The organism is Pseudomonas sp. MWU12-3088, from assembly GCF_023242405.1.
Taxonomy (GTDB): domain Bacteria; phylum Pseudomonadota; class Gammaproteobacteria; order Pseudomonadales; family Pseudomonadaceae; genus Aquipseudomonas; species Aquipseudomonas kribbensis.
Map to the genome: position 1 here is coordinate 1 of NZ_JALJEA010000012.1, position 115,343 is coordinate 115,343.

Genomic DNA, 115,343 nt, shown 5'->3' on the forward strand with positions numbered 1-115,343 from the left:
CAGGCACAAAAAAGGGCGCCTTTCGGCGCCCCTCTTGTCGGGCGGCTTATTGCAGAGCCGGCTTCTGCGTCCCGTTGATCGGGATGCGTTTGGCTTTCGCTTCTTCCGGGATCACGCGCAACAGATCGATACTCAGCAGACCGTTGCTCAGGCCGGCGGCCTTGATCTCGATGTGATCGGCCAGACGGAAGGACAGCTTGAATGCACGCTGGGCGATGCCCTGGTGCAGGAATGTGACACCTTCGTTGGCGTCACGCTTGCCGCCACTGATGGTCAGCACGCCTTTCTCGACTTGCAGCTCCAGGTCTTCTTCCTTAAAACCGGCCGCCGCCACGACGATGCGGTATTGATCGTCACCGTGTTTTTCGACGTTGTAAGGCGGATAGGTGCTGCCTGGCTCGTTACGCAGGGCGGTTTCGAACAGGTCGTTGAAACGGTCGAAACCTACCGAGGAACGAAACAGTGGAGCGAGGGAAAATGCAGTACTCATGGTTCAAATCTCCTGAAAACAATCAGCAAGGTTTTTTGTCTCCGCGACCCGAATTCGGCATCGCGTAACCCTTAGATAGGGACCTGCGTTTTGTTTTCAAGAGATTATTCGAAGATTTTTTCAGGCGGCTTCAGCGACCGGCAAACCCAGCAAACGCGAGACCTGGTCCGGCTCGGTTTCGCGGCGAAGCACGGTAAACAGCTCGGTGGCCTCGGGATAGTTGCGGGTCAACATCGCCAGCCATTGCTTCAAACGGCCCGGCGATTGGCGCGCAGTCATCTGCGCCTTGGCTTGCAGCCAGAAGTCCTGGATCAGTGGTATCAGCTCGCTCCAGGTCATCTCGACGACTTCCTCGCCGGCACGGGCAGCAGCGATCTGTTTGGCCAGATCGGGGCGCGAAACCAGACCACGACCGAGCATGATGTCTTCGACACCGCTGATTTCCCGGCAACGGCGCCAGTCTTCAACGCTCCAGATGTCGCCATTGGCGAACACCGGCACCTTGACTACGTCCTGAACGCGCGGGATCCACTCCCAATGCGCCGGCGGCTTGTAGCCGTCCATCTTGGTCCGGGCATGAACCACGATATGCTCGGCGCCGCCCTCGGCCAGCGCCGTGGCGCAGACCAGCGAGCCGTCCGGACTATCGAAACCCAGGCGCATCTTGGCGGTCACCGGAATGTGCGCCGGCACGGCACGTCGCACGTGTTCGACGATCTGGTTGAGCAGCTCCGGTTCCTTGAGCAAAACCGCGCCACCACGGGATTTGTTGACGGTTTTCGCCGGGCAACCGAAGTTCAGATCGATCACTTCAGAGCCCAATTCGCAGGCCAGCGCAGCGTTTTCCGCCAGGCACACCGGGTCGGAACCCAGCAATTGCACGCGCAGCGGCACGCCGGAAGCGGTGCGGGCACCGTTGAGCAGTTCAGGGCCGAACTTGTGAAAATAGGCCGGGGTCAGCAACTGGTCGTTGACGCGGATGAACTCGGTCACGCACCAGTCAATACCGCCGACACGGGTCAGGACATCGCGCAGGATGTCGTCGACCAACCCTTCCATCGGCGCCAGAGCAATTTGCATGGGAAACACACACTCAAGGAAAAACGTGCGGCAGTTTACTGGGTTTCGCGGGTTAAACCCATGTCCGCTGTCTGGATGGCCGGGCCGTAACCTTCAATGAACTCGGCGGGCATGCGCTTGGGTCTGCCGGTGGACAGCTCGATGCAGACGAAGGTGGTCTGGGCGCGCAGCAGCGTGGTGTTGTCGCTGGGGCGCATCAGCTGGAAGTGACGGGTCATTTTCAGGCGCTGATCCCAGTCGACGATCCAGGTCGCCAATTGCAGTTCGTCACCTTCGTAGGCGGCCGCCAGATAATCGATTTCGTGCCGCACTACCGCCATCGCCCGATCCAGACGACGATACTCGACCAGATCCAGCCCCAGCCGCTGCGAGTGGCGCCAGGCGCAGCGTTCGAGCCAGGACACATAGACCGCGTTGTTCGCGTGCCCCAGCCCGTCGATGTCCTCGGCGCCCACTTGCAGATCAATGGTAAACGGCGTTGCCCGATCCCAGCCCATGCCCTACTCCCGGTCAAATGATTCAACCGGGGCAGTGTAGCGGATGACTACGCCGATTGCCGCGCCTGAAGGCTGCGCCCGGCCAGCAGTGATAACACGCCATCAATCACCCGAGGGTCGGCCAGCACGCGCTGGTGGCCGCCGGCTTCCAGGCGCAGCAGTCGGCTGTCGAACCAGGATTCGTGAATCAGTTGGGACTCCTTGACCGAGACGAACGTGTCGTCTTCGGCATGCACGATCAGGCCTGGCATATCCAGTTGATAGTGAGCGACATCGAGGGTCGCGGCGCGCATGCCGACGTCCTGTTCAACCTGGCGGATGAAGGCAGAACGAGCTCTCGGTGGCATGCCGACGTAGCGGGCAAACCCGCGCAATACGCCTAGAATTCGGGCCGGTGCGGCAATGCTGACCAGGGTTTCGGTGCGCAACCCCAATTGCACTGCGAGCATGGCGCTGGCGCCACCCATGGAGTGACCGATGACCGCTTGCAGCGGAGGTAACTCAGCGGCGGCTTCGAGCATGGCCCGGGCAAACAGTACGACGTTGGCTTCGCGTCCCGGTGAACGACCGTGGGCCGGACCGTCGAGAGCGACCACGGTGTAACCGGATTCGACCAGCGCCGTGATCAGCGCGGCAAACTGGGTCGGCCGCCCTTCCCAACCGTGCATCAACAGAACCGTCGGGCCCTGCCCCCAGCGCAGCGCAGAGAGGCCGAAACGCAAGGTGATGCGCTCGGATTTCGCCAGCAGCGGCAATTCCCAATCCCGCGGTGAATTTGCGCGGGGCGTCATGAATGCCAACCGCATTTTGCTTGCCACCAGCTTCGGTGCAAACCAGCCCAAGGTGCCATTAACGCCGCGAACCCACTTCAACGTGCTCATCGCTCTCTCCTCAGGCTCGCTGCCTTCAGGTCAACGCACCGCCGATTTGGCAGCGCGCAGCAATCGATCGGACAAATCACCAGGCCCCAACGCCCTTGAGAGCGCCAGACCACCTACCATCAGGGCCACGTCGGCCAACGCTTTATCGATGTCTTCAGGGCTTGAAGCCAACTGCGCGATCATCAGTTCCAGGTGCTCGTTCAGCGCAATGCGGAACTCTTCCGGCAATCGCCCCAGCTCACCGATGGAAGCCGGAATCGGGCAGGCCGAATCACTGGAATCACGGTGCTTGCGCGACAGGTAGAACGCAGCGACCAGGGCGCGACGTTCTTCGCCGGTCAATTCGGAGTCCATGTCGGCAATCAGGTCGCGGCGACGACCCAGCAACTGTTTGAACGCCTCAAGCATCATTGCGTCCTTGCTTTCGAAGTGCGCATAGAAGCCACCGACAGTCAGGCCGGCGGCGCCCATCACTTCACCCACGCTCGGCTCGGCCGGGCCACGCTGGATCAGTGCGGCGCTGGCAGCCTTGAGGATGCGTTCGCGGGTTTGAGCTTTTTTGTCGTTCATCGTTGCCTCCGAATATTACGATTAGAATATTATTCTCATAATAATATTCTGCAAGTCGAAAATATGACCGCTGGTCTGAAGCACAGTTTAAGGAAAAAGGAGATTTGGCTAAACGCCAGACAAACAAAAGGGCCATTCAATAATTGAATGACCCTTATAAATCCCGCAAGGCGGGTAATCGTGGCGTCCCCTAGGGGACTCGAACCCCTGTTACCGCCGTGAAAGGGCGGTGTCCTAGGCCACTAGACGAAGGGGACACAAACCTTCTATACAACTGATCAGTGCTGAGATCTGATCGATTCAAGGCCGGTGTGGCCAGACCTTGAACTGTAAATTGGTGGAGCTAAGCGGGATCGAACCGCTGACCTCCTGCATGCCATGCAGGCGCTCTCCCAGCTGAGCTATAGCCCCGGATTTTTCGCCTCGCGGCGGAGCGACTACTTGTAACATCGCTTCTGTAAAACTGGCGTCCCCTAGGGGACTCGAACCCCTGTTACCGCCGTGAAAGGGCGGTGTCCTAGGCCACTAGACGAAGGGGACGCAAACCCTTCTATACAACTGATCAACGCTGAGTGTTGATCGCTTCGAAGCCGGTGTGGCCAGGCTTCGAAGTGTAAATTGGTGGAGCTAGACGGGATCGAACCGTCGACCTCTTGCATGCCATGCAAGCGCTCTCCCAGCTGAGCTATAGCCCCTCATCGTTGATGTCATCGCTGAGGACGGGGCGAATCTTAAGGGCGTATCGAAAGCCTGTCAAACTTATTTTTGAAAAATTTCAAAATTTTTTGTCGGCATAACAATCACTTACCGCCCTCCCCCCGTAAATTCGGGGGAAAACGCCGAAGGACGGGATCAAAAGATCCTGGCCTGCGGCGCGTCCTGCAGAGTCAAACGCAATCAGGCGATAGCGCCCAACAGCTTTTCCCACTCTTTGTTTTCTTTCTTCGACACGCCGCCCAGCAGGTCAATCGCCTGGCGCAGACGGAAACGGGTCAGGTCCGGCCCGAGGATTTCCATCGCATCGAGCACCGATACCGAGCTCGCCTGACCGGTAATCGCCGCAAACATCAACGGCATCGCATCACGCAGCTTCAGCTCGAGAGATTCGACCACCGCCTGAATCGTCGCGGTGATGCTGTCCTTCTCCCACTGACGCAGGCTTTCCAGTTTCCACAGGATCAACTGCATCAGTTGACGAACCTGATCACCCGAGAGCTTTTTCGACTCGAACAGCTTGGCATCCGGATTGACGCCACCGGCGAAGAAGAACCCGGCCAGCGGTGCGACCTGGCTGAAGGTTTCAACGCGGCCCTGAACGTGCGGCGCGATCTTCATCATGTATTCGGAGTTGAACGCCCACTTCTGTACGCGAGCGGCGAACTCTTCCACCGGCAGGTCACGCAGCCACTGGCCGTTGAGCCACGACAGTTTCTCGATGTCGAAAATCGGCCCGCCCAGCGACACGCGCTTGAGGTCGAAGTTGTCGACCATTTCCTGCAGCGAGAACTTCTCGCGCTCGTCCGGCATCGACCAGCCCATGCGGCCCAGGTAGTTGAGCATCGCTTCCGGCATGAAGCCCATGCGCTCGTAGAACGTCACCGAGGTCGGGTTCTTGCGCTTGGACAGCTTGCTCTTGTCCGGGTTACGCAGCAGCGGCATGTAGCACAGCTCCGGTTGTTCCCAACCGAAGTATTCGTAGAGCAGGATCAGCTTCGGCGCCGATGGCAGCCATTCTTCACCGCGCAACACGTGGGTGATGCCCATCAGATGGTCGTCGACCACGTTGGCCAGGAAGTACGTCGGCAGACCGTCGGTCTTCATCAGCACTTGCATGTCCATGCGATCCCACGGGATCTCGACATCGCCACGCAGCATGTCCGGCACCACGCAGACGCCTTCGGTCGGCACTTTCATGCGGATCACATGCGGCTCGCCGGCAGCCAGGCGGCGCGCGACTTCTTCCTTGGACAGCAACAGTGCACGGCCGTCGTAACGCGGGGTTTCGCCGCGCGCCATTTGCTCGGCGCGCATCTGGTCCAGTTCTTCAGCGGTGCAGAAGCACGGGAAAGCGTGGCCCATGTCGACCAGTTGCTGGCAGTACTTCTGATAGATGTCGCCGCGTTCGCTCTGGCGATAAGGACCGTGCGGTCCGCCGACGTCCGGGCCTTCGCTCCAGTCGATGCCGAGCCAGCGCAGAGCGTCGAAGATCTGCTGTTCGGACTCGCGGGTCGAACGCAGTTGATCGGTGTCTTCAATGCGCAGGATGAACTCACCGCCGTGCTGCTTGGCAAAGCAGTAGTTGAACAATGCGATGTAAGCGGTACCTACGTGGGGATCCCCGGTAGGCGATGGCGCGATGCGAGTGCGGACGGTGGTCATGGCATGTCTCGAAAAGAATGAAAAGCAAAGAACAATCAAGCGGCGAATGGTAACAGGCGACACCCGCCCCGCTCCAGCGGGCAGGGCATTTAAGCCAATTTTGCGTCTGTAACGCCCGTAGGCCGTGGTGAATGGCTGAATATCAGCAGACGGCATTTACCGTTCATCGGCTGTATGCCAGATTCGCCTGCTGATAACTTTCCTTACAATTCCTCGACTACAGTTTGCCCATGCCTGCCCAACTCAAGCGTCGCCTGTTCATTTTCCTGCTGCTCGTCCTGCTGATTGCCGGGGGCTTTTTCGCTCATTGGTTTTTCAAGGGGCGCTTTTATGAAAGCACCGACAACGCCTATGTCCAGAGCGAGATCACCCGCGTGTCGAGCCAGTTGAGCGCGCGCATCGACGAAGTCCTGGTGCAGGACAACCAGCACGTGGAAAAAGGCCAGTTGCTGGTGCGTCTCGAAGGCGACGACTTCCGCCTCGCCGTCGATCGCGCCAATGCCGCCCTCGCCACCCGTGAAGCCGAGCGCCTGCAGGCCCAGAGCAAACTGACTCAACAATCCAGCCTGATCGCCGCCAGCGAAGCGCAAGTGGCAACCACGCAAGCGACACTGGGCCGTTCGCAGATCGATCTGTCCCGCGCAGAAGCCCTGCGCAAACCCGGCTTCGTTTCCGAGGAGCGGGTCACCACCCTCTCCGCCGACAACCACATCGCCCGCTCGCAAGTGGCCAAGGCCCAGGCCGATGCGCAAAGCCAGCGCCAGCAGGTCAGCGCACTGAATGCCGAAATCAAGCGCCTCGACGCGCAGATCGCCAACGCCCGCGCCGACCTCGCCCAGGCCGAACTGAACCTGACCCGCAGCGAAATCCACGCACCGATCAGCGGCCTCGTCGGCCAGCGCGCCGCACGCAATGGCCAGATTGTTCAGGCCGGCGCGTACCTGCTGTCGATCGTTCCGGACGAAGACATCTGGGTGCAGGCCAACTTCAAGGAAACCCAGATCGGCCACATGCAACCGGGCCAGAAGGCCGAGCTGGTCTTCGACGCTTATGGCGATACACCGATCGAAGCCCGGGTCGACAGCCTGTTCGCGGCTTCCGGCGCGCAGTTCAGCCTGTTGCCGCCGGACAATGCCACCGGCAACTTCACCAAAGTCGTGCAGCGGATTCCGGTCAAACTGACTTTCAAAGCCGATAACCCGCTGCACGGCAAGATCCGTCCGGGCATGTCGGTCACCGCCACCGTGAACATCAAAGACGCCCCAGACAATGGCCGGTGATCAACTGATCCGCCCGGTCGGCGAACCGACCCGGCGGGACTGGATCGCGGTGATGAGTGTCATGCTTGGCGCGTTCATGGCGGTGCTCGACATTCAGATCACCAACTCGTCGCTCAAGGACATTCAAGGCGCACTGTCGGCGACCCTGGAAGAAGGCTCATGGATTTCCACCTCGTACCTGGTGGCGGAAATCATCATGATCCCGCTGACCGCGTGGCTGGTGCAGCTGCTTTCGGCGCGACGGCTGGCGGTGTGGGTCTCGCTGGGGTTTCTGATTTCGTCGTTGCTGTGTTCGATGGCCTGGAGCCTCGACAGCATGATCGTGTTTCGCGCCATGCAGGGCTTCACCGGCGGCGCGCTGATTCCGCTGGCCTTCACCCTGACCCTGATCAAACTCCCCGAACACCACCGCGCCAAAGGCATGGCGATGTTCGCCATGACCGCCACTTTCGCCCCCTCCATCGGCCCCACCCTCGGTGGCTGGCTTACGGAAAACTGGGGCTGGGAGTACATCTTCTATATCAACGTGCCGCCGGGACTGATCATGATCGCCGGGCTGATGTACGGCCTGGAGAAAAAAGAAGCGCACTGGGAACTGCTGAAAAGCACCGATTACACCGGCATCCTGACGCTGGGCATCGGCCTGGGTTGCTTGCAGGTGTTTCTTGAAGAAGGTCATCGCAAGGACTGGCTGGAATCGAGCCTGATCGTGACGCTGGGCAGCATCGCCCTGCTGAGCCTGATCACCTTCGTGATCGTGCAGATCTCCAAGCCCAACCCGCTGATCAACCTCGGTATCCTGCGCAATCGCAACTTCGGGCTGTCGAGTATTTCCAGCCTGGGCATGGGCGTGGGCCTCTACGGTTCGATCTACCTGCTGCCGCTGTACCTGGCGCAGATCCAGAATTACAACGCCTTGCAGATCGGCGAAGTGATCATGTGGATGGGTGTGCCGCAGCTGTTCCTGATTCCGCTGGTGCCGAAGCTGATGAAGTTCGTCTCGCCCAAATGGCTGTGTACTTTGGGGTTCGGACTGTTCGGGCTGGCGAGTTTCTCATCCGGCGTGCTCAACCCGGACTTTGCCGGACCGCAGTTCAACCAGATCCAGATCATCCGCGCCCTCGGCCAGCCGTTGATCATGGTGACCATTTCGCTGATCGCCACGGCTTATATCCTGCCGCAGGATGCGGGGTCGGCGTCGAGCCTGTTCAACATCCTGCGCAACCTCGGCGGCGCCATCGGCATCGCCCTGCTCGCGACGCTGCTGGATGCGCGCACCAAGACCTATTTCGATTACCTGCGTGAAGCAGTGGTGCCGACCAATCCGCAGGTGGCCGAACGCCTGGCGTCGATGACCGATCGCTTTGGCAGTGACACGGCGGCGCTGGGGAAATTGAGTGACATCGTCCATCAGCAGGCGCTGATCATGGCCTACAACGATGCGTTTCATTTTGTCGGGATTGCGCTGGGGATCAGCATGTTGGCAATCTTGCTGACCAAGAAGCTGCCCGCCGGCCTGAAGGCCGGCGAGGCACACTGACTCGAATCAGACTGCCAAAAGGCGCTCGCGCATTTTGGCAATCTCGTCGCGCATCTGCGCCGCCGCTTCGAATTCCAGATCGCGGGCCAACTGGTACATCTTCTCTTCCAGTTGGCGGATGCGCTTGGTGATCTCGCTTGGCGAGCGCAATTCGGCTTCGTACTTGGCGTTTTCTTCGGCGGCCTTGGCCATGCCCTTGCGCTTCTTGCTGCGCGAGCCGGGCACGGTGGCGCCTTCCATGATGTCGGCGACGTCCTTGAACACGCCCTTCGGCGTGATGCCGTTGGCCAGGTTGAAGGCGATCTGTTTGTCACGACGGCGCTCGGTCTCGCCGATGGCGCGCTCCATCGAACCGGTGATGCGATCCGCGTAGAGAATCGCCCGGCCATTGAGGTTACGTGCCGCACGGCCAATGGTCTGGATCAACGAACGCTCGGAACGCAGAAAGCCTTCCTTGTCCGCATCGAGAATCGCCACCAGTGACACTTCCGGCATGTCCAGACCTTCACGCAGCAGGTTGATCCCCACCAGTACATCGAACGTGCCGAGGCGCAGGTCGCGGATGATTTCCACCCGTTCGACGGTGTCGATGTCCGAGTGCAGATAACGCACGCGCACGCCGTGATCGGCGAGGTAATCGGTCAGGTCCTCGGCCATGCGCTTGGTCAGCGTGGTGACCAGCACCCGTTCTTCCATCGCCACACGCTTGGTGATTTCCGAAAGCAGATCGTCAACCTGGGTCAGCGCCGGGCGCACTTCAACCTGCGGGTCGACCAGACCGGTCGGGCGTACGACTTGCTCGATCACTCGTCCGGCGTGTTCGGCTTCGTAGTTGCCGGGCGTAGCGGAGACGAAAATCGTCTGCGGGCTCACCCCTTCCCACTCGTCGAAACGCATTGGCCGGTTGTCCAGCGCCGATGGCAGGCGGAAGCCGTATTCCACCAGCGTTTCTTTACGTGAACGGTCGCCTTTATACATTGCGCCGACTTGCGGCACGCTGACGTGGGATTCGTCGATCACCAGCAAGGCGTCGGCCGGCAGGTAGTCGTAGAGGGTTGGCGGAGCCGCGCCGGCCGGGCGTCCGGACAGGTAGCGCGAGTAGTTTTCGATGCCGTTGCAGTAGCCGAGTTCGAGGATCATCTCCAGGTCGAACCGGGTTCGCTGCTCCAGACGCTGGGCTTCGACCAGTTTGTTGTTGTTGCGCAGGTATTCCAGACGTTCCTGCAACTCGACCTTGATCCCTTCGATGGCATCGAGCAGGGTTTCCCGGGGCGTCACGTAGTGGCTTTTCGGGTAGAAGGTGAAGCGCGGCAGCTTGCGGATGACTTCGCCGGTCAGCGGGTCGAACGCGGAAATGCTCTCCACTTCGTCATCGAACAGCTCGATGCGGATCGCTTCAAGATCGGATTCGGCCGGATAGATGTCGATCACATCGCCGCGCACGCGGAACGTGGCACGGGCGAAATCCATGTCGTTGCGGGTGTATTGCAGGTCCGCCAGACGCCGCACCAGCGCACGCTGATCGAGCTTGTCGCCGCGATCGACGTGCAACACCATTTTCAAATAGGTTTCCGGGCTGCCCAGACCGTAGATGCACGACACGGTCGTAACGATGATCGCGTCCTTGCGCTCCAGCAATGCCTTGGTCGCGGACAGACGCATCTGCTCGATGTGGTCGTTGATCGACGCATCCTTCTCGATGAAGGTGTCGGACGACGGCACATAGGCTTCCGGCTGGTAGTAGTCGTAGTAGGAAACGAAGTATTCGACCGCGTTGTTCGGGAAGAACGACTTGAACTCGCCGTATAACTGCGCGGCCAGGGTCTTGTTCGGCGCCAGCACCAGGGTCGGACGCTGCACCTGGGCAATCACGTTGGCGATGCTGAAGGTCTTGCCCGAACCGGTCACACCGAGCAGGGTCTGGTGCGCCAGCCCGGCTTCAATGCCCTCGACCATCTGGCGAATAGCTTCAGGCTGATCGCCGGCAGGGTCGAATCGGGTGACGAGCTGGAATTCAGACATAAACACCTCTGGAATCGCGACGCTGGCGACAAACCGCAGCACCACGAGAAAGACCGCAAACGACCGATGTCGCGCAAGGAAAAACGAAGATTGTGCTGAATGTGGAGCCGATTGCCTCGCCTTTCAAGGCAAACGTCCTACATCCGGTAAAGTCTCCGACAAGTCCATTCGACTAACGGTCGAGAAATAATCGGAAAAACTTACCTGAAAACCCGAATCGCCTGTCGCCATTGATCGATGATGGCCTCTATACTAGCTCCCCGTTTGTGCACCGCTCTAGTGCATTCGGCTGGAGCGCCACACGTCCCTCCACTCTCCATTAGAGCTGCCGTAAAAATGAGCCTGTTCTCCGCTGTCGAAATGGCACCCCGCGATCCAATCCTGGGCCTCAACGAAGCATTCAACGCCGATACCCGGACCAATAAGGTCAACCTCGGGGTGGGTGTGTACTGCAACGAAGAGGGGCGAATTCCACTCCTGCGCGCCGTTATCGAAGCCGAAACCATTCGCGCGGCTCAGCATGCCTCCCGTGGCTACCTGCCGATCGACGGCATCGCTGCTTACGATCAGGCTGTGCAAAAGCTGCTGTTCGGCAATGATTCGCCACTGCTGGCCGCTGGCCGCGTGGTCACCACTCAGGCCGTCGGCGGCACCGGCGCACTGAAAATCGGTGCCGACTTCCTCAAGCAACTGCTGCCGAACGCCGTTGTGGCGATCAGCGACCCGAGCTGGGAAAACCACCGCGCGCTGTTCGAAACCGCCGGTTTCCCGGTGCAGAACTACCGTTACTACGACGCCGCCACCCACGACGTGAACCGTGCCGGCCTGCTCGAAGACCTCAACGCCCTGCCGAACGGCTCGATCATCGTGCTGCACGCTTGCTGCCACAACCCGACCGGCGTCGACTTGAGCCCGGCGGACTGGAACAACGTGCTGGAAGCTGTGAAAGCCAAAGGTCACGTGCCGTTCCTCGACATGGCTTACCAGGGTTTCGGTGACGGCATCGCCGAAGACGCCGCCGCCGTGCGTCTGTTCGCCGAGTCCGGCCTGACCTTCTTCGTGTCGAGCTCGTTCTCCAAGTCGTTCTCGCTGTACGGCGAGCGCGTCGGCGCGCTGTCGATCGTCAGCGAATCGAAAGAAGAAAGCGCCCGCGTTCTGTCGCAGGTCAAGCGCGTGATCCGCACCAACTACTCCAACCCGCCGACTCACGGTGCAAGCGTTGTCGCCGCTGTGTTGAACAGCCCGGAACTGCGCGCCCAGTGGGAGGCCGAACTGGCTGAAATGCGCCTGCGCATTCGCGGCATGCGCGAGCAGATGGTTGCTCTGCTGGCGAAGAAAGCTCCGCAGCGTGACTTCAGCTTCGTCGGCCGTCAGCGCGGCATGTTCTCCTACTCCGGCCTGACCACCGAGCAGGTTCACCGTCTGCGCAACGAGTTCGGCATCTATGCCCTGGACACCGGCCGCATCTGCGTCGCCGCGTTGAACCAGAGCAACATCGAAGTCGTGACGGACGCCATCGTTCAGGTCATCTGATCCGGCGCAGTACTGAAAACGGGAAGCTTTCGGGCTTCCCGTTTTTATTTGTCTGAAGAAAAGTCACAACACCCCCTAGACTGCACACAAACGATATTTCAGAGAGCCTCCATGAAAAACGATGACCTGCGCGCCGACCGCGATGAGCTGGACTATTATCCGCCCCGCACCTCGGGCAAACGCGAAAAGAGCCTGGTACTGCAAGTGGCGGCCGGCGTGTTTCTCGGTGGACTGGCCCTTTGGCTGGTGCAACTGGCGGCCACAGCGTTGTACGCCAAACTGCTGATGGGCACCTTTACATTCGGTGGCTGAAAACCGTTCAGCAAAAAAATATCCGGCAAAGCTTGACTAGTCTTTTTAAATCAGTAACATACGCACCAATTCCGCAATAGCTCAGTTGGTAGAGCAAGTGACTGTTAATCACTGGGTCCCTGGTTCGAGTCCAGGTTGTGGAGCCAAATACAGAGCCCCTGAATCGAAAGATTCAGGGGCTTTTTTGTGGGTGTTGAAAAAGTGCGTGCCATAAAAAGGGCCGATCAGTTTCTCAACCGATCGGCCCTTTTCTGTTTCAGAAACAGCGGTCAGACGTGCTCACTGCTCTTGGCATGCACTTTCGGTGCACCATGACCGTGATCCGAATCCGGATCGATCACCGGCACTTCATTGCCATCGCAGTCATGCAGCTTGCCGTCGCTGAAGTAATCACCTTCACGCAGCGCCGCCAGATCCCGATAACGCAGGGTCCGCTCTTCTGCCGCCGCGAACACCGACTGCTGATCCGAGTTGCCGGCCGTGAAGTGGTTGAACGCCAGGTTCAGCAGGATCGCCATGATCGCCGACGAACTGATGCCCGAATGGAAAATGGTCGCGAACCAGCTCGGGAAGTGATCGTAGAAGTTCGGCGCGGCAATCGGAATCATGCCGAAACCGATCGAGGTCGCGACGATGATCAGGTTGACGTTGTTGCGGTAATCGACCTTGGACAGCGTGCGGATGCCGCTCGCCGCCACGGTGCCGAACAGCACGATACCGGCGCCACCCAGAACCGAGGTCGGCACTGCTGCGATGACGCGGCCCATGAACGGCAGCAGGCCGAGAATCACCAGAAAGATACCGCCGGTGGCTACCACATAACGGCTCTTGATCCCGGTCACTGCCACCAGCCCGACGTTCTGGGCGAAGGCACTCTGGGTGAACGAGCCGAAGATCGGTGCAAACATGCTCGACAGCATGTCCGCCCGCAGGCCGTTGCCCAGACGTTTGGAGTCGACCTTGGTGCCGATGATTTCACCGACTGCCAGGATGTCCGCCGAGGTTTCCACCAGCGTCACCATGACCACGATGCACATCGACAGGATCGCAGCGAAGTGGAAAGTCGGCATGCCGAAATGGAACGGTGTCGGGAAGCCGAACATTGGCCCTTGGGTGACGCTGGAGAAATCCGCCATGCCAAGGAACACCGCCAGCACCGTGCCGATCACCATCGCCAACAGGATCGACAGACGCGAGATGGTGGAGCTGCCGACCTTGCTCAGCAGCAGCACCAGCACCAGCGTGACCGCCGCCAGACCGATGTTCTGCATGCTGCCGAAGTCCGGAGCATGACTGTTGCCACCCATGGCCCAGCGTGCGGCCACCGGCATCAGCGTCAGGCCGATGGTGGTGATCACGATGCCGGTAACCAGCGGTGGAAAGAACTTGGTGATTCGCGAGAACACCGGCGTGATCAGCAAGCCGATCAACGACGCGGCAATCACCGCCCCGAGTACCGACTGAAAGCCGCCCTCCCCGCCACTGCTGACAATCGCCACCATGGTCGCGACACCGGAGAACGACACGCCCTGCACCAGCGGCAGCTGACATCCGAAAAACGGTAGACCCAGGGTTTGCAGCAACGTGGCCAGCCCCCCCGCAAACAATGAAGCAGCAATCAACAGACCAATGTCCGCCGGCGACAACCCGGCAGCCTGACCGATGATCAGCGGCACCGCGACGATACCGCCATACATGGTCAGAACATGTTGCAGGCCGTAAGCCATATTCGCGCCGACCCCGAGGTTTTCGTCCTCGGGCCGTTGGTGTGAAACATGGGGCGTTTTCATGGTGGGGGGTTCCCTGGTTTTTGTTATGCGCACACTGTATTCAATAGTCGTGACAAATGTCCATAGAGTTGTATACAACTTATCAGTCACATTATGGATAGGTAGCCACCCAACCTTCTATCCCGCTGCTTCCCTCCCTCCACAAATCCGGCAACACATCGTTGACTGCCCCCACGTTTTATCCACCTAGGCTGAAGTGTTCATGGCGACCGACGGTGCGGCCGCGCTCTTTTTTATACATATAAAGTATGCATAATGAAGTCATTCAAGATTCAGTTCGACAAAAGCAAGAATGCTGCCAACAAACTCAAGCACAGAGGAATCAGCCTCGCCGAGGCCGAACCGGTCTTCTACGACGAACGAGCACTGACGATTGAAGACAACGACCATGACGAACAACGCTGGATCACACTCGGCACCGACGCCAAGGGACGTTTGCTGGCCGTTGTTTACAGCTATCGGGAGCCGAATATTGTTCGAATCATTTCCGCACGCACCGCAACCCCCAGCGAGCGACGCCAATACTTTCCGGAGACTTGATCAATGAAGGATGAGTACGATTTCAGCCAAGGTAAACGGGGCGCCGTTGCCTCCAACAAGGGCAAGACCCGCATCACCATCATGCTCGATGACGCGGTCATCGAGGCTGCGCGCGAGGTCGCTGAAAGCGAGGGGTATGGCTATCAGACGGTAATCAACAACACCCTGCGCCATGCTCTGCTCGACGGCCGTACCACAGCCGATGAACTCGAGCATTCCATCGGTCAATTCAAGAAAGGCATCACCGCCACCGACCTCAAGAGCCTTGAGAAAAAACTGTCGGCGGCCGTGAACGAAATCCGGCGGGTGCTGGAGCCGGATGCAAAACCTTAGGTTTCAGTTCGGCTGAATCAAGCGCGCCAGTGCCAGACGCGCACCAGGCTGGTGCGGCAAGCGCAGGCCGAACTCCCGCTCCAGCAATTCGATCAGTTCATCGACATCCGTCACCTCGCGCCGCTCGCTCTCGGCACCAATGCGGTGGATCGCAAAACTGCCGTTGTTCAACGTGCGTCGCCAGCCGTCGCCCGTACGCGCGACCATAAGGCGCTGGGCGAATGGTGAATCCGGGTGCGTCGAGACGTACCAGTTGCCAAGGGTGTAATCGATGTCTTCCTGGCGTTGCAGGTCGAACAGGTACATCGGCCGCCATTCGCCGGCGACCCTGGCCCGCAGCATGTAGCCATCGGCTTGCACTTCGATGCGATACGGCTCGTGCGGCGTGGATTGCTCGGCTTCGGTATCGAGCACCAGCGGTGCAGTCGGCACCATGCCGCCGAAGCCGACATCGGTGATGTAGCGCACGCCGTCGAGGGTCACCAGGCTCAGGCGATGAGTGCGCGCCGTCCAACTGCCTTCGGGCTGATTCATGACCACTCGGCCACTGATGCCCCGCGCATCGAATCCCAGTTCCAGCAACAAGGCCAGAAACAGATTGTTGAGTTCGTAGCAGTAACCGCCACGGGCATCCTCCAGAACCTTGCGCTGGATTGACGGCAGATCGATCAGTACAGGTTCGCCGCTGAGCGTCGAAAGGTTCTCGAAGGGAAAGGCACCGGTATGACGCAACTGCAACAAACGCAGGGTCTCAAGGGTCGGTGCCGGGGGCGTGTCGAACCCCAACCGTTGCAGATACTGTTTCAGATTCGTCAGGCGTGGCTCGCTCATTGCTCGGTCCTTAGGCATGGAGACGCGGATCGTTCCGCTGATGGTCGCCATGTATACGGGATCCGGGCATTGAATCGACAATTGATTTCACCAATCGGCCTTGGCGCCTGAACCGGCGGTTGCAACGACGCTGCCCGATGCGGCGTAATAAGACCTTGCCCGAACTACCGAGAGCCACGCCCCATGCACATCACACTGCAAGGCCAGGGCATCGTCCTGCGCCCCCTGCAATATTCCGATGCCGACGCCCTGCTCCACGCCGCCGCAGACGGCGAGCTGTGGAATCTCACCGTCACCGTGGTGCCGTCGGCGACCACTGTCGACAGCTATCTGAAAAAGGCCCTCGACGGGCGTGAGGCCGGCACAGTCATGCCGTTTGTGATCGTGTTGAAGGAAACCGGCGAGGTGATCGGTTCGACCCGTTTCTGGAAGATAGATCCGCTCAATCGCAAGCTGGAGATCGGCAGCAGCTGGATCTCGGCGCGCTTTCAGAAAACCTTCGTCAACACCGAAGCCAAATACCTGATGCTGTGCCACGCCTTCGAGGTGCTCAATTGCGTGCGCGTGCAGTTCACCACCGATGAAAACAATCAGAAGTCACGCAATGCGATCCTGCGCCTGGGTGCACAGCAGGAAGGCATCGTGCGACACGAACGGATCATGCCCGACGGGCGCAAGCGCAACTCGGTACGCTTCAGCATCATTGATGACGAATGGCCGCAGGTGCGCCAGAACCTCGAACAAAAACTCGCCGGATACGAACGCCGCTGATCCCGCTCAGGCGCGATGGCGCAGCCACTGCAGGAAACCTCTTTTCGGTACGGCTACCGGCGTTTCCTGAGTCAGCGCCTGCGCCTTGAGCAGGCGGAAATCGAGCAGCGCCTTCATTGCATCGTTGATGTCATGACGGGCATCCAGGCAAGGCTTGAGATACGACTTCTCGATGCGGTACAGGGCGCAGAACGTCTTGGCGGAAAAATCGGCCGGCAACGAGGTATCGGAAAGGATCCCGGCCTCGCCGATCACTTCCCCCGGCCCCATGCGCCCTGATTCGAACGGTACGCCGTGCCGGTTCAACGTCACCGAAACCACGCCGGACTCGATGATGAACAGATGGTCACTGACCTCGCCGCCCGCCAGAATAATTTCTCCGGCACGGAAGGTTTGCAGGGCCATGTTCTGGCTGAAGGTCTCTTTCTCTTCCTGACGCAGGGTGGAGAAAATCGGCGAGCTGTCGAGCAGCGCCCGCGGCCGTGAGAGATGAGCTGGCGCGGCGGGTTCATTGCTCGACAGCAGATTGACTCCGGACGCTTGCAGATGCCGGAAAGCCAGATCGAACAACTGATTGCGCACCGCACGCTTCTCACTCATCGACGCCACGAAACCACTGATTTCATATTCCGCGCCGGCACTGCTCGAACTCTTCAACGCGACGCTTGGCGCCGGGTTGTCCAGCAATGGGCGACAGCCTTGCATCGCCCGCTCCAGGGCGTCGATCACCGAATTCGGCCGTGCATGGGGGCTGACCTGCACACTCACGGCAACACCGAACATATTGCTCGGGCGACTGAAGTTGATGATCTTGGCCTTGGCCGCCAGCGAGTTGGGAATCACCGCCATGCTGCCCTGTGAGGTTTGCAGGCGCGTGGCGCGCCAGTCGATGTCGGTGACCCGCCCTTCCGTGCCGTCGATGGAAATCCAGTCATCGAGTTGATAAGGCTTGGTGGTGTTCAGGACGATCCCGGAAAACACGTCGCTCAGGGTGCTCTGCAATGCCAGACCGACGATGATCGCCAGTGCTCCGGATGTGGCCAGTACGCCCTTGACCGGCAGGTCCAGCACATAGGCCAGCGCCGCGATGATGGCGATCAGGAAAATCACCGCGCCGAGCAGATCCTGCAGCAGCCGCCCGGTGTGGCCGACCCGCTGCATCATCACCGCGCCGATCAACACCGTCAGCGTGCGCGCACCGAACAGCCACCAGCCGATCTGCAACCCGGTCGCCGCCAGATGCAGCGGCACGTTGTCGGCCCAGGGCGCCGGCTCCATCGGATTGAGGCCTTCGTTGAACAGCAGCACGCTGAACAGGCTGAAAATCAGCACCCGCACCAGCAGCTTCCATTCGCTGCCGTGGGAACTGATCAGGCGCCACAGGCCCAGGTCGAGCAGGATCAGGATCAACGCGCAGAACAACGGATGTTCAGTCAGCAGAGACAGCATCAAACAACTCCGACAGAGGTCAATCGCGAGAAGATCGCACAGATTGGGCTTAGTGTAGGAGCAATTGATTTGGCGGGAAGAGTGCTATTTGGCAGGCTCCAAAAAAACCTGTGGGAGACAACGTGTTCCCACAGGTTTTCATAGGGCTTATTACTTGCCGCTGGTCAGCGTGCTGTAACTGGTCATCAGGTTGCGATAGTCCGGGATGTGGTTGGAGAACAACGTACCCAACCCTTCGATATCGTTGCGCCAGTCACGGTGCAACTCGCAGGCCAGACCAAACCAGGTCATCAATTGAGCGCCGGCGCTGGACATACGGTTCCATGCCGATTCACGGGTCAGTTCATTGAACGTGCCGGAGGCGTCGGTCACCACGAATACATCAAACCCTTCTTCAAGGGCCGACAGCGCCGGGAATGCCACACACACTTCCGTCACCACGCCGGCAATGATCAGCTGTTTCTTACCGGTAGCCTTGATCGCTTTAACGAAGTCCTCGTTGTCCCAGGCATTGATCTGGCCGGGACGGGCAATGTACGGCGCCTCGGGGAACAACGCCTTGAGCTCGGGCACCAGCGGGCCGTTGGGGCCGGTTTCGAAACTGGTGGTCAGGATCGTCGGCAGCTTGAAGTACCTGGCCAGATCGGCCAGCGCCAGCACGTTGTTCTTGAAGCGGTCAGGCTCGATGTCGCGCACCAGCGACAACAACCCGGCCTGATGGTCGACCAGCAGAACGGCGGCGTTGTTCTTGTCCAGACGTTTGTATTGAGTGCTCATTGCAGTAATCCTCGCGTGTTGTCGATCTCGACGAAATGTCGGGGTCTCGGGTCAGCGCCGGGAATCCAGCGTTTTCTCTTTCTTTTGGGCAGCAGCCATCCCTGGCCTTCGAACCGGCCTACGCATCCTGTGTAGAGCGGGGTGTGGAAGCGCGGCGTGTCAGCCGTGCATGCGGCCGAAGCGGCCGGACTGGAAGTCGGCGAATGCCTGGTGGATTTCCTGCTCGGTATTCATCACGAACGGACCGTGGCCGACGATGGGTTCGTCGATAGGCTCGCCGCTGAGCAGCAACACCACCGCATCTTCGCTGGCCTCAAGTGTCAGTTGCCGGCCGTCACGCTCGAACAGCGCCAACTGGCCCTGGCGCACCGACTCCAGGCCGTTGACCTGCACCGAACCGCGCAACAGCACCAACGCGGTGTTGCGGCCCTCGTGCAGATCCAGCGTCAGCAACTTGCCGGCGTTCAGGCGCAGATCCCACACGTCGATCGGCGTGAAGGTGCGGGACGGGCCTTTGTGGCCGTCGAACTCACCGGCGATCAGGCGCAGGCTGCCCGCGCCGTCCTTGAGCGGGATGCTCGGGATGTCGCCGTCCAGAATGGTCTGGTAACCGGGCGCCGCCATTTTGTCCTTGGCGGGCAGGTTGACCCACAGCTGCACCATTTCCAGATTGCCGCCGGTTCTGGCGAAGTTGTCCGAGTGAAACTCCTCATGCAGGATCCCGGACGCAGCGGTCATCCACTGCACATCGCCCGGGCCGATGGTGCCGCCGGCACCGGTGGAGTCGCGGTGCTGCACTTCGCCCTCGTAAACGATAGTCACGGTTTCGAACCCGCGGTGCGGATGCTGACCAACGCCACGTCGTTCGGTGGTCGGGGTGAATTGCGCAGGCCCGGCGTGATCCAGCAGCAGGAACGGGCTGATGTGCTTGCCCAGGTTGTCGTAGGAAAACAGCGTGCGAACCGGGAAACCATCGCCGACCCAATGGCCGCGAGGGCTGGTGTAAATACCGATGATGTTTTTCATGGTTGCCTCCAATCGGGTGAATGACGCGATGGATCAAGCTTAAATCCATGACCATTGATGGACTAGACTGCAAAAATCAGCTTTAGCGTTCTATATGGAGAACGATAGTGGAAGACCTCAACACCCTCTATTACTTCACTCAAGTGGTGGAGCATCACGGCTTTGCCGCCGCTGGTCGCGCGCTGGACATCCCCAAGTCGAAACTCAGCCGACGCATCTCGGAGCTCGAAGAACGCCTTGGTGTTCGCCTGCTGCATCGCACCAGCCGGCATTGCTCGCTGACCGAAATCGGCCAGGCTTACTACCAGCGCTGCCTGGCGATGCGGGTTGAAGCCGAGAGCGCCGCCGAGCTGATCGAGCGCAATCGCTCCGAACCTCAGGGGCTGGTACGCCTGAGCTGCCCGACGGCGCTGCTCAATTCCTGGGTCGGGCCGATGCTCACCCGCTACATGCTCAAGTACCCACTCGTGGAAGTGTTCATCGAGAGCACCAACCGTCGGGTCGACCTGCTGCACGAAGGTTTCGACATTGCGCTGCGCGTGCGCTTTCCGCCACTGGAAAACACCGACATGGTGATGAAGGTGCTCGGCAACAGTACCCAATCGGTGGTCGGCAGCCCGATGTTTGCCGAGCGTTTGTCGTCACCGCCCTCGCCGGCCGATCTCAATGGTTTGCCGAGCCTGCATTGGGGTGCGGCACAACGTGAGTATCAATGGGATCTGCTCGGCCCGAACGGCGCTTCGGCGCAGATCCGGCACACGCCAAGGCTGGTCACCGATGATCTGATTGCCCTGCGTCAGGCGGTGATTGCCGGAGTCGGCATCGCGCATCTGCCGAGCGTGGTCGTGCGCGAAGACATCGCGGCAGGACGCGTGGTGGAGTTGATTCCGGGCTGGGCACCGAAATGCGGGATCGTGCACGCGATCTTTCCTTCGCGCCGGGGACTACTGCCGTCGGTTCGCACCTTGATTGATTTTCTGGGTGATGAGTTTGCTCACAGTGACATCGCTTGAGACCTGCGATTGATTCGTGACTTCTGGTCAACAGTACTTTGCCCCGACAGCGGTTTTTCTCAAGGAAGCAGCAGCGGATACTCCGTCCATTCCCACTGCAACCCTGGAGTTATGCATGTCTGTTCCCGCTTTCGGTCTTGGTACGTTTCGCCTGCAAGGTCAGGTGGTCATCGATTCGGTGAGCACCGCCCTCGAGCTGGGTTACCGGGTCATCGACACCGCGCAAATCTACGAGAACGAAGCCGAGGTCGGCCAGGCCATCGTCGCCAGCGGCATCCCTCGCGACGAATTGTTCATCACCAGCAAGATCTGGATCGCCAACTTCGCCAAAGACCGTCTGATCGAGAGCCTCAAGGAGAGTCTGCAAAAGCTGCAGACCGACTACCTCGACCTGACGCTGATCCACTGGCCGTCGCCGGAAGATCAGGTGTCGGTGGAAGAGTTCATGGGCGCCCTGCTGGAGGCCAAACGCATGGGCCTGACCCGGCAGATCGGTGTGTCCAACTTCACTATCGACCTGATGAAACAAGCCATCGCAGCGGTTGGCGCAGAAAACATCGCCACCAACCAGATCGAGCTGCACCCGTACCTGCAAAATCGCAAGGTCGTGGAATTTGCCCAGAGCCTGGGCATCCAGATCACCTCCTACATGACCCTGGCCTATGGCGAAGTGCTGAAGGATCCATTGATTGTCGACATCGCCCAGCGCCTGCAAGCCACCCCGGCGCAAGTCACTCTGGCGTGGGCGATGCAATCGGGTTACGCGGTGATTCCGTCGTCGACCAAGCGCGCCAACCTGCAAAGTAACCTCGGCGCCACCGCGCTGACGCTGAGCGACGCCGATATGGCGCTGATCGACACACTGGATCGCGGCCATCGCCTGACCAGCCCTCAAGGCATCGCGCCGCAGTGGGACTGACCACTCAGGCTTGAAGTTGCTGCGCGAGGTCGTGCATGGCCACGCGCAGCAATTCGATAGCAATGTTCAATGCGGCCTCGGGCTCACCGTCCCCGCAGGCCTGTTCGAGTACCCGGCACGCCGAAACCACGCGCTCGGCCCCGATCACATGCGCCCCGCCTGTGATGTGATGTGCCAGATCCTTCAGACCTGCACGATCACCTTCCCGCCCTGACACCTCCAGACGCTCCAGATCGCTGTGCAGACTGCTCAGCACCTCCTCACGCAACTGCCCGATCAGCGGGTTGTCTGCACCCGCCAATTGCAACAGCGAACTCAGATCGAACCCGGTCAATACCTGGTCCTCCGCTCCTGCGACCTGTATTTCGTCGGGCTCTGCAGCCATCAGCGCCAGGTTCAGTTCCCGCAGCAAAACCGGTTTGAACAGACAATCATCCATTCCGGCTGCCAGGCATCGCTGTTTTTCCTCCAGCTGTGCATTGGCGGTATACCCCAGAATCAGACAAGGCACCCTGCCCGCTGCCGTCTCTTCTTCGCGAATCGCTCGCGCCAGGTCATAACCGTTGAGCCCGGGCAAGTTAATGTCGGTGATCAGCGCATCGAAAGTTTGACCGCGCCACAGATCCAGCGCCTGTTCACCACTCCCGATGTCGACAACGCGATGCCCAAGCTCGCTCAACTGCCGACACAGCAGCAGACGATTTACCGGGTGGTCGTCCACCACCAGTACATCCAGCGGCTTTGCCGCCGTCACTGTCGGTGTCGCAACGTTCTCCTGAGCGGGCGACTCCAGCACGGGCAGTTCCAGGCGCAGCATGACTTGTGTGCCTCGTCCGGGTTCGCTGGTCATCCACAAGTCGCCGCCCATCATCCGGCACAGGCTGCGGCTGATCACCAGCCCCAGACCGGAACCGCTGCGGGCCGACAACGACTGGCTGCCGACCTGCACAAACGGGCTGAACAAGCGCTGCTGATCTTCGGCACTGATGCCCCGGCCGCTGTCCTCAATGACAACACCGATTTCCAGCAGCCCGTCCCGCTCGGCGAACACTCGCAGTCGCAGGCTCACGTCGCCTTCATCGGTAAACTTGATCGCATTGCTCAGCAGATTCGACAACACCTGTTTGAAACGCAGGGCGTCGAGCAGCACCTCGACATTGCTGCGCTCATCCAGTTCGACATGCCACGACAACTGCTTCTGGTGCGCCACTCCTTCGAAAATCCGACACACCGACAACACCGACTCACGCAGTTTGACGCGTTCGGGAGCCAGCGACAGTTGACCCGACTCAATGCGTGCAATGTCGAGAATATCGCCGATCAATGCCAGCAGTTGCTGCCCCGCCGTGGACGCCACCTGGATAGCCCCACGGTCGGTCACGCCTTCATCGGCATGCTTGAGCGCCAGTTCGAGCATGCCCAGCAAGGCATTCATCGGCGTACGGATTTCGTGACTCATGACTGCCAGAAAGGTGCTCTTGGCCCGGTTGGCGTCATCCGCCGCGTCCTTGGCTTCCTGCAGTTGAAGCAGCCATTGCTGGCGCTGGCGAATCTGCCGGCGCTGAAAGCCGATCCAGCCCAACGCCAGCAGCAACAACCCGGACGCACCGGCGAATCCAAGCAGGATCTCCCGTCGATGGCGCTGCCAGTAACTGTCATCGGCAACCGCGTCACGGCCCCAGCGCTCGACCAGATCGTCGAGTTCCTTGGGGGCAATGCTCAGCAGCGCCTTGTTCAGAATCGAATGCAACACCACGGCATCCGGTGCGGTGGCCAATGCAATCCGGGCGGGCTGATCCCCCACCGTACCGACGATCCGGGTGCGCCCCCGGTACTGGCGGGAGATCAGATAGCGCGCCACCATCAACGAACTCAGCGTGGCATCGGCCTGCCCGCTGACAATCGCCTCCATCCCGGCTGCCGGACTTGGTACTTCGACCAATCTGAGCTGCGGTACTCGCTCCAGCAGATAGTCGCGCAACGGGTGACCGCGATAGATTGCCAGCCGTTTGCCGGCCATGTCGTCCAGGGTTCTCACGCCCGACGCCGATGCCCCGCTGACCAGCACGAACGGATTGTTCAGATAGGCCCGGGAAAAACGCATTTCGAGTTCACGCTCGCTGCTGGGTGTCACCACGGGCAGCAGATCAAGTTCCCCGGCCTTCAATTGTTCGATCTGTCGGTCCAGTGACCGCCCACGAACGATCTCGAACTTCAGGCCGCTGCGCTGACTGATCAGGCTCAACAATTGCGCCGTAAGCCCCTGCAGTTTTCCCTCGGCATCAAAGTACGTCAACGGGGCGAAATCCTCGATCGCACCGACACGTACGCTCGGATGCCGGTCGAGCCACGCTTGTTCACTGCCGCTGAGACTTACCCGCGCTTGTCCCGACATGTCCGCACGCCCGGCACTCCAGCGCAGTTCCATGGCCAGGCGTTGCTCCATGGGAATGGCCAGCAAGGCCTTGTCGACCAGTCGTTTCAAGCGTGTGTTGCTGCGAGTCAGGGCAAAAGCGAAGGGGTTGGCGTCAAGGCCCGAAGGGCCGGCCAGCTGCAGGTCGTTGTGGAAGTTGATGTTGATCAGATAGCTGGCACTGATGAAGTCACCGAGGTACAGGTCATCCCGCCCGAATGCCACGGCGCCGAGGGCATCGAGAATCGAGCGATAACGCTGCAAGGTGGCTTTCGGGAAAGCCTTCTGGATGATCGAAGCCGGCAGGTAGTCATCCACCATGGCGATGCGTTTGCCTGCCAGGTCATCGGGCAACGGCTCGTCGAGCCGGGTCACCCACATCGGCTGATCTTCGGCGTAGGCGCGGGACAACATCAGCTCGGGATCGGCAATCTCATAGTTGTTCGAGGTGCCCAGCAAGTCCAGTTCGCCGGCCTTGAGCGCAGCCATGGCGCTTTCGCGGTCGGGGTAGCACCAGACCTCGATCCGGACATTCAGCACCTGTGCGATCGCGTCGGCGTATTCGGCCGTGAGGCCTTCCAGTTCATGCCGGTTGCGGGTCAATTCAAAGGGAGGATAGTCCGGCCCGGAGGCGCCGATGCGTAATACCGGGTGTGCCCGGAGCCACTGTTGATCCTGCTCGTCGAGGCGAACCTGCACGCCCTCCAGCCGGGTGCGAGAGATGATTTCCAGTTTTTGCACAGCCCCGAATGCCTGCACCGCGCTTGCCAAAAGGAAGATCATCAGAAGAATGCATCGCAGCGGCCTCATCATCGGGCAGCCTCTCAAAGCAGATGGTTGCGTCTGGCGAACTCGCGCAACACCACCAGTGAGCTGACCCCAAGCTTCAGCATCAGGCGGGTCTTGTAGGTACTGATGGTCTTGTGGCTCAGGTTCATCTCCTGAGCGATGTCCTTGTTGGGCTTGCCATGCGCCAACTGCACGAGAATGTGTAACTCGCGATTGGACAGTCCTTCGATTTGCTGTCGCTCGTCACTGTGCACATTGGACTGCCCTGCGTTGACTTCAGGCAATTCCTGGAAATAGCTGTAACCCGAACGGACAGCCTTGATCGCACTCTGCAACTGCTGCAACTCGGCAGACTTGGCCACAAAAGCCATTGCACCTGCACGTCGGCAACGCACCAGGTAGCTGTGCGGGTCGGCCGATGAAAAAATCACGATTTTGCAGACCAGCCCGAGGGCATTGATCCGGTCCAGCACTTCAAGCCCTCCCATGCCCTTGAGCTTCAGATCGAGCACGATCAGTTTCGGCGCGTGTGCACGGATCATCGGCACCACGTCGATGCCACTCGAAGCGACATGAATCGGTTTATAGCCCAGTGACTCCAGAACCATTCTGACGGCACCGACAACCACCGGGTGATCGTCGACGATCAATGCTGAATCCATGATCACTCCCGGGCGAATACATGACGATGACGCCACCGAACTAGCATGAACGGGACTATTGGTAGCTGCGCTACGACTGTTACACGGGACGCAAGGCGAAACACCTGTCAGACCTGACAGTTGCGCTATCGGCCGATCTGTGATCTGGCGCTCCATCACGCAAGGGATTTTGCCGGGCACTCATGCGATGAGCGCACCCGGGAAGCCTCGACCGACGCCATCAACTGTGTGATGGCGCTCATTGAGGGCAGCACGGCGTCGCAGGTGGTGATCTTTGGCCGAAAGTATCCGGGAAAATCCGATGAGTTCAGCGCTTCGCCATAGACCAGTGCATGCCGGACCTGCGCCAGATCGAACAGGAATCCGTGCAGATCCGGCATTCCACCTGCCAGTTGAGAATCGGTCACCAGTACGTCGAACGGCTCGCAGCCGAAATCGATCAGTGACAGCAGTTCGGTGAAGGTCTGCACCGGTGCAATGCGGTAGTAATCGAGGGCATTGAACATCCGCTCGATCTTCATCCGGTGAAAGTGCCGGGTGTCGGCGATCAAAATACGCAAGGTTTTGTCGGCCATCGTGGAAGTCCCGCCAGTCGCTTCAAGTGGCGGCAAGACTACCCAAGCATCGAGGCTTGCTCTGTAGGACTATTCCGAAAATAACCGTCACTCATCCGGATTGACGGCCACCCATGCCATTGCCCGACGACGGGTGTTCGCCAGGTTACTCGGTGGTACTCGGACTCCAGAACGCCTGCACCACCAGGTTCGACGTGGAAATCCGCTTCACCAGTGCGTCCAGTTCATCACCGTCCACCGATGTCGTTGCGAGCGTCGCTTCAATCTCGATTTCGTCGGCACCAAAGGCGTGCACATCGACGTCACTGGCCGGGTAGTTGCTGCGTTCGAGCTCGGCCTCGAGCAAGGCGAACACCGCGGTCTGCTGCGAGCGCCGGGCGATCACGTAGACGATGTTGGTGACTTCCGCCGAAACCACGTCCAGCGGCTGGCGGTTGATGTTGTTGACGATCGGCCGCAGCAAGGTATTCGCGGCGAGAACGAACAAGGTGCCGAGCACGGCTTCGGCCAGCAGGTCGGCACCGGCACAGGCGCCGACCGCTGCCGAGGTCCAGAGCGTGGCGGCGGTGTTGAGACCGCGCACGTTGCCCTCTTCACGCATGATCACACCGGCGCCGAGAAATCCGATCCCGGACACCACGTAGGCGACCACCCGCACCGCACCTTCGGCTCCGCCGAGACGGTTGGCCATGTCGACGAAAATCGCCGCACCGACCGCCACCAGCACGTTGGTGCGCAAGCCCGCCGTGCGTTGCCGGTACTGGCGTTCGAAGCCGATCAGGCCGCCGAGAATGAAAGCCGCGCTGAGGCTGACCAGAGTGTCGAGCAGCGAATCGAGGTTGATGTTGTTGATGGCTTGCATGTTGAACTCCTTGAAACCGCCCCCCTTGCTCCCACAAGGGGGGGAATCATTCCTGTTACTGCCAGCCGAAACGGCGGATGTAGAAGCCTTTAACGGCCTGGGTCAGTGCCATGTACGCCAGCAGGATCACCGGCAGGAACACGAAGTACATCGACGGCAGCGCCTGCAGTTTGAAGTAGTGCGCCAGCGGCCCCATCGGCAGGAAGATGCCCACGGCCATGATGATTCCGGTCATCACCAGCAGCGGCATGGCCGCGCGGCTTTGCAGGAACGGAATCTTCGGCGTGCGGATCATGTGCACGATCAGCGTCTGGGTCAGCAATCCCACCACAAACCAGCCGGACTGGAACAACGTCTGGTGATCCGGGGTGTTGGCATCAAACACGTACCACATCAAGGCGAACGTTGTGATGTCGAAGATCGAACTGATCGGGCCGAAGAACAGCATGAAGCGTCCGACATCCCCGGGCTGCCAGCGTTGCGGCTGTTTCAGCATTTCGTCGTCGACGTTATCGAACGGGATCGCGATCTGCGAAATGTCATACAGCAGGTTCTGCACCAGCAGGTGCATCGGCAGCATCGGCAGGAACGGAATGAACGCACTGGCCACAAGTACCGAGAACACGTTGCCGAAGTTCGAGCTGGCGGTCATTTTGATGTACTTGAGCATGTTGGCGAAGGTCCGACGCCCTTCCAGCACGCCCTCCTCCAGCACCATCAGGCTCTTTTCCAGCAGGATGATGTCGGCCGCTTCCTTGGCGATGTCCACCGCGCTGTCCACGGAAATACCGATGTCCGCAGTGCGCAGGGCCGGCGCGTCGTTGATGCCGTCGCCCATGAACCCGACCACGTGGCCGTTACCCTTGAGGATGCGCACGATGCGCTCCTTGTGGGTGGGCGTCAGTTTGGCGAACACGTTGGTGGTTTCAACGGCCACCGCCAGTTGCGCGTCGCTCATGCGTTCGATGTCGTTGCCCATCAATAGGCCTTGCTGGGCCAGGCCTACTTCACGGCAGATCTTGGCAGTCACCAGCTCGTTGTCGCCGGTCAGCACTTTTACCGCCACGCCGTGTTCGGCCAGCGCTTTGAGCGCCGGTGCGGTGCTTTCCTTCGGTGGATCGAGGAATGCCACGTAACCGATCAGCGTCAGCTCCTGCTCGTCGCCCAGGCTGTAGGTGTCGCGACCTTCAGGCATCGACCGTGCCGCCACCGCGACCACACGCAAGCCTTCAGCGTTGAATGCTGCTGTTACCTGACGAATTCTCGCCAGCAATTCATCGCTCAAGGCTTCGTCGACTTCACCGTGACGAACCCGGGTGCACACCGACAACACTTCTTCCACCGCGCCTTTGCAGATCAACTGATGCGGTTGGCCGTGGCCTTCGACCACCACCGACATGCGCCGGCGATTGAAATCGAACGGGATCTCGTCGACCTTGCGAAACGCCGTGCCGACCTTCAGTTCACGGTGGACTTCCACGTGTTCCAGTACCGCCACGTCGAGCAGGTTTTTCAGGCCGGTCTGGTAGTAGCTGTTCAGATAAGCCATTTCCAGCACGTCATCGGAGTCTTCGCCCCAGACGTCGACATTGCGCGCCAGGAAGATCTTGTCCTGGGTCAACGTGCCGGTCTTGTCGGTGCACAGCACGTCCATGGCGCCGAAGTTCTGGATTGCGTCCAGGCGTTTGACGATGACTTTCTTGCGCGACAGGAACACCGCGCCTTTGGCCAGGGTCGAGGTGACGATCATCGGCAGCATTTCCGGGGTCAGGCCCACGGCGATCGACAGTGCGAACAGCAGCGCTTCGGTCCAGTCGCCCTTGGTGAAACCGTTGATGAACAACACCAGCGGCGCCATGACGAACATGAAGCGGATCAACAGCCAGCTGACTTTGTTCACCCCTTGCTGGAACGAAGTCACCGCCCGATCGGTTGCCCCGACCCGCAGCGCCAGCGCACCGAAATAGGTGCTGTTGCCGGTGGTGAGAATCACCGCCACCGCTGTCCCGGACACCACGTTGGTGCCCATGAACAGGATGTTGTCCAGCTCCAGCGGGTTGCGCGTATCGCGATCCGCCTGGCGGGGGAATTTCTCCACCGGCATCGATTCGCCGGTCATCGCGGCCTGGCTGACGAACAGATCCTTGGCGCTGAGCACCCGGCAATCGGCGGGAATCATGTCGCCGGCCGACAGCACGATCAGATCGCCCGGCACCAGTTGCTTGATCGGCAGCTCGGTGCGCGGCGCATCCCGGCGCAGCACCGTGGCGGTGTTGCTGACCATCGCCTTGAGCGCGTCCGCCGCCTGGTTGGATTTGCTCTCCTGCCAGAAGCGCAGCAGGGTCGAGAGCACCACCATCGAGAAGATCACGGTGGCGGCTTTCAGGTCATCGGTCAGCCACGAGATCACCGCCAACAGGGTCAGCAGCAGGTTGAACGGGTTTTTGTAGCAGTGCCACAGGTGAGTCCACCATGGCAGCGGTTGCTCGTGCTCGACTTCGTTGAGGCCATGCTGTGCACGCAGCACATCGACTTCGAAATCGGTGAGGCCATCAGTGTGCGTGCCGAGATTCGACAGCAGCACGCCGCTGTCACAATGGGCGGCGTCCACCAGCGTGTTGGCCAGGGTGGGCGGCACTTCACGGCTGACCGTGGTGTCGCGAAGACTTTCCAGCACGGCCAGACGACGGAAGTGCCGGGCGATGTGACGGGTCCGCAGGAAGCCTGCGAAAAATTCCTTGAGCGTAAGTTTCATGGCTGTTGCCCCTATGGTCAGCCGGGAAACCGTCAAGCAGGTACGTCCAGCCCTCTTGCACCGAAAAATCCGGCACGGCAAGGGTTGGCGCGCCGGTCAAAAAAGACAGGCGTGTCGATAGGGCTGCGATTGCGACAATGAAGTCGAAACCACGCTCTTTTCAGCGTCGATGAGAAGGACGTCGGGACATGGTCTCAGCTGACCATGATCGGGATGCCGCTGCTCGCTGTTCGGCGAGACAACGGCACAAAGGAATGCGCGTTATCTTGCCGAGAATCTGCCGGTTACAAGGACCGGCCGACAACTGTCACTCGAACAAGTACCCACTGTGGGTCTCCGCTATTGATGAAAACGCGCGAAGCTTACGCCCCGATGCCTGGAGAGTAAACCCGTAAAAGGAATGAGGTTGGGGGATGTGGAGGTCATTCAGGAAGGGTTCAGGATTGACCCGGAAACGACTCCCGCGCTCGGCGCGGGAGTCATCAGGAAGTCATCAGCTGGCAGTGGCCAGCAACAAATCCATCACCGAACGGCTGTGCCCGCGATTCTTGCCATGCTCATACAGCGAGCCGGCAATTTCGTCCGCGCGGATCGGCAGGATCGACAGCAGCGTATCGCTCAGACCATGGCTGGCCTGGCAGAAGCCCTGCATGTACAGACCGGCCTTGCAGCGCTCGTCGGTGATCAGTTTGTAGTTGCGATCGACCTCGAAGTCGCCCAGGTACTCTTCCAGCGGCGCCAGCAGTTTGCGGTGCATCTGACGCTCGTAACCGGTGGCCAGCACCACGGCGTCGTAGACGCGCACAGTGACTTCACCCGTGGCGTTGTTGCGCACCGCCAGTTCGATGCCGCGCTCGGTAGCGGTGGCTTTCTCGACGGTGGTCAGGGTGCGGAACGCATGACGGGCAACACCGGAGACTTTCTGGCGGTAGAAGATGCCGTAGATGCGCTCGATCAGGTCGATATCGACCACCGAGTAGTTGGTGTTGTGGTACTCGTTGACCAGACGTTCACGCTCGCTGCTCTTCTGCTGGAAGATCAGGTCGGTGAATTCCGGCGAGAACACTTCGTTGACGAACGGGCTGTCGTCCGCCGGCTTCAGCGCCGAGCCGCGCAGGATCATGTCGACCTGCACCGACGGGAACGAATCGTTCAGATCGATGAAGGCTTCCGCCGCGCTCTGGCCGCCGCCGATGATCGCGATGCTCATCGGCTGGTTGTTGACGCACGGTTGTTTGGCCATTTCGGCCAGGTACTGCGAGTGGTGGAATACCCGGGCATCGCCCTTGAGCGCCTTGAAGGATTCCGGAATGCGCGGCGTACCGCCGGCGCTGACCACCACCGAACGCGCAGTGCGCACGAATTGCTGGCCGTCGGTGCCACGGGAAATCACCCGCAACGCTTCGACCTGATGGTTGTGCAGTACCGGCTCGATAGTCAGCACTTCTTCGCCATAACGGCTCTGTTCGGTGAACTGCGCGGCGACCCAGCGCAGGTAGTCGTTGTACTCCATGCGGCACGGGTAAAAGGTGCCGAGGTTGATGAAGTCCACCAGACGACCGTGGTGCTTGAGGTAATTGACGAACGAGTACGGGCTGGTCGGGTTGCGCAGGGTCACCAGATCCTTGAGGAAGGAAATCTGCAATTCGCTCTGGGTCGACAGCGTATTGCCGTGCCAGCTGTAAGTCGGTTGCTTGTCGAGAAACAGCACATCCAGCTCGCCGAGGGTCGGAGCACGCTCCTGCAGAGCGATGGCCAGCGCCAGGTTCGAAGGGCCGAAACCGACGCCGATCAGATCGTGAACGATGGGCGATGCAATTGCCTGTGTCATTTCCAGTGTCCTCTGGATGAACCCCCGAACAGCGCGGAGGAAGAGCTTGGGTGACCGGCCGGCCCGGGACAGGACAACAGGTCGTCTGTTGAGTAGGAACGAGGACAGTGAAATAAAATTTAACGCAGGGGCTTCAGTGGGCATCCCATTGCTTGATTCGCTGGCGGCAATGCTTCATGGCATTGACGATGTGCTTTTCCACCAGGGCCTTGGAAATGCCAAGGTGTTCGGCGATCTCGGGATGGGACATGCCTTCGATCTTGCGCAGCAGAAAACTGTCGCGGCACAGTGGCGCAAGCTCGGCCAAGGCGCGTTGCAACATGTCCAGGCGCTGGCCGTGGTCGAGGGTGCTGTGGGGTGACGGGGTGAAATAGCGCTCTTCGCTGTCGAGCACTTCCAGCGATTCGACCTGACGCAGGGCATTGCGCCGATGATCGTCGATCACCAGATTCAGCGCGGTGCGATAGAGGAAGGCCCGGGGTTGTTCGATCGGCGTATCGCTGGAGCGCTCCAGGACCCGCACATAGGCGTCATGCACCACATCTTCGGCCACCTGTCGGTTGCCGAGCTTGGCGTTCAGGAAACACACCAGCTCGCGATAGTAGTTTTCCAACATGACTCCCGGCCGCTTGAGTGCGGGTCCTGTCCTTGAGCACACCGTTTTTTCGGGCCCCGCGAAGCGGTAGCACGATGGTGGCAACGTGAGGCGCGTAATTTATAGTAATTCTCATATAGATTTAAAGTAGTGATTCTCCTTCGCTGACAAATAGCCCGCTCCGGCAACCTGTAACTTCGTGTGTGAACAGTTAAATTCCCTTGCACATGCATCGTTTACAGGACAGCTCCCCCGTGTCTGTCGTGCCTTGCGACAGCGTTCAGCGACCGACCGAACCTGTTCACCTGCTGAACGACGGGCCGAATTCCACTGGCCGGAACCCTGCATGAAACGTCCCCTCCCCGCCCGCCGTGCCCTGTTCGTTGCCCTTTGCCTGATCCCCGTCATCGCGGTTGCCGCGTGGCAAGTACTGCCGCCCGGCCGTGAAACGCTTGCCACCGTTCAAGTGACCCGTGGCGACATCGAAAACAGCGTGACCGCCCTGGGCACCCTGCAGCCACGTCGCTATGTGGATGTCGGTGCGCAGGCGTCCGGGCAGATCCAGAAAATTCATGTCGAGGCCGGTGATGTGGTCAAGGAAGGCCAGTTGCTCGTGGAAATCGATCCCTCCACGCAAAAGGCCAAGCTCGACGCCGGCCGGTTCTCCATCGAGAACCTGAAGGCGCAGTTGCAGGAACAACGCGCCCAGCATGAGCTGGCGCAGCAGAAATACCAGCGCCAGCAGAAACTCGCTGCCGGGGGCGCCACCCGCGAGGAAGACGTCCAGACCGCCCGGGCCGAAGTACGCGCCACCCAGGCCCGGATCGACATGTTCCAGGCACAGATCCGTCAGGCCCAGGCCAGTCTGCGCAGTGACGAGGCCGAGCTTGGCTACACACGCATCTACGCGCCGATGTCCGGCACCGTGGTGGCCGTGGGCGCCCGGGAAGGCCAGACACTCAACGCGCAACAACAGACCCCGCTGATTCTGCGGATCGCACGGCTTTCACCGATGACCGTGTGGGCCGAGGTTTCCGAAGCCGACATCGGTCACGTCAAGCCGGGCATGACGGCTTACTTCACGACCCTCAGCGGCGGCAGCCGGCGCTGGAGCAGCACCGTGCGGCAGATCCTGCCGGTGCCGCCGCGTCCGCTCGAACAAAGTCAGGGCGCCAGTCCCACCAGCGGTCGCAGCGGCAGCGAACGGGTGGTGCTTTACACGGTATTACTGGATGTCGAAAACACCGACAACAGCCTGATGACCGACATGACGGCCCAGGTGTTCTTTGTTTCACAACAGGCGCAAAACACCCTGACCGTGCCCACCGCCGCCCTGCAGCGCAGCAGCCGTGCAGACTGGCAATCGGCGCAGGTCGTCGCCGCCAATGGCGAGATTCAATCCCGGGAAGTCCGGATCGGCATCCGCGACCGCTTGCGCACGCAAATCCTCGAAGGGCTTGCCGAAGGCGATCACGTCCTGAGCAGTCCGGCCACCGGCAACGGAGGCTGAATGCAAACGCCCCTGATTGACCTGCGACAGATCCGCAAAGCCTACGGCGGCGGCGACAGCCCGCTGGTGGAAGTGCTGCGCGGCATTGATCTGTCGATTCATGCCGGCGAATTCGTGGCGATCGTCGGTGCCTCCGGCTCCGGCAAATCGACACTGATGAACATCCTCGGCTGCCTCGACCGTCCCAGCAGCGGCGAGTATCTGTTTGCCGGGGAAAATGTCGCCCGGCTGGACACTGACGCCCTGGCCTGGCTGCGCCGCGAAGCGTTCGGATTCGTGTTCCAGGGTTATCACCTGATTCCGTCCGGCTCGGCCCAGGAGAACGTCGAGATGCCGGCGATCTATGCCGGCACACCGGCCGCCGAACGTCACGTCCGGGCCCACGCCCTGCTCACCCGCCTGGGCCTCGGCAGCCGCACCGCCAACCGCCCGCACCAGCTTTCCGGCGGACAGCAGCAGCGGGTGTCGATTGCCCGTGCACTAATGAATGGCGGCCACATCATTCTTGCCGACGAACCCACTGGCGCGCTGGACAGCCACAGTGGCGCCGAGGTCATGACCCTGCTCGATGAACTGGCGGATCAGGGCCACGTGGTGATTCTCATCACCCACGACCGCGAAGTCGCGCAACGCGCCAAGCGCATCATCGAAATCCGTGACGGCCTGATCATCAGCGATACCGCCGACCCGCAATCATCGGCCACAACCACCGCCGGCTCCGGCACATTGCAAGCCGTGGACCTGCGCGAGCGCCTGACCACCGGCAGCACCCAGAGCGGCGCCTGGAAAGGCGAACTGGTGGATGCCGTGCAAGCGGCCTGGCGCGTCATGTGGGTCAACCGCTTCCGCACCGCGCTGACCCTGCTGGGGATCGTCATCGGCGTCGCGTCCGTGGTGGTCATGCTGGCGGTGGGCGAAGGCAGCAAGCGCCAGGTGATGGCGCAGATGGGGGCATTCGGCTCCAACATCATCTATCTCAGCGGCGCTGCGCCCAACCCGCGCACACCGCCGGGCATCATCACCCTCGATGACGTCGCCGAACTGGCCGCCCTGCCTCAGGTTGAACGCATCATGCCGGTCAACGGTGCGACCGCCGGCGTGCGTTTCGGCAATGCCGACCACACCAGTTACGTGGGCGGTAACGACACCAACTTCCCGACCATCTTCAACTGGCCAGTGATCCAGGGCAGCTATTTCACCCAGGCCGATGAAGACAGCGCCGCGGCCGTCGCGGTGATCGGGACCAAGGTGCGCGACAAGCTGCTCAAGGATGTCGCCGACCCTGTCGGTCAGTACATCCTGATCGAAAACGTGCCGTTCCAGGTCCTCGGTGTACTCGCGGAAAAAGGCTCCAGCTCCGGCGACTCGGACAGTGACAACCGGATCGCCGTGCCCTACTCCGCCGCCAGCATGCGCCTGTTCGGCAGCCGCAATCCGGAATACGTGGTGATTGCCGCGCGGGATGCGCGCCGGGTCAAGGAAGCCGAGCACGCCATCGAACAATCGATGCTGCGCCGGCACAACGGGAAGAAGGATTTCGAGCTGACCAACAACGCCGCGATGATCCAGGCCGAGGCTCGTACCCAGGGCACGCTGTCGCTGATGCTCGGGGCGATTGCCGCCATCTCCCTGTTGGTGGGCGGTATCGGCGTGATGAACATCATGCTCATGACCGTGCGCGAGCGCACCCGGGAAATCGGCATCCGCATGGCCACCGGCGCCCGTCAGCGCGACATCCTGCGCCAGTTCCTGACCGAAGCCGTGATGCTATCGGTGGTCGGCGGCATTGCCGGCATCAGCCTGGCGATGCTGGTCGGCGGCGTGCTGCAACTCAGCGGTGTGGCCATGGCGTTCCAGTGGATCGCCGTGATCGGCGCCTTCGGTTGCGCGCTGGCCACCGGTGTCATCTTCGGCTTCATGCCGGCCCGCAAGGCCGCCCGGCTCGACCCGGTCAAGGCCCTCACCAGTGAATGATCGACCTATGAAAGCCCACCTGACACTTCTCGCCGCCAGCGTTTTGCTGGCGGCCTGCGGCAGCCTCGCGCCGCGCCCCGACAGCGGTCTGCAACCACCGCCAACCTGGCAATCGCCGGAACATCCCGGCGCCAGCCAGAGCGATCGACAATGGTGGACGCACTTCGGCAGCTCGGAACTCGATCAACTGATCGACCAGGCAAGACTGGGCAGCCATGACCTGGCCGCCGCCGTCGCCCGGGTCAGGCAGGCCCAGGCCGGTGCGACCATCGCCGGCGCCCCGCTGCTGCCGGAAATCAAGGCCGGCCTGAATGCCAATCGGCAGAAACTTCTGCACGGCAAAGGCTACAGCCAACTCGATGTGAACCCGAACAAACGCTCGCTGGATTATTACGATGCCGAGTTGAGCGCCAGTTACGAAATCGATTTCTGGGGCGGCAAACGCGCCGCCCGGAACAGCGCGGTGTTCGCCCTGCAGGCCAGCGAGTTCGATCGCTCGACGGTGGAACTGACCCTGCAAAGCGCCGTTGCCAACAGCTACACCCAGGCCTTGGCGCTGCGTGAGCAGGCGCGAATTGCCGGGCTCAACCTGGCCAATGCACAGAGCGTGCTGCATCTGGTGCAGACCCGCTACGACGCCGGCGGCGCCACGGCGCTGGAGCTGGCTCAGCAAAAGAGCCTGGTCGCCGAGCAACAACGCAAACTGCCGTTGACGCAACAACAGGCGCGCGAGGCCCTGATCACTCTGGCGGCACTTCTCGGCCAACCCGTGCAGGAATTGCCGTCGCCCAAGCAGTCGTTCGCCCAGTTGCAATGGCCGGACATTGCCAGCGGCGTACCCAGCGAGCTGCTGCAACGACGTCCGGACATCGCCAGCGCCGAAGCGAAACTGGCCGCCGCCCAGGCGGATGTCACCGTTGCCCGCGCCGCCATGCTGCCCAAACTCACACTGACCGCCAGCCTCGGCACCGGCGCCGACCTCGCGGCGGATCTGCTGCGCACCACCTTCTACAATCTGTCGTCGGGCCTGGTGGCACCGATTTTCAACAACGGTCGCCTCGGCGCCGAGCGCGACAAGGCCACGGCGCGTCAGGAAGAGCTGCTGGAGACCTATCGCGGCGCGATCATCAATGGCTTTGCGGACGTCGAGAAAGCCCTGACGAGCATTCGCGGCCTCGATGAACAACGCCAGTGGCAAAGCGAAGAACTGCGCCAGGCACAGACCGCGTTCGACATTGCCCAGAGCCGCTATCAGGCCGGCGCCGAGGATCTGCTGACGGTGCTGCAGACCCAGCGCACGCTGTATGCCGCCCAGGACTTGAACGTGCAACTGCGGCTGTCACGCCTGCAGGCCAGCATTGCGCTGTACAAGGCGCTGGGCGGGGGCTGGCAAGTGATCTGAAAACAACCCTGTTCCAGGCAAAAAAATCGCAGCCCGGTGGCTGCGATTTTTTTGTCTTCAGAGCTGTCGTCCTTTGACCTTCAGGTGCCTGGCGTACCACGGCCGCTGCGGAATCCGGCGAAACAGATCGGCCATGTTGTTTTCATCGCCGAAGGTGATGCGCAGCGCCAGTTTCATGGTTTCCGGGTCCATCTCCACCGAGCGCCCCACCTGCAGGCCGGGAACGGTGCTGCAACCATGGGTGTCCGGGCCGAGCCAGGGATCATCGACCTCGACCCATCGTCCCGGCGCAAACCATGGCACGCCATTGACCTGCATGCGGCTCACTTCACCCGGATGGAAGCGTTCGTGAGCGCGATACCAGTCCTCGATGCGGTCGTCGATCCAGCCATGGAAACGCCAGAACACCGGGTTCACATGGGAGGAAAACGGGTCGCCGAGGAAGTCGTTTTCGGCGGCGTACCAACGGGCCGCGAAGTCCGCCTGGTCCCGGGCCATCGGCAGTGGAATATCGTTGGAAGGATCACGCGCCACTGACGCCCAGCGCATGTGTAGCCAGTCGTGCAGGCCCAGTTCGACTTCCGAGCCGAACTGGCCGAGGGTCAGTTTCGAGAGATAGCGCGGATCGGTGTACTGCGACTCCCAGACCTGGAAGTTGCTGTGATAGGTTTCGGCGGCCTTGATGTCGCTGACCCATTTTGTGTATTCGTCATCGCCCTCCGCCAGCCAGGTCGGTGGCAAGGCGTTGCCGTCGTGGTTGTCGAAGTAGCGGGCAAAACCCTGACGGTCACGTTCCAGTTCCGGTTGCGGCGCGGGGAATCTCGACCACGACGGCAGATCCTGCATCGAACGGGCGACGCCCAGCATGTGGCGATGCATGAAGAAAAAGTCGACGCCCGAACCGTTGCGATCCTTGCGCGGGCCACGCGCATCGCGCTCCTTGTCACGGGGGCCGGGTTGCCAGCCGATGCCACGCAACGCGTCGCGTTTTTTCTCCGACAGCTTGTGCCACTTGTCCCGCGAGGCATGCCAGAGCTGGTGAAACAGGCGATGTTCGGGCGACACCAGCCACGCCAGCAATGTCGGGTTCAGGCCGGTCCGCTCGCGGGCCTCGGGGAAGCGGCGCTTGATGGCGATGAAACGATTGTCGAGTTCCGGCAGAGCCAGCGGCCGTTCCAGCCGCAGTACCTGCCCGGTAAACGTGCCGCTGCCGGCATTGCCGAAGGCCGCCCAGACTTCGTCCAGCTTGACCCGGAACTCATAGACTGCCGGCGCTTGCGGCATGTCCGTACGCATCAGGCGCCAGTAAAGCTCCGCGCCATTGCCCGGAGCCAGATCGCCAATGACTTCATAGTGCGGCGAAGCGTCGGTGCGCAAGCGCGGGCCGGTATCGAGACACCCGCGCAAACCACGCCCACGCTGGGCAATATCGAGAAACAGCTCCAGACCTTCACGGGGCAAGCCGTCGAGTCCGGCATTGGCCCCCGTGAAGCGGATGTCCCAGACCCCGCGCAGGTTGTCGGCCAGTTGCTGCCCGGCGGTGTCCGCCAGATCGACCGTGGCCTCGCCCGGCGTGATCGGCTCCTCCTCGCGGGTCAGCTCACGATGTGCATAAAAAGCGGCAGGCAGCGCAGCGCCCGTGAGTGCCATGCCCGCCATGAACCAGCGTCGAGAGATCGTCATTGCCCTACCTGTGTCAGCCATGAAGCAGGCTTTATCCAAGCTAGAACGTTTGCTGGATCGGTAAATTTATCACTGTCCGAAAAGAACCTCTTCATGCCCGGCCGTCTTCGCCCGTTGTTTTGCCGCCACGCTAAATTCTTTGCCGCCTCAGTCGTTCCTCCCAGATAGCAAAGGCCCCTGCGCCTGTAACTCGACGGCGAACCTGAATGAGATGGCAATGACAAAACCGCGTTCGAAAAAGGCTCTATACATTGGCCTGCCGCTGGCCATGGCAATCAGTGCCGGCGCAGGCTTCCTGGCCTGGGATTACTGGTTCAGGGACAACCCCGGCTACCCGGTCAAGGTGATGAAACAGGCCACCGAACTGCAGGACCGGATCCTGTCGTTCGACAGCCACATCACCGTGCCCCTGAGTTTCGGCGCTCACGGCAATGAAGCCGACAAGGACGGCTCCGGGCAGTTCGACCTGATCAAGGCCAATCGTGGACGGTTGTCCGGCGCGGCACTGACCGTGTTCGGCTGGCCGGAAATGTGGAACGGTCCCAACGCGCCGCACCGCCCTACCGACGGTTTCGTCGAAGAGGCGCGCAATCAGCAGGAGGTGCGTTACAAGATCATTTCCGGGCTGGTGCGCGACTTTCCCAATCAGGTCGGCATCGCCTACACCCCCGACGATTTCCGCCGACTGCACGGCGAAGGCAAGTTCGCGATCTTCATCAGCATGCTCAACGCCTACCCGCTGGGTAACGATCTGAGCAAACTGGACCTGTGGGCCGGTCGTGGCATGCGCATGTTCGGCTTCAGCTACATCGGCAACAACAGCTGGGCGGACTCTTCGCGCCCGCTGCCGTTTTTCAATGATTCCCCGGATGCGCTCGACGGTCTCTCCGACATCGGCAAACAGGCCGTGCACCGCCTCAACGACCTGGGCGTGATCATCGATGTCTCGCAGATGTCGACCAAGGGCCTGGAACAGGTCGCGCAACTGAGCCGCACGCCGCTGGTGGCTTCGCACTCGGCGCCGAGAGCGGCCGTGGACATTCCGCGCAACCTCAGCGACAAGGAATTGCAGCTGATCAAGAACAGCGGCGGCGTGGTGCAGGTGGTCGGCTTCTCGCAATATCTCAAGCCACTGACCCAGGGCACCCAGGACAAGCTCAACGCGCTGCGTGCACGTTTCGATCTGCCGCCTCTGCCGAACCTGGCCATGGCCCTGATGCCGGGCGACCCGATCATCACCGCCTGGTCGGAACAGAAACTCGGCCAGTACGCCAGCGGCCTGTACGGGATTCTCGAAGAAGAACCGAAAGCCACCCTCAAGGATCTCGGCGACGCCATCGACTACACCGTGCGCAAGATCGGTATCGACCACGTCGGCATCTCTTCCGACTTCAACGACGGCGGCGGCATCAAGGGCTGGGAGAACGTCGGCGAGATCCGCAACGTCACCGCCGAACTGATCCAGCGCGGTTACTCCGAAGCGGACATCGCCAAGCTGTGGGGCGGCAACTTCCTGCGGGTCTGGGAACAGGTACAGAAAGCCGCCAAACCCGCGCTGCTCTCGCGCCAGGACACGACCCGACCATGACCGACCGCCGCACTTTCCTGAAACAGGCCGGCGTACTGGCGGCCACCCTGCCGCTGGGCGTCAGCCTGGCTGCACCGGCCCGGGCGGCCGATCCGCAGGCCTCGCCGCAAGACAAATGGGCGACCCTGCGCGGGATGTTCGAACAGGATCCGCAGTCGATCCACTTCGCCAACTTCCTCGTCACCTCCCACCCAAGACCCGTGCGTGAAGCCATCGCTCGCTACCGCGCAGACATCGACCGCAATCCGGGCCTGGCCATGGACTGGGATCTGGGCGTCACCGAAAAACGCGAGGAGAACGTGCGGGTCTGGGCCGGTAAATACCTGCAGGCCAGGCCGAGCCAGATCGCTCTCACCGGCAGCACCACCGAAGGTCTGGCAATGATCTACGGCAGCGTGCAGGTGCGCCCGGACCAGGAGATCCTGACCACGGTTCACGAGCATTACTCGACCCGCAACATCCTCGATTTCCGCACCGCCCGCGACGGCACCCGGGTGCGCAAACTCAAGTTGTTCGAGAACCCGCAAGACGTGTCGATGGATCAGGTGCTCGACACTATCAATCGCAATATCCGCTCCGAAACCCGCGTCCTCGGCATGACCTGGGTGCATTCGGGCAGCGGCGTGAAACTGCCGATCAGCGACATCGGCCGCCTCGTCGACGAACACAACCGGAATCGGGACGACAAGGACCGGATCATTTACGTGGTCGACGGCGTGCACGGTTTCGGCGTCGAAGACCTGGATTTCCCGCAGATGAATTGCGACTTCTTCATCGCCGGCACGCACAAATGGATGTTCGGCCCCCGTGGCACCGGCATCGTCTGCAGTCGCAGCGACGAAGTGAAATACGTCAGCCCCAGCGTGCCGACTTTTTCCGAAGCCACGACCTTCGCCAACACCATGACGCCGGGCGGCTATCACGCCTTCGAACACCGCTGGGCGGTGGACGAAGCGTTCAAGCTGCACCTGCAACTGGGCAAGGCCGACGTGCAGGCCCGCATCCATCAGCTCAACAGTTACCTGAAACAGCGTTTGCAGGAACAGCCAGGAATCGAACTGGTAACGCCGGTCGATCCGAAGTTCTCGGCCGGTTTCAGTTTCTTCCGGGTCATGGGTCGCGACAGCGATGACATCGCCGCCCGCCTGATGAAAAACCGCGTGGTCTGCGATGCGGTCAGCCGCGACGTCGGCCCGGTGATCCGTACCGCGCCCGGCCTGCTCAACACCGAAGCCGAAGTAGACCGTTTCCTCGATTTGCTGGGCAAAACGCTGCGCGCCTGAACCCTGCGCCCCGGTTTCCTTTACACAGAGACGACCCATGAAAAAGCCTCACGCCTCAACCGCCTTCAAGGCGTTGCCCGCCCTGGCCCTGACCGCCCTGTGCGCGGCCCTTCTGCCCGGCACTGCCTCGGCCGCCACCCCGCCGGCCCCCGGCAAGGTGTTCAAGGACTGCAAGGACTGCCCGGAAATGGTGGTCCTGCCGACCGGCAGTTTCACCATGGGCACACCGGACGACGAAGTCGGCCGCGAACCCGACGAAGGTCCGCGCCATCAAGTGACCTTCACCCGACCATTCGCCATCAGCCGCTTTCAAGTGCTCGTCGGCGAGTGGGACGCCTATGTCCGCGAGACCGGCGCCAAGCCCTATGACTTCGATGATCGCCCGGGCCGTCGCTGCACCGCCGGCAAGCCAGAATTCAAGCAGACAAAACGCGATCCGGCCGTGTGCATGAACGTCGCCGAAGCCCAGGGCTACATCGACTGGCTGTCGAAAAAGACCGGCCACAGCTATCGCCTGCCGAGCGAGTCGATCCGCGAATACGCGGCCCGTGGCGGCAGCACCGGCCCGTTCCCCTTCCCGTTCGATGAAGGCAGCGATTACCAGATCTCCAAGCACGCCAATACCTACGGCGCCGCCGACGGTTACAACTTCACCTCCCCGGCCGGCACCTTCCCGGCCAACGCCTTTGGCGTGTACGACGCCCACGGCAATGTCTACGAGTGGACCGCCGACTGCTATCACAAGGATTACTCCGGCGTGCCCGACGACGGCCGTCCATGGACCCAGGAGAACTGCGAACGCCAGGTCATGCGCGGCAACGACTGGGGCGAAGCACCGGTGTTTTCCCGCTCCGGCAACCGCAACAGCAGCTGGCCGACCAGCAAGGGCGACTGGCTCGGTTTTCGCGTAGTGCGCGACCTCTGATCCGGCCTGTCGGCGACCGCAGCCCGTCTGCGGTCGTTGTTAAAGAAACCCCGTGACCATTCGTTTTCCTTACATACCGGCACTCCCTCCGCACCGAAGCAGGAATCCTCCATGACCAAGCCAACGCGTGGGGCGATCAACGAATTGTTCGCCCTGCTCAAGCCCTTCCGCCTGATTGTCTGCGTGTCCATCGTGCTCGGCATGATCGGCGGCCTGAGCGTCACCGTGCTGCTGGCGACCATCAACAACGCCTTGCACTCGTCCGACGGGCTGACCCGCACCGTGGTGATGATTTTCGCCGGGCTGTGCGCCCTGGCCTTGCTGACCACGATCCTGTCCGACATCGGCACCAACTATGTCGGTCAACACATCATCGCCCGCCTGCGCAAGGAGCTGGGGGAGAAGGTGCTGTCGGCGCCGATCGACCAGATCGAGCGCTACCGCAGCCATCGTCTGATCCCCGTGCTGACCCATGACGTGGACACCATCAGCGACTTCGCCTTTGCGTTCGCGCCGCTGGCCATTTCCATGACAGTGACCCTGGGCTGCCTCGGCTACCTGGCCATGCTGTCCTGGCCGATGTTCCTGATGATGCTGGTGGCGATAGCGATCGGCACCACCATCCAGGCGATTGCCCGGGCCAAGGGCATGCGCGGTTTCTACGCCGCGCGCGACTCCGAGGACGAACTGCAAAAGCACTACAACGCGATTGCCGAAGGTGCCAAGGAACTGCGCATCCACCGTCCGCGCCGCCAGCGCATGTTTGTGTCGGGCATCCAGAAAACCGCGGAAAAGATCTGCGACACCCAGATCCGCTCCATCAACACCTTCGTGATCGCCAAGTCGTTCGGTTCGATGCTGTTCTTCGTGGTGATCGGCATGGCGCTCGCCCTGCAATCGTTCTGGCCGAGCGGTGACCAAGCGGTGATGAGCGGCTTCGTGCTGGTGCTGCTGTACATGAAAGGCCCGCTGGAACATCTGGTCGGCACGCTGCCGATCATCAGCCGCGCACAGATCGCGTTCCGCCGGATTGCCGAACTGAGCGAGCAGTTCTCCTCGCCTGAGCCCCACCTGTTGCTGGAAGATCACGGCAGCAAACCCGGCGTGGTCAGCCACCTGGAACTGAACAACGTGCGCTACGCCTTCCCGCCCGTCCCCGGCAGCGAGCCGTTCCGCCTCGGGCCGGTCAACCTGCGCATCGAACAAGGCGACATCGTGTTCATCGTCGGTGAAAACGGTTGTGGCAAGACCACCCTGATCAAACTCCTGCTGGGCCTGTATGCGCCCACCGAAGGTGAAATCCGGGTCAACGGCCAGCCGATCACCGCCCTCAACCGCGACGACTATCGACAGAACTTCACCACGATCTTTGCCGACTACTACCTGTTCGACGACCTGATCCAGGGTGACCGCGAAGTGCCGCAGGACGCCACCCGCTACCTCGAACGGCTGGAGATCGCGCACAAGGTCAGCGTGCGTGACGGCGCCTTCAGCACCACCGACCTGTCTACCGGCCAACGCAAGCGCCTGGCGCTGGTCAATGCCTGGCTCGAAGAGCGTCCGGTGCTGGTGTTCGACGAATGGGCCGCCGACCAGGACCCGACATTCCGGCGGATTTTCTACACCGAACTGCTGCCCGACCTGAAACGGCTGGGCAAGACCATCATCGTGATTTCCCACGATGACCGTTACTTCGACGTCGCCGATCAACTGGTGCGCATGGAGGCCGGGAAGGTCAAAAGCGAACTGCAAACCGCTTGATCGATGAAGCCGCGGCCAGACCGGAAAAAATATTTCCGGTTTACCGCGGCTTCCTCGTCTCAATCAGACAAATAAGAACCATTAACAACTATACCTGCCAAGGTCTTAATCACATGTCCGCATCCCGCTTCATGCTTCGACCACTGACCCGAGCCCTGCTCATGCACGGTGCCACCCGCTCTCGCCTGGCCACCACTGGCCTTGGACTGGCAATGACGCTGGCCGTCACCCCGTATGTCCAGGCCCAGGAATGGACCCTGAACATCCCGGCGCAGCCACTGGCCCAGGCCCTGCAATCGCTCGGTCAGCAGACCAGCCTGCAGATCATCTACAGCCCGGAAAGCCTGCAAGGCCTGCGTTCCACCGCCCTCAGCGGCCGATACGCAGACGACAGCGCAATCGCGGCCATGCTCAAGGGCACCGGCATCCGTCATCAGCGTGACGGCAACACCGTGACCCTGCTGGCACCCGCCACCGGCAGCGCGATGGAACTGGCACCGACCAACATCAACGGCCAGCGCCTGACAGAGACCACCGAAGGCAGCAACTCCTACACCACCGGCGGCGTGACCATCGGCAAGGGCGTGCATTCGCTGAAGGAGACCCCGCAGTCGGTCACGGTCATGACCCGCAAGATGCTGGATGACCAGAACCTCAACACCATCGAACAAGTGATGGAAAAGACCCCGGGCATCACCGTTTACGATTCGCCCATGGGCGGCAAGTATTTCTACTCCCGCGGTTTCCGCATGAGCGGCCAGTACCAGTACGACGGCGTACCGCTGGACATCGGCAGCAGCTACGTACAGGCCGACAGCTTCAACAGCGACATGGCCATTTATGACCGCGTCGAAGTGCTGCGCGGTGCCGCCGGCATGATGAAAGGCGCAGGCGGTACGGCCGGTGGCGTCAACTTCGTGCGCAAGCGCGGCCAGGACACCCCGCACACCCAACTGTCGCTTTCGGCAGGCTCGTGGGACAACTATCGCGGTCAGGTCGACACCGGCGGCCCGCTGAACGACGCCGGCACCATCCGTGGCCGCGCCGTGGTCACCCAGCAGACCCGTCAGTACTTTTATGACGTGGCCAGCCGCAAGGACCAGATCTACTACGGCGCCCTGGACTTCGACCTCAACCCCGACACCACGCTGGGCCTGGGCATGGCCTATGAAGACGTCGACGCCACACCTTGCTGGGGCGGTCTGCCGCGTTACGCCGACGGCTCCGACCTGCACCTCAAGCGCTCCACCTGCCTGAACACCTCGTGGAACAACCAGCGCAGCAAACGCGCCACCTACTTCGGCGACGTGAAACACCAGTTCAACGACGACTGGTCCCTGAAGGTGGCCGGGGTCTTCTCGCGCAACACCCAGGACATGGAATACGCGTTCCCGAGCGGTGCGGTACCGGTCGGCGCCACCCGCTCCAACACGCTGATGCTGGGGAGCATCTACGACTACGAGCAGACCGACTACGGCTTCGATGCCTACGTGGACGGCAAATTCGACGCGTTCGGCCAGCAGCACGAAATCACCGTCGGCGCCAACGCCAGCCGCTCCCGCAAGGATGACTTCTACGCCGTGGCGGCCCTGCCACAGCGCCAGAACGTGCTGGACCCGAACCATCACCTGCCCAAGCCTGACGAAAGCTACTACCTGGCCAATGCCTCCCGGGGCGGTCCGGTAGACATCAGCATCAAGCAATACGGCGTTTACTCCACCGCCCGCCTGAAACTGGCCGACCCACTGACCTTCGTACTGGGCAGCCGTGTCAGCTGGTACAAGTCCGACTCCGACTCCGTGCAGTACTTCCGCGGCGAAGGCACCCCGGTCAACACCAAGTCCACCGAAACCGGACAGGTCACCCCGTTTGCCGGGCTGTTGTTCGATCTCAACGACAACCTGACCGCGTATGCCAGCTACACCGATATCTTCACCCCGCAGGGCGGCTACAAGACCATCGACGGCGGCACCCTCAAACCGCTGATCGGCCAGAGCTACGAGCTGGGGATCAAGGGCGAGTGGTTCGACGGTCGCCTGAACAGCTCCTTCAACCTGTTCCGCACCATTCAGAAAGATGCGGCCCAGGATGACCCGCGCTGCGAAGACAGCTCCTGCTCGCTGAACTCCGGCAAGGTCCGCGCCCAGGGCTTCGAAGCGGAAGTCAGCGGTGAAGTGATCGATCGCCTGCAACTGCTGGCCGGCTACACCTACACCCAGACCAAAGTGCTGGAAGATGCCGACGCCACCCAGGACGGCGTGGTCTACAACTCCTACGTGCCGCGCCACCTGCTGCGCGTCTGGGGTGACTACAGCCTGAGCGGCCCTCTGGATCGCGTCACCATCGGTGCCGGCGTCAACGCCCAGAGCGGCAACTACCGCACCTCGCCACTGGGCGGTGACAACATCACCCAGTCGGGTTACGCGGTCTGGAACGGTCGCATCGGCTACCGTATCGATGACACCTGGTCCGTCGCCCTCAACGGCAACAACCTGTTCGACAAACGCTACTACGCCACTGTGGGCACCGAAGGTTTCGGTAACTTCTATGGCGATCCGCGCAACTTCGTGATGTCGGTCAAAGCCGACTTCTGATTGCAGCGCCCATGAAAAAACCCCGCATTGCGGGGTTTTTTTTGGCCTGCGATCGGGTCTGTGACTCAGTTCAAGGCGCGATGCAGCGCCCGGCCCAGGGTTTCGTGTACCTGCAGGACATCGGGCATCACCGACGCCAGTCTGAGCAAGTCATGCGTCAGCCCCGGGCAGTGTTCGAGCTCGACGCTCACACCGTGCTCACGTAACTTGTCGACGTACGCCTGCCCCTCATCGAGCAGCGGATCGAACCCGGCCAGCACCACAATGGCCGGGGCGACACCCCGCAGATCGTCGGCCAGCAACGGCGAGAAACGCCAGTCCAGATAATCTTCCGGAGTGCGCGCGTAATGCCCATAAAACCAGTCCAGCGTCTCGTCTTCGAGCAGATAGCCTTCGCTGAACAAGGCCCGCGAATCATGGGCACGCGAGGCGTCGGTGACCGGATAGCACAACAACTGAGCCTTGGGCGCGATGGCCACGGTGTGCGGCTGGACCACCGCTTGCACCGCCAGCACAGTGGCCAGCGTGGCCCCGGCGCTGTCACCGCCGAACGCGACCCGGCCCGGGTCAAGGCCCAACGAAGCCGCGTGTTCGGCCAGCCACGACAAGGCGTCCTCACCGTCTTCCAGCGCCGTCGGGAAACGGTGTTCCGGCGCCAGTCGATAGCCCACCGAGAGCACCGCGCACGGCGTGCGCCGGCAGAACTCGCGGCACACGCCGTCATGGGAATCCAGGCTCCCGACCACAAACCCGCCACCGTGGAAATACACCAGCACCGGCATTGGCGCTGACTCACCGTGCGGGCGATACAGGCGCAGCGCCAGAGGCGCACCGTCCCGAGCGGTCGCGCTGATGGCTTGCACGTCCAGGTCTTCGGGCGCCGTCCAGCGCAACTGCGCGGTGGTCTGTTCGAAGGTATCCCGGGCCTGGGCCGGGGTCATTTGGTGCAGCGCCGGCAGACCGGCCTCCTGGCTGTCTTGGGCCAGGTCGAGAAAGGCTTCCAGATCAGGGTGTAACGACATCGCGAAGATCCTTGTATCAGCAAAAAAGGGGCGCGCCTCGGCAACGCCCCCCAAAATGATCCAGCGTGCGAGGGTCAGCCCACACGCGCCATGCAATGCTCGATCAGCGCTTCCAGTTCACGCTGGTAATCCTGCATCAAGGCGTCCATGGTGCCGGCCCGGTAACGCTGGCTGCTGTAGATGCAGCGCAACGCCAACTGGCCGTCATACACCTGGCCGACAATTTCCAGCCAGTTGCCCAGGTTCGCCTTCAGGCTGTAGTTGTCACCGGTTTCTTCCAGCGCCGGCACCAGCAGGGCCTGCTCGTCGAAGCTCTGGTCGAACTGCCCCAGGTAGTTGAACGTCACCCGCGCCTGCGGCAGGTCCGCCAGTTGCCGGGACACTTCGGCGCCCGCCAGATGACGCAGCACGCCATACCCGATGCCCTTCTGCGGCACCGCCGCCAGTTGCGCCTGTACGTCGATGATCGAACGTCCGATATCGTCGCTGTCCGGACGCAACCGTACCGGGAACATGCTGGTGAACCAGCCAAGGCTGCGGCTCAGGTCGATGGACTCGAAAAGATCCTCGCGGCCGTGCCCTTCCAGCAGAATCAGCGCCGATGGCTGGCCGCTCCAGCGGCACAGCGCCCGACCGAGTGCCGACAGCAGCAGGTCGTTGATTTGCGTGCGATAGACCGCCGGCGCCTGCTTGAGCAATTGTTCGGTGTGCTCGCGGGACAACTTGAGCCGCGCCTGCGCCTGCTGGCGCACCTGGTTCCTGCCACGGTAGTTGTCGCACGGCAGATCGACGCCCGGCTGATCCAGCTGCTCCAGCCAGTACGCCAGTTCCTGCTCGGCAATCGCCGGGGCCCGGGCCTGCAAGGCTTCGGCAAACGAGCGATAGCTGCTGGTACGAATCGGCAGTTGCGGCGTCATACCCTGCACACACGCTTCATAAGCGGTTTTCAGGTCATCGAGCAGGATCCGCCAGGACACGGTGTCGACCACCAGGTGATGAATCACCACCAGCAGTCGCGCCTGACCGTCAGGCAGGGCGACATGCATCACCCGCCAGACCGGCCCGTCGTCCAGCTTCAGACTGCGCTGGGCGAGGTTGGCCAGCGCTTCGACCTGTTCGCTATTCTCGGCTTCACGGCGCCAGAGCACCGCATCGCCCTGTTCGCTGGCGGTGCAGTAACGTTGCAGCCAGCGCCCGCCCTCCTGAGTGAAGCGCAGGCGCAGCGAGTCGTGGTGTTGCTCGATCCAGCCCAGGGCCTGTTCGAGCGCATCCAGATCCAGTGGCTGACGCGCACTCAACAGCAGTGACTGGTTGTAGTGATGGGCTTCGGGCATGCCCTCGGCGAAGAACCACTCCTGGATCGGCAACAGATTGAACAACCCCTCGCCCGCCACTTGCGTGACGTCCACCAGCGGCTGTCCGGCGCCCTCCTTCGTCACGTTCTGTTCGACGATGCCGGCGATGGTCTGATAGCGCATCAGATCGCGCAGCTTCAGTTCCATCTGCAAGGTCGGGTGGTTCCTGACCCGGGAAATGACCTGCAGACTGAGGATCGAGTCGCCGCCCAGTTCGAAGAAGTTATCCGTGATGCCCACCTGCTCGACTTGCAGCACCTGGGCCCAGATCTCGGCCAGCAGTGTTTCCTGCTCGTTGCGCGGGGCGACATATTCCTCGCTCTTGAAGTCCGGCTCCGGCAGCGCCTTGCGGTCGAGTTTGCCGTTGGGCGTGACCGGGAAAGCACTCAGGCAGACAATCTGCGCCGGCACCATGTACTCCGGCAGCGAGGCGCGCAGCCCGGCCTTCAGCTCATCGCCCACATCTTCTCCGGTTGGCGTCACGACATAACCGATCAGTTGCTTGCCGGACGCATTGTCTCGGGCAATCACCAGCGCATCGGTCACCCCCTCCAGTTGACGCAGGCTGGCCTCGACTTCACCCAGCTCGATGCGGAAACCGCGCACCTTGACCTGATGGTCGATGCGCCCGACGTAATCGACCACGCCGTCCTGACGCAAGCGCACCAGGTCACCGCTGCGATACAGGCGCTCGCCGGCCGCGAACGGATTGGGCACGAAGCGCTCGCCGGTCAGATCCGCACGACCGTGGTAACCACGGGCAACCCCGTAACCGCCGATGTACAGCTCACCGGCAAAACCTGGCGGCAGCGGGTTCAGATCTTCGTCCAGCACGTACAGCGAACGCGCGCCGACGGCACGCCCGATCGGTGCATAAGCCGCTTCACAATGCTGGCTGACCGGCACCTTCCAGAGCATCGGCGTGACCACGGTTTCCGTCGGGCCATAACCGTTGGTGAAATACTCGGGACGCAGGGCCGCTTTCACCTGTTCGAAGGTCTGGTCCGGCACCGCATCGCCGCCGAAGCAGTAGATGCGCACCGGTGGCGGTGCGATGCCGCTGGCCGCCGCGTACTCCGCCAACTGCTTGAGATAGGCCGGCGGGAAGCAGGCGATGGTGACGCCATACTCATGCAGGGCGGCGTAGGTCTGCTCCGGCGTCCACAGGCAACCGTCGCGAATCACCAGACGGCCACCGCTGTAGAGCGTGCTCAACCAGCGTTCATGGGCACCGTCGAAGGCGAATGACATGAAGTGCAGCTCGCAGCTACTGGCGTCCATTTCGTACAGTTCGGCGATGGCCTGACAGTGCATGCTCAACGGCCCTTGCGTGACCGCAACGCCTTTTGGCCGACCGGTGGAACCGGAGGTGTAGACCAGATACGCCAGCCCCTGCTCCTGAACGCGGCAGACCGGTGCGTGATCGGGGTAACGGGTCTCGTCGAGATGATCGATTTCCAGGCGCAGCAGTCCCTCGGGCGCCGGCAACGTGGCGCGCAGGCTGCTCTGGGTCAGCAACAGGGCCATGCCCGAATCCTCGATCATGTACGCCAGTCGCTCAGGCGGATAATCGATGTCCAGCGGCACGTACGCCGCACCGCTCTTGAGCACGGCGAGGAAGCTGACGACCATCTCCAGCGAACGCGGCAGCGCCACGCCGATCACCACTTCCGGGCCCGCCCCGTGTTCGGTCAGGCAGTGGGCCAGACGATTGGCCCGCTGTTCGAGTTCGGCATAGCTCAGGCTCAATCCGGCGCACTGCAGGGCGATAGCCTCTGGCTGCTGCTGCGCATGCCGGCTGATCAGCTGCGGCAGCAACACCGGCTCGTGGCTGGAGACCGGTTCGGCACTCCAGGCCTGGATCACCTGCCACTGCTCGTTCGACAGGCGCTGCAGATTGCCCAGTCGCTCGTAAGGCGCACGCATCATCGCTTCGAGGGTGTTTTCCAGCGTCAGGCGAATGCCTTCCACGGCCTCGGCGCTGAAGTGGCTGCGCAGGTACAGGTACTCGATCGACAGCTCGTCACCGAGCATCACCGCCAGGTCCATCGGTACGTTGGTCACGCCGTGGCCGATGGATTTGCCGAAGGTCAGGTCGGTGTCGTTTTCTTCTTGCAGGCGATCATCGATCGGGAAGTTCTCGAACACGATGATGCTGTCGAACAGCGCCTGGCCACCGAGGTTGGACCAGCGCTGCACATCGGCCAGCGGCGCCTGGGAATAGTCACGAATGTCCAGGTTGTAGGCCTGCACGTCGCCCAGCCAGTCCGCCAGACGCTGATCGGCCTGCGGCGTCTGGATGATCGGCAAGGTGTTGATGAACAGCCCCAGCATGTTGCCGACGTTCGCCAGCCCTTCGGGACGTCCCGAAACCGTGGCACCGAATGTGACCGTGCGCTGCCCGGTGTAACGCTGCAACAGCAACAGCCAGGCACCCTGAATCAAGGTGTTGGGGGTGATGCGCAGGTCGCGGCAGAACTGCAGCAGACGCGCGGTTTGCGCCTGATCCCAGTTCGAGTAGATCGCGTCGTGGCCGGAGACATCGGCCGAATGGCGCGGATGGATCGCCTGACTCAACGCCGTCGGCTCGTTGACCGCCGCCAGACGCGCTTTCCAGAACAGCTCCTGCGCGTCCTGGTCCTGTGCCTGCAACCAGGCGATGAAGTCGCGGTAACGACCGTTCTCACCGCTGACCTTGCCCTTGGAGTAGTACTGCAAGACTTCGCCGAACAGCCGCGAGCTGCTCCAGCCGTCCATCAGGATGTGGTGGCTGGTCCAGATCATCTGATAGCGGTCATCGCTCAGGCGCAACAGCGTCACTCGCTGCAGGCGTGCCTGGGACAGGTCGAAGCCGAGGGCACGATCATCGCTGGCGAACCCGGCGATCAACTCATCGCTGACCTCACGGTCGCGCCAGTCGAGCACCTGCATTTGCAGCGGGGCCTGGCGATGGACCACTTGCAACGGCTTGGCCAGCCCGTCCTGCCAGTGGAAACTGGTCCGCAGGATCGCCTGGCGATCGATCACAAACTCCCAGGCGCCCCGGAAGCGCTCCACATCCAGGCCCTGGATCGGCAGGCTGACCTGGTTGACGTAGAGGCTGCTGCCATTGTCCGAGAGCGTGTGGAACAGCATGCCCTCCTGCATCGGCGACAGCGGATAAACGTCCTCGATCAGATCCGCCGGCACCGGCAACGCATCGAGCTGCGCCTGCTCCAGTCGCGCCAGCGGGTAGTTGTCTGGCGTACCGTCGGCCTGCTGCGCGGACTCCAGCGACGCCACCATCGCCAGTTTCTGCACGGTCTGCTGCTGGAACAGATCCTTGGGGGTAAAGCGGATGCCCTGCTGGCGCGCACGGCTGACCAGCTGGATGGAGATGATCGAATCGCCGCCCAGGCTGAAGAAGTTATCGGTCACACCGACCCGGTCAATCTTCAGGATGTCTTGCCAGACCACGACCAGTTGCTGCTCGAGTTCCGTGGACGGGGCGACATAGTCCCGGGCCGACTGATTGACGTCCGGTGTCGGCAGGGCCTTACGGTCCAGTTTGCCGTTGGGGGTCAGCGGCAGCGCGTCGAGGTACAGCCACTGCGCAGGCACCATGTAATCCGGCAGGTGCGCCTTGAGGGCGGACTGCAGCGATTCGCTCAGTTCATCCTGTTCCTGAAGGCTGAGGCCGGAATGGGCCGGCACCACATACGCCACCAGCTGTTGGCCGCTGAGGCCGTCCACCGCCAGCACCACGCCTTCGCGCACGCTGTCATGGGCCAGCAGGCGCGCTTCGATTTCACCCAGTTCGATGCGGAAACCGCGCACCTTGACCTGATGGTCGATGCGCCCCACGTATTCGATCCGGCCGTCGTCGCCCAGGCGAGTCAGGTCGCCGGTGCGGTACATCCGCTCGCCGGTTGTCGAGGCCGGGTTCGGCACAAAACGCTCGGCGGTCAGGCCCGGACGGAACAGGTAGCCCCGAGTGATGCCGTCGCCGGCCAGATACAGCTCGGCCGCCACCCCGATCGGTGCCGCTTGCAGTTGCCCGTCCAGCAGGTACGCCGTGGTGTTGACCAGAGGACGGCCGATGTTTGCCTGGCCGCCGGCTTCGCGGCGGGTCCAGGTCGAATACGTGGTGTCTTCCGACGGCCCGTACAGGTCATAGACGTGCTCGACCGACGTCTCGCGGTACAGGCTGTCGACCACACTTTGCTTGAGCGGCTCGCCGGCCAGATTAATGATGCGCACGCCATCCGGAATATGTCCGGCGCGGTGCAAGGCCGCGATAGCCGACGGCACGGTGTTGATCAGGCGCACCTGATCGCGCTCCGGCAGGTCCGGCAGTTCCAGGGCATTGCGCGCCATGACGATCGAACCGCCGCGCGCGAGGGTGACGAAGATCTCCCACACCGACAGGTCGAAGCACACCGACGTCGAGGCCAGCACGCCTTGCAGGTCAGCCTCGCTGTAGACGTCGGCGGACCAGTGGATCAGCGCCTGGACGTTACGGTGGGCAATCGCCACGCCTTTGGGTTTGCCGGTGGAACCGGAGGTGTAAATCACGTAGGCCAGACTGGCCGAATCGGCCCGCACCTCAAGGTTGTCGCTTGCGATATCGGCAAAGGCCACGCCGCCCGCCTCCACCAACACCACCTGCGCGTCGGTCTGCGGCAGTTGCGCCAGCAGCGATTGTTGCGTCAGCAGAACCTTCGCCTGACTGTCTTCCAGCATGTACGCCACGCGGTCGGCCGGGTAGTCCGGATCCAGCGGCACGTAGGTGCCACCGGCCTTGAACACCGCCATCAAGGCAATCACCAGCTCCGCCGAGCGTGGCATCGCCACGCCCACCCGGACCTCGGCGCCGACGCCCAGCGTCGACAGATGACGGGCCAACTGGTTGGCCCGGCGATTGAGTTCGGCGTAACTCAGGGCCACACCGCCATGGCTCAGGGCCACAGCCTGCGGACGGGCCTGGACCTGCGCCTCGAAGCTTTGATGAATCAGACGTTGCGACGGGTAAGCGGCGTGGTTGTCGTTCCACTGCGCCAGCGTGGTGTGCTCCGCACTCGACAGCATTGCGACTTCACCCAGCAACCGCTGCGGTGCGTCGAGGAACTGCTGCAGAACGGTTTCCAGGTGCGTGGCCAGTCCGACCACGCCGCGCTCGGAAAACTGCTCGGTCAGGTAGTTGAAATCCAGACTCAGCACCTCGCCGGCACCGGCGATCAGGGTCAGGCCGTAGTTGGTCTGCTCGCGGTGTTCCAGACCACCGAAACGCAGGCCGCCCGGGTTGGCTTCCAGCGTCTCCGAAACCGGGTAGTTTTCAAACACCAGCAAGGTGTCGAACAGCGCTTCGCCATTGAGTTCGGCCAGACGCTGAATGTCCTGCAGCGGCGTCTGTTCGAAGTCGCGCAGCAGCAGGTTCTTGTCCTGCACGCTGCGCACCCAGTCGCGCACGCTGATGCCCGGCTGCGGGCTGGCGATCACCGGCAAGGTGTTGATGAACAGCCCCAGTTGCTGCTCGATGCCCGGCAAGTCCACCGGACGCCCGGACACCGTGGCGCCGAAAGCGACCGTGGCCTGACCGGTGTAGCGCTGCAGAATCAGCAGCCACGCCGCCTGCACCAGGCTGTTGAGGGTGACTTGCTGCTGCCGGGAGAAGCTGTTCAGGCGACGGGTGAAATCGGCGTCGAAGGTCAGGCGATGCACACCCTTGCCCGCGCCCGGCTGAACCTTGCCCGGACACGCCGAGGCCAGTCGCGTCGGCTCGTCCAGCTCGGCCAGTTGCCCGCGCCAGAAATCCTGCGCGGCGGTTTTGTCCTGGCCCTGCAGCCAGGCCAGGAAGTCGCGATAACGCCCCTGCGCGCCCGGCACCGGATGGCCGGCGTAATCCTGCAGCACTTCACCGAACATCCGCGAGTTGCTCCAGCCATCCATCAGGATGTGGTGGCAGGTGAAGATCAGACGATGGCGATCATCAGCCGTGCGCAACAGGCACAGACGCAGCAGCGGCGGGTTCTGCAAATCGAACCCGCGTTCCAGGTCGGCCCGTGCACGGGCCTCCATGGCCACGGCCTGATCCGGCTCGTGGCGCAGGTCCACTTCCGGCATTTCCAGAGTCAACTGGCGGTGGATGACTTGCAGCGGCGTATCGAGGCCGTCGCGGCCCCAGATGAAACCGGCACGCAGCACTTCGTGACGATCGACGACCCGCTGCCAGGCTTGCTGGAAACGCGCCACGTCGAGCCCTTCGATGTCCAGCAGCATCTGATAGACATAAGCGCTGGCATCGGCGTCGTAGAGGCTGTGGAACAGAATCCCCTGCTGCATCGGCGCCAGTGGATAGATGTCTTCGATCCGCTGGGCAGTGATCGGCAGGCTGTCCAGATGCGTCTGGGACAACCCGGCCAGCGGCACGTCGGACGGTGTGAGGCCGCCGCTCGAAGGACTCAGGCAATGCTCGATCAGCTCGGCCAGCGCCTCTTCGTAAGCCCGTGCCAGGGCATGAATCGTCGAGTCTTCGAACACGTCGCCGCTGTAAGTCCAGGTCAGGCTCAGTTGCCCCTGGTAAACCCTGCCATCGATGCTCAGGGTGTTGGCCATCGGCGCCTGTTCGTCCTGCCCCGCGCCCTTGTCTTCGGTGGCCGGCACCCACAGCGCGCCCTCATCGAAGTTGTTGTCGAACTGGCCGAGGTAGTTGAACGTGACTTTCGGCTGCGCTGCGCCGCCCAGTGCGGCTTGTGCTTCGGCGCTGCCCAGATAACGCAACAGACCATAACCGATGCCCTTGTCGGGGATCGCGCGCAGTTGTTCCTTGATGCCTTTGATCGAGGCTTCGAAACCGGCGCCCGGGGTCAGGCGCACCGGGAACATGCTGGTGAACCAGCCCACCGTGCGACTCAGGTCGATATCGTCGAACAGGTCCTCACGGCCGTGGCCTTCGAGTTGCACCAGGGCACTGTCGGCGCCGGTCCACTCGCACAGCACCTTGGCCAGCGCAGTCAGCAGCAGGTCGTTGACCTGAGTGCGATAGACCGCCGGCGCCTGTTGCAGCAACTGCCGGGTGCGCTCGGCATCCAGACGGGTATCGACGCTGCGCTCGAAACGGTTGCTCGACTGTCCTTGCGGGTTGTCCAGCGGCAGCTCGACGACGGCCCCTTCCAGTTGCCCGCGCCAGTAATCCAGCTCGGCTTCCAGCCCGGCACTGTGCGCATGCTTTTGCAGGCGCTCGGCCCAGTCCTTGTACGCCGTGGTCTTGGCCGGCAGGCGCGCGGCCTGGCCCGACGTCAGTTGTTGATAAACGGTTTGCAGGTCTTCCAGCACGATCCGCCAGGACACCCCGTCGACCACCAGGTGATGGATCACCAGCAACAGGCGCTGACTGGCGTCCGGCAAATCCACCAGCGCCGCACGGATCAGCGGACCGTCGTGCAGATCGAGGCTGCGTTGCAATTCCTGGCACAACGCGGGCAACGCCGCGCTGTCCTGCAAGGTGACCGTGCGCAGCAGTTCCGCGCTCGGTTCGGCTGCAGCGTGAGTCTGTTGCCAGCCGTCCCCGGTGTCGCGATAACGCAGACGCAACGCGTCATGGTGCCGTTGCAAATGCTGCAACGCCTGCTCCAGCGGTGCTGCCGCCAGCGGCGAGGCCGGGGTCAGCAGGATCGACTGGTTCCAGTGATGACGCGCCGGAATATCGCTGTGGAAAAAATACTGCTGGATCGGCGTCAGCACCGCCTCGCCCAGTACATCGCCCTGGGTCGCGAGCACGCCGTCGCTCTGCTGCGCCACCGTGGCCAGACGCTGCACGGTCTGATGCTGGAAGATGTCCTTGGGCGTGAAGCGAATGCCCGCCTGACGGGCACGGCTGACCACCTGAATCGAAATGATCGAATCGCCGCCCAGTTCGAAGAAATTGTCGTTGAGGCCGACACGCTCGACCTTCAGCACGTCCTGCCAGATCGCGGCCAGTTGCTGCTCCAGCTCATTGCGCGGCGCGGCGTAGGCTTCCTGGGACTGAACGACCTGCGGCTGTGGCAGTTGCTTGCGATCCAGCTTGCCGTTGGCGGTCAGCGGCAGGCGTTCAAGGAATGCCCAGCTCACCGGCACCATGTAATCGGGCAAGTCATCGCGCAACCGGGCCTTGATCGACTCGCGCAACGTCGCCTCGGCATCGGCGTCCAGCGTCTCGTTCGGCACGATCCAGGTCGCCAGTTGCTGCCCGCTCGGGCCTTCCACCGCGAGCACCACCGCTTCGCGCACGGCCGGGTGCTTGAGCAATTGGGTTTCGATTTCCCCCAGCTCGATGCGGAATCCACGGATCTTCACCTGGTGGTCGATACGACCGATGTACTCGATCACCCCGTCGCCCCGCAGGCGCGCCAGGTCGCCGGTGCGATACAGACGCTCGCCGGCCTGCGGATTGAACGGGTCCGGAACAAAACGCGTGGCGCTCATGCCCGGCTGATTCAGATAGCCCCGGGCCAGGCCGGCACCGGCAATGTACAACTCACCGATGCAGCCTTGCGGCACCAGGTTCAGCGCGTTGTCGAGCAAGTACCACGACAGGTCGACAATCGGCTCGCCGATCGGGCTGCTGTGGCTTTGCTCAAGGTCGGCCATGGACAGCGGACGGTAAGTCACGTGCACCGTGGTTTCAGTGATGCCGTACATGTTCACCAGCGTCGGTGCGCAGTCGCCGAAACGCTCGAACCATGGGCGCAGGTTCTGCACTTCCAGGGCTTCGCCGCCGAACACCACATAACGCAACGCGTTGTCGCGCGAGGACTCGCTGGCCAGTTGCATCAACGGTTTGAACGCCGACGGCGTCTGGTTCAGGACCGTGACGTTTTCATCGCACAGCAGCGTGTAGAAATCTTCCGGTGAGCGGGTGATGTCGTGCGGCACGACCACCAGTTTGCCGCCGTACAGCAGCGCACCGAAAATCTCCCACACCGAGAAGTCGAACGCGTAGGAATGGAACAGCGTCCAGCTGTCGTCCGGACCGAAACCGAACCAGTGGTCGGTGGCGCTGAACAGGCGGATGACGTTGCTGTGCGGCAGCAATGCGCCTTTGGGTTTGCCGGTCGAACCGGAGGTGTAGATCACATACGCCAGGTTGTCCGGCGTGGTCCGGCAGACCGGGTTTTCGCTGTTGCCCTGCTCCGGCGGCTGGCTCAGGTCCAGGCAGGCAAGTCCCGGCGGAATCGGCAGCTGCGCCTGCAAGTGCCCTTGGGTCAGCAGCAGCGCGATGCCACTGTCTTCGATCATGTAGCTCAGACGATCCTGCGGGTAGCTCGGATCCAGCGGCACGTAGGCACCGCCGGCCTTCAGCACCGCGACGATGGCAACGATCATGTCCAGCGAACGCTCGACCGCGACACCGACCCGCACATCCGGACCGACACCGCTTGCAATCAAGCGATGTGCCCACTGGTTGGCCCGGCGGTTGAGTTCGGCGTAGGTCAGTCGTTGCCCGGCACAGGTCACGGCGACCGCCTCGGGATGCCGTTCGGCCTGGACCTCGATCACCTGATGGATGCACTGCTCGACCGGATGCTCGACCCGGGTCGGGTTCCATTGGGTCAACAACTGCTGCTGACGCGCGTCATCGAGCATCGGCAACTGGCCGATGCAACGCGACGGATCTTCGACGATGGCCTGCAACAGCGCGTTCCAGTGCTGGGCCAGGCGCTCGATGGTGGTAGCGTCGAACAGGTCGGTGGCGTACTTGAGCACCGCTTCGATGCCGTGGGCCTGTTCGGTGGTATTGAGGGTCAGGTCGAACTGGGCGGTCTGGCTCTGCCATTCCAGTGGCTCGATGCTCAGGCCGTTGAGGCGTGTTTCGACACTGCTGCGGCGTTCCGCCTGATGGTTGAACATGACCTGGAACAGCGGACTGTGGCTCAGGCTGCGACCCGGCTCCAGTGCTTCCACCAGCTGCTCGAACGGCAGGTCCTGATGGGCCTGGGCTTCCTGCGCGGTCTGCTTGACCTGACGCAGCAACTCGACGAACGGGGTCTGGCTGTCAATGTCGGCCTTGAGCACCTGGGTGTTGACGAAGAAGCCGATCAGACGCTCGATTTCCACCCGGCCACGGTTGGCCACCGGCACGCCGACACGGATGTCCGACTGGCCGCTGTAACGGTGCAAAAGCGCCTGGAACGACGCCAGCAGCAAGACGAACAGGGTGACGTTTTCCTGCCGCGCGAAGGCTTTCAGGCCTTGGGTCAACTGCGCATCGAGAATCAGGTTGTGGCTGGCCCCGGCAAAGCTCTGATCGACACTGCGGGCGCGGTCGAGCGGCAGTTCCAGCACCGGCTGTTCGCCACCGAGTTTTTCCTGCCAGTAGGCCAGTTGCCGCGCCTGCTCACCGGCCTCCATCCACTGGCGCTGCCACAAGGCGTAGTCGGCATATTGAATCGGCAGCGCCGGCAGGCCGGCGTCGTGACCGAGGCTGAAACCGGCATACAGCTGCACCAGTTCTTCGATCATCACTTGCAGCGACCAGCCGTCGGAGACGATGTGGTGCAAGGTCAGGACCAGCACGTGGTCGTCCGGGTTGACCTGCAGCAGGGCCGCGCGCAACAGCGGGCCTTGCTGCAGATCGAAAGTCTTCTGGCTCTGGGTCTGGACGAACGCCTGGATGGATGCATCCGGGTCGCTCGCCAGCTCAGGGCTCAGCGGGTAAGTCTCCAGTGCAAACGACCCTGCCGGCAGGATCGTTTGCAGCGGTTGCTCGGATTCCTGGGAGAACACCGTGCGCAAGGTTTCGTGTCGTTCGATCAGCGCCTGAAGGCTGCGCTCCAGCGCGGACACATCCAGCGGCCCCTGCAAGCGTAGGGCCGTGGGAATGTTGTAGGCCGCGCTGTGCGGCGCCCATTGCCAGAGAAACCACTGGCGCTGCTGGGCGTAGGACAGCAGCAGCGGCTCTTCGGCCGTGCGCTTGAAAACCGGGGCAATGTCAAAGAGGTTGACGCCTTTCTGCTTGAGCAGAACCGCCAGAGCCTTTCTTTGCTTAGCCGAAAGTTGTCCTACCGACTCGATTAACTCTTGCACGCGTTTTTCCCTCTCAAGAAATCAGTTTTTCCAGATCATCGAGGGATAGACGTTTGAGGGCCTCCAGGGATTTAGCCAATTCATCCTGAACCGGCGACATTTCGACGCGCAGCGCCTCGATCCGGTTGCAGAACGCTTTCAGCGTATCGGCTTCGAACAGCTCCTTGAGCGGCACCTTGTCGCCCAGACGCTCCTTGATCCGGGTTACCACCAGCGTCGCCAGCAACGAATGGCCGCCGAGCTGGAAGAAGTTGTCCGCCAGGCCCACGCGTTCGACTTCCAGCACCTCCTGCCAGACCGTCGCCACTTCCCGTTGCAGGTCCGTCTGCGGCGCTTCGTACTGCTGCTGCGCCGGGCTCGCGCCCAGGGCCATCAGCGCCTTGCGGTCGAGCTTGCCGTTCGGGGTCAACGGCACCGCCTCAATCACATGCAGATGCCCGGGCACCATGTGCGCCGGCAGACGACTGGCCAATGCCCCGCGCAAGCGTTCGATCAGCGCCGCCGTATCGCTCACCGCTGGCGCCGCCACGACATAACCGTGCAGGAGCTTGCCCGCCGCGCCGTCCTGGGCCAGCACCACCGCTTCGCGAACTTCGTCCTGCTCCAGCAACCGTGCTTCGACCTCGCTGAGTTCGATACGGAAGCCACGGATCTTCACCTGATGGTCAGCACGCCCGAGGTATTCGATGTTGTCATCCGCGCCCTCGCGCACCAGATCCCCCGTGCGGTAAAGCCGCTCGCCGTTGCCGGCATACGGGTTGGGCACGAAGCGCTCGGCGGTCAGGCCCGGTCGCATCAGATAGCCCCGGGTCACACCGGCACCGCCGAGGTACAGCTCGGCGGCTACGCCGGCCGGCAATACGTTCAGCTGAGTGTCGAGCAGGTACGCCACGGTGTTGGCCAGCGGCCGGCCAATATTGGCCTGACCGTGCGCGGTGCGCAGGGTGAACGTCGAATAGGTGGTGTCTTCCGACGGCCCGTACAGGTCGTAGACCTGCCGGACCGCCGTGGTCGCATACAGGGTGTCTACCAGGCTCTGCTTCAGCGGTTCACCGGCCAGATTGATGGTCGCGACCGACGCCGGAATCTGCCCCGCCCGTTGCAGCGCGGCAATCGCCGAAGGCACCGTGTTGATCAGCGTGACCCGTTCGCGGGCCGGCAAGTCCGCCAGGGCCAGCGCGTTGTCCGCCAGCACCATGCAGCCGCCGCTGGCCAGGGTGACAAAGATCTCCCACACCGACAAGTCGAAGCAGATCGACGTCGACGCCAGCACACCGCGCAATTGCTCCTCACGGTAGACCCCTTGCGACCACTGGATCAACGCCGAGAGGTTGGCGTGGCTGATGGCGACGCCTTTCGGCTTGCCGGTGGAACCCGAGGTGTAGATGACATAGGCCAGGTTTTGCCCGGTGATACCGGCCACCGGCGCGGTGGAGGGATAACCGGCCAGCCACTGCTCGCCCGCCTCCACCAGCACCACCCGGGCACTCAATGTCTCGGGCAGCATCGCCTGCGCCGCCGGCTCGGTCAGCAGCACCGCCGCACGGCTGTCGTCTAGCATGTGCAGCAAACGTTCCTGCGGGTAGTCCGGGTCCAGCGGCACATAGGCGCCACCGGCCTTGAGAATCGCCAGCAGCGCCACCAGCATGTCCGGGGTGCGGCGCATGCACACGCCGACTCGCACTTCCGGCCCTACCCCCAGTGTTTGCAGCTTGTGCGCCAGACGATTGGCCCGCTGGTCGAGCGCGCGATAGTCGATCTGCTGTTCGGCATACACCACCACTGGAGCGTCGGGTCGTTGCGCGACACGTTCTTCGATAAATTCCAGCACCGTGCGCGGCGCCAGCGCCGTGACTTCCACCTTGCCCCAGGCAATCGCTTGCTCACGCTGCGAGTCGTCGAGCAATTGCAACGCGCCCAGTGCTTGCGTGGCGTTGTCGAGGAACTGGCGCAGCAGGCGTTCGAGCTGTTGGCTCAGATCAACGATCGTCGCAGCATCGAACAGGGCCTGATCGTAACTGACACCCAGGCTCAACTCACGACCGGTGACCGCCACCAGCGTCAACGGGTAGTTGGTCTGCTCCTGTCGACGGATCGCCGAAAACGCCAGACCGGTGTCCGGCCCCTGTTGCAGGGCTTCGGCCATCGGATAGTTCTCGAACACCAGAATGCTGTCGAACAACGCCCCGGCGCCAAGTCCGGCCCAGCGCTGAATGTCATACAACGGCGTGTGTTCGTGTTCACGCAGCGCCAGGTTGAGGCCCTGCACGTGCTGCAACCACTGTTCCACCGCCAGGTCGGCGGACGGCGCGGCCACCACCGGCAAGGTATTGATGAACAGGCCGATCTGCTGCTCCACGCCGGGCAAATCGGTCGGGCGACCGGCGACCGTGGCCCCGAAGGCCACGTGATCCTGACCGGTATAACGCTGCAACAGCACCAGCCACGCTGCTTGCACCAGGGTGTTGAAGGTGACTTTCTGCTCCCGTGCGAAGCGGTTCAGATCCGCTGTCAGCTGTTCGCTGAACACATGCTGGTGGTCGGCATAACCGCCGGCACCGGCCAGGGGCGCAGGCACGGCACTGGCCAGTCGCGTCGGCTCTTCAAGCTCGGCCAGCGCCTGTTTCCAGAACGCCTGACTGGCCGGCTGATCACGCTGGCCCAGCCATTCGATGTAATCGCGGTAACGCCCCTGAGCGCTGGCCGGGGTCATGCCCGCATAACGTTGCAACACCTCGCCGAACAACTGCGAAGTACTCCAGCCGTCCATCAGGATGTGGTGACAGGTGTAGATCAGGTGATGCGTCGACTCGTCCGTACGCACCAGGGCAACCCGCAACAGCGGCGCACCGGTCAGCTCGAAACCGTTGGCCAGATCGTCGCCGGCCAGTTGCTCCAGTGCGCTGTCGAGGTCGTTGCGGCCACGCCAGTCCTGTACGCTCCATGGCATCTGCACGTTCTGGCGAACCACTTGCACCGCCGCAGCGGCATCGCCCGGCCAGACAAACGCCGTGCGCAGAATGTCGTGGGCGTCGAGGGTCTGCTGCCAGGCCTGACGGAAACGCTCGACCTGCAGATGCTGCACGTCGACCCGCAACTGGTTGGTGTATGCCGGGCTGTCGGGATCGTTGAGGCTGTGGAACAGAATGCCTTGCTGCATCGGCGACAACGGATACAGGTCGCTGATTTCCCGGGCCGGGATCGGCAATGCCGAAAGTTGCGCCTGAGTCAGGGTCGCCAGACTGAAATCCGACGGCGTGACGCCAGCGTGGCCGCTGTCGCAGCAGTGCTCGATCAGGCGTTCCAGCTCGATCCGGTAAGCGTCGGCCAGCGCCTGCATCGTTTCGACGCGGTACATGTCTGCACCGAACGTCCAGGTCAGCTCCAGCTCACCGCCATACACCTGACCGTCAATGCTCAGCCAGTTGCCCAACGGCGCTGCGGCGTCCTGATTTGCCCCGGTGCTGTCACCGGACGGCACGAACAGCGCACCCTCGGCGGCGCTGAAATCGCCGTCGAACTGCCCCAGGTAGTTGAACGTCACCCGTGGCGGCGCCAGCGAACGCAGCTCGGCCGCGTCACTCAGATAGCGCAGCACACCATAGCCGATGCCTTTGCCCGGCACGGCGCGCAGTTGCTCCTTGATCGCGCACAGCGATTCGCCCGGCGTCGCCTGTGGCGTCAGACGTACCGGGAACAGGCTGCTGAACCAGCCCACGGTACGGCTCAGATCGAGATCGTCGAACAGGTCTTCGCGACCATGCCCCTCCAGCTGGATCAGCACCGACGGCTGCCGGCTCCAGTCGCACAACACCCGCGCCAGCGCAGTGAGCAACAGATCATTGATCTGCGTGCGATACGCGGCCGGTGCCACCTTGAGCAATTTTTGAGTCAGTGCCTGGCTCAGGCGCGAACTGACGCGCTGCGCCTGCTCCTGAGTCTGCACATCTTGCGCAAAGTCCCGTGGCAACTCGGCGTCGCCGTCGCTCAGGGTCTTCAGCCAGTACGCGCGCTCCGCGTTCAGCGTTTCACTCTGCCCATAACGATGCAGATGTTCGGCCCAGCTCTGCAGCGAGCTGCTCTTGCCCGGCCACACCAGCGGCTGGCCGGCGGCCAGTGCGGTGTAAGCGGATTGCAGATCCTCCAGCAGGATGCGCCAGGACACGCCATCGACCACCAGGTGATGGATCACCAGCAACAAGCGTTGCTCACCGCCCGGCAGATTCGCCAGCACCGCACGCAGCAATCGCCCTTGTTGCAGATCCAGACTGCGCTGCGCCAGATCCGCCAGCTCGGTCAGTAGCTCCAGGTTTTCCAGCTCGCGCACCCATAGCCGTTCGGGGTCGCGTTGCGTCTGGAAGGTGGCCTGCCACCCATCGCCCGACGCCTGGAAATTCAAGGTCAGCGCATCATGCTGCTCGACCATGGCCGCCAGGGCAGCTTGCAAATGTCCGGCATCGAGCGGCACCTGCGGTTGCAGCATCAGCGACTGGTTCCAGTGCTGGCGCCGGGCAATCGGGGTTTCAAAGAAGCGTGCCTGAATCGGCAACAAAGCCAGTTGGCCGCCGACTTTCTTCGGCGCTGCCGCCACGGGTTTGGCTTCGATCAGCTTGGCCACCGCCGCCAGTTGGCCGACGGTCTGTTTCTCGAACAGTTGCTTGGGGCTCAACTTGATGCCCTGACGCTTGGCCCGGGCAATGATTTGCAGGCTGAGGATCGAGTCCCCGCCCAGCTCGAAGAAGTTGTCGGTGCTGCCCACACGCTCCAGCTTGAGCACATCGGCCCAGATCGCCGCGAGCTTCTCCTCGACCTCGCCCACCGGCGCAACATAACGCTGCGTCACCACACCCGGCACCGGCAAGGCGCGCTTGTCCAGTTTGCCGTTGGCCGTCAGCGGCAATTGCTCCAGCACGACAATCTGCGCCGGCACCATGTAATCCGGCAGACTGGCTTGCAGTTGTTCACGCAGGTTTTCGGGCTTCAACGCAGCACCCGCCGCCGGCACGCACCAGGCCACCAGTTGCAGGCGTGCCGGGTCGTCATCCATCGCCAGTGCAAGCACCGCCGCTTCGCTGACACCGTCCAGACCGAGCAGCACCCGAGCGACTTCCGCCGGCTCCACCCGGTAGCCGCGCACCTTGACCTGATCGTCGGCGCGACCGATGAATTCCACCGCCTGCCGGCGATTGCGGCGCACCCGGTCGCCGCTGCGATACACCCGCGCACCGGCCGGCCCGAACGGATCAGGTACGAAACGCTCGGCCGTCAGCCCCGGTTGACCGAGATAGCCGAGGGCAACACTGTCGCCGCCGATGTATAGCTCACCCGCAACCTGATCGGCCACGCTGTTGAGTACATCGTCGAGCACATACACATGGGCGCCGGCCAACGCCGTGCCGACCGGCACGCTGCGCACACCGGTTTCCAGCGAACCGACCTCATGAGCCAACACGCCCACGGTGGTTTCACTCGGGCCGTAGTGGTTGATGATCCGGCAGCCCGGCTTGAGTTGCCGCACACGCTCCACCAGCGCCGGCGAACAGGCTTCGCCGCCGACGATCAGCGCCTGCTCCGGCAGCACGTCTGCCGCGCGGGATGCCTGCAGCAACGCGGCCAGATGCCCCGGAACAATCTTCAGCATGCCCACCCGATGGCTGGCCATGTACTCGGCGAAACGATCGGGATCGAAGCCCAGCTCTTCCGGCAATACATGCAGCAAGCGGCCGGAACACAACGCGCCGAACAGCACGGTGAAACCCAGGTCCGCCGCAATGGTCGAGACCAGCGCCATGCTGGTGTCTGCTGCCGGTTCGAGACGCTCCAGCACCCCGCGCACATAGCTGGCCAACGCACCATGGCTGACCAGCACACCCTTGGGCTGGCCGGTGGAGCCGGAGGTGTGAATCACATAGGCCGGGGACTGCGCCGACAACTCGCAGGTCGGGGCCGTCACCGACTGCTGTTGCCATTGCGTCGCATCGAACGCCAGCCCCTGACAACCGGCGACCGCCAGTTCCGAAACCCGCGAATCACCCTCAGCGCACATCAGCACCCGTGCCCCGGCAGCGCCGAGCATCTGCTGCAAGCGTGCCGTCGGGGCCTTGACGTCCAGCGGCATGTACACCGCGCCGGCCTTGAAGATCGCCAGCACGCAGGTCAGCCAGTCCAGCGAACGCTCCAGCAGCACGGCCACCGGTTGACCGACAACTGCGCCTTGGGCCAACAGATGATGCGCAAGACGATTGGCCGCCTGATCCAGAGCCTGATAACTCAGCCCACCATTCAGGTCACGGGCAGCCATTGCCAGCGGCTGGCGCGCAACTTCGCGCGCCCAGTGCTGCAGCACCGACAATGCCGGTTCACGCGGTGCCGCGAAAGCGCTCGGCAATGCGGTCGCCACGGTGTGCAATGGCGCTTGCGGCGCCTTCAGCAGTGCACCGAACAACCCGAGCAACGCCGGGACGAAACCTTCGACGGTCGCGTGCTGATAGAGGTCGCTGGCGTAGGTCATCTGCCCGTGGATCAGCGTGCCGTCGTCGGTGATGTCCAGCGCCAGATCGAAGTGGGTGCCGTCCTTGTCCAGCGGGTATTCCGCCACGCTCAGGCCCGGCAGCGCCATCGAGCGTTGTTTCTGCATGCCGACGTTCTGGTTGAACTTGGCCTGGAACAACGGGTTATGGCCCAGGGTGCGTTCGGCGATCAGTTCGTCCACCAGTTGTTCGAACGGCAGCTCCTGATGGGCCTGGGCGCCAAACGATGCCTCGCGCACCCGCGCCAGCAGATCCTCGAAACTGCCCCGCTCGTCCACCTCGCAGCGCAGTACCTGGGTGTTGACGAAGAAACCGATCAGCCCTTCGACTTCGGCGCGGCTACGGTTGGCATTGGGCACGCCGACGCGGATGTCACGCTCCCCGGCCTGACGCGACAGAAACAGCGAGAAACCGGCGAGCACCAGCATGAACAGACTGATGCCTTGCGCACGGGCAAAGCCGTTGAGCTGACGCGACAGGTCCGCGCCGAAATCGAAACTCAGGGTCCGGCCTTCAAAACTTTGAGTCAGCGGCCGGGCAAAGTCCGGGGCGACTTCCAGCAGCGGATGTTCCTCGCCCAGTTGCCGACGCCAGTAATCGAGCTGACGTTCGCCCTCTCCGGCTTCCAGCCAGCGGCGTTGCCAGATGGCGTAGTCGGCGTATTGCAAGGCCAGTTCCGGCAATTGCGGCTCGCGCTCCAGGCTGAACGCCTGATAGCACTGCACGAATTCCTTGACCATCACGTCCATCGACCAGCCGTCGGAGACGATGTGATGCATGCTCACCACCAGCACGAACTCATCGTCGGCCAGGCAAAACAGACTGGCGCGCAACAGCGGACCATGACGCAGATCGAACGGCTGCGCGGTCACCTTCTGCACTTGCTCGGCCAGGGCCTGCTCACGTTCCTGCGCGGCAACACCGGTCAGATCGATGCGTTCCAGCGCGACACCCTGGGATTCGAGAATCACCTGGTGCGGCTGGTCACCGTCGGTGCGAAACACCGTGCGCAGCACTTCATGGCGCGCCATCAGGTGATCCAGCGAGCGGGTCAGCGCCGACTCATCCAGCCGCCCTTTCAGGCGCAGGCCGGCGGCCATGTTGTACGCGGCGCTCTGCGGTTCGAGCTGCCAGAGAAACAGCAGACGCTGCTGGGCGAACGACAACGGAATCTGCGCACAGTCATGACGACTGACCGGCAGCGGCAACAGGCTGAAGTCCTTGCCTTCCTCCCGTAGCTTGGCCAGAAACTGCCGGCGCTGCTCAAGCGGCAAACCGACGAACCTTTTAGCGATACGCTCCGCCATGCTGCCGCTCATACTTCTTCTCCTTCCAATTCATTCATGAACAGGTCCATGTCGGACCAGTCGTTATCCGTTGCACCCTCGGCCAGCTGTGCCACCGCCTGAGCCAGATCGCCGAGCAACGGTTGTTCGAACAGGTTGCGCAGCGGCAACACCACGTTCAGTTGTTTCTTGATGCGGCCGATCACCTGGGCCGCCAGCAGCGAATGGCCGCCGAGTTCGAAGAAGTGATCGTCCAGCCCGACCCGGGGCACTTGCAGGACATCTGCCCAGATCTGCGCCAGGGCCTGTTCGATGTCCGATTGCGGGGCCCGGTAGTCGACCTGCAATTGGTCCACATCCGGCGCCGGCAGGGCCTTGCGGTCGAGCTTGCCGCTGGGGGTCAGCGGCAATTGCGCCAACAGCAGCAGATGGCCCGGCACCATGTAGTCCGGCAGCCTGGCTTGCAGCGCCGTCCTGATCTGCTGACGGAACGCCGACTGCCCGGCCACGCCCTCCAGCACGTCCTGATCGACCACCAGATACGCCACCAACTGCTGACTGCCGTTCAGCGGCAAGGCCAGCACCACCGCCTCGCGGATGCCCGGGCATTGCTGCAGGCGCGACTCGATCTCGCCCAGCTCGATGCGGAAGCCACGGATCTTCACCTGATGGTCGACCCGACCGACGTATTCCACGGCACCGTCGGCGCGCAAACGGGCACGATCCCCGGTGCGATACAGGCGTTCGCCGCTGGCAAACGGATCGGCAATGAAACGTTCGGCGCTCAGCATCGGCTGGCGGTGATATCCCCGCGCCAGGCCCGGGCCGCCGATGTACAACTCGCCCACCGCACCTTGCGGCAGCAGGTTCAAATCATCGTCCAGCACGTACAGGCGACGGTCAGCCAAACCATGACCAATCGGAATGCCACGCCATGACACGGCGTCTGCGGTCAACGTCGAGCAGTTATGGATCGTCGATACCACCGTGGCCTCGGTCGGGCCGTAGGTATTGAGCAGGCGCACATGACCCAGCCCGGCCTGTTGCCACAGACGCAGACCGTCCACCGCCATTGCCTCGCCACCCACGTGAATCTGGCGCAGCGCACCGAAATGCGCCGGCGGATTGGCCGCGTATTCCTGCACCAGCCAGTACCAGTACGCCGCCGGCAAGTCGGCCAGGGTGATGCCGTGTTCGAGGATGGCTTGATGCAACGTCGCGCTGTCCCACAGACGCGCGTCGCGCAGCACCACGCCGGCGCCGTGGCACAGCGGCGGGAAGAACTGCTCGACGAACCCGTCGAAACTGCTGGTCGCGAACTGCAGCACCCGGTCGCCTTCGCGCAGGTCGCTGTAGTCGATGGCGCGCTCGATGAACTCGCTCAGGGCGGCGTGACTGATCGCCACGCCTTTGGGCCGCCCGGTCGAACCGGAGGTGTAGATCACGTAGGCCAGGTTTTGCGGCGCGACGGTCACCGGCAGATTGTCGCTGGCGCCGCCGTCCGGCAGCGTGTCCAGGCACAGGCTTTCCACGCCGTCGAGGGTTGGCAGAGCGGCCAGTGTCTGGCGGTCGCTCAACAACAGTTTCAGCCCGCTGTCGTCGAGTACATGACGCAGGCGCTCGGGCGGGGTTTGCGGATCCAGCGGCACATAGGCGCCGCCAGCCTTGAGCACGCCGAGCAAGGCGACCGCCAGTTCCAGCGAACGCCCCAGCGCCACGCCGACCAGCACGTCCGGGCCGACACCCTGCGCACGCAGTTGGTGGGCCAGACGATTGCTGCGTTGATTCAGTTCGGCATAGCTGATTGAAGGCGCCGGCTCGCTCGCCAGAACCACCGCCAATGCCTCGGGCGTACGCGCCACCTGGGCTTCGAACAGGGCCTGAATGCCGGCCTGTGGAGGGCTGGTTTCGGCGGTCTGAATCAGGCCTTCGCGCTCGGCAGCGGCCAGCATCGAAACTTCGCCGATCAACTGCTGCGGATCGCGGCAGACCGAGACCAGCACGTTGCGCCAGTGCCCGGCCAGCGCGGCAATGGTGGACGCGTCGAAAATGTCGGTGGCGTAGGTGAACGCGGCGAACAATTGCTCGCCCTCTTCCCGGGTATCGAGCATCAGGTCGCTGGTGGCCGCATGTTCACGACCGCTGCCGGTCAGTTGTTCTTCGGTCAGGTAACCGACCTGCAGGCCGGCCGTCAGCTGCGCCTGCTGCAAATCCGTCACCAGCGGCTGATGGTTGAACATCACCTGGAACAGCGGGTTGTGACTCTGGCTGCGGGCCGGTTGCAAGGCCTCGATCAAGGCATCGAACGGCAGGTCCTGATGGGACTGCGCGCCGGCAGCGGCCTGGCGCACGCTCTGCAACAGATCGGCAAAGCGGGTGTTGGCGGTGACCACGCTGCGCAGGATCTGCGTATTGACGAAGAAGCCGATCAGACCTTCGGTTTCGCTGCGGGTACGGTTGGCAATCAGGCCGCCGACGCGGATGTCGGTCTGGCCACTGTAGCGATGCAACAAGGTCTTGAACGCCGCCAGCAAGACCACGAACAGGGTCACGCCCTGACGCTGTGCGAGGTTTTTCAGTTCCTGGCGCAGGCCGGCGTCGATGACCGTTTCCAGACGCGCGCCACGGTGACTGGCCTGGGCCGGGTAGGCGCGATCGGTCGGCAGTTCCAGCACCGGATGTTCGTCGCCCAGTTGCGCACGCCAGTAGTCGAGCTGACGCTCGCCCTCGCCCGCCTCCAGCCAGCTGCGTTGCCACAGCGCGTAATCGCGGTAGTGCACGGTGATCGGCGGCAATTGCGGCGCCGTTCCCGCCACCAGCGCTGCGTAGGTGCGCATGAATTCATCGATGAGAATGTTCATCGACCAGCCGTCGGCGATGATGTGATGCAGCGTCAGCAACAGCACGTGTTCGTGCGCGTCCAGCCGCAGCAGGCGCAGGCTCAGCAACGGCCCGTTTTCCAGATCGAAGGCTTGCGTGGCCTCGGCCATCATGTGCTGTCGGGCCAGCGGCCAGCGTTGTTCTTCAGGCAACACGCTCAGGTCAGTGAGGGTCAGCTTGACGGGCTGCGGTTCGGCGACTTTCTGGAAGGCTTGTTCGCCTTCCTGCCCGAACGTCGTGCGCAGGCACTCATGCCGCGCCACCAACCGACTGAACGCCTGCTCCAGCGCCTCGGGCTGCAACTCACCGCTCAGGCGCACGGCCATCGGCAGGTTGTAGGCGGCACTTTGCGGGTCCATCTGCCAGAGAAACCACATCCGCTGCTGGGCATAGGACAGGCCGTCGCGCTCGGCGACCCCGATGCAGGCGGTCATGGGCAGCTGCGCAAAATTGATCCCTTCACGGGCCATGCCGGCGAGGAACAAACGGCGTTTGTCCTGAGGCAATTCGATAAAGCGGCGGGCTAGTTTCTGTGCGTCTGCGGCATTCATGCATTGGGTCCTTGCTGATCGGCGGCGTGACCAGGAGGCCCGGTCGTATCAACAAGAACGAATGACAAACGCAACGATTTAGCGGGGCCGGGCAATCCCCGGGCGGCAACAAAAGGGATCGACACACAAATGCCGAAGCCGGCACAGAACCGGCTTCGGCACCCTGTCACTCAAGCGGCGCGACCGTTCAGAGCGCGCCCTGTGAATGCCCCTCGGCCATGGCAACGATGACCTTGCGCGGGCCTTCGAACGGCGAGCGGGCATGGGCCGACAGCATGTTGTCGAGCATCAGCACATCGCCCTCCTGCCACGGGAAGCTGATGGCGCAGTCGTCGAGCACCGCGCGGATCTGGCTCAGGACCTCATCCTCGATGGGCGAGCCATCGCCGTAATAGACGTTACGCGGCAAGTCCTCTTCATCGACGATGTCCAGCAGGCTCTCGCGCACCTCCGGTTGCAGGTTGGAAATGTGGAACAGGTGCGCCTGATTGAACCAGACCATGTCCCCGGTGACCGGATGCTGCGCCACGGCCTGACAGCTCTGGCGGGTGCGCAGCTCTCCGTCGTCCTTCCACTCGCAAATGATGCCGTGGGCCTGGCAATAGGCTTCGACTTCAGCCTGGTCGTCGGTGTTGAACACATCCTCCCAGGCCACATCCAGCCCGTTGCCGAAATTGCGCACGTACATCAGGCCCTTGCTGACGAAACGTTCGCGGATCGCTACCGGAATCCGCCGATACACTTCGCGACTGTCGGCAATCGGCGTTTCGCCACCGGATCTGGCCGCGATCATGCTGTAGAACCAGATCTTCATCGGCCAGTCCCGGGAGTAGGCCTGCTCGTTGTGCAGCGGAATACTCTGGTGCGCCGGGTACTCGGTGGAGGTGTACACGCCCTGGGTTACGTTGGTGCGCGGCGTGGAGCCAAACTCGTAGTTCAACAGTGGATGGCCGAAACTCGCCGCGAATTCGCGAAAGCGTTCCGCACCGTCCAGGCGAAACCCGCGAAACAGCAGGCCGCCATCGCGCAGCAAATGCTCATCGACCAGTTCTTTCAGCTCATCGAACACCGCCAGCAAATCCGTATCGGCATCGCTCGCCTCCACCAGCAGCGGCAGGCGACCGCGTTGCGGCAACAACGGACGGACGGAAAATCCCTCAGCAACAGCCATGACTGGCCTCCTCAAAACACTCGATAGGTGAACCGCGCTTCACAGCGCCGGTGCCGCCGACAGCGCATGGCGCCGGTGATGGACTTCCAGGTGACTCTTGAGCGTGCGGATGACCCGGGCTTCGTGTTCATGAATGAAGAAGTGCCCACCGGTCATCATGTCCACCGAGAAGCTGCCAAGGGTCTCTTTGCTCCAGCCGATCAATTGTTCGGTGGTCGCCCGGTCTTCCTTGCCGCCCAGCACATGCACCGGGCAATTGAGCAGTGGCCGTTCCACCGGTGTGAAGCGGCCGCACATCATGAAATCGGCACGCAGCACCGGCAGCGTCAGGCTCATCAGCTCCTGGTTGGCCAGCACTTCTTCGCTGGTGCCCTGAAAGGTGCGCAACTGGTCGATCAATTCCTCGTCGCTGCGCGCCTCGGCAAAACCGCGGTCGTAATCGCTGCGCATGCTTGGGGCCGCCGTGCCTGACGCGAACAGTGCGACCGCTTCGGGCGCGCCAAGATCGCGAAAGGCATGAGCCAGTTCACACGCGAGCAGCGCGCCCAGGCTATGCCCGAACAACGCATACGGCGTTTGCAATGTGGGTTTGAGCTCACGGGCCAGTTGCCGGGCCAGCGCCCGCATGTCGATTTGCAGGGGTTCGTCGTAGCGCGCGCCGCGCCCGGGCAACTCCACCGGTTGCAGTTGCATCCACGACGGCAACTGGCGCCGCCAGCGGCTGTAGACCATGGCGCTGGCGCCCGAATAGGGCAGGCACAGCAGTGTCAGCTTTGTCACCGCGTTTACCTCAATGGGTTATCTGTAAAAGAGAACGGATGAGGTACGACGGGAATTAGTCCACTGCGTCGATCACTTCAAGTGACGGAAACTCTGCACCGCCGACGCCAGCACTACCGCCCCGGCCACTATCGCCAGCCAGAACCCGCTGCGGGCGCCGAACGCATCTACCAGCGCGCCGGAACCGGCGGCGCCGATGGCCACGCCGATGCTCAGGCCGGTCACCAGCCAGGTCAGGCCTTCGGTGAGCTTGGCCGGCGGCACGATGCGCTCGATCAACGCCATCGCCACGATCAGGGTCGGCGAGAAGAACAGCCCGGCGATGAACACCGCCACGGCCAAGCCGAAGATGTTGGTCGCCAGCAACAGCGGCAGCGTGGTCACTGCGGTCGCCAGGCCGCCATAGAGAAACAGACGTGGCAACGGCAGCTTCGAGCGCATCGCCCCGAACGCGATGCCGGCCAGGCAGGAACCGATGGCATACACCGACAACACGATGCTCGCCGCCGCCGGTTGCCCCTGCTGCTGGGCGAACGCGACGCTGACCACATCGACCACGCCGACGATCATGCCCATGGCGACCATCAACAGCAGCAGCCATTGCACGTCGGTGGAACGAATGATCGAACCCTGATGATGCGATTCGTGAGGATGAACCGGCGGCTCGGTGCCGCGCTGGGCGACGAATGCCGTCACGCCAATCGCCAGCATTATCAGCGCCGCCAGTGGCCCGGCCTCGGGAAACACGCCGACGCACAGCCCCACAGACAGCGGCGGCCCGACAATGAAGCAGACTTCGTCGAGCACCGATTCCAGCGCATACGCGGTCTGCAATTGCGGCTGGCCACGATAGATTTCCGTCCAGCGCGCCCGCACCATCGCCGACATGCTCGGCATGCAACCGGCCAGCGCGGCGCAGACGAACAGCGTCCAGTTCGGCGCCTGCAAACGGGTGCACAGCAGCAACATCAGCAACGCCCCGCCACCGATCAGCGCCGACACCGGCAGGATCCGCCCCTGCCCGTAACGGTCCACCAACCGCGACACCTGCGGCGCGCAGAATGCGGTGGCCAAGGCAAAGGTCGCCGCCACGCCACCGGCCAGCGCATAGCCGCCGGTCAACTGCGAAAGCATGGTGATCACGCCGATGCCGGTCATGGAAATCGGCATGCGCGCGATCATCCCGGCCATCACAAAGGCCCGGGCGCCGGGGGCGTTGAACAGTTCGCGGTAAGGGTTTGCCATCGGATACAGCCTCATCAGGGGCGGCCAACTTGCCACAAAGCCTGAAGGGCGGGAAAGCGAGGAATTGTTGGTGGAATGTGAAAAGGCTACTGAATCACTGCCAGCATGTTTCCCAGGCTGAGAATCCGGAGCAGAACCGCTCATCGTCCTGCCAACCTACGGAATCACAGCGACCGGCTGTCGTGAAACCTGCCTAACCTGTCAGGTCTGACAGGTGTCATTACAGACGATCTATCTTTTACTACAGCGACTCGAAACGCCCCACACACGCTCGGACAAAAGACCGATAGCGAAGACAGTCAGGAACCAAGCGATGGACGAAATGTTGATTCTGGTTTCCCCCAAGGATCGTCGGACCGGCGTTGCACCCAAGACACAGGTCCACCTTCAAGGGCTACGCCATCGCGCTTTCTCGATTTTTGTCTTTAACGATCAGGGTCAGTTGCTGATGCAGCAGCGGGCATCAGGCAAATATCACTCCGGTGGACTATGGACCAACACCTGTTGCGGGCACCCCCGACCTGACGAACTGACCGTTACAGCTGCCAATCGTCGATTGCGCGAAGAAATGGGAATGACCTGCAAGCTTCACAAAGTCGCGACGATGCTCTACCACGAGCAGGTTTCCAATCAAATGTTCGAACATGAGTTCGACCATATATTGGCCGGGACAAGCCGGGCAGACCCGATGCCCAACCCCGTTGAGGCGCAGGATTGGGAATGGTTGACACTTGCCGAGATCGCTTCACGGATAGAGCGTACTCCGGACGATTTCACAGCCTGGTTTCGCCGGGTGTTCGAGCAGTTCGGAGTCGAAGGCATAAGCCAATGGTTCATGACTGCTCGGCATTCGCCAGCGCTGCCATTCACGCCACAACAGACTGCGGCCCACGCGGCATCCCCATGGGCGGTGCCTGCGCTGTATTGCCCTGCTCCGTTTCGGATCGATGAGTCGCTGGCCGCCGCGGTGGATGATCGGCTGATGCCATGGATTGAACAGGTCGGGATTTTCCCGGGGCAACATTCCAGGGTCCGGGCCATGGGTTTTGGCCGCTTCGCCATGCTCTGCCACACGGACACGGACGATCAGGATCGCCTGCTGCTTGCCGCTCAATGTTTCGCCGCTCTGTTCGCGGTGGATGATTATTACTGTGATGACGAGAGAACCGGGTCAGAGCCAAGACGGGTAGGCCCTCGCCTGTCCCTGTCATTGGCAGCACTGGAACCTGTGTATTTGAGCGAGCAGTATCGATACGGGCTGGAACAGGCACTGGGCAATGATCCGGTACTCATCGCCCTTCGCGCTTACATGCAACACGTCGAGAGCCTCGCCACACCGGCGCAAGTGGCACGCGTACGTCACGAAATCATTGCCATGTTCGTCACCATGACCGCCGAAGCGGCCTGGCGTGTCGAAGCCATCACCCCGGCTATCTGGGAATATCTGGCCCAACGCCAGACCAACAGCTTTCTGCCATGCCTGTCGCTGATCGACATCATTGGGGGCTATGAGCTACCGGCAAATATCTACAGCGACCCGACAGTCAGGCGCGTCACGACACTGGCCGCGAGTGCCACCATCATCGCCAATGACCTTTTCTCGGCCCTCAAGGAACAACAGGCCGGGATCGGTGATTTCAACCTGCCCTTGTTGCTGGTTCGCGATCAGCGGATCTCGCCCGAGCAGGCCATGAAACAGAGTGCCGCGATTCACGACGAAATCATGCACATGTACGAGGCGGCCGAACTGGCCGTACTGCCGCACGCCTCACCACTGCTCAAACGCTTCCTGCATGGAATCAAGAGCTGGCTGGCCGGCAGTGTCGAGTGGCATCGCAACAGCGGTCGCTATCAAGTCTGAAACTATCGATCTTTTCATGATTGCAGATGAACTCTCATCGCCACGGGTCAGTCAGCTAGGTAAGCCCTCAACCCAAGGCGCGACCCCGCATGCAGATTTCCCTCGCCCGCCAGGTGGCACTTGTCACCGGTGCCAGTTCCGGCATCGGCCACGGTGCCGCCAAAGCCCTGGCCGCCGCCGGTGCCGCCGTCGTCATCAACTACAACCGTCAGGCCGATCCCGCCGAAGCGCTGGCCCGGCAGATCGTCGCCGACGGTGGCCAGGCCATCGCCATCGGTGCCGATGTTTCGAAGGAGGAAGACGTGGAGCGACTGTTCCAGCAGACCCTCGACGCCTTCGGCACGCTGGACATTCTGGTGGCCAATTCCGGCCTGCAAAAAGACGCGGCGGCTGTGGATATGTCGCTGGCCGACTGGAACACGGTGATCGGCGTCAACCTCACCGGCCAGTTCCTGTGCGCCCGTGCCGCGCTGCGGATTTTCAATCGCCAGGGCGTGCGCGAAGGCGTGTCCCGGGCCGCCGGCAAGATCATCCACATGAGTTCGGTGCATCAGCGCATTCCGTGGGCCGGGCATGTGAACTACGCGGCGTCCAAGGGCGGGGTCGATCAATTGATGCAGACCCTGGCCCAGGAAGTCAGCCACCAGCGCATCCGCATCAACGGAATCGCGCCGGGGGCGATCCGCACGGCGATCAATAAGGACGCCACCGAAGGCAACGCCGGCCAGGCCCTGCTCAAACTCATCCCTTACGGGCGCATCGGCGATGTCGAGGACGTGGCCAACGCGGTGGTGTTCCTCGCCTCCGATGCCTCTGACTACATCGTCGGCACCACCCTGTTCATCGACGGCGGCATGAGCCTCTATCCGGAGTTCCGTGGCAATGGCTGAGCACTCTTCCGAACGACAAAGCCCCATCGACGCCCACGGCATCATTGGCGACTTGCGCAGCGCGGCGCTGGTCAATGACAAGGGCAGCGTGGACTTCTTCTGCTGGCCGGAGTTCGACAGCCCGTCGATCTTCTGTTCGCTGCTGGACACACCCGACGCGGGGATTTTCCAGTTGGCCCCGGACCTGTCCGACGCCCGGCGCGAACAGATTTACCTGCCCGACACCAACGTCCTGCAAACCCGCTGGCTCAGCGACCATGCCGTGGTGGAAATCACCGATCTGCTGCCCATTGGCGACAACGATGAGGCATTACCGGTTTTGATCCGCCGGGTTCGGGTGGTCAGCGGGCAGGCAACGTTTCATCTGCGCTGCGCCGTCCGGCATGACTACGCCCGCGCTGAAACTCGCGCGGTCGTCGATAAAAAGGATGTGCTGTTCAGCGCCAGCGGGCAGCCGACATTGCGGCTGGCCTCGGATCAAGTCTTGAGCGTCGATCACGATGCGGCAGTCGGGCAATTCACCCTCAAGCAGGATGAAACGGCAGCGTTCATGCTCGGCGCCAGCGACGATCCGCGTTTTGCCGAAGGGGCCGCCAAGCTGTGCATCGAACGCACGCTGAAGTTCTGGCGTGACTGGATCGGCCAGTCCAACTATCGCGGTCGCTGGCGGGAAATGGTCAACCGTTCTGCCCTGGCCCTGAAGCTGCTGACCTCACGCCAGCACGGCGCAATCCTCGCCGCCGCCACCTTCGGCCTGCCGGAAACACCCGGCGGCGAACGCAACTGGGATTACCGCTACACCTGGATCCGCGACGCCTCGTTCACCGTCTACGCCTTCATGCGCCTGGGTTTTGTCGATGAAGCTAACGGCTACATGCGCTGGCTGCGCGGGCGGGTCAGTGATTGCAGCGGTCAGCCGATGAAACTCAACATCCTCTACGCCATCGACGGCCGCCAGGAACTGCCGGAAACCGAACTCACGCATTTGTCCGGCCACGGCGGCGCGAAACCGGTGCGCATCGGCAATGGCGCCTACGACCAGATTCAACTGGATATCTTCGGCGAACTGATGGATGCCGTTTATCTGGTCAACAAATACGGCGACGCGATTTCCCACGAAGGCTGGAAACATGTGATGGAAGTGGTCGATCAGGTCTGTGAGACCTGGCAGACCAAGGATGTAGGCATCTGGGAAATGCGCGGTGAGCAACATCACTTCCTGCACTCACGACTAATGTGCTGGGTGGCGCTGGACCGGGCGATCCGCCTGGCCTCGAAACGCTCGCTGCCCGCGCCCTTCGCCCGCTGGGATCAGACACGTCAGGCCATTCATGCCGACATCTGGGACAACTTCTGGAACCCGGAGCGCGGGCATTTCGTGCAATACCAGGGCGGCACCGCGCTGGATGGCTCAATGTTGCTGATGCCGCTGGTGCGTTTCGTCAGCGCCAAGGACCCGCGCTGGCTCGCGACACTGGAAGCCATCGAAAAACATCTGGTGCGGGACGGCATGGTTTATCGCTATCGCAATGACGATTCGGGGATCGACGGTTTGTCCGGCACAGAAGGCGCCTTCGCCGCGTGTTCGTTCTGGTACGTGGAATGTCTGGCCCGGGCCGGGCAACTGGAAAAAGCTCACCTGGAGTTCGAGCAATTGCTGCGATACGCCAATCCGCTGGGGTTGTATGCCGAAGAGTTCGACAATCGTGGCCGGCATCTGGGTAACACGCCCCAGGCGTTAACCCATCTGGCACTGATCAGCGCGGCGAGTTTTCTGGATCGCAAGTTGAGTGGGGAGAAGAATTACTGGCAGCCGTAGTCATCCTTATTCGCCAGAGCCTGTAAGAAAGATCTCAACTCCAATCGCCGTTTGTAGGATGGCCACCTACGAACGGCAAACACCCCAGAGCCTTGCGGTAGAAGGGCTGGCCCACACAATCGATTCCTTTCGATACAACTTGTTGATGGCGTGACCTACAAAGACCTGCCAACCCCGTGTAACGCTTGGCCCGCAACTCGCACTTACACCCCGAAATACCTTGTTGCCAGCGGTTACATCCCCCCCTACCATCCACCGCAACGGGCACAGCGGAGCTGTCCAATAAAAACCCGATTCAAGGAACCAGAATGAGCCAACGCATCCACCGCCCCATCGATTCCCCTCTGCGCACGGGCCTGACCCGCGACGAACTGTGGGAAGCCGCCGACAAGGGCCTGATCAAATGCTGGGAAATCGGCCGCCAGCGCGCCGCCCGCTTTCCCGACCTCGCCCAACGCTGCAGCGCCGATGAACTGCCGGTGCTGGGCTGGAAAGGCGGGGTCAGCCGCAGCCTGAAGAAGAATGAAAAGTACGGATCGCTGAAATACCTCGCCCAGTGGCAGGGGTTGCGTGGGGAAGATCTGGATATCGATCTGGGTGCAGAGCGGGTCATGACCTGCTCGCGGACGAAGATGGTGGTGACGTTTACGCCGGATCGCAGCAAGTATTTCAATCAGGTGGCGGAAGCTGAAACTTGAGGAATCCCGTATGACCCAAGCCGTGATGCAGTTTTGCAAGACCGAAAGTCTGACCATCGCCTATGAGCATCACGGCCCGGAAAACGGCACGCCGGTCATCCTGCTTCACGGCTTCCCCTACTCTCCTCGCGCCTACGACGAAATCGCCCCGCCCCTCGCCGCCAAGGGTTACCGGGTGATCGTGCCGTACTTGCGCGGCTACGGGCCGACCCGTTTCAACAGCCCGGACACGTTGCGTTCCGGCCAGCAAGCGGCGCTGGCTCAGGATCTGCTGGACCTGATGGATGCGCTGGGTATCGAGCAAGCGACGCTGTGCGGTTATGACTGGGGTGGTCGGGCGGCGTGCATTGTCGCGGCGCTGTTTCCGGAGCGCGTGCGCGGGTTGGTGACGGGCGATGGCTACAACCTGCAAGACATTCCGCATTCGATCCAGCCGCTGAATCCCGAGACCGAGCATCGCTTCTGGTATCAGTATTACTTCCACACGCCCCGTGGCGTTGAAGGGCTGACGCAGAATCGACGGGCGCTGTGCGAGTTGCTGTGGCAGTTGTGGTCGCCGACCTGGGCGCGGAACGCCGAGCGCTATCCGCTGAGCGCACCGGCGTTCGACAACCCGGATTTCGTCGAGGTGGTGATTCACTCTTATCGCCATCGCTTCATGTATGCGCCGGGCGATCCGGCGCTGGAGTGGATGGAGCAGGTGCTGGAGAAACAACCGGCGATCAGCGTTCCGACGATTTCGCTGTGCGGTGCCGATGATGGCGTCGGCCCGGCACCGGAAGACGATGAAGATGCCCATCATTTCACCGGAGTTTACGAGCGGCGGGTGCTGGCCGGTGTCGGGCATAACATTCCCGAAGAAGCGCCGGGCGAAACACTCAAGGCATTACTGGATCTGCTCCGGCACTGACCGAAAACCGCTCCCGATACGCCTGCGGCGTCACGCCCATGGCCCGCAGGAAACTGCGTCTCAAGGTTTCTTCACTGCCAAATCCACAATTGGCCGCGACCCGTTTGACCGGCAACCCGGTATCGCTCAGCAACCGGCGCGCAGTTTCGACGCGGATCAGTTCGATGGCCCGGGCCGGGGTCTGGCCGGTATCGGCGCGGTAGTGGCGCACAAAGCTGCGTTCGCTCATACCGGCCTGTTCGGCGAGGGTCGGGATGCCCAGATCGCAGGTCAGGTGTTCGGCAATCCACGCGTGCAGATCGTCGAAGCGATTGCCCTGTTTTTGCAGTGACAGCGTCACGCTGAATTGCGACTGCCCGCCCGGGCGCTTGAGGAACACCACCAGTTGCCGGGCGACGTCCAGGGCCATGTCGCGACCCAGGTCGTCTTCGACCATGGCCAGCGCCAGGTCGATGCCGGCGGTGACGCCCGCCGAGGTCCAGACCGGGCCGTCGTTGATGAAGATCGGATTGGGCTCGACCTGCAAGCGCGGGTGCTTCTGCGCCAGTTGTTCGCAACGGGTCCAGTGGGTGACGACGCGGCGGCCGTCGAGCCAGCCACTGGCGGCCAGCAGAAATGCACCGGTGCAGACCGACGCCACGCGCCGACATCCGCTCGCATGTTCGCGCACCCAACTCACCAGCTCGACATCTTCGGAGGCCGCATACACGCCCCAGCCTCCGGCGATGATCAGCGTATCGCTGGGCTGTTCCGGCAGCGGTTCGGCCAGCATTGCCAACCCGGCGGAAGAGTTCACCGCCCCGCCACCGCGGGTAATCACCGTTGGCGCGTACGGCGCGGGCAAACCCTGCTGGCGGGCGATGTCATTGGCCGAGGCGAAGACCTGCAACGGCCCGGTGACATCGAGCAGTTGCACATTGGCGAACGCGAGTACGTGGATGGTTTTCGGCATTTGGCGTAATTCGAGGGCTGATTGGCGTATGCGCCAAAACCTACGCGCCTACAGTGAAGCCGTCTACCCCTTTTCACGGAGAAGAATCATGGCGTTGCAGATCGGTTTTCTGTTGTTTCCCCAGGTGCAGCAACTCGACCTGACCGGCCCGTATGACGTGCTGGCCTCGCTGCCGGACGTGCAGGTGCATCTGGTCTGGAAGGATCTGGTGCCGGTCAACTCCAGCACCGGGCTGCTGCTGAAACCGACCACCACGTTCGAGGACTGCCCGGATCTGGACGTGATCTGCGTACCCGGTGGCGCAGGCGTCGGGCCGTTGATGGAAGATGAGCAGACGCTGGCATTCATCAAGTCGCAAGCCGCAAAGGCGCGTTACGTGACGTCGGTGTGCACCGGTTCGCTGGTGCTTGGCGCGGCGGGTCTGTTGCAGGGTAAACGGGCGACTACGCACTGGGCTTATCACGATCTGCTGCCGACACTGGGCGCGATTGCGGTGAAGGATCGGGTGGTGCGTGACGGCAATCTGTTTACCGGGGGCGGCATCACGGCCGGGATCGATTTTGCCCTGACACTGGCGCAGGAACTGGTCGGCGTCGACACGGCGCAACTGGTGCAATTGCAGCTGGAATATGCGCCGGCGCCGCCGTTTGATTCCGGTAGCCCGGAGACGGCACCCAGTGCGGTTGTTGAAGAAGCCCGCAAGCGTGCAACGCCGTCGTTGAGGCTGCGCACTGAAATAACCGAACGCGCGGCGGCGAAGCTCAACCTGCGCTGACATTTCAGCCACACCCGAGAACTTGTGGGAGCTGGCTTGCCAGCGATAGCGGTGAGTCAGTCAATGAAGATGTCGACTGTGCAGACGCCATCGCTGGCAAGCCAGCTCCCACAGGTCTCTCACAGGTTCCGGTGTCAGCCACAGGTTTGCATGTTGTCCCGGTTTCTTGCCGCACCTTCACTTGTCCCCTCGGCCCCACCCGTGTAGAAAGCCTGTCCACAAATCGTGCACAAGGACTTTCCATGACAGCTCTGCCATGGCTCTATCTCGGGCTTCTCAGCCTTGGTTACGGATTGGCGCTGAGTTTCGGCCAGCTCGGCTGGCTGGCGCTGATCTCCATTGCACTGCTGGTTTTCGCCGGTTACGCCGTGCGCCAGCAAACCGTGCCGGTCGGGCGTTTTCTCGGTCATGGCCTGTTTATCGTGCTGGCCGTGGCGCTGGCCATGCACTGGCTGCCGGGCTTCTATAACGGCCGGGCCATCCCGGCGCAGCGTTTCACCGACAACGCCGTGCCGTTCTCGATGTTCGTAAACCTCGACAAACCGCTGATCGGCTTCTGGCTGTTGCTGGTCTGCCCGTGGATCGTCGCGCGACGCTCGTTGCGCCTGACGGTTTACGCCACCGCACTGGCACTGACGTTGAGCGTGATTCTGGCGTTGGGTGGCGCAGTGCTGCTGGGCATGATCACCTGGGCGCCGAAATGGCCGGATCAGGCGTGGCTGTGGGTGCTGAACAACCTGCTGCTGGTGACGCTGGTCGAAGACGCGCTGTTTCGCGGCTATATACAGGGCGGCCTGAGCCGGCAATTCAAACACCTGCCCTACGGCGAAAACCTCGCGCTGCTGCTGGCGTCCCTGCTGTTCGGTCTGGTGCATGTGGGCGCCGGCTGGCAATGGGTGTTGCTGGCGGGCCTGGCGGGGCTCGGCTATGGTCTGGCCTATCGTTTTGGCGGGCTTGCTGCAGCGATCGCCACGCACTTTGGTCTGAACCTGCTGCATTTCGGCCTGTTCACCTATCCGATGCTCGCGGGTTGAGGCAAGCCCCGTTTTGCGACGCCGTACTTATAAATGAAAAAAAACTTCAACAAATCGCCGACCCCGCCGACAACCTTTCAAAGCCTTGCGGATTGAAAAACCATGCGTAATAACCAGCCCATTACACAACGCGAACGGACTTTCCCGGCTCAGCAACGGTTGATTTCCACAACCGACGCCAAAGGCGTGATCACCTACTGCAACGACGCTTTCGTCGAAATCAGCGGGTTTTCGCGTGAGGAACTGATCCGTGCGCCGCACAACCTGGTTCGTCACCCCGACGTCCCGGCGGCGGTGTTTTCGCACATGTGGGGCACACTGAAACAAGGCTTGCCATGGATGGGCATTGTCAAGAATCGCTGCAAGACCGGTGATCATTACTGGGTGAACGCCTATGTAACGCCGGTGTTCGATGGCAGTCAGGTGGTCGGTTACGAGTCGGTGCGGGTCAAGCCGTCCGCCGAACAGATCCGCCGTGCCGAAGCGCTCTACCAACGCATCAACCAGGGCAAGTCGGCGATTCCTTCGAGCGACAAATGGCTGCCGATCGTGCAGGACTGGCTGCCGTTCATTCTGGTCAGCCAGTTGAGCTTCATGATCGGCGCCACCCTGAACTCGCAGTGGGGCTTCGCCCTCGCCGCCGGTCTGTCGGTGCCGCTGGGCCTGCTGGGCCTGCAATGGCAACAACGCGGGCTCAAGCGCCTGCTGCGCCTGGCCGAGCAGACCACGTCCGACCCGTTGATCGCGCAGATGTACACCGACAGCCGTGGCGCCCAGGCGCGTCTGGAGATGTCGATCCTCAGCCAGGAAGCGCGCCTGAAAACCTGCCTGACCCGTCTGCAGGACACCGCCGAGCACCTGACCGATCAGGCCAAACAGTCCGACGCCCTGGCGCACAACAGCTCCAGCGGTCTGGAACGTCAGCGCGTGGAAACCGAACAGGTCGCCACCGCCGTCAACCAGATGGCCGCCACCACCCAGGAAGTGGCGAGCCACGTCCAACGCACCGCCGACGCCACCCAGGAAGCCAACCGCCTGACGGGTCGCGGCCGCGACATCGCCGGCGAAACCCGCGAAGCCATCCAGCGCCTGTCCGTAGTCGTGGGTGAAACCGGCCTGACCGTCACCCAACTGGCCAAGGACAGCGACGAAATCGGCGGCGTGGTCGACGTGATCAAAGGCATCGCCGACCAGACCAACCTGCTGGCACTCAACGCCGCAATTGAAGCCGCGCGGGCCGGCGAGATGGGCCGTGGTTTTGCCGTGGTCGCCGACGAAGTCCGCCAACTGGCGCAACGCACCAGCGAATCCACCGGCCAGATCCACGCCCTGATCGCCAAGTTGCAACAGACCGCCTCCAGCGCCGTACAAACCATGGAAGCCGGCCATCGCCAGGCGGAAGAAGGTGTAGCGCGGGTACTGGAAGCGGACCAGGCCCTGGTGGGCATCAGCGAAGCGGTGGCCAACATCACCGACATGACCACCCAGATCGCCGCCGCGACCGAAGAGCAAAGTGCCGTGGCTGAAGAAATCAGCCGCAACATCAGCAACATCTCGGAACTGGCGGACCAGACCTCGGAACAGGCGCATAACTCGGCGTTGCTGAGTGAAGAGCTGACCAAGACGGCTAATACGCAATATTCGTTGGTGGAGCGGTTTAACCGCTGATTGTTCTGCAATACAAAAAACCCGGATAGCGAGAGCTTCCGGGTTTTTTATTGTGGCTTACGGCATGACTACACATCGGGGCGCTATGCCCTACAAGCACGCCAGAATCCGCTGACTGGTGCACCTTTGGGGTCAGTTCTATCGTTTGCCGGTAGAAATCCAATCCCTTAAGCTGGTCAGTATGAATACATCTCCTTTGGAGGCTCCGATGGCCACCACCAGAAAGATCGACAAGCCGGTTAAAAAAGTCATTCGCGATGAACTGACTTTTCTTGATGTCCGGCAAGCCGCGCGTGATGGGCAGAAAGCGTTCGATAAATATGTGATCACTGGCAAGCTACCCATAACAAAGTAGCCATAGATGCCAGCAGTCAAAATCTCTGCGCTTTTCGAACAAATCAACAACTGGGAAAACTTCGCCGCTCATTTTTATAACTACAAAGTGTGCGGTGAACTGCCTGCTATTTTCGGGCGAGACGAACGACTCGACCTCAGCGATATGCATCACATCCACCTGGCCAGTACCCAAGCGACCCAGGCGCGGTGGGCAAAAATAGACCGCCAGTATTATCGAACTGCCCTGGTTGACGATCCTGACAACGACTTCTGGCTTATCTACGCCTACGATGCTTTCCGGGATGAATACCTTTTGCTGACAATCACTGGCCCGGATGCCCATAACCGGAGTGAGTGGGGTTCATTTCTGCGTACGGTGCATTGCGAGATTGTTGAGCCATGGGTCGTGGGGAAAGTCATCTATCCCGACCTCGACGACTTTTAATCAACTGACCTGCCAGCTCTCGGATCTTGCCTACAGCAATGCAGAAAAAACCCGGATAGCGAGAGCTTCCGGGTTTTTTTGTCTTGGTACTTACTCCTTCGGCACGAGGTTATCCAGCGCCTGATTCACCGCCAACTCGCCCAACATCACGACTTGCGCAATGCCCAACAGCGTCTTGCGGTTCGGCCCTTCCAGCAGGCCGGCAAAATCACCGAGCATGACCGTGGCTGACGCGAGGGATTCGCAGGCGTTGGCCAGCAAGGACTCCGTGTCAATTTGCGGGTTGACCCTGAACATGTCGTTTGGGGTGTAGGGCGTGGCCATGATCTTGGCTGCGGGGGTCAGGTAATAGTCGAGGGCGCGTTCGGCCGCGTCGTGGAGTTTTCTTGAATCGGGAAATTCGTAGGGGGACACCGGATCTTCTAACGGTGGAATGACGGTCTTGGACATCAGCTGGAACTCCGGAAAGAGTCGCTTGAGGACTTTTATAGAGGACTGCCAGGCAGTGAGGGGACAAGCCCCTCACCGAGGCGGCAACTACCGCGAGACGTGATGGTTATCCAGCACACGATTAACCAGCAGCTCACTCAGCATGATGACCTGCTGCAGAATCTGCATCGCCTTGCGCTGCGACGGATCGACGGTGTCGCCGATATCCCGGGCCATGTCACTGGCCGACGACAGCGTTTCGCACGCTTCGACCAGCAGCGTCTCGTCATCCACCGTTGGATTGACCAGATAGATCCTGCCCGGCTTGCGCGATGGCTTGGACGTCTTCTGCGCCCCAGGATCAAGGTAATGATTGATCGCCCGCTCGGTTGCCGTTTTTATGTTTTCGGCTTCGAGTGCGGCGTCGTAGGGGATTGAATCGGTTTCTGGTGGGTTTGGCGTAATTTTGAACATACGGACTCTCTATCTTGAAAGAATTGAAGAGCCGTCACTTTCGCTACCAAACGATGGGTGGCGGCCACACGTGGGTTGGTAGACCGGTCAAGACAGAGAAACCCCCGGCGCCCCCGAAGGAGCCCCACGCATGGCCACCATATAAAACTCAGCCTCAAAAATGAGACTGCATAAGGGACGCCACACGGCTGTCAAGAAACGGGCTACCAAACCCGATCACTGTTTTTCAGTGACAGGGAAACGATATAGCCCTCTCCAAGCCGCGTAAGCCGGCGGATTCTGGCGTACGCGTAGGCAACGACGCAAGGTGTTGTAGCCGTTATGGCGTAACGGTTCGTGTACTTTAAACACGGTCAGGCGATCGTGTTTATTTGCTGGAAATGCTGGGCTGAGGGAGTTTTCAGTTTTGGTAGTGTGCCAGTGAAATCTTTCCCCTCACCCTAGCCCTCCCGAAACGTCGGACCGCCCCGAGGGAGAGGGAACTGACCGAGGTGTTTGGACGAGGTACGCCGACGTGGGATACCGAGTTGAACTCAGGTTTTGAACGGCACTTCAATCGGCTTTTCACCACTCAACAGGATGAGCGTTAGCTCGGCTGCAGCTTTTGATCTTGATCCACGGGCGACGTCGGAAGGCTGAGTGGAGGGATTTATCCGGGGGTGGGAGCGCAGCGACCGTTTGGCGCAGCCAAACACATCGAGAGGAGGTGCAGCGAAGCAAACCGTAGGCGATGCCCCCCGGATGAATCCCGGAGCGAAGGAACCCCGAGCCTTAGCGAGCGGGCCGAACGTAGGAGCAAGCGTTTTTTTGCTTACTTTTTTTAGGCGTTTGTAAAAAAAGTGAGTCGCCGTAAGGGCGAAACCCTAGGTGGGCTTAACCGCAGCAACGGATATGTACACAGATCGAAAGTGTGTCGCGCTCAAGATCTACCCCCTCACCCCAACCCTCTCCCCCAGGGGGGCGAGGGGGAAAGGGAGCCGATCTTCATGCGGTTCAAAATCTCGATCAGTGCTTGAGAAACTCGGCTACCTTCTGCGCGGCGGCAGCCAAATGCTGCTCATGCGTAAACCCGGAAACCTTGAGCGGCTTCAAATCATGATCCCCAGAGGCCAGCCAAAACACCTGAATACTCGGCGATAGATCGTAAGCCTCGACAGCGTCCCGATTGCCAAGCGCATCCCGCTCCCCCTGAACAATCAACGTCCGAGTCTTCAACCCAGCCAGATGCTCAACCCGAGGCTTCTCCGGCTTCCCAACCGCATAAAACGGATAACCCAGGCAAACCAAAGCATCAGCGCCAAGCTCATCGGCAAGAAGACTGGCCATCCGCCCCCCCATCGACTTCCCGCCAACCGCCAAAACCCCAGCGACATGAAGTCGCACCAAGCCATAAACCTCACGCCAACATTCGAGCAACTTAGGCGCCGGATTCGGCGGACGCTTAACCCCATCAACCCGCCGCTGCGCCATATAAGGAAACTCAAACCGCAACACGTTGATACCAAGCCCAGCAAGGCGCCCAGCCACATCCGTCATCCACTCACTGTCCATCGGCGCCCCCGCACCATGGGCAAGAATGAGCGTCGCCGAAGCCTCCCCAACAGCCGCATCCCAAAGCCACCCGTGATCCCGCAGGCACTGCGCCCATTGATCCCCGTCAATACTGGCCTTGTGCTGTTTGTCCATGCTTGCCTCGCTTTTAGTCTGCCTATAACTCCAGGCGAAGGATTCGCGGCGTTTTCTGCGCGCGCTCACTTCGGCTGAACCGTGGATGGGGAACCATGAACACTTCTATCAGTACCGCCTACAACTACAAGGTGGTCCGCCAATTCGCCATTATGACGGTGGTGTGGGGCATCGTCGGCATGGGGCTCGGGGTTTTTCTCGCGGCTCAATTGGTCTGGCCCGAACTCAACTTCAACCTGCCGTGGACCAGCTTCGGACGCCTGCGCCCGCTGCACACCAACGCGGTGATCTTCGCGTTCGGCGGCTGTGCCTTGTTCGCCAGTTCGTTCTACTCGGTGCAGCGCACCTGCCAGACCCAGCTGTTTGCGCCGAAAATCGCCGCGTTCTGCTTCTGGGGCTGGCAGCTTGTGATTCTGTTGGCGGCCATCAGCCTGCCACTGGGTTACACCAGTTCCAAGGAGTACGCCGAGCTGGAATGGCCGATCGACATCCTGATCACCATCGTCTGGGTCGCCTACGCCATCGTGTTCTTCGGCACGATCATGCAGCGCAAGACCAAGCACATTTATGTGGGCAACTGGTTCTTCGGCGCGTTCATCATCACCGTGGCGATCCTGCACATCGTCAACAACCTCGAGTTGCCGGTGAGCTTCACCAAGTCCTACTCGGTGTACGCCGGTGCGACCGACGCGATGGTGCAATGGTGGTACGGCCACAACGCCGTAGGCTTTTTCCTCACCGCCGGTTTCCTCGGGATGATGTACTACTTCGTGCCGAAACAGGCCGAACGTCCGGTGTATTCGTATCGCCTGTCGATCGTGCACTTCTGGGCGCTGATCACCCTGTACATCTGGGCCGGCCCGCACCACTTGCACTACACCGCGCTGCCGGACTGGGCACAGTCGCTGGGCATGGTGATGTCGCTGGTACTGCTGGCACCGAGCTGGGGCGGCATGATCAACGGCATGATGACCCTCTCGGGCGCCTGGCATAAGTTGCGCAGCGACCCGATCCTGCGCTTCCTGGTGGTGTCGCTGGCGTTCTACGGCATGTCGACCTTCGAAGGTCCGATGATGGCGATCAAGACGGTGAACGCCCTCTCCCACTACACCGACTGGACCATCGGCCACGTACACGCCGGCGCGCTCGGCTGGGTGGCGATGATTTCCATCGGCGCGCTGTACCACATGATCCCGAAAGTCTTCGGCAAAGAGCAGATGCACAGCATCGGCCTGATTAACGCGCACTTCTGGCTCGCGACCATCGGCACCGTGCTCTACATCGCCTCGATGTGGGTCAACGGCATCGCCCAGGGCCTGATGTGGCGTGCGGTGAACGAGGACGGCACGCTGACCTACTCCTTCGTCGAAACCCTGGTGGCCAGCCACCCAGGCTTCGTCGTGCGGCTGATTGGCGGGGCGATCTTCCTCAGCGGCATGTTCCTGATGGCTTACAACACCTGGCGCACCGTGCGGGCCTCGCAGCCTGCTGACGTCGTTGCTGCCGCGCAGATGGCCTGAGGAGTCCGCCATGAAACACGAAACGATTGAAAAGAACGTCGGCCTGCTGATGCTGCTGATGGTGTTCGCCGTGAGCATCGGCGGCCTGACCCAGATCGTCCCGCTGTTCTTCCAGGACGTGACCAACAAACCGGTGGAAGGCATGAAGCCCTACACCGCGCTGCAACTGGAAGGCCGCGACATCTACATCCGCGAAGGCTGCGTGGGTTGCCACTCGCAGATGATCCGTCCGTTCCGCGCCGAAACCGAACGCTACGGCCACTACTCGGTCGCCGGTGAAAGCGTGTGGGATCACCCGTTCCTGTGGGGCTCGAAACGTACCGGTCCGGACCTGGCCCGGGTTGGCGCACGTTACTCGGATGACTGGCACCGTGCGCACTTGTACAACCCGCGCAACGTTGTGCCGGAATCGAAAATGCCGGCCTACCCATGGCTGGTCACCCAACCGGTCGACAGCAGCCACACCGAAACCAAGCTCAAGGTCATGCGCACCCTCGGCGTGCCGTACACCGACGACGACATCAGCGGCGCGGTGGCCAGCCTCAAGGGCAAGACCGAAATGGACGCCCTCGTCTCCTACCTGCAAGTGCTCGGCACTGCGATCAAGAGCAAGAGGTGATCGAGATGGCCTTAGAAATGAGCGCGGGGCTGATTCGCGGCCTCGGCACGGTCGTGGTGTTCGTGGCCTTTGTCGGCCTGACCCTGTGGGTGTTCAACCGCAAGCGCACGCCGGAATTCGCCGAAGCGCGCCTGCTGCCGTTTGCCGACGAGCCGCAACCCGACCCAACCCAAGCATCTGAAACAAGGAGTACCCGGCCATGACCACCTTCTGGAGTACGTGGATCTGCGTACTGACCATCGGCAGCCTGATCGGCCTGACCTGGCTGCTGGTCGGCACCCGTCGGGGCGAGACCAAGGGCAGCGTCGACCAGACCATGGGCCACAGCTTCGACGGCATCGAGGAGTACGACAACCCGCTGCCGCAGTGGTGGTTCATGCTGTTCGCCGGCACGCTGGTGTTTTCCGTGGGCTATCTGATCCTTTATCCGGGCCTGGGCAACTGGAAAGGCATCCTGCCCGGCTACGAGGACGGCTGGACCGGCGTTCACGAGTGGGAAAAGGAAATGAGCAAGGCCGACGCCAAGTTCGGGCCGATCTTCGCCAAATTCGCCGCGATGCCGGTGGAAGAAGTGGCGAAGGATCCGCAGGCGCTGAAAATGGGTGGCCGTCTGTTCGCGTCCAACTGCTCGGTGTGCCACGGTTCGGACGCCAAGGGCGCCTTCGGCTTCCCTAACCTCGCCGACCAGGACTGGCGCTGGGGCGGCAGTGCCGAGACGATCAAGACCACCATCATGGGTGGCCGGATCGCGGCGATGCCGGCCTGGGGCGAGTCACTCGGTGAGGTGGGCGTGAAAAACGTCGCTGCTTACGTGCGTCACGAACTGGCCGGGCTGCCACTGCCGGCGGACAACAAGGCCGACCTGCAAGCCGGACAGCAGACGTTCAGCACCATGTGCGTAGCCTGTCATGGGGCAACCGGCCAGGGCACTGAAGCCATGGGTGCGCCGAATCTGACGCACCCGGCCGGATTTATCTATGGCACCAGCCTGACCCAGCTTGAGCAGACCATTCGCCACGGTCGTCAGGGCCACATGCCGGCTCAGAACGAGCTGTTGGGCAACGATAAAGTGCAATTGCTGGCGGCTTATGTGTACAGCCTTAGCCATGGATTGAATACAGAAAAACTGATTACTGAAGACAACAAGAAGTAATCATTGAGTACAACACTGCCGCACGTTTCCAGTGCGGCAGTTTCCAGCCTCTTTGCGACGCATTGTCGCACCCCTTCTTGCCCTCTCCTTTCGGTTCCCCGGATTCGGGTCTACGCTTGCTCGATGCGGACTGGCCCGTGCCGGTTCCAGGTCGACCCCGAGCGAGGCGTTGAACGAATCGGCTGACTGACATGGCCGCAAAGGCCGGTAGATACCGGCTGTCGTGCCGATTACCGTCCGTCACCCGAACCGAGCGTTCGAACACACCCCGTTACATCCGACCGGAACCCCTCGCTTTTTTCGTCCGCTGCGACATTTTGCCCGAGGGCAATTTTGTCCTTACGCGGCGCATGGAAAGGCCGCAGAATCAGCGTTGGAAAGCATTGACCCAGGTCATGGCGCGTTGCATTGACCCCCTGCTTTCTACATACTTGCGGCCGATTTTAATCCTAATAAAACACCCAAACCGTGGAACCTTAGAATGAGCACAGCAATCAGTCCGACTGCTTATAACTATAAGGTAGTCCGCCAGTTCGCCATCATGACGGTGGTCTGGGGGATCCTTGGCATGGGGCTCGGTGTCTTCATTGCCTCGCAACTGGTCTGGCCGGAGTTGAACTTCGGTCTGCCGTGGACGAGCTTTGGACGCCTGCGCCCGTTGCACACAAACCTGGTGATTTTCGCCTTCGGTGGTTGTGCACTGTTTGCCACTTCCTACTATGTCGTGCAGCGAACCTGCCAGACGCGACTGATTTCCGACAGCCTCGCGGCCTTCACCTTCTGGGGATGGCAAGCGGTCATTGTCGGCGCGATCATTACCTTGCCGCTGGGTTACACCACCACCAAGGAATACGCGGAACTGGAATGGCCCCTCGCCATTTTGCTGGCCATTGTCTGGGTCACCTACGGTCTGGTGTTCTTCGGCACCATCACCAAGCGCAAGACCAAACACATCTACGTGGGTAACTGGTTCTACGGCGCGTTCATCGTCGTGACGGCGATGCTGCACATCGTCAACCACGCCTCGCTGCCGGTCAGCTTCTTCAAGTCCTATTCGGCCTACGCCGGTGCGACCGACGCGATGATCCAGTGGTGGTACGGCCACAACGCCGTGGGTTTCTTCCTGACCACCGGCTTCCTGGGCATGATGTACTACTTCGTGCCGAAACAGGCCGAACGTCCGATCTACTCCTATCGCCTGTCGATCGTGCACTTCTGGGCACTGATCACCCTGTACATCTGGGCCGGCCCGCACCACCTGCACTACACCGCGCTGCCGGACTGGGCACAATCGCTGGGCATGGCGATGTCGATCATCCTGCTGGCGCCAAGCTGGGGCGGCATGATCAACGGCATGATGACCCTGTCGGGCGCCTGGCATAAGCTGCGCACCGACCCGATCCTGCGATTCCTCGTGGTCTCCCTGGCGTTCTACGGCATGTCGACCTTCGAAGGTCCGATGATGGCGATCAAGACCGTCAACTCGCTCTCGCACTACACCGACTGGACCATCGGCCACGTACACGCCGGCGCGCTCGGCTGGGTAGCGATGATCTCGATCGGCGCGATCTACCACATGATCCCGAAACTGTTCGGCCGCGCGCAGATGCACAGCGTGGGTCTGATCAACGCGCACTTCTGGCTCGCGACCATCGGTACCGTGCTGTACATCGCTTCGATGTGGGTAAACGGCATCACTCAAGGCCTGATGTGGCGTGCAATCAACGACGACGGCACCCTCACCTACTCGTTCGTTGAAGCGCTGCAGGCCAGCCACCCTGGCTACATCGTTCGTGCCCTGGGTGGTGCGTTCTTCGCCAGCGGCATGTTCCTGATGGCCTACAACGTGTGGCGCACCGTTCGCGCCTCGGACCCGGCTGAAGCTGAAGCCGCCGCCAAGATCGCCGTAGTTGGAGCTCACTGATGAAGCATGAAGCTGTCGAGAAGAATATTGGCCTGCTGGCCTTCTTCATGGTCATCGCCGTCAGCGTCGGTGGCCTGACCCAAATCGTTCCGCTGTTTTTCCAGGACGTCACCAACAAGCCGGTCGAAGGCATGAAGCCGCGCACCGCCCTTGAACTGGAAGGCCGCGACGTTTACATCGCCAACGGCTGTGTCGGCTGCCACTCGCAGATGATCCGTCCGTTCCGTGCCGAGACCGAACGCTACGGCCACTACTCGGTCGCCGGTGAAAGCGTCTGGGATCACCCGTTCCTGTGGGGTTCCAAACGTACCGGCCCGGACCTGGCCCGTGTCGGCGGTCGTTACTCCGATGACTGGCAACGTGCGCACTTGTACAACCCGCGCAACGTCGTGCCTGAGTCGAAAATGCCGGCTTACCCGTTCCTCGTGGAAAACAAGCTCGACGGCAAAGACACGGCCAAGAAAATGGAAGTGTTGCGCACGCTCGGCGTCCCTTACACCGACGAAGACATTGCCGGTGCAAAAGACGCTGTGAAGGGTAAAACCGAAATGGACGCGCTGGTGGCCTATCTGCAAGGCCTGGGCACCATCATCAAAAGCAAACGGTGATTCTTAATGGATATCGGGATGATTCGAGGCCTGGGCACCGTTGTCGTGATGGTTGCCTTCATCGGTCTGGCGTTGTGGGTGTTCAGCCCCAAGCGCAAGTCGGAGTTTGAAGACGCGACCTTGCTGCCCTTCGCGGATGATCCCGAAGCCATCAAGCACGTCGAGCAAGCTTCTAGGAGTAACAAAGAATGACTACATTCTGGAGTCTGTACGTCACAGTCCTCAGTCTCGGTACGATCTTTTCCCTGACCTGGCTGTTGCTGTCGACCCGCAAGGGCCAGCGCACCGAGCAGACCGACGAGACGGTCGGCCACTCCTTCGACGGGATCGAGGAGTACGACAACCCGCTGCCGAAATGGTGGTTCATGCTGTTCGTGGGCACCATCGTCTTCGCCCTGGGTTATCTGGTGCTGTACCCGGGCCTGGGCAGCTGGAAAGGTCTGCTGCCAGGCTACAACTACCTCGATAACGAAAAGCAGACCCCGTTCGCCAACGGCCAGACCGGCTGGACCGGCGTTCACGAGTGGGAAAAGGAAATGGCTCGCTCGGACGCCAAGTTCGGTCCGATCTTCGCCAAGTTCGCTGCAATGCCGATCGAGGAAGTCGCGAAGGATCCGCAAGCCCTGAAGATGGGTGGGCGTCTGTTCGCCTCCAACTGCTCGGTCTGCCACGGTTCCGACGCCAAGGGCGCTTATGGCTTCCCTAACCTGACCGACGCCGACTGGCGCTGGGGCGGCGAGCCGGAAACCATCAAGACCACTATCATGGGCGGTCGTCACGCGGTGATGCCGGCCTGGGCGGAAGTGATCGGTGAGCAAGGCGTGGCCGACGTGGCGGCCTTCGTGCTGACCAACCTCGATGGCCGCAAGCTGCCGGAAGGCACCAAGGCAGACCCGGCCAACGGCCAGAAACTGTTCGCCGCCAACTGCGTGGCCTGCCACGGTCCGGAAGGCAAAGGCACGCCAGCAATGGGCGCACCCAACCTGACCCACCCGGCCGCGTTCATCTACGGTTCGAGCTTCGCGCAACTGCAACAGACCATCCGTTACGGCCGTCAGGGCCAGATGCCTGCTCAGGAACAGCTGCAAGGCAACGACAAGGTTCACCTGCTGGCGGCTTATGTTTACAGCCTGTCCCATGGTGAAAAAGCACCGGAAGCCGAGGCCCAGTAAGGCCAACGCTTGAAGCAAAAAAAGGCCCCGCCAGTGAGAACTGGCGGGGCCTTTTTGTTTCTGCCCTTTGAATGGCCGACCAGCGGTCAGGCTCGTCAAGCCTTCTCGGTTGTGAGATGCCAGAAGCGGTAGTAACGTTGCTACATTCCTTCTTCAGGAGAGGTCGCAATGATGGCCATCACCACCATTTCCAGCCGCGAATTCAATCAGGACACAAGCAGTGCCAAAAAAGCCACGCGCAACGGGCCGGTAATCATCACCGACCGTGGCAAGCCCGCCCACGTACTGCTAAGCATTGAGGAGTACGAAAAACTCACCGGCCTCAACGCGAGCATTGTCGATCTGTTGGTCATGCCTGAAGCGGCAGACATCGAGTTCGAAACCGAGCGTGCCGTAATCACTCACCGCCCCGTGGATCTGTCCTGAATGTACTTGCTCGACACCAATGTGATTTCCGAACTGCGCAAACCCCAGGCCGACAAAAACGTTGTCGCCTGGGCCAGAACCGTCATTGCCCCCCGCATGTTCATCTCGGCCATTACCTTGAAGGAACTGGAGACCGGCGTCCTTCGCATGGAGCGTCGCGACCCGGCTCAAGGAAAGGTTCTGCGCACGTGGCTCAAGCGTCATGTGATGCCGGCCTTCGATGCGAGAATCCTGCCGGTCGATGCGGCCGTCGCTCTGCGATGTGCGCGCCTTCATGTGCCAGATCAGGCCAATGAAAGTGATGCGTTGATTGCTGCAACGGCATTGGTGCATGGCCTGACGGTGGTCACTCGCAATGTCGCCGACTTTGAATCCAGTGGCGTTGCATTGATCAATCCGTGGGACAGCAGAAATGCCGATACCTTTTGATTTCGTCTCAACGTCGGCCAGGAATGCGGGACCAGCGAACGACGCTGCTCGCAAACCCGTCCATACTTAGCAAGTCAATTGATCTGCATCATGCTTTGTTACATTCGCTACACCATTCAGGTTTTTTCCCCAACGCGACCAAAGGTCGCACCCGTTCGTCGGCATCACAGGCGTATCATTGCGCCACTGCAACACCCTTTCTGACCCCGGCCGGCACGTATCGGCCGAGGCATTTTTCCACTGCCGTGGGATGCAATGATGAGTAATCAGATTCCGGTACACGACGTCACGCCCCCCAACAAGAACGCGAACAACAGCGTCGACCTTTACGCCTCTCGAGAAAAAATCTACACCCGTGCTTTCACCGGCCTGTTCCGCAATCTGCGGATGATGGGCGGCACGGCGCTGTTCCTGCTGTATTTCGGTACGGTGTGGTTGAACTGGGGCGGCCATCAGGCCGTGTGGTGGAACCTGCCGGAACGCAAGTTCTTCATCTTCGGCGCCACCTTCTGGCCCCAGGATTTCATCCTGCTTTCGGGCCTGCTGATCATTGCCGCGTTCGGCCTGTTCTTCATCACGGTGTATGCCGGCCGGGTCTGGTGTGGCTATACCTGTCCGCAAAGCGTGTGGACGTGGATTTTCATGTGGTGCGAGAAGGTCACCGAAGGCGACCGCAACCAGCGCATCAAGCTCGACAAGGCGCCGATGAGCGCCAACAAGTTCCTGCGCAAGTTCGCCAAGCACGCCATGTGGCTGCTGATCGGTTTCGTCACCGGCATGACCTTCGTCGGCTACTTCTCGCCGATCCGTGAATTGGTGTTCGACTTCTTCACCGGGCAAGCCGATGGCTGGTCGTATTTCTGGGTCGGTTTCTTCACCCTCGCCACCTACGGCAACGCCGGCTGGCTGCGTGAGCAGGTGTGCATCTACATGTGCCCGTATGCGCGCTTCCAGAGCGTGATGTTCGACAAGGACACGCTGATCGTTTCCTATGATCCGCGTCGCGGCGAAAGCCGTGGCCCGCGCAAGAAAGGCGTCGACTACAAGGCTCAGGGCCTGGGCGACTGCATCGATTGCACCATGTGCGTCCAGGTCTGCCCGACCGGCATCGACATCCGTGACGGCCTGCAGATCGAGTGCATCGGCTGCGCCGCGTGCATCGATGCCTGCGACAGCATCATGGACAAGATGGACTACCCGCGCGGGTTGATCAGCTACACCACCGAACACAACCTGTCCGGGCAGAAAACCCATAAACTGCGGCCGCGCCTGATCGGTTATGCCGTGGTGCTGCTGGCGATGATCAGCCTGTTGGTGACGGCCTTCTTCATGCGTTCGCTGGTGGGTTTCGACGTCAGCAAGGACCGCGTGCTGTATCGCGAAAACGCCGAAGGCCGGATCGAAAACGTCTACAGCCTGAAGATCATGAACAAGGATCAGCGCGACCACACCTACGTGCTGGAAGCCGCCGGATTGCCGGATCTGCGCCTGCAAGGCAAGCGCGAGATCAAGGTGCCGGCCGGGGAAATCTTCAGCATGCCGGTCGAGCTGTCGAGCGCTCCCGAACAACTGCCGTCGAGCACCAACGAGGTGAAATTTATCCTCAAGGATGCCGATGACGACAGCGTCCACGTAGAAGCCAAGAGCCGGTTCATCGGCCCACAAAATCGTTGAGAGAACTGAACATGCCCGCAGCAAACGCCGCAAGCCCCTGGTACAAGCATCTCTGGCCGTGGATCATCATCGGGATCCTCGCTTGCTCGGTGACCCTGACGCTGTCCATGGTGACCATTGCGGTGAACAACCCGGACAACCTGGTCAACGACAACTACTACGAGGCCGGCAAGGGCATCAACCGTTCGCTGGACCGTGAATTGCTGGCACAGACCCTGAAAATGCGCGCCAACGTTCATCTGGACGACGTGACCGGGGAAGTCGATCTGCGCCTGAGCGGCGACAGCCAGCCGAAAACCCTGGAACTGAACCTGATCTCGCCGACCCAGCCGGACAAGGATCGCAAGATTGTCCTGACCCGCAGCGAAACCGAACAGGGTCGTTACATTGGCCAGGTGAACGACAAGGTCGAAGGCCGTCGTTTTGTCGAGTTGCTCGGATCGCAAGGTGACCAGGTGTGGCGCATGTTCGAGGAAGAAGTGGTCAGCCATGACAAGGATCTGTTGCTCGGTGACGAACCGCTGCAAGGCGCGGAAGACCTGGACAAGTAAGCAACTCTCCTGATGACCACCCCACTCCCCTGCTACCACTGCGCCCTGCCCGTTCCGACGGGCAGCCGCTTCACCGCTGTCGTGCTCGGGGAATCCCGCGAATTCTGCTGCCCCGGCTGTCAGGCCGTGGCCGAAGCCATCGTCGCCGGCGGGCTGGAAAGTTATTACCAGCACCGCAGCGAAGCCTCGGCCAACCCCGAGGCCCTGCCGGTGCAACTGGTGGACGAACTGGCGCTGTACGACCGCGCCGACGTGCAGCAACCCTTCGTCCGCCACGAAGGTGAACTGGCTGAAACCACGCTGTTGATGGAAGGCATCAGTTGCGCCGCGTGCGGCTGGCTGATCGAGAAACACCTGCGCACGCTGCCCGCCGTGGCCGAGGCGCGGCTGAACCTGTCCAACCATCGCCTGCATGTGCGCTGGGCCGACGCCCAACTGCCGCTGAGCCAGATCCTCGGCGAACTGCGCCACATCGGCTACGCCGCGCACCCGTATCAGGCCGACCGCGCCAGCGAACAACTGGCCAGCGAAAACCGCCTCGCCTTGCGCCAACTCGGTGTCGCCGGACTGCTGTGGTTCCAGGCGATGATGGCGACCATGGCCACCTGGCCGGAATTCAACATCGACCTCAGCCCCGAGCTGCACACCATCCTGCGCTGGGTCGCGCTGTTTCTCACCACGCCGATTGTGTTCTACAGCTGCGCACCGTTTTTCAAGGGTGCCATGCGCGACCTGCGCACCCGTCATCTGACCATGGACGTCTCGGTGTCGCTGGCGATCGGCGCGGCGTATGTCGCCGGGATCTGGACGTCGATCACCGGGGTCGGCGAGCTGTATTTCGACGCCGTCGGGATGTTCGCCCTGTTCCTGCTCGCCGGCCGTTATCTGGAACGCCGCGCCCGGGAACGCACCGCCGCTGCCACCGCACAACTGGTCAATCTGCTGCCCGCCTCGTGTCTGCGCCTCGACGATGCCGGCCAGAGCGAACGCATCCTGCTCAGCGAACTGCGCCTTGGCGACCGAGTGCTGGTTCAACCGGGTTCTGTGCTGCCGGCGGACGGCAAGATCCTCGACGGCCAGTCGAGCATCGATGAGTCGCTGCTGACCGGCGAATACCTGCCACAACCTCGCACACTGGGCGATGCCGTCACCGCCGGCACGCTGAATGTGGAAGGTGCGCTGACCGTTGAAGTGCAGGCGCTGGGTCAGGACACGCGGCTGTCGGCCATCGTTCGCCTGCTGGATCGCGCTCAGGCGGAAAAACCACGACTGGCAGAAATCGCCGACCGCGCCGCGCAATGGTTCCTGCTGCTGTCGCTGATCGCGGCGGCCGCCATCGGGCTGCTGTGGTGGGAACTGGATTCTTCGCGGGCGTTCTGGATCGTCCTCGCCATGCTGGTTGCAACCTGTCCGTGCGCGCTGTCACTGGCGACGCCGACCGCCCTCACCGCCGCCACCGGCACCCTGCACAAACTCGGCCTGCTGCTGACCCGCGGCCATGTGCTGGAAGGCCTGAACCAGATCGACACGGTGATTTTCGACAAGACCGGCACCCTTACCGAAGGCCGACTGGTGTTGCGCTCGATCCGCCCGCTCGGCGCCCTCGACAGCGATCAGTGCCTGAGCCTCGCCGCCGCGCTGGAGAACCGTTCGGAACACCCGATTGCCCGCGCCTTTGGCCGGGCGCCGCTGGCCGCCGAAGAGGTTCACAGCACGCCGGGACTGGGGCTTGAAGGCCTGGTTGGCGAACAGCGTTTACGCATCGGCCAGGCGGACTTTGTCTGTGATCTCAGCGGCGCACCTGTGCCGAAGATGCCCGACGAACCAGGCCAATGGTTACTGCTCGGCGACGCTCAGGGGCCGCTGGCCTGGTTCGCCCTCGACGACCGTCTGCGCGACGACGCACCGGCCCTGCTCGCCGCGTGCAAGGCGCGCGGCTGGCACACGTTGCTGCTGTCGGGTGACAGTTCGCCGATGGTCGCCAGCGTCGCCGCCGAACTGGGCATCGACGAGGCCCGGGGCGGTCTGCGCCCGGACGACAAGCTGCAAGTGCTGCAACAACTGCACAAGGCCGGCCGCAAGGTGTTGATGCTCGGTGACGGGGTCAACGACGTGCCGGTGCTGGCCGCTGCGGACATCAGCGTGGCGATGGGCTCGGCGACGGATCTGGCGAAAACCAGTGCCGATGCGGTGCTGCTGTCCAACCGGCTCGACGCGCTGGTGCAGGCCTTCACGCTCGCCCGCCGCACACGCCGGGTGATCATCGAGAACCTGTTGTGGGCCGCGCTGTACAATGGCCTCATGTTGCCGTTCGCCGCCCTCGGCTGGATCACTCCGGTATGGGCCGCCGTCGGCATGTCGATCAGTTCGCTGACCGTGGTGCTCAACGCCCTGCGCCTGACTCGCCTGCCGAGCCCGCCGGCCGTCAACGCCACGTCAGAAACCCGCCCGCTGCCGGCCTGAGCCGCGCGGGCATGGAGTACAGATGCCAGCTCTCTACGTGATGATTCCGGCCGCGCTGCTGATCGTGGCCATCGCCGTCTACATCTTCTTCTGGGCGGTGGACAGCGGCCAGTACGACGATCTCGACGGCCCGGCCCACAGCATCCTGTTCGACGACCAGGACCCGAAGCACACCGCCGCCGTGGACGAAGCCAAGCCGGTCAAACCGGACGACAAGGCGCCGCCTCATGCTTGATCTGGCGCCGCTGCTGGTGTCTGCGCTGATTCTCGGCCTGCTCGGCGGCGGGCATTGCCTGGGCATGTGCGGCGGTTTGATGGGCGCGCTGACCCTGGCGATTCCCAAGGAACAACGCAGCCGACGCTTTCGATTGCTGCTGGCCTACAACCTCGGGCGGATTCTCAGTTATGCCACGGCCGGATTACTGATCGGGCTGGCGGGATGGGCCGTGGCCAACAGTCCCGCTGCGTTGTTCATGCGGGTTCTGGCCGGGTTGCTGCTGGTCGCCATGGGCTTGTACCTCGCCGGATGGTGGAGCGGCCTGACCCGCATTGAAAGCCTCGGTCGCGGGCTATGGCGCTACATTCAACCGGTGGCCAACCGCTTGCTGCCGGTGTCGAGCCTGCCCCGGGCCTTGCTGCTCGGTGCGCTATGGGGCTGGCTGCCATGCGGGCTGGTTTACAGCACGTTGCTGTGGTCGGCCAGTCAGGGCAATGCGCTGGACAGCGCAATGCTGATGCTCGCCTTCGGGCTCGGCACCTGGCCGGTTTTACTCGCGACAGGCCTCGCTGCCGAGCGGGTCACGGCGCTGTTGCGCAAACGCAGCGTGCGCATGGCCGGCGGTCTGCTGGTGATCCTGTTCGGCATCTGGACCCTGCCGGGGCCGCACCAGCACTGGCTGATGGGCCACTGACCCAGGCTTGATGCAAATCAAGATGCCCCGCCGCGCCCTCCCCTAGACTCGCTCACACTGCCAGCCTATCCGGGGGAATGCCCGCATGCTCGACGCCATTCGTTGGGACACCGATTTGATCCGCCGCTACGACCTGGCGGGGCCGCGCTACACCTCGTACCCGACGGCCGTGCAATTCAACAGTCAGGTCGGTACCTTCGACCTGTTCCACGCCCTGCGCGACAGCCGCAAGGCCCTGCGCCCGCTGTCGCTTTACGTGCACGTGCCGTTCTGCGCGAACATTTGCTACTACTGCGCCTGCAACAAGGTCATCACCAAGGATCGCGGCCGCGCCCTGCCATACCTGCAGCGGCTCGAGCAGGAAATCCAGTTGATCGCCTGCCACCTCGACCCGGCGCAGAAAGTCGAGCAACTGCACTTCGGCGGCGGCACCCCGACCTTTCTCAGCCACGACGAATTGCGGCAATTGATGGCGCACCTGCGCAAGCATTTCAATCTGCTGGATGACGACTCCGGCGATTACGGCATCGAGATCGATCCACGAGAAGCCGACTGGTCGACCATGGGCCTGCTGCGAGAACTGGGCTTCAACCGGGTCAGCATCGGCCTGCAAGATCTCGACCCGGCGGTGCAGCGCGCAGTCAATCGCCTGCAAAGCCTGGAAGAAACCCGCGCGGTGATCGACGCGGCGCGCACCCTGCAATTTCGCTCGATCAACATCGACTTGATCTACGGCCTGCCCAAGCAGACCCCGGACAACTTCGCCCGCACCGTCGAAGAAGTCATCAGCCTGCAACCGGACCGGCTCTCGGTGTTCAACTACGCGCACCTGCCGGAACGCTTCATGCCGCAGCGGCGGATCAACGGCAATGAATTGCCGAGCCCGACGCAAAAACTGGAAATGCTGCAACGCACCATCGAACAACTGACCGCCGCCGGCTACCGCTACATCGGCATGGACCACTTCGCCCTGCCCGACGATGAACTGGCGATTGCCCAGGAAGAATCGACCCTGCAACGCAACTTCCAGGGCTACACCACCCACGGTCATTGCGACCTGATCGGTCTGGGCGTGTCGGCCATCAGCCAGATCGGCGACCTGTACTGCCAGAACAGCAGCGACCTCAATCACTACCAGAACACCCTCGCCGGCGCGCAACTGGCCACCAGCCGTGGCCTGGTGTGCAACGCCGACGATCGCTTGCGGCGCGCGGTGATTCAGCAACTGATCTGCAATTTCAGCCTGGATTTCGCCGAGATCGAGCGCACGTTCAATATCGATTTTCAGGGTTACTTCGGCGCGCTCTGGCCGCAGTTGCAAGGCATGGCAAAGGACGGCTTGATCGAACTGGATCGCGAACGAATCAACGTGCTGCCGGCCGGCCGGCTGCTGGTGCGCTCGGTGTGCATGGTGTTCGACGCGTATCTGGAACAGCAGAACCGCCAGCGTTTCTCGCGGGTGATCTAGCTCTTCATCAGCAAGGTATTGGTTTTCAGGTTCTGGTCTGCGGTCAGGCCCGATTGGTCGATGACCTTGGCCAGGGACAGGTTGGCGGTAATAAGACCGTTGTTGAGGGCAGAAATGGCGCCTTTGAGGGCCGCGATCTTGGCGAATCGCTCTTCGTTGGAGAGGGTCTTGTTAGCCATCAGCGCGTTGATCTGGGCGTTCTTTTCGGCGATCTGCTGGCGCAACTTGCGAATCATCTTCAGCAATTGCTGGACGTTTTCCGGCAAGCCGCTTTCATCGATATCGCTGTTTTTCCCGCCGACACCGGCGGATTTTGCAATGGCGGCACCGGACAGCGACACTTTGACGCCCTCGACCAAGGTCGGGGTTCCCAACGATGCCGCGTCTGTGCCGGACTCATCGTCAACGGAGGTTTCAGCACTTTCCAGCAACGACGCAACGCCACTGTTACCGGGGGGCAGCGTGCCAATAGCAGTCATCGAAGCGGTTCCTTGCATGCCGTCAGATACCTGGTTATCGGCCGTCATACCTGCGGCTTTATGCCGTTGGGGCAATCTCGCCACAGGCTGGCCTGAATGTCCTCCCCTGGGTTACCCTTACGCCTTATGTGTGTTTTCCCACAAGGATTTAAGAAATGTCCGAGCCAGTTAAACTGCGCGCTCATAACCAGGCTAATTGCAAGGATTGCAGCCTGGCCCCTCTCTGCCTGCCACTTTCGCTGAATCTGGAAGACATGGATGCGCTGGACGAAATCGTTAAACGTGGCCGCCCGTTGAAAAAGGGTGAGTTCCTGTTCCGCCAGGGCGACACCTTCGATTCCGTTTATGCAGTACGCTCCGGCGCCCTGAAGACCTTCAGCCTGAGCGATACCGGCGAAGAACAACTGACCGGTTTCCATCTGCCAAGCGAACTGGTCGGCCTGTCCGGCATGGACACCGAGAAACACCCGGTTTCCGCCCAGGCCCTGGAAACCACTTCGGTCTGCGAGATTCCATTCGAACGCCTCGACGAACTGGCCCTGCAACTGCCGCAACTGCGCCGTCAGCTGATGCGCGTGATGAGCCGGGAAATCCGCGACGACCAGCAAATGATGTTGCTGTTGTCGAAGAAGACCGCTGACGAGCGTATCGCCACGTTCCTGGTCAACCTGTCGGCGCGTTTCCGCGCTCGCGGGTTCTCGGCCAACCAGTTCCGCCTGAGCATGTCGCGCAATGAAATCGGCAACTATCTGGGGCTGGCGGTGGAAACCGTGTCCCGGGTCTTCACGCGCTTCCAGCAGAACGAACTGATCGCCGCCGAGGGCAAGGAAATCCATATCCTCGACCCGATCCAGCTCTGCGCCCTGGCTGGCGGCTCGCTCGAAGTCTGATCTCGACCCGCGGCCGAGCGTATCGTTTCAGCCGCGGGTATACTGCGCCGTTTGCAGCCCTGCCAGGACACCTCGACGATGGTCTTCGACTCCTTCGACATCAAATCCCTGATCCGCCCCGTGATCGACTTCCCGAAACCGGGCGTGATCTTTCGCGACATCACCCCGCTGTTCCAGTCGCCCAAGGCCCTGCGCCTGGTGATGGACAGCTTCGCCCACCGTTACGTGGAAGCCGACTTCACCCACATCGGCGCGATGGATGCGCGTGGCTTCCTGATCGGTTCGGTGCTGGCCTATCAGCTGAACAAGCCGCTGGTGCTGTTCCGCAAGCAAGGCAAACTGCCGGCGGACGTGCTGGCTGAAGGTTACGCGACCGAGTACGGCGAAGCGTTCCTCGAAGTGCACGCCGACAGCCTGTGCGAAGGCGATTCGGTGGTGATGTTCGATGACCTGATCGCCACCGGCGGCACGCTGATCGCGGCGGCCAACCTGATCCGCCGCACGGGCGCCCGCGTTCATGAAGCGGCGGCGATCATCGATCTGCCGGAGCTGGGTGGCTCGCAGCGCCTTGAGGACATGGGGATTCCTACGTTCTGCCTGACGCAGTTTGCGTTGACCGATAAGTAAATAGCGCCTGTTCCACCGCCTTCGCGAGCAAGCTCGCTCCCACAGTTGGAATGCGTTCCTCTGTGGGAGCGGGCTTGCTCGCGAAGGGGCCGGCAGCCTCACTGCAAAACCTAAAGCCCCATCTGCTTGCTGATGATCTCGTTCATCACTTCCCGCGTCCCGCCGCCAATCGACAAGATGCGGTTATCCCGATACAGCCGCTCCACCAGACTTTCGCGCATGTAACCCATCCCGCCGAGAATCTGCACCGCCTCGTTGGTGATGCGGTCCGAAGTGTCCGTGGCAAAGTTCTTGGCCATGGAGATTTCCTTGATCACGCTCTGCCCCGCCGCCATCTTCGCCGCCTGCCGGTAGGTGAACTCCCGCGAGACTTCCAGCGCCGTGGCCATTTCGGCGAGGCGATGCTTGATCACCTGGAACTTGCCGATGGGTTTGCCGAACGCCTGACGCTCCCGCGCCCACTTCAGGCTCTCTTCCAGCGCCAGTTGCGCGGTCATGTTGGCCATCAGCGCCAACGCCAGACGCTCGCTCTGGAAGTTGCCCATGATGCAGGCGAACCCCATGTTCTCCGCACCGATCAGGTTTCCCACAGGCACCCGGCAATCGTCGAAGAACAATTCAGCCGTGTCCGACGCCCACCAGCCCATTTTCTTCAGTTGCCGGCCGACGGTGAAACCTGGCGTGCCCTTCTCGATCAACAACAGGCTGATGCCGCCAAAACCCGGCGCACCGGTACGCACCGCGACGGTGTAGTAATCCGCGCGCACGCCACTGGTGATGAAGGTTTTGCTACCGCTGACCCGGTAATGATCGCCATCGCGTACGGCGCGGGTCTGCAAGTTGGCGACGTCGGAGCCACCGCCCGGCTCGGTCACCGCCAGCGCGCTGATCTTCTCGCCGCAGAGCACTTGAGGCACGACGCGATCACGCACTTCGGGCCGGGCCCATTTGACGACCGGTGGCAAACCTATATCCAGTGAACCAAGCCCGGCCACCAGTCCGCCCGAGCCACAACGCATCAGTTCTTCGCTGGCGGCGATCTTGGCGAACAGGTCACCTTCGTGACTGCCGCCCAGCGCTTCGGGATAACCGATGCCGAGGATGCCGGCCGCACCGGCCTTGAGGTACAGCTCACGAGGAAAGTTTTCGGATTCTTCCCACGCATCGATGTCCGGCAGGATCTCGCGTTCGACGAAACGTCTGACGCTGTCGCGGACCATTTGGTGGCTGGGGTCGAAGTATTCCTGGAAGGCGGGCATCGGCGAACTCCATGGAAGGGTTCGCCGAACTTAACCGAGCGCTTGCTTGGTTTTCAACAGGATTGTGCGGCTCAGAGAGAAATCGGCTTGCGCCCGGCAAACGAATGAGCCAGCGTGCCGCCGTCCACCAGCTCCAGTTCGCCACCCAATGGCACGCCGTGAGCGATACGCGAGGCGATCAAACCTTTGTTGTTGAGCAATTGCGCGATGTAGTGCGCTGTCGCTTCACCTTCCACGGTCGGGTTGGTGGCGAGGATGACTTCGGTAAAAGTACCCGCCTCTTCGATCCGCGCCATCAGTTGCGGAATGCCGATGGCCTCCGGGCCGAGCCCGTCCAGCGGCGACAGGTGCCCCTTGAGCACGAAGTAACGACCACGGAATCCGGTCTGCTCGACCGCGTACACATCCATCGGCCCCTCCACCACGCACAGCAACGTGTCGTCACGGCGCGTGTCGGCGCATTGCGGGCATAGGTCGTCTTCGGTCAGCGTGCGGCACTGGCGGCAGTGTCCGACCCCTTCCATGGCCTGGCTCAAGGCCTGGGCCAGGCGCGTACCGCCGCTGCGGTCACGTTCGAGCAACTGCAACGCCATACGCTGGGCAGTTTTCTGACCCACGCCCGGCAGAATTCGCAGGGCGTCGATCAGTTGGCGAATCAAAGGGCTGAAGCTCATGGGAAAAAGTCCGACAAAACAACGAGACGCGGTTTATACCCGCGCCTCCGGCCAGCGTCAAATCCTCAGTCCTGGGCGACCCGCACCACCAGTTTGCCGAAGTTGCGCCCCTCCAGCAGACCGATAAACGCCTGCGGCGCCTGCTCCAGGCCGTCGACCACGTCTTCGCGGAATTTCACCTTGCCCTCGCGTACCCACGGCACCATGGCGCTGATGAATTCCGGCTGACGGTCGCCGTAGTCGTCGAACACGATGAAGCCCTGAATGCGTACACGCTTGGTCAGCAGGGTGCGTTGCAAGGCAGGCAAACGATCCGGGCCTTTTTGCGCTTCCGTGGCGTTGTAGCCGGCAATCAGGCCACACAGCGGGATCCGTGCCTTGGGGTTGAGCAGCGGGACGACCGCATCGAAGACATGGCCGCCGACGTTTTCGTAATAAATGTCGATGCCTTTCGGGCAGGCCTTGGCCAATTGTTCAGCGAAGTCCGGCGCCTTGTGATCGATACAGGCGTCGAAACCCAACTCCTCGACCACGTATTTGCATTTCTCGGCACCACCGGCCACGCCGACGGCGCGCAGGCCTTTGATCTTGGCGACCTGGCCCACCACCGAGCCTACCGCGCCCGACGCCGCAGCGACCACCAAGGTCTCCCCTGCTTTCGGCTGACCAATGTCCATCAGCCCCATGTAAGCGGTCATGCCCGGCATGCCCAGCACGCCGAGGGCCATCGACGGACTCGGCAGCCCGGACGGAATCGGGATGATGTTGCGACCGTCGCTGAGACTGTGGCTTTGCCAGCCCGTAGCGCCGACCACCAGATCGCCGACCTGGAATTTCGGATGACGCGATTGCTCGACCCGGCTGACAGCCCCGCCGGTCATCACCTCACCGATTTGTACCGGTGCCGCGTAGGACGGAGCGTCGCTCATACGCCCGCGCATGTAGGGATCGAGCGACAGGTAAAGGGTCTTGAGCAACAACTGGCCGTCTTCAAGATCCGGCAGCGCCTCGCGCTCCAGACGGAAATTCTCGGGCGTCGGCGCGCCCACCGGCCGCGAGGCCAGCACGAAGCGTTGATTAAGAGTCAGAGGGTCGGACATGTCAGCGTCTCCTGTGAATGGTGAATTCGTCGGTATAGGGAGCAGACCGTTGCAGCTATTGCGCGTTCGATGTTTCGTCAGCCGGAAACAAAAATGCCAGGCGCGATGCCTGGCATTTTTTGTAGCTCATCCAACCCGCCAAGGCGAATCAGAACGGCAGTTTCATACCGGCCGGCAGGTTCATGCCAGCGGTCATGCTGCCCATCTTGGCCTGGCTGTTGGCTTCGATCTGACGCACGGCGGCGTTGACGGCTGCAGCCACCAGATCCTCGACCACTTCCCGGTCGTCTTCGTCCAGCCCCGGCAGTACGCTCGGATCGATGCTGACTTTTTTCACGTCGTGACGACCGGTCATCACCACGGTGACCAGATCGCCGCCGGCCTTGCCGGTGACTTCTGCGTTGGCCAGCTCTTCCTGCATCTTGGCCATTTTTTCCTGCATCTGCTGTGCCTGCTTCATCAGGCCGGCCATGCCACCTTTCATCATGGTAATCACCTCAAAAGTACTTGGATCAATACAGCGCCCGGCGACTTGCGCCGAACGCCTTAAGTTATTAGCCCTGACTGACCAGGGCGTCGACAGGTTCAATAGTATCGTGTCGCACGACCGCGCCGAACTGCTGGACCATCTGCTGGATGAACGGATCGCCGTGGATCGACTCCTCCGCCTCGCGCTGACGGTTGGCACGGCGCCGGGACGCGGCCTGGGCCGGAGTTTCCTGCTCGGGCTTGATCAGCTCCATGCTCAGGTTCAGCGTACGACCGTGATACTGGTTCAAGGCATCGTTCAGACGCCGCTGCTGAGTGGCGTTGAACAAGGCGCTGTGGGCCGGGTCCAGGTGCATCAGCCAGTTGTCGCCATCGACCGCGATCAGCGTGCAGTTGGCGGCGATGCTGCCGGTCATGCCGGAAATCGGCAGTTTCGGGAACAACTCCAGCCATTGCAGGGCCAGACCGGTGGCCGGCGCGGCGGCGGGTTCCGGCTCGGGCTCGGGGGCCGGTTCTGCGGCGTGCTCGCTGGCCAGATCGTCGAGGTAACTGTAGGCCGAATCCATGTCCGGCTCGATGTAGTCTTCGTCGAGCGGCGGCTCGTCGTCCATGTCCATGCCTGGCGTGAAGGCATCGACTTCGGCTACGGACGGCTCAGGAATCGGCGCAGCGGCCCATTCAGGCGCATCCGGCACGACGCTGTCCGGGGTCGGCAGCGGCATTGGCGGCAACTCTGGCTGCTCGGCGGCGGTTTCCAGCACAGGCTCTACCGCTGGCTGTTGCACAGGCGCCGGTTCTACCGGGTCATTCCACGGCAGATCGACGACTTCTTCGACGGCGACCGGTGCGGGTTCCGGCTCCGGCACGGGTTCAGGTGCAATCACCGGGGCAACCGGCGCGGGCGCAGGAACAGGTGCAGGAGCAGGAGCAGGTGCAACCACCGGAGCCGGCGCAACAGCCGCAGCAACTACCGGCGCAGGTTTCGGCGCGGCAGCCACTGAGTTTGCGGAATCAACTGTGGCCTGGCTGATCCCCACTGGCTTTAGCGGTTGCCTCGGGGCATCCGCCGTGTCCGCCGGCCGGAAGGCCAGCATCCGCAGCAGAACCATTTCGAAACCGCCTCGCGGGTCCGGCGCCAGCGGCAAGTCGCGGCGGCCGATCAGGCCCATCTGGTAATAGAACTGCACGTCTTCGGCCGGCAGGGCCTGGGCCAGTGCCAGCACCCGGTCACGGTCGCCGTGGCCGTTGTCGACGCCTTCCGGCAAAGCCTGGGCGATGGCGACGCGGTGCAGCACGTTGAGAATTTCCGAGAGTACGCCGTTCCAGTCCGGCCCTTGTTCGGCCAGGTGGCGCACGGCTTCGAGCAACGCCTTGGCGTCGCCTTCGATCAAGGAATGCAATACGTCATAGACCTGACCGTGGTCCAGCGTGCCGAGCATCGCCCGTACGTCGGTGGCCAGAACCTTGCCTTCACCGAAGGCGATGGCCTGGTCGGTCAGGCTCATGGCGTCGCGCATGGAACCGTCGGCCGCGCGGCCGAGCAGCCACAGGGCGTCGTCTTCGAACGGTACGTTTTCGGCGGTGAGGACGTGGGTCAGATGCTCGACCACACGCTCAGGCGTCATGTTCTTCAGGGAGAACTGCAGGCATCGCGACAAAATCGTTGCCGGAAGTTTCTGCGGGTCGGTGGTCGCCAGAATGAACTTGACGTAGGGCGGCGGCTCTTCGAGGGTTTTCAGCAGCGCATTGAAGGAATGGCTGGAGAGCATGTGCACTTCGTCGATCAGGTAGACCTTGAAGCGCCCACGGCTCGGGGCGTACTGCACGTTGTCGAGCAGCTCGCGGGTGTCCTCGACCTTGGTCCGGCTCGCGGCGTCGATCTCGATCAGGTCGACGAAGCGCCCTTCATCGATCTCGCGGCACACCGAACACTCGCCGCAGGGGCTTGAAGTGATACCTGTTTCACAGTTCAGACATTTGGCGATGATCCGCGCAATCGTCGTCTTGCCGACGCCTCGCGTCCCGGTGAACAGGTAGGCGTGGTGCAGGCGCTGGCTGTCCAAGGCATTGATCAGAGCCTTGAGCACATGGGTCTGGCCGACCATTTCGCGGAACGAGCGCGGACGCCATTTACGTGCAAGAACCTGATAACTCATCGAAAACCGTCGCGGCAAAGGAAGCAGAAGCGGCTAATGCTAGCGGAGCAAGGGCAAAATTGCATCCGGTGCGCTCTTCTATTCTGGCTAAGCTGCATGGGCGGAGGCTTTTGTCGGCACGGGAACGGGAATTACCGGAGCATTTATGCGGTGGGCCGTGGGGGCAATATTGGGAATCAGCCTGAACGTGATGGCCACGCAGCCGCCGCTGCGTTTTGCCATGGCCGACAGCTGGGCGATGCCGCTGGTGCAATACGAACATGGCCGCCCGACCCAGGGCATTCTTTACGACATGATGCTCAGCCTCGCGACCCAGGTCGGCGTGCCGGCGGAGTTTCACGTCCTGCCCCGCACCCGGGTGCAGAACGCCATGGAACACGGCGAAGTCGACGTGCGCTGTTATGCCGCGCAATCCTGGCTGCCGAACCAGTCCGGCGATTACATCTGGAGCATTCCGCTTTTTTTCCAGCGTGACCTGCTGATCAGCCGCCAGGATCAACCCTCCAGCGTCGATCCAGCCCACCTGCCCCGCCAGGCTATCGGCACCGTGCTCGGCTACAGCTACCCCACCCTGCAACCACTGTTTGAAACCGACCGCTTATGGCGCGAAGACGCACGCAATCAGGAACCGGTGCTGGACAAGCTGCTGGCCGGCCGTTACCGCTACGCCGTGAGCAATCAATGGACCCTGGACTGGTTCAACCAGCGCCTGCTGCCGGGGCAGCAACTGCAAGGGGTGGCGGTATTGCAGGAGCAGCAGGTCGGCTGCTACGTGCGCAACGATCCGGATATTCCCGTGCAGCGAATATTGAGGATGCTGCTGCAGATGAAAATGTCGGGGGAGATTGATGACATTATCCGGTTGTATACCGGTGGTTCGGGCAGCGAACCTTGACCTGTCAACACCCACAAAAAAAGGAACCCGTCTGCCGAGTTCCTTTTTTCATTGCCGATGTTTTTCAGCCAGCTGCAAACTCAATACTGAGCCTTCACATAACTCTCGATAGGTTTCTGCAGCAGATCCTGCGGATGATCGCCACCAAACGTCAGCCACTTGCTCTTGCCTGACACCACAGTCGACGCCAGAGGTTCATCACCCTTCGCGCCGTAAATCGCCAATTTCACTTCGATCCGGTCAGGGATACCCGACCACTCTGTTGCCCGGTCTTCCCAATGCAGGATTTCCGGCACGACGTAGTACCCGGCATTCCCCTGCTGTCTGATACAGGCAAGATCCGCACAGGATTCGGACACTTTCACCTGATTGGCATAGCGGGCAAATGCCGACCGGACCGCGTCCGCCGTCATGGCGCCCGACGCTTTATAAACGGTGGTCTCGTAACGACCATCGACAGGCGTTGCGATAGAGACCGACTGACCTTGAATCAATTTTTCAGGACTTGTCGTCAAATCCTGCTGAACGTACTTGGCGGAACAGCCTGACATCAGAACAGATAAAACGATGATTGAACGCTTGAACACAGTGTCTCCATGACTTTCGATACGAGAAGAGCCCAACCCGTTCAGACTGGGTTGAAGCGCGCAAATGCTACTAATGTGCCATCACAATGTCCATGACCGAAGAATCTCAACAGCCCGGCACCATCAATGGCCGGCCGTATCGCGGAATTTCTGGTATTCGTGATACTCGACCCAGGCAACCACATCGTACGGCACGTAAAGTTTCAGCCTGGCGCGGGAGATGGCGATGTACACGGCGCAGATCCTTTGATCGAACGCGTAGGCATCCTTGAATTTCTCGTTGGTCAGCAGCCCCGGCGTCAGCAGCACCTTGTCGAACTCCATGCCCCCCGCCTCTTCCGCCAGCATCAGCATGCAGCCGTTGCCAGCGTTGTCGATCATTCGGTTCAGGCGTGTCAGGTCGGCAATCATGAAACCGTTTTCCAGCTTGGCCCTGACCCGCAGGAACGACTCGTCGAACCGGTTGGCGTCGCACACCGTTTGCCAGTCAGGCAGGTCGCTGAAGTACGGATGCACGCCGTTTTCGCTGAATTCGGAACGGTAGAAATCCGGCTTGAACAACTCGATGGCAGTGGCCATGAAATGCTTCAGGTCATCCTGGGTGCGCTTGTCCGGGAATCTGAATTTGCAGTTGGAATCGTGCAGGTGGATGGCCCAGATCATGGTGTCCCACGGCGATGCCGTCAGCACCACGCAACCTTCGGATGGTACGAAACCTTCCGGGTACTCCTTGATGACGACGTCAGCATCACTGGCGCCTTCGAACGGAATCTTGCCCTTCTGCGAGTGCCGGGCGATCAGCGGGTTGACCAGCCGCTCGACGTTGCGGCCCGAGCGCACGGAATAGCTGATATCGCTTTGGCGAACCTCACGGTGGCGCTTGACCGGCACGCCGCTGGCCTGCTGATACTCGTCACCGAGGGTGATCAGCACCTGGCGGCCGCGTTCGATGATCTGCAACAGCGAGCCGGGAATGTCCTGGCTTTCGTCGATCAACACGTGCGTATAGCGCGCCGGCACCACGCAACCGGCGATACAGGCGCGCTTGATCATCAGCAGCGCTTCAAAACCGGTCTGGCTGCCCCACGCCGGATTGAGCTCGAGGTAGCCCCACAGCCGACTCGAATACTCCAGTAACACTTGCGCGTCCACGCTGGAGAGCGGCTGGTTGAAATGCGGCAGATGCTTCGCGGAAAAAGTGTGATCACGGAAACGGCAATAGCGCTCGATCACTTTGAGGCAGAGTTCAAGGGTCGCCTGCCCGTCGTGGTGGCGGAAACCGTAGATGTTCAGTTCCTGCGCCAGCGCCTGCCGGCTCGGGATTCGCGTCCCCTCCGCCTGAGGCCTGCGACCGAGCATCAACGACTGTGCAAATGCCAGAAAGGTCTTGCCGGCCTTCTTCTCGCTCACCCCCACCATGCGCTGACGAAGGACTTCGAGCTTGGCCGGGGTGCGCGCCAGCAACAGGGTTTTTTCCGGCCGTAGATGCTCCAGCAACGCCACCAGCAGATGGCTTTTGCCGATCCCCGCGTAACCTTGAACGTGCAGGTCTTCGTCCAGGTTGGCGCGGAAGGTTCTGACCAGTTTGTCTTGTGCCGGGCTCAACCAGCGCTCGCGCTGCCGGGGCGTCACGATCTGTTGACTGAACGGGTCATGGCTGCGATGGCGCCGGACTTTGTATTCGAAATCCCACTGACCATCGGGCAATAAATAGTCGCGTGCCGACACTTCTTCGGCCAGCAGAAAACGCAGATTCAGCGGTTGGAGGACCTTCAGGCCGAAATACAGTTTGCGCGGGTCGAACAGTCGCTGTGCTTCGGACAGCAGGCCCGCGGTCGTTGACTGCCGCTTTTCGGCAGCCCAGGACAAGAGCCTGGCCAGAATCTTTTCTGCCGCCACGGCGCCGAGATCCTGCTCTGTCGTCTGCACCAGATTCTGGATGACCAGCACTGCCGCCAACTCTGGGTCGGTCAGGGCTTCGAGGGCTTGGGTGCCACTCGCCTGCAACAGGTTCGCGCAGGTTTCATCCGTGACGGGCAAAAACACAGGGCTGGATAGATCGGAATGTTCCGGGAGCATAAAACCTCGCGGCCAGGGCCCAGACCTTACAAGGTCGATCCTGGCCAGACTCTTCATTTATTTCGGTTGTGGCGAGTATGCGGGATCGCAAGGGAAATGATTACCCCGCGTC

The 115,343-nt window shown here is 61.8% G+C and carries 85 protein-coding genes and 5 tRNA genes; 47 read left to right on the top strand and 43 right to left on the bottom strand.

What is annotated here, in order from left to right; all coding sequences use genetic code 11:
• Positions 1-46: 46 nt before the first annotated feature.
• The 10 genes from M5B98_RS24035 to gltX form a co-directional block, all read right to left on the bottom strand.
• Positions 47-490, bottom strand: coding sequence for an Hsp20 family protein (locus M5B98_RS24035; protein WP_248744199.1), 444 nt, complete (start codon positions 488-490; stop codon positions 47-49).
• A gap of 120 nt (positions 491-610) precedes the next feature.
• Entirely contained in the window at positions 611-1,570 is a 960-nt protein-coding gene (locus M5B98_RS24040) for a tRNA dihydrouridine synthase (RefSeq protein WP_248744200.1), read from the bottom strand.
• A gap of 35 nt (positions 1,571-1,605) precedes the next feature.
• Complete coding sequence (locus tag M5B98_RS24045) at positions 1,606-2,067, bottom strand: acyl-CoA thioesterase (RefSeq protein ID WP_248744201.1); 462 nt, start codon at positions 2,065-2,067, stop codon at positions 1,606-1,608.
• Between the two features lie 47 nt (positions 2,068-2,114).
• A complete protein-coding gene (locus tag M5B98_RS24050) occupies positions 2,115-2,948 on the bottom strand; it encodes an alpha/beta fold hydrolase (protein WP_114882098.1) in 834 nt (277 codons plus the stop codon).
• A gap of 30 nt (positions 2,949-2,978) precedes the next feature.
• Positions 2,979-3,518 carry a TetR/AcrR family transcriptional regulator gene (locus M5B98_RS24055; protein ID WP_007956432.1) on the bottom strand — a complete coding sequence of 180 codons (540 nt, stop codon included), beginning with the start codon at positions 3,516-3,518 and terminating at the stop codon, positions 2,979-2,981.
• Positions 3,519-3,699: 181 nt separating this feature from the next.
• Positions 3,700-3,775: transfer RNA gene (locus M5B98_RS24060), tRNA-Glu, on the bottom strand.
• A gap of 78 nt (positions 3,776-3,853) precedes the next feature.
• Positions 3,854-3,929, bottom strand: a tRNA-Ala gene (locus M5B98_RS24065).
• Between the two features lie 53 nt (positions 3,930-3,982).
• Positions 3,983-4,058, bottom strand: a tRNA-Glu gene (locus M5B98_RS24070).
• A gap of 79 nt (positions 4,059-4,137) precedes the next feature.
• Positions 4,138-4,213 (bottom strand) — tRNA-Ala (locus tag M5B98_RS24075).
• Between the two features lie 202 nt (positions 4,214-4,415).
• Positions 4,416-5,897 carry a glutamate--tRNA ligase gene (gltX, locus tag M5B98_RS24080; protein ID WP_085711989.1) on the bottom strand — a complete coding sequence of 494 codons (1,482 nt, stop codon included), beginning with the start codon at positions 5,895-5,897 and terminating at the stop codon, positions 4,416-4,418.
• A 230-nt stretch (positions 5,898-6,127) separates the two neighbouring features.
• On the opposite strand from gltX, the gene M5B98_RS24085 reads away from it, so the two are divergent.
• Both M5B98_RS24085 and M5B98_RS24090 read left to right on the top strand, forming a co-directional pair.
• The gene (locus M5B98_RS24085) at positions 6,128-7,177 is read left to right on the top strand and encodes an HlyD family secretion protein (protein ID WP_248744202.1); all 1,050 of its coding nucleotides are present in this window, start codon (positions 6,128-6,130) and stop codon (positions 7,175-7,177) included.
• Positions 7,178-7,226: 49 nt separating this feature from the next.
• Positions 7,227-8,717 (top strand): MDR family MFS transporter, encoded by a 1,491-nt coding sequence (locus tag M5B98_RS24090; protein WP_170931647.1) that lies wholly within the window; start codon positions 7,227-7,229, stop codon positions 8,715-8,717.
• Positions 8,718-8,723: 6 nt separating this feature from the next.
• Here M5B98_RS24090 and uvrB read toward each other — a convergent pair whose 3' ends face one another.
• On the bottom strand, positions 8,724-10,739 hold the full coding sequence (gene uvrB / locus M5B98_RS24095; RefSeq protein ID WP_248744203.1) for an excinuclease ABC subunit UvrB: 2,016 nt from the start codon (positions 10,737-10,739) through the stop codon (positions 8,724-8,726).
• A gap of 336 nt (positions 10,740-11,075) precedes the next feature.
• Here uvrB and M5B98_RS24100 point away from each other — a divergent pair, with 336 nt between their 5' ends.
• The 3 genes from M5B98_RS24100 to M5B98_RS24110 all read left to right on the top strand — a co-directional run bounded on the left by M5B98_RS24100 (position 11,076) and on the right by M5B98_RS24110 (position 12,730).
• Positions 11,076-12,272: an amino acid aminotransferase gene (locus M5B98_RS24100; RefSeq protein WP_085711985.1), complete on the top strand. Its 1,197-nt coding sequence runs from the start codon at positions 11,076-11,078 to the stop codon at positions 12,270-12,272.
• A gap of 111 nt (positions 12,273-12,383) precedes the next feature.
• The gene (locus tag M5B98_RS24105) at positions 12,384-12,584 is read left to right on the top strand and encodes a hypothetical protein (protein ID WP_065257405.1); all 201 of its coding nucleotides are present in this window, start codon (positions 12,384-12,386) and stop codon (positions 12,582-12,584) included.
• 70 nt (positions 12,585-12,654) lie between these two features.
• A tRNA-Asn gene (locus M5B98_RS24110) sits at positions 12,655-12,730 on the top strand.
• A gap of 123 nt (positions 12,731-12,853) precedes the next feature.
• Here the strand turns inward: M5B98_RS24110 and M5B98_RS24115 are convergent.
• Positions 12,854-14,374 carry a nucleobase:cation symporter-2 family protein gene (locus M5B98_RS24115; RefSeq protein ID WP_085711984.1) on the bottom strand — a complete coding sequence of 507 codons (1,521 nt, stop codon included), beginning with the start codon at positions 14,372-14,374 and terminating at the stop codon, positions 12,854-12,856.
• 255 nt (positions 14,375-14,629) lie between these two features.
• Here M5B98_RS24115 and M5B98_RS24120 point away from each other — a divergent pair, with 255 nt between their 5' ends.
• Together M5B98_RS24120 and M5B98_RS24125 are read left to right on the top strand one after the other, a co-directional pair.
• Positions 14,630-14,914, top strand: coding sequence for a BrnT family toxin (locus M5B98_RS24120; protein WP_248744204.1), 285 nt, complete (start codon positions 14,630-14,632; stop codon positions 14,912-14,914).
• Positions 14,915-14,917: 3 nt separating this feature from the next.
• A complete protein-coding gene (locus M5B98_RS24125) occupies positions 14,918-15,247 on the top strand; it encodes a BrnA antitoxin family protein (protein WP_119427465.1) in 330 nt (109 codons plus the stop codon).
• A 3-nt stretch (positions 15,248-15,250) separates the two neighbouring features.
• Here M5B98_RS24125 and M5B98_RS24130 read toward each other — a convergent pair whose 3' ends face one another.
• Complete coding sequence (locus tag M5B98_RS24130) at positions 15,251-16,078, bottom strand: arylamine N-acetyltransferase family protein (protein WP_248744205.1); 828 nt, start codon at positions 16,076-16,078, stop codon at positions 15,251-15,253.
• A 183-nt stretch (positions 16,079-16,261) separates the two neighbouring features.
• Here M5B98_RS24130 and M5B98_RS24135 point away from each other — a divergent pair, with 183 nt between their 5' ends.
• Positions 16,262-16,849 (top strand): GNAT family N-acetyltransferase, encoded by a 588-nt coding sequence (locus M5B98_RS24135; protein WP_248744206.1) that lies wholly within the window; start codon positions 16,262-16,264, stop codon positions 16,847-16,849.
• Positions 16,850-16,855: 6 nt separating this feature from the next.
• On the opposite strand, the gene M5B98_RS24140 is transcribed toward M5B98_RS24135, so the two are convergent.
• The 3 genes from M5B98_RS24140 to M5B98_RS24150 form a co-directional block, all read right to left on the bottom strand.
• Complete coding sequence (locus M5B98_RS24140) at positions 16,856-18,298, bottom strand: mechanosensitive ion channel family protein (RefSeq protein WP_248744207.1); 1,443 nt, start codon at positions 18,296-18,298, stop codon at positions 16,856-16,858.
• 150 nt (positions 18,299-18,448) lie between these two features.
• Positions 18,449-19,075 (bottom strand): isochorismate family cysteine hydrolase YcaC, encoded by a 627-nt coding sequence (gene ycaC, locus M5B98_RS24145; RefSeq protein WP_248744208.1) that lies wholly within the window; start codon positions 19,073-19,075, stop codon positions 18,449-18,451.
• Between the two features lie 159 nt (positions 19,076-19,234).
• The gene (locus tag M5B98_RS24150) at positions 19,235-20,101 is read right to left on the bottom strand and encodes a pirin family protein (protein ID WP_102621969.1); all 867 of its coding nucleotides are present in this window, start codon (positions 20,099-20,101) and stop codon (positions 19,235-19,237) included.
• 104 nt (positions 20,102-20,205) lie between these two features.
• Here M5B98_RS24150 and M5B98_RS24155 point away from each other — a divergent pair, with 104 nt between their 5' ends.
• Positions 20,206-21,114 carry a LysR substrate-binding domain-containing protein gene (locus tag M5B98_RS24155; RefSeq protein WP_248744275.1) on the top strand — a complete coding sequence of 303 codons (909 nt, stop codon included), beginning with the start codon at positions 20,206-20,208 and terminating at the stop codon, positions 21,112-21,114.
• Between the two features lie 115 nt (positions 21,115-21,229).
• A complete protein-coding gene (gene dkgB, locus M5B98_RS24160; protein WP_248744209.1) occupies positions 21,230-22,033 on the top strand; it encodes a 2,5-didehydrogluconate reductase DkgB in 804 nt (267 codons plus the stop codon).
• A gap of 4 nt (positions 22,034-22,037) precedes the next feature.
• On the opposite strand, the gene M5B98_RS24165 is transcribed toward dkgB, so the two are convergent.
• The 7 genes from M5B98_RS24165 to M5B98_RS24195 all read right to left on the bottom strand — a co-directional run bounded on the left by M5B98_RS24165 (position 22,038) and on the right by M5B98_RS24195 (position 32,536).
• Complete coding sequence (locus M5B98_RS24165) at positions 22,038-25,229, bottom strand: ATP-binding protein (RefSeq protein WP_248744210.1); 3,192 nt, start codon at positions 25,227-25,229, stop codon at positions 22,038-22,040.
• Between the two features lie 41 nt (positions 25,230-25,270).
• Positions 25,271-25,897: a response regulator transcription factor gene (locus M5B98_RS24170; RefSeq protein ID WP_248744211.1), complete on the bottom strand. Its 627-nt coding sequence runs from the start codon at positions 25,895-25,897 to the stop codon at positions 25,271-25,273.
• Positions 25,898-26,052: 155 nt separating this feature from the next.
• Positions 26,053-26,472 carry a chemotaxis protein CheY gene (locus tag M5B98_RS24175; RefSeq protein ID WP_248744212.1) on the bottom strand — a complete coding sequence of 140 codons (420 nt, stop codon included), beginning with the start codon at positions 26,470-26,472 and terminating at the stop codon, positions 26,053-26,055.
• Positions 26,473-26,617: 145 nt separating this feature from the next.
• On the bottom strand, positions 26,618-27,334 hold the full coding sequence (locus M5B98_RS24180; protein WP_085711975.1) for an MgtC/SapB family protein: 717 nt from the start codon (positions 27,332-27,334) through the stop codon (positions 26,618-26,620).
• Positions 27,335-27,389: 55 nt separating this feature from the next.
• A complete protein-coding gene (gene mgtA / locus M5B98_RS24185; protein ID WP_248744213.1) occupies positions 27,390-30,089 on the bottom strand; it encodes a magnesium-translocating P-type ATPase in 2,700 nt (899 codons plus the stop codon).
• 493 nt (positions 30,090-30,582) lie between these two features.
• The gene (locus M5B98_RS24190; protein WP_248744214.1) at positions 30,583-31,920 is read right to left on the bottom strand and encodes a lysine N(6)-hydroxylase/L-ornithine N(5)-oxygenase family protein; all 1,338 of its coding nucleotides are present in this window, start codon (positions 31,918-31,920) and stop codon (positions 30,583-30,585) included.
• A gap of 133 nt (positions 31,921-32,053) precedes the next feature.
• Positions 32,054-32,536, bottom strand: a complete 483-nt coding sequence (locus M5B98_RS24195; RefSeq protein ID WP_192553190.1) for a sigma-70 family RNA polymerase sigma factor — start codon at positions 32,534-32,536, stop codon at positions 32,054-32,056.
• Between the two features lie 325 nt (positions 32,537-32,861).
• On the opposite strand from M5B98_RS24195, the gene M5B98_RS24200 reads away from it, so the two are divergent.
• Genes M5B98_RS24200 through M5B98_RS24210 form a run of 3 tightly spaced genes read left to right on the top strand, consistent with a single transcriptional unit; the run spans position 32,862 to position 37,401 of the window.
• Positions 32,862-34,025: an efflux RND transporter periplasmic adaptor subunit gene (locus M5B98_RS24200; RefSeq protein ID WP_114882081.1), complete on the top strand. Its 1,164-nt coding sequence runs from the start codon at positions 32,862-32,864 to the stop codon at positions 34,023-34,025.
• Positions 34,026-35,999 carry a MacB family efflux pump subunit gene (locus M5B98_RS24205; protein ID WP_248744215.1) on the top strand — a complete coding sequence of 658 codons (1,974 nt, stop codon included), beginning with the start codon at positions 34,026-34,028 and terminating at the stop codon, positions 35,997-35,999.
• A gap of 7 nt (positions 36,000-36,006) precedes the next feature.
• Positions 36,007-37,401, top strand: coding sequence for an efflux transporter outer membrane subunit (locus M5B98_RS24210; protein WP_248744216.1), 1,395 nt, complete (start codon positions 36,007-36,009; stop codon positions 37,399-37,401).
• Between the two features lie 57 nt (positions 37,402-37,458).
• Here M5B98_RS24210 and M5B98_RS24215 read toward each other — a convergent pair whose 3' ends face one another.
• Positions 37,459-39,084 (bottom strand): PvdJ/PvdD/PvdP-like protein, encoded by a 1,626-nt coding sequence (locus M5B98_RS24215; protein WP_248744217.1) that lies wholly within the window; start codon positions 39,082-39,084, stop codon positions 37,459-37,461.
• Between the two features lie 217 nt (positions 39,085-39,301).
• Here M5B98_RS24215 and pvdM point away from each other — a divergent pair, with 217 nt between their 5' ends.
• From pvdM to M5B98_RS24240, 5 genes are all read left to right on the top strand, one after another.
• Complete coding sequence (gene pvdM, locus M5B98_RS24220) at positions 39,302-40,672, top strand: pyoverdine-tailoring dipeptidase-like protein PvdM (protein ID WP_248744218.1); 1,371 nt, start codon at positions 39,302-39,304, stop codon at positions 40,670-40,672.
• Positions 40,669-41,955, top strand: a complete 1,287-nt coding sequence (locus tag M5B98_RS24225; protein WP_248744219.1) for an aminotransferase class V-fold PLP-dependent enzyme — start codon at positions 40,669-40,671, stop codon at positions 41,953-41,955. Before pvdM ends, M5B98_RS24225 begins: the two co-directional genes overlap by 4 nt.
• A 37-nt stretch (positions 41,956-41,992) precedes the next feature.
• A complete protein-coding gene (locus M5B98_RS24230; RefSeq protein WP_085711965.1) occupies positions 41,993-42,880 on the top strand; it encodes a formylglycine-generating enzyme family protein in 888 nt (295 codons plus the stop codon).
• A gap of 111 nt (positions 42,881-42,991) precedes the next feature.
• A complete protein-coding gene (locus M5B98_RS24235; protein WP_085711964.1) occupies positions 42,992-44,641 on the top strand; it encodes a cyclic peptide export ABC transporter in 1,650 nt (549 codons plus the stop codon).
• Between the two features lie 113 nt (positions 44,642-44,754).
• Positions 44,755-47,235 (top strand): TonB-dependent siderophore receptor, encoded by a 2,481-nt coding sequence (locus M5B98_RS24240; RefSeq protein ID WP_248744220.1) that lies wholly within the window; start codon positions 44,755-44,757, stop codon positions 47,233-47,235.
• Between the two features lie 65 nt (positions 47,236-47,300).
• Here M5B98_RS24240 and M5B98_RS24245 read toward each other — a convergent pair whose 3' ends face one another.
• The 7 genes from M5B98_RS24245 to M5B98_RS24275 form a co-directional block, all read right to left on the bottom strand.
• Entirely contained in the window at positions 47,301-48,257 is a 957-nt protein-coding gene (locus M5B98_RS24245) for an alpha/beta hydrolase (protein WP_248744221.1), read from the bottom strand.
• 74 nt (positions 48,258-48,331) lie between these two features.
• Positions 48,332-60,658: a non-ribosomal peptide synthase/polyketide synthase gene (locus M5B98_RS24250; protein WP_248744222.1), complete on the bottom strand. Its 12,327-nt coding sequence runs from the start codon at positions 60,656-60,658 to the stop codon at positions 48,332-48,334.
• Between the two features lie 13 nt (positions 60,659-60,671).
• Positions 60,672-68,507: a non-ribosomal peptide synthetase gene (locus tag M5B98_RS24255; protein WP_248744223.1), complete on the bottom strand. Its 7,836-nt coding sequence runs from the start codon at positions 68,505-68,507 to the stop codon at positions 60,672-60,674.
• A complete protein-coding gene (locus M5B98_RS24260) occupies positions 68,504-71,905 on the bottom strand; it encodes an amino acid adenylation domain-containing protein (protein ID WP_248744224.1) in 3,402 nt (1,133 codons plus the stop codon). The genes M5B98_RS24255 and M5B98_RS24260 overlap by 4 nt, the downstream gene beginning before the upstream one ends.
• Before the next feature lie 187 nt (positions 71,906-72,092).
• Positions 72,093-73,076: a TauD/TfdA family dioxygenase gene (locus M5B98_RS24265; protein ID WP_248744225.1), complete on the bottom strand. Its 984-nt coding sequence runs from the start codon at positions 73,074-73,076 to the stop codon at positions 72,093-72,095.
• Between the two features lie 39 nt (positions 73,077-73,115).
• Complete coding sequence (locus M5B98_RS24270; protein WP_085711957.1) at positions 73,116-73,856, bottom strand: thioesterase II family protein; 741 nt, start codon at positions 73,854-73,856, stop codon at positions 73,116-73,118.
• Between the two features lie 72 nt (positions 73,857-73,928).
• Entirely contained in the window at positions 73,929-75,101 is a 1,173-nt protein-coding gene (locus M5B98_RS24275; protein ID WP_248744226.1) for an MFS transporter, read from the bottom strand.
• A 313-nt stretch (positions 75,102-75,414) separates the two neighbouring features.
• On the opposite strand from M5B98_RS24275, the gene M5B98_RS24280 reads away from it, so the two are divergent.
• The 5 genes from M5B98_RS24280 to M5B98_RS24300 all read left to right on the top strand — a co-directional run bounded on the left by M5B98_RS24280 (position 75,415) and on the right by M5B98_RS24300 (position 81,279).
• Positions 75,415-76,962 carry a family 2 encapsulin nanocompartment cargo protein terpene cyclase gene (locus tag M5B98_RS24280; protein ID WP_248744227.1) on the top strand — a complete coding sequence of 516 codons (1,548 nt, stop codon included), beginning with the start codon at positions 75,415-75,417 and terminating at the stop codon, positions 76,960-76,962.
• A gap of 89 nt (positions 76,963-77,051) precedes the next feature.
• The gene (locus M5B98_RS24285) at positions 77,052-77,852 is read left to right on the top strand and encodes an SDR family oxidoreductase (protein ID WP_248744228.1); all 801 of its coding nucleotides are present in this window, start codon (positions 77,052-77,054) and stop codon (positions 77,850-77,852) included.
• The gene (locus M5B98_RS24290) at positions 77,845-79,671 is read left to right on the top strand and encodes a glycoside hydrolase family 15 protein (RefSeq protein ID WP_248744229.1); all 1,827 of its coding nucleotides are present in this window, start codon (positions 77,845-77,847) and stop codon (positions 79,669-79,671) included. Before M5B98_RS24285 ends, M5B98_RS24290 begins: the two co-directional genes overlap by 8 nt.
• Positions 79,672-79,979: 308 nt before the next feature.
• Positions 79,980-80,369, top strand: a complete 390-nt coding sequence (locus M5B98_RS24295) for a hypothetical protein (RefSeq protein WP_119427495.1) — start codon at positions 79,980-79,982, stop codon at positions 80,367-80,369.
• A 10-nt stretch (positions 80,370-80,379) separates the two neighbouring features.
• Positions 80,380-81,279, top strand: coding sequence for an alpha/beta fold hydrolase (locus M5B98_RS24300; RefSeq protein ID WP_248744230.1), 900 nt, complete (start codon positions 80,380-80,382; stop codon positions 81,277-81,279).
• Here M5B98_RS24300 and M5B98_RS24305 read toward each other — a convergent pair.
• Positions 81,248-82,231, bottom strand: coding sequence for a GlxA family transcriptional regulator (locus M5B98_RS24305; protein ID WP_248744231.1), 984 nt, complete (start codon positions 82,229-82,231; stop codon positions 81,248-81,250). The genes M5B98_RS24300 and M5B98_RS24305 overlap by 32 nt on opposite strands.
• A gap of 88 nt (positions 82,232-82,319) precedes the next feature.
• On the opposite strand from M5B98_RS24305, the gene inhA reads away from it, so the two are divergent.
• The 5 genes from inhA to M5B98_RS24330 all read left to right on the top strand — a co-directional run bounded on the left by inhA (position 82,320) and on the right by M5B98_RS24330 (position 86,489).
• On the top strand, positions 82,320-83,006 hold the full coding sequence (inhA, locus tag M5B98_RS24310) for an isonitrile hydratase (protein ID WP_248744232.1): 687 nt from the start codon (positions 82,320-82,322) through the stop codon (positions 83,004-83,006).
• Between the two features lie 242 nt (positions 83,007-83,248).
• Positions 83,249-84,040, top strand: coding sequence for a CPBP family intramembrane glutamic endopeptidase (locus M5B98_RS24315; protein WP_248744233.1), 792 nt, complete (start codon positions 83,249-83,251; stop codon positions 84,038-84,040).
• A gap of 102 nt (positions 84,041-84,142) precedes the next feature.
• Positions 84,143-85,708 carry a methyl-accepting chemotaxis protein gene (locus M5B98_RS24320; RefSeq protein ID WP_085711948.1) on the top strand — a complete coding sequence of 522 codons (1,566 nt, stop codon included), beginning with the start codon at positions 84,143-84,145 and terminating at the stop codon, positions 85,706-85,708.
• A 208-nt stretch (positions 85,709-85,916) separates the two neighbouring features.
• A complete protein-coding gene (locus tag M5B98_RS24325) occupies positions 85,917-86,063 on the top strand; it encodes a hypothetical protein (RefSeq protein ID WP_165369536.1) in 147 nt (48 codons plus the stop codon).
• 6 nt (positions 86,064-86,069) lie between these two features.
• Positions 86,070-86,489 carry a type II toxin-antitoxin system YafO family toxin gene (locus M5B98_RS24330; protein WP_248744234.1) on the top strand — a complete coding sequence of 140 codons (420 nt, stop codon included), beginning with the start codon at positions 86,070-86,072 and terminating at the stop codon, positions 86,487-86,489.
• Between the two features lie 90 nt (positions 86,490-86,579).
• Here M5B98_RS24330 and M5B98_RS24335 read toward each other — a convergent pair whose 3' ends face one another.
• From M5B98_RS24335 to M5B98_RS24345, 3 genes are all read right to left on the bottom strand, one after another.
• A complete protein-coding gene (locus M5B98_RS24335; RefSeq protein WP_248744235.1) occupies positions 86,580-86,939 on the bottom strand; it encodes a DUF6124 family protein in 360 nt (119 codons plus the stop codon).
• An 87-nt stretch (positions 86,940-87,026) separates the two neighbouring features.
• The gene (locus M5B98_RS24340; RefSeq protein WP_134826027.1) at positions 87,027-87,392 is read right to left on the bottom strand and encodes a DUF6124 family protein; all 366 of its coding nucleotides are present in this window, start codon (positions 87,390-87,392) and stop codon (positions 87,027-87,029) included.
• A 1,005-nt stretch (positions 87,393-88,397) separates the two neighbouring features.
• Positions 88,398-89,078, bottom strand: a complete 681-nt coding sequence (locus tag M5B98_RS24345) for an alpha/beta family hydrolase (protein WP_248744236.1) — start codon at positions 89,076-89,078, stop codon at positions 88,398-88,400.
• Between the two features lie 95 nt (positions 89,079-89,173).
• Between M5B98_RS24345 and ccoN (M5B98_RS24350) the strand changes: the two genes are divergently transcribed.
• The 16 genes from ccoN (M5B98_RS24350) to hemN all read left to right on the top strand — a co-directional run bounded on the left by ccoN (M5B98_RS24350) (position 89,174) and on the right by hemN (position 103,996).
• Complete coding sequence (ccoN, locus tag M5B98_RS24350) at positions 89,174-90,598, top strand: cytochrome-c oxidase, cbb3-type subunit I (protein WP_011333291.1); 1,425 nt, start codon at positions 89,174-89,176, stop codon at positions 90,596-90,598.
• A 10-nt stretch (positions 90,599-90,608) separates the two neighbouring features.
• Positions 90,609-91,217, top strand: coding sequence for a cytochrome-c oxidase, cbb3-type subunit II (gene ccoO, locus M5B98_RS24355; RefSeq protein WP_007960355.1), 609 nt, complete (start codon positions 90,609-90,611; stop codon positions 91,215-91,217).
• 5 nt (positions 91,218-91,222) lie between these two features.
• A complete protein-coding gene (locus M5B98_RS24360; protein WP_085690240.1) occupies positions 91,223-91,420 on the top strand; it encodes a cbb3-type cytochrome oxidase subunit 3 in 198 nt (65 codons plus the stop codon).
• A complete protein-coding gene (gene ccoP / locus M5B98_RS24365; RefSeq protein ID WP_248744237.1) occupies positions 91,417-92,370 on the top strand; it encodes a cytochrome-c oxidase, cbb3-type subunit III in 954 nt (317 codons plus the stop codon). The genes M5B98_RS24360 and ccoP (M5B98_RS24365) overlap by 4 nt, the downstream gene beginning before the upstream one ends.
• Positions 92,371-92,851: 481 nt before the next feature.
• A complete protein-coding gene (gene ccoN, locus M5B98_RS24370; RefSeq protein ID WP_085711942.1) occupies positions 92,852-94,294 on the top strand; it encodes a cytochrome-c oxidase, cbb3-type subunit I in 1,443 nt (480 codons plus the stop codon).
• A complete protein-coding gene (gene ccoO / locus M5B98_RS24375) occupies positions 94,294-94,902 on the top strand; it encodes a cytochrome-c oxidase, cbb3-type subunit II (RefSeq protein WP_007905434.1) in 609 nt (202 codons plus the stop codon). Before ccoN (M5B98_RS24370) ends, ccoO (M5B98_RS24375) begins: the two co-directional genes overlap by 1 nt.
• A gap of 6 nt (positions 94,903-94,908) precedes the next feature.
• Positions 94,909-95,094 (top strand): CcoQ/FixQ family Cbb3-type cytochrome c oxidase assembly chaperone, encoded by a 186-nt coding sequence (locus M5B98_RS24380; protein WP_003175465.1) that lies wholly within the window; start codon positions 94,909-94,911, stop codon positions 95,092-95,094.
• Positions 95,091-96,074, top strand: coding sequence for a cytochrome-c oxidase, cbb3-type subunit III (ccoP, locus tag M5B98_RS24385; protein ID WP_085711941.1), 984 nt, complete (start codon positions 95,091-95,093; stop codon positions 96,072-96,074). The genes M5B98_RS24380 and ccoP (M5B98_RS24385) overlap by 4 nt, the downstream gene beginning before the upstream one ends.
• 171 nt (positions 96,075-96,245) lie before the next feature.
• Entirely contained in the window at positions 96,246-96,500 is a 255-nt protein-coding gene (locus tag M5B98_RS24390; protein WP_065259746.1) for a type II toxin-antitoxin system Phd/YefM family antitoxin, read from the top strand.
• The gene (locus M5B98_RS24395) at positions 96,501-96,929 is read left to right on the top strand and encodes a type II toxin-antitoxin system VapC family toxin (RefSeq protein WP_248744238.1); all 429 of its coding nucleotides are present in this window, start codon (positions 96,501-96,503) and stop codon (positions 96,927-96,929) included.
• 258 nt (positions 96,930-97,187) lie between these two features.
• Positions 97,188-98,603: a cytochrome c oxidase accessory protein CcoG gene (gene ccoG / locus M5B98_RS24400; RefSeq protein ID WP_119426411.1), complete on the top strand. Its 1,416-nt coding sequence runs from the start codon at positions 97,188-97,190 to the stop codon at positions 98,601-98,603.
• An 11-nt stretch (positions 98,604-98,614) separates the two neighbouring features.
• On the top strand, positions 98,615-99,154 hold the full coding sequence (locus M5B98_RS24405) for a FixH family protein (protein ID WP_248744239.1): 540 nt from the start codon (positions 98,615-98,617) through the stop codon (positions 99,152-99,154).
• Positions 99,155-99,166: 12 nt separating this feature from the next.
• On the top strand, positions 99,167-101,617 hold the full coding sequence (locus M5B98_RS24410) for a heavy metal translocating P-type ATPase (RefSeq protein WP_248744240.1): 2,451 nt from the start codon (positions 99,167-99,169) through the stop codon (positions 101,615-101,617).
• Between the two features lie 22 nt (positions 101,618-101,639).
• Positions 101,640-101,852, top strand: a complete 213-nt coding sequence (gene ccoS / locus M5B98_RS24415) for a cbb3-type cytochrome oxidase assembly protein CcoS (protein WP_248744241.1) — start codon at positions 101,640-101,642, stop codon at positions 101,850-101,852.
• On the top strand, positions 101,845-102,528 hold the full coding sequence (locus tag M5B98_RS24420; RefSeq protein ID WP_248744242.1) for a sulfite exporter TauE/SafE family protein: 684 nt from the start codon (positions 101,845-101,847) through the stop codon (positions 102,526-102,528). The genes ccoS and M5B98_RS24420 overlap by 8 nt, the downstream gene beginning before the upstream one ends.
• An 85-nt stretch (positions 102,529-102,613) precedes the next feature.
• Positions 102,614-103,996, top strand: a complete 1,383-nt coding sequence (gene hemN / locus M5B98_RS24425) for an oxygen-independent coproporphyrinogen III oxidase (protein ID WP_248744243.1) — start codon at positions 102,614-102,616, stop codon at positions 103,994-103,996.
• Here the strand turns inward: hemN and M5B98_RS24430 are convergent.
• Positions 103,993-104,475 carry a hypothetical protein gene (locus M5B98_RS24430; RefSeq protein WP_248744244.1) on the bottom strand — a complete coding sequence of 161 codons (483 nt, stop codon included), beginning with the start codon at positions 104,473-104,475 and terminating at the stop codon, positions 103,993-103,995. The two genes, hemN and M5B98_RS24430, sit on opposite strands and share 4 nt — an antisense overlap.
• 155 nt (positions 104,476-104,630) lie before the next feature.
• Here M5B98_RS24430 and fnr point away from each other — a divergent pair, with 155 nt between their 5' ends.
• Positions 104,631-105,365: a fumarate/nitrate reduction transcriptional regulator Fnr gene (gene fnr, locus M5B98_RS24435; RefSeq protein ID WP_007951654.1), complete on the top strand. Its 735-nt coding sequence runs from the start codon at positions 104,631-104,633 to the stop codon at positions 105,363-105,365.
• A gap of 78 nt (positions 105,366-105,443) precedes the next feature.
• Complete coding sequence (locus M5B98_RS24440; protein ID WP_248744245.1) at positions 105,444-105,992, top strand: adenine phosphoribosyltransferase; 549 nt, start codon at positions 105,444-105,446, stop codon at positions 105,990-105,992.
• 110 nt (positions 105,993-106,102) lie between these two features.
• On the opposite strand, the gene M5B98_RS24445 is transcribed toward M5B98_RS24440, so the two are convergent.
• The 5 genes from M5B98_RS24445 to dnaX form a co-directional block, all read right to left on the bottom strand.
• On the bottom strand, positions 106,103-107,251 hold the full coding sequence (locus M5B98_RS24445) for an acyl-CoA dehydrogenase family protein (RefSeq protein ID WP_248744246.1): 1,149 nt from the start codon (positions 107,249-107,251) through the stop codon (positions 106,103-106,105).
• Between the two features lie 71 nt (positions 107,252-107,322).
• Entirely contained in the window at positions 107,323-107,925 is a 603-nt protein-coding gene (recR, locus tag M5B98_RS24450) for a recombination mediator RecR (protein WP_085711931.1), read from the bottom strand.
• 65 nt (positions 107,926-107,990) lie between these two features.
• Positions 107,991-109,025, bottom strand: coding sequence for an NADP-dependent oxidoreductase (locus M5B98_RS24455; protein WP_248744247.1), 1,035 nt, complete (start codon positions 109,023-109,025; stop codon positions 107,991-107,993).
• Positions 109,026-109,173: 148 nt separating this feature from the next.
• On the bottom strand, positions 109,174-109,512 hold the full coding sequence (locus tag M5B98_RS24460) for a YbaB/EbfC family nucleoid-associated protein (protein ID WP_007951650.1): 339 nt from the start codon (positions 109,510-109,512) through the stop codon (positions 109,174-109,176).
• A gap of 67 nt (positions 109,513-109,579) precedes the next feature.
• Positions 109,580-111,670: a DNA polymerase III subunit gamma/tau gene (dnaX, locus tag M5B98_RS24465; protein WP_248744248.1), complete on the bottom strand. Its 2,091-nt coding sequence runs from the start codon at positions 111,668-111,670 to the stop codon at positions 109,580-109,582.
• 145 nt (positions 111,671-111,815) lie between these two features.
• Here dnaX and M5B98_RS24470 point away from each other — a divergent pair, with 145 nt between their 5' ends.
• On the top strand, positions 111,816-112,565 hold the full coding sequence (locus M5B98_RS24470) for a substrate-binding periplasmic protein (RefSeq protein WP_248744249.1): 750 nt from the start codon (positions 111,816-111,818) through the stop codon (positions 112,563-112,565).
• A gap of 80 nt (positions 112,566-112,645) precedes the next feature.
• Here M5B98_RS24470 and M5B98_RS24475 read toward each other — a convergent pair whose 3' ends face one another.
• Both M5B98_RS24475 and M5B98_RS24480 read right to left on the bottom strand, forming a co-directional pair.
• Positions 112,646-113,152 carry a DUF4823 domain-containing protein gene (locus M5B98_RS24475; protein ID WP_248744250.1) on the bottom strand — a complete coding sequence of 169 codons (507 nt, stop codon included), beginning with the start codon at positions 113,150-113,152 and terminating at the stop codon, positions 112,646-112,648.
• 123 nt (positions 113,153-113,275) lie between these two features.
• Positions 113,276-115,231, bottom strand: a complete 1,956-nt coding sequence (locus M5B98_RS24480; protein WP_248744251.1) for a hypothetical protein — start codon at positions 115,229-115,231, stop codon at positions 113,276-113,278.
• Positions 115,232-115,343 lie beyond the last annotated feature (112 nt).

Excerpts from the sequence above, each read along its gene's own strand:
- M5B98_RS24035 (WP_248744199.1), bottom strand. The coding sequence starts at position 490 with ATGAGTACTGCATTTTCCCTCGCTCCACTGTTTCGTTCCTCGGTAGGT.
- M5B98_RS24040 (WP_248744200.1), bottom strand. The coding sequence starts at position 1,570 with ATGCAAATTGCTCTGGCGCCGATGGAAGGGTTGGTCGACGACATCCTG.
- M5B98_RS24045 (WP_248744201.1), bottom strand. The coding sequence starts at position 2,067 with ATGGGCTGGGATCGGGCAACGCCGTTTACCATTGATCTGCAAGTGGGC.
- M5B98_RS24050 (WP_114882098.1), bottom strand. The coding sequence starts at position 2,948 with ATGAGCACGTTGAAGTGGGTTCGCGGCGTTAATGGCACCTTGGGCTGG.
- M5B98_RS24055 (WP_007956432.1), bottom strand. The coding sequence starts at position 3,518 with ATGAACGACAAAAAAGCTCAAACCCGCGAACGCATCCTCAAGGCTGCC.
- gltX (WP_085711989.1), bottom strand. The coding sequence starts at position 5,897 with ATGACCACCGTCCGCACTCGCATCGCGCCATCGCCTACCGGGGATCCC.
- M5B98_RS24085 (WP_248744202.1), top strand. The coding sequence starts at position 6,128 with ATGCCTGCCCAACTCAAGCGTCGCCTGTTCATTTTCCTGCTGCTCGTC.
- uvrB (WP_248744203.1), bottom strand. The coding sequence starts at position 10,739 with ATGTCTGAATTCCAGCTCGTCACCCGATTCGACCCTGCCGGCGATCAG.
- M5B98_RS24100 (WP_085711985.1), top strand. The coding sequence starts at position 11,076 with ATGAGCCTGTTCTCCGCTGTCGAAATGGCACCCCGCGATCCAATCCTG.
- M5B98_RS24105 (WP_065257405.1), top strand. The coding sequence starts at position 12,384 with ATGAAAAACGATGACCTGCGCGCCGACCGCGATGAGCTGGACTATTAT.
- M5B98_RS24115 (WP_085711984.1), bottom strand. The coding sequence starts at position 14,374 with ATGAAAACGCCCCATGTTTCACACCAACGGCCCGAGGACGAAAACCTC.
- M5B98_RS24120 (WP_248744204.1), top strand. The coding sequence starts at position 14,630 with ATGAAGTCATTCAAGATTCAGTTCGACAAAAGCAAGAATGCTGCCAAC.
- M5B98_RS24125 (WP_119427465.1), top strand. The coding sequence starts at position 14,918 with ATGAAGGATGAGTACGATTTCAGCCAAGGTAAACGGGGCGCCGTTGCC.
- M5B98_RS24130 (WP_248744205.1), bottom strand. The coding sequence starts at position 16,078 with ATGAGCGAGCCACGCCTGACGAATCTGAAACAGTATCTGCAACGGTTG.
- M5B98_RS24135 (WP_248744206.1), top strand. The coding sequence starts at position 16,262 with ATGCACATCACACTGCAAGGCCAGGGCATCGTCCTGCGCCCCCTGCAA.
- M5B98_RS24140 (WP_248744207.1), bottom strand. The coding sequence starts at position 18,298 with ATGCTGTCTCTGCTGACTGAACATCCGTTGTTCTGCGCGTTGATCCTG.
- ycaC (WP_248744208.1), bottom strand. The coding sequence starts at position 19,075 with ATGAGCACTCAATACAAACGTCTGGACAAGAACAACGCCGCCGTTCTG.
- M5B98_RS24150 (WP_102621969.1), bottom strand. The coding sequence starts at position 20,101 with ATGAAAAACATCATCGGTATTTACACCAGCCCTCGCGGCCATTGGGTC.
- dkgB (WP_248744209.1), top strand. The coding sequence starts at position 21,230 with ATGTCTGTTCCCGCTTTCGGTCTTGGTACGTTTCGCCTGCAAGGTCAG.
- M5B98_RS24165 (WP_248744210.1), bottom strand. The coding sequence starts at position 25,229 with ATGATCTTCCTTTTGGCAAGCGCGGTGCAGGCATTCGGGGCTGTGCAA.
- M5B98_RS24170 (WP_248744211.1), bottom strand. The coding sequence starts at position 25,897 with ATGGATTCAGCATTGATCGTCGACGATCACCCGGTGGTTGTCGGTGCC.
- M5B98_RS24175 (WP_248744212.1), bottom strand. The coding sequence starts at position 26,472 with ATGGCCGACAAAACCTTGCGTATTTTGATCGCCGACACCCGGCACTTT.
- M5B98_RS24180 (WP_085711975.1), bottom strand. The coding sequence starts at position 27,334 with ATGCAAGCCATCAACAACATCAACCTCGATTCGCTGCTCGACACTCTG.
- mgtA (WP_248744213.1), bottom strand. The coding sequence starts at position 30,089 with ATGAAACTTACGCTCAAGGAATTTTTCGCAGGCTTCCTGCGGACCCGT.
- M5B98_RS24190 (WP_248744214.1), bottom strand. The coding sequence starts at position 31,920 with ATGACACAGGCAATTGCATCGCCCATCGTTCACGATCTGATCGGCGTC.
- M5B98_RS24195 (WP_192553190.1), bottom strand. The coding sequence starts at position 32,536 with ATGTTGGAAAACTACTATCGCGAGCTGGTGTGTTTCCTGAACGCCAAG.
- M5B98_RS24200 (WP_114882081.1), top strand. The coding sequence starts at position 32,862 with ATGAAACGTCCCCTCCCCGCCCGCCGTGCCCTGTTCGTTGCCCTTTGC.
- M5B98_RS24205 (WP_248744215.1), top strand. The coding sequence starts at position 34,026 with ATGCAAACGCCCCTGATTGACCTGCGACAGATCCGCAAAGCCTACGGC.
- M5B98_RS24210 (WP_248744216.1), top strand. The coding sequence starts at position 36,007 with ATGAAAGCCCACCTGACACTTCTCGCCGCCAGCGTTTTGCTGGCGGCC.
- M5B98_RS24215 (WP_248744217.1), bottom strand. The coding sequence starts at position 39,084 with ATGACGATCTCTCGACGCTGGTTCATGGCGGGCATGGCACTCACGGGC.
- pvdM (WP_248744218.1), top strand. The coding sequence starts at position 39,302 with ATGACAAAACCGCGTTCGAAAAAGGCTCTATACATTGGCCTGCCGCTG.
- M5B98_RS24225 (WP_248744219.1), top strand. The coding sequence starts at position 40,669 with ATGACCGACCGCCGCACTTTCCTGAAACAGGCCGGCGTACTGGCGGCC.
- M5B98_RS24230 (WP_085711965.1), top strand. The coding sequence starts at position 41,993 with ATGAAAAAGCCTCACGCCTCAACCGCCTTCAAGGCGTTGCCCGCCCTG.
- M5B98_RS24235 (WP_085711964.1), top strand. The coding sequence starts at position 42,992 with ATGACCAAGCCAACGCGTGGGGCGATCAACGAATTGTTCGCCCTGCTC.
- M5B98_RS24240 (WP_248744220.1), top strand. The coding sequence starts at position 44,755 with ATGTCCGCATCCCGCTTCATGCTTCGACCACTGACCCGAGCCCTGCTC.
- M5B98_RS24245 (WP_248744221.1), bottom strand. The coding sequence starts at position 48,257 with ATGTCGTTACACCCTGATCTGGAAGCCTTTCTCGACCTGGCCCAAGAC.
- M5B98_RS24255 (WP_248744223.1), bottom strand. The coding sequence starts at position 68,507 with ATGAGCGGCAGCATGGCGGAGCGTATCGCTAAAAGGTTCGTCGGTTTG.
- M5B98_RS24260 (WP_248744224.1), bottom strand. The coding sequence starts at position 71,905 with ATGAATGCCGCAGACGCACAGAAACTAGCCCGCCGCTTTATCGAATTG.
- M5B98_RS24265 (WP_248744225.1), bottom strand. The coding sequence starts at position 73,076 with ATGGCTGTTGCTGAGGGATTTTCCGTCCGTCCGTTGTTGCCGCAACGC.
- M5B98_RS24275 (WP_248744226.1), bottom strand. The coding sequence starts at position 75,101 with ATGGCAAACCCTTACCGCGAACTGTTCAACGCCCCCGGCGCCCGGGCC.
- M5B98_RS24280 (WP_248744227.1), top strand. The coding sequence starts at position 75,415 with ATGGACGAAATGTTGATTCTGGTTTCCCCCAAGGATCGTCGGACCGGC.
- M5B98_RS24285 (WP_248744228.1), top strand. The coding sequence starts at position 77,052 with ATGCAGATTTCCCTCGCCCGCCAGGTGGCACTTGTCACCGGTGCCAGT.
- M5B98_RS24290 (WP_248744229.1), top strand. The coding sequence starts at position 77,845 with ATGGCTGAGCACTCTTCCGAACGACAAAGCCCCATCGACGCCCACGGC.
- M5B98_RS24295 (WP_119427495.1), top strand. The coding sequence starts at position 79,980 with ATGAGCCAACGCATCCACCGCCCCATCGATTCCCCTCTGCGCACGGGC.
- M5B98_RS24300 (WP_248744230.1), top strand. The coding sequence starts at position 80,380 with ATGACCCAAGCCGTGATGCAGTTTTGCAAGACCGAAAGTCTGACCATC.
- M5B98_RS24305 (WP_248744231.1), bottom strand. The coding sequence starts at position 82,231 with ATGCCGAAAACCATCCACGTACTCGCGTTCGCCAATGTGCAACTGCTC.
- inhA (WP_248744232.1), top strand. The coding sequence starts at position 82,320 with ATGGCGTTGCAGATCGGTTTTCTGTTGTTTCCCCAGGTGCAGCAACTC.
- M5B98_RS24315 (WP_248744233.1), top strand. The coding sequence starts at position 83,249 with ATGACAGCTCTGCCATGGCTCTATCTCGGGCTTCTCAGCCTTGGTTAC.
- M5B98_RS24320 (WP_085711948.1), top strand. The coding sequence starts at position 84,143 with ATGCGTAATAACCAGCCCATTACACAACGCGAACGGACTTTCCCGGCT.
- M5B98_RS24325 (WP_165369536.1), top strand. The coding sequence starts at position 85,917 with ATGGCCACCACCAGAAAGATCGACAAGCCGGTTAAAAAAGTCATTCGC.
- M5B98_RS24330 (WP_248744234.1), top strand. The coding sequence starts at position 86,070 with ATGCCAGCAGTCAAAATCTCTGCGCTTTTCGAACAAATCAACAACTGG.
- M5B98_RS24335 (WP_248744235.1), bottom strand. The coding sequence starts at position 86,939 with ATGTCCAAGACCGTCATTCCACCGTTAGAAGATCCGGTGTCCCCCTAC.
- M5B98_RS24340 (WP_134826027.1), bottom strand. The coding sequence starts at position 87,392 with ATGTTCAAAATTACGCCAAACCCACCAGAAACCGATTCAATCCCCTAC.
- M5B98_RS24345 (WP_248744236.1), bottom strand. The coding sequence starts at position 89,078 with ATGGACAAACAGCACAAGGCCAGTATTGACGGGGATCAATGGGCGCAG.
- ccoN (WP_011333291.1), top strand. The coding sequence starts at position 89,174 with ATGAACACTTCTATCAGTACCGCCTACAACTACAAGGTGGTCCGCCAA.
- ccoO (WP_007960355.1), top strand. The coding sequence starts at position 90,609 with ATGAAACACGAAACGATTGAAAAGAACGTCGGCCTGCTGATGCTGCTG.
- M5B98_RS24360 (WP_085690240.1), top strand. The coding sequence starts at position 91,223 with ATGGCCTTAGAAATGAGCGCGGGGCTGATTCGCGGCCTCGGCACGGTC.
- ccoP (WP_248744237.1), top strand. The coding sequence starts at position 91,417 with ATGACCACCTTCTGGAGTACGTGGATCTGCGTACTGACCATCGGCAGC.
- ccoN (WP_085711942.1), top strand. The coding sequence starts at position 92,852 with ATGAGCACAGCAATCAGTCCGACTGCTTATAACTATAAGGTAGTCCGC.
- ccoO (WP_007905434.1), top strand. The coding sequence starts at position 94,294 with ATGAAGCATGAAGCTGTCGAGAAGAATATTGGCCTGCTGGCCTTCTTC.
- M5B98_RS24380 (WP_003175465.1), top strand. The coding sequence starts at position 94,909 with ATGGATATCGGGATGATTCGAGGCCTGGGCACCGTTGTCGTGATGGTT.
- ccoP (WP_085711941.1), top strand. The coding sequence starts at position 95,091 with ATGACTACATTCTGGAGTCTGTACGTCACAGTCCTCAGTCTCGGTACG.
- M5B98_RS24390 (WP_065259746.1), top strand. The coding sequence starts at position 96,246 with ATGGCCATCACCACCATTTCCAGCCGCGAATTCAATCAGGACACAAGC.
- M5B98_RS24395 (WP_248744238.1), top strand. The coding sequence starts at position 96,501 with ATGTACTTGCTCGACACCAATGTGATTTCCGAACTGCGCAAACCCCAG.
- ccoG (WP_119426411.1), top strand. The coding sequence starts at position 97,188 with ATGAGTAATCAGATTCCGGTACACGACGTCACGCCCCCCAACAAGAAC.
- M5B98_RS24405 (WP_248744239.1), top strand. The coding sequence starts at position 98,615 with ATGCCCGCAGCAAACGCCGCAAGCCCCTGGTACAAGCATCTCTGGCCG.
- M5B98_RS24410 (WP_248744240.1), top strand. The coding sequence starts at position 99,167 with ATGACCACCCCACTCCCCTGCTACCACTGCGCCCTGCCCGTTCCGACG.
- ccoS (WP_248744241.1), top strand. The coding sequence starts at position 101,640 with ATGCCAGCTCTCTACGTGATGATTCCGGCCGCGCTGCTGATCGTGGCC.
- M5B98_RS24420 (WP_248744242.1), top strand. The coding sequence starts at position 101,845 with ATGCTTGATCTGGCGCCGCTGCTGGTGTCTGCGCTGATTCTCGGCCTG.
- hemN (WP_248744243.1), top strand. The coding sequence starts at position 102,614 with ATGCTCGACGCCATTCGTTGGGACACCGATTTGATCCGCCGCTACGAC.
- M5B98_RS24430 (WP_248744244.1), bottom strand. The coding sequence starts at position 104,475 with ATGACTGCTATTGGCACGCTGCCCCCCGGTAACAGTGGCGTTGCGTCG.
- fnr (WP_007951654.1), top strand. The coding sequence starts at position 104,631 with ATGTCCGAGCCAGTTAAACTGCGCGCTCATAACCAGGCTAATTGCAAG.
- M5B98_RS24440 (WP_248744245.1), top strand. The coding sequence starts at position 105,444 with ATGGTCTTCGACTCCTTCGACATCAAATCCCTGATCCGCCCCGTGATC.
- M5B98_RS24445 (WP_248744246.1), bottom strand. The coding sequence starts at position 107,251 with ATGCCCGCCTTCCAGGAATACTTCGACCCCAGCCACCAAATGGTCCGC.
- recR (WP_085711931.1), bottom strand. The coding sequence starts at position 107,925 with ATGAGCTTCAGCCCTTTGATTCGCCAACTGATCGACGCCCTGCGAATT.
- M5B98_RS24455 (WP_248744247.1), bottom strand. The coding sequence starts at position 109,025 with ATGTCCGACCCTCTGACTCTTAATCAACGCTTCGTGCTGGCCTCGCGG.
- M5B98_RS24460 (WP_007951650.1), bottom strand. The coding sequence starts at position 109,512 with ATGATGAAAGGTGGCATGGCCGGCCTGATGAAGCAGGCACAGCAGATG.
- dnaX (WP_248744248.1), bottom strand. The coding sequence starts at position 111,670 with ATGAGTTATCAGGTTCTTGCACGTAAATGGCGTCCGCGCTCGTTCCGC.
- M5B98_RS24470 (WP_248744249.1), top strand. The coding sequence starts at position 111,816 with ATGCGGTGGGCCGTGGGGGCAATATTGGGAATCAGCCTGAACGTGATG.
- M5B98_RS24480 (WP_248744251.1), bottom strand. The coding sequence starts at position 115,231 with ATGCTCCCGGAACATTCCGATCTATCCAGCCCTGTGTTTTTGCCCGTC.